We start from the raw sequence: 113,035 nt of genomic DNA, 5'->3' as shown, positions 1-113,035 counted from the left end.
CCCGCACCGGGGCCTCCTTCGGATCGCTCAACGTGACCTCGCGGAACGGCACCCGGATGTCGTCACGGCCGGCCACGCTCGCATAGACCTTGCGCGAGCCCATGATCGGGCCGGTGGTCACCGCTTGCAGCTGCCCCTTGGCGGGTTCTTGTCCGGAAAGGTCTTTGGGGAGGACTGGTGCGTTCATTTCGGATTCGCTCCTGGCGTGGGAGGCGATCCGGTTCGCAACGGTACGTCAGGACGACGGGCACCCGCTCGTCTGGAGCAGACAACCCAAGCGTAGTTCCCGTCCCTCCGCCGGTATGAGCCGGATCAGGTTCAAGGGTCAGGGCTGCGGCCCTATCTCAGCCCCCTGAACGGGGCCCCCCTCGGAACGATTCGAAAGTCTGCGCTCGCCGCGCCTTTGTCAATCGCCCCGGGAAACATCCTCGCCGGAGTGAATGGCCGTCCGTCTCGAAGCGACCCTCGCGCCGGCCGGATCGCGGCTCTTCCGGTTCAGGCGGTTATTCCACCGTTGACCGTAGTCTCGATTTTGATCCGCAAGGACTGTTCTTTATTGGCGTGACTTTCGCGGGACGTGAAAACAGTCATGGACAATGGAGCCTTCCCGGCCGGTGGCGCGTTATCTATCCTAATGTCCCCTCCACGGTCAGGCTGGTGTTTCATGAACAAGCTTATTCTCGCATCCGCCGCTCTGCTCGGCGCGGTCGCATTCCTTCCGGCCACGGCCGAAGCGCGGAGAGGCGGCGGAGGCGGAGGTATGAGCCACGGCGGCGGCCATGGCGGCCACGGTCACGGCGGCGGAGGCTTCGCACGCGGCGGAGGTGGCAGTCTCGGTGGTTTCGGTGGTCATGGAATGGGCGGCGGACGCGGACATGGCGGAATTGCCCACGGGCCGAATGTCGGCGGTGGTGGCTTCGGCGGCGGCGGTGGTTTCGGCCGGGGCGGCCACCACCATCACTACGGCCATGGCTACAATCGCGGATATGGGCGGGGCTATGGCGGCCTTGGCCTCGGGCTGGGCCTCGGGCTGGCGGGCGCCGGGATCGGCTATGGCTACGGAAGCGGGTATTACGGCAACGGCTACGACAACGGATATTACGGCGGCGGCTATGCGCCGGCCTATTACGGTGGCGCCGTGGAGGTCCAGCAGGATGTCGGCGGATCCGACCAGGACGTGGCCTACTGCATCCAGCGCTTCCGCTCCTACGATCAGCGGTCGGGCACCTATCTCGGCAATGACGGCCTGCGTCATCGCTGCCCGCAGTAACGCTCGTCGTCCGGGCGCGATCGCCTGACCCTCACCGAGTCCGGAAGCCCCGCAGCCCCTGCCGCGGGGCTTCGTTGCATCCGGGGGCGGCCGTTCGCTCGGCCGAGGAGGGACGACGTCGAAGCCCAAGGCCCTGTCACCGGCATCCAGAACCCGTGTCCACCTCCGAAACGGCGCATCTTCCGGTGCCGGGCGGCATGGCGTAACGCCCTATCATGATGGCTTCCGGTCCACTCCTCGCTCCCGACGACATCGCGCATGTCATTCAGATCGCGCTCGCGCCCGCCTTCCTGCTGACGGCGCTGGCGACGCTGCTAAACGTCTTCTCCACGCGCCTGGGGCGGGTGGCCGACCGGGTGGATGACGCCGCCGACCGGCTGCAGAAGGCGGATGCGGACGAGGCCGCCCACCTGTCGTACCAGTTGGCCTATCTGCGCCGGCGCTCCTTCATGCTCGACGTGGCGGTGGTCCTCGCCTCGCTCGGCAGCATCATGACCGGCATCGCGGTGCTGACGCTGTTCGTGGGGGCCTTGCGCGATGCCGCCACGGCCTCCGTCCTGTTCGGCTGCTTCGGAATCGCCCTGGTCTGCACGGTGGCGGCCATCGTCGCCTTCCTCATCGAGATCCTGATGGCGGGCCGCCGAGTCCGGGACGAAGTCGACCGCCAGACGGTGGAGGCCTCTGACCGTGAAGCGGGCGGACCAGAGATCCCCCACCGCTCGCCTCGACAGCGCCGGTCATGACTAGGCAGGTTCAGCAAAAGTGGTCGCCGGTTCTGCGTTCCAAAACCTGCGACACGTCAAAGACCTAAGCGAGGTGAAGCGTTGGCTTGCCAATGCGAACCTGCTGAGGGCCAGCGATCTCACGTCCCGGCGGGCGTGTCGCCATGCGTGTCGAGCCAGCGCACGGCACCGCTGAGGTCGAAGCCGCGCTCCCGGCCATAGGCCAGGAGGTCATCGCGGCGCAGACGCCCCGCCAGCACTTCGGACAAAGCCCACAGGGTCAGCGAGCGCGTGCCGCTGCGGCAATGGGCGAGGACCGGGCCGGGTGCGCTCTCCACGGCCTCGCGGAAACGCGCGATGTCCTCATGGGTGATGCCGGGGCCGGTGACGGGGAGATGGAGATAGGCGAGCCCCGCCGCCTCGGCCGCCGCCGCTTCGGCAGCGCTGCCCAACTGGTCCGGCTCCTCGCCTTCGGGACGGTTGTTGATGAGCAGGGCAAAGCCCTTCGTGGACAGGTCCGCGATCTCCGCCTCGTTCGGCTGGCCGGCGACCGACAGGCGGGGCTCGATGGGCGTGATCGTCATGGGGCCTCTCTCGTTGGCTGCCTTCGCGCCGTGCGGCTTCCGTTTGCCGGGGGAGGGCGCTCCGCCGGGGACGAACGGGGCATGCTCATTCCACCGCACCGCCCATCGTGAACCCGCGACGGGGCTCGTCCGTTTCCAATCCGATCCCTCAACCCGCCTTCAGGACGACCACCATGGCCGATGCAAGACAGATCGTCGATGCGCTCGTACGCTCACGCAAGGGCGGGATCGCCGCCACGGCCGCCCTCGGCGGCCTCGCCCTCGTCGCGGGTCTGGCGCTGCGCGCACTCCGTCCCTCCGCGGCGTCCGAGACCCCCGATCTGAGCCAGGTCGGTGAGGACGAGGCGCGCGTCATGCTGCGCGCCATGGTGGCCGCGACCCTGGCCGACGGCATCGTCGACCAGCAGGAGCGCCGGCGCCTCGACGCGGCGGTGGAGGCCGCTGGCATCGACCGGGATGGCCGCGCATGGCTGGAGAAGGAGCTCACCGACCCGGCCGAGATCGACGAACTCGCCGAGCGCGTGGAGTCGCCGGAGCAGGGCGCACGCCTCTATGCGGCGGCGCGTCTGGCCATCGATGCCGATACGCTGCAGGAGCGGGAGTTCCTGAAGCGCCTCGCCGAGGCCCTCGACGTCCCGCAGGACGTGGCCGCGCGGGTCGATGCCGGGCTGGAGGCGGCCTGAAGCCGCAGCCGGATCACTTCCCCACCCATTCGTGCCCGGCCACCAGCGCCTCCACCGAGCGCGTCCAGGTGCCGGGCTGGTCGGTGGAGCCGGTGCCGAGCGCCCGCTGGACCATGACGCTGTCGCTCCAGCGGCCGTACTTGTAGCCCACCGCCGGCAGCAGGCCGACGCGGACGAAGCCGCAGGCTTCGTGGAGCCGCAGGGACGCCTCGTTCTGCGCGTCGATATAGCCGATCATCTGCCGGTAACCGCCGGCGGCGCAGGCCTCGATCAAAGCCGGCAGCAGGCGCCGGCCGATGCCGGCGTTCAGGTGCTCGTGATGGACGTAGATCGAGTGCTTGAGCGTGTAGCGGTAGGCCGGGCGTTTGCGGAACGGCACGGCATAGGCATAGCCCGCCACTACCCCGTCGCGATCGGCGACGAGGTGGGGCAGACGCTTCTTGCGCATGGCCTTGCGGCGGCGCTTGAGGTCGTCGGGATGGAGCGGATCCTCCTCGAAATCGCCGACATCCCCCACGCCCCGCCGGATATGGTGAGCGTAGATCGCCACCATGGCCGGCACGTCCGGATCCGAGGACGGCCGGATGATCACTTCGGGATCGGAGGCGGTGGGCGGCCCGTCCGGACTCACGGGCGGTTCTCGCGCATGACGTAGGTGTAGAACCGGATCGTCCCGTCGGGATCGACGTTGCGGAACACGCCCTGGATCTCGGCCTCGAAGCCCGGGAACAGGTTCGCCGAGCGCTCGAACATCTTGAAGTAATCCAGCATGGGTTTCGCCCGCTCGTCCAGTCGCTCGCCCGGCAGCACCGTGCCGATGCCCGGCGGGTAGACCAGAAGCAAGGTCGTCGCCACACGGCCCTCGGCTTCCGCGATCGGCACGTAATCGACGTTGTTGCGGGTGAGCTGCTGCACCGCCTCCTTCGGGGTCATCACCATCTCGGGCAGGTGCCCCGGCTCGAACTGCTTGCGCTGGAGCGTGCTGGTGCCGTGCTCGCGGTGGAAGGCGTGGAAATCCGCGCAGAGGTCGCGCAGGCGCACGCCCTTGTAGCGGTTCGGCCGGCGCCGGACGAATTCCGGCATGGCATCCTCGAGCGGCACGTTCTCGTCATGCAGGCGCTTGAACGCCACGAGGCCGGAGATGAGCGTGCCGGCCTTGGAGGATTCGACGCCCGGCGTCAGCAGGAAGAGGAGCGAGTTGAGGTCGTTCTTCTCCGGCACGATGCGGTTTTCACGCAGATACTGAGCGACGATCGGGGCCGGTACGCCATGATCGGCATATTGCCCCGTGCGGCGGTCGAAGCCGGGGGTGAGCACGGTAAGCTTGTTCGGGTCGGTCATGGCGTAGTTCGGCGCCACATGGGTGAAACCGTGCCAGGCGGCACCGGGGGTCAGCTCCCAGTATTTGGCGTCGCTGGCGAGCTCGTCCGTCGAGACGCTCTCCCACGGCACCTTGCCCTCCGGGCCCTTCACCGTGTCCGGCACGAAGGGGTCGAAGAACCAGCGGCGCAGGGGATCGCCCTCCTTCTCCTCGAATTCGCGGCGGATGGCGCGGACCTTCTTGCGCCATTCGATGCCGAGCCGGATCGTGTCGTCCCACAGGACGACGCCCGAGCGGCCCTTCATCATCTGCGCGCCGACATCCAGCGACGCGAAGAGCGGGTAGAACGGCGAGGTCGAGGCGTGGACGAGGAAGGTCTCGTTGAAGCGCCGGTGCTCGATGCGGCGGGTCTGGCCGCGGATATGGCTGTCCTTGGTGTGGATCTGCGAGGCCTGGGAGAAGCTCGCCAGCTGCTTGTGGGTGGATTGGGTGGCGATGATGCCCGGCGAGGTCTCGTCGAGGCCCTTCAGCCCCATGGCGAAGCGGCCGGCGAAGAGCGGGTGGAACTTCATGAAGCCCGCCCAGGCCTCGTCGAACAGGATGTAGTCGCAGAGATGCCCGATCTTCTCGAGGATCATCTGCGCGTTGTAGATCGTGCCGTCATAGGTGCACTGCTCCACCACCGCGACGCGGAACGGGCGCTCGCGCTTCCAGGCCTCCTTGTCGGTGACGAGGGGGTTGGTGCGGATCTTCTCGCGGATGGCCGCCTCGTCGAGGGCCTCGTGATACATCGGGCCGATCAGGCCGAAGCAGTTGCGGTCGGTCTCTAGGAAGACCGGAACCGCGCCGCCGAGGAACAGGGCGCCGTGATGGGCCGCCTTGTGGTTGTTGCGGTCGAACAGGACGAGATCGCCCTCGGCCACCAGGGCCGAGAGCACGATCTTGTTGGAGGCCGAGGTGCCGTTGAGGACGAAATAGGTTTTTTCCGCACCGAAGATGACGGCGGCTTCCTTCTGCGCCTTGAGGGCGGGGCCCTCGTGGACGAGGAGATCGCCGAGATCGAGCACGGAATTGTCGAGGTCGTCACGGAACACGGCCTCGCCGAGATGCTCCACGAAGATGCGCCCGATGGGGGAGCGGTTGTAGAAGATGCCGCCGTTATGGCCCGGGCAGGTCCAGAGCTGGTTGCCCTGCTCTGCGTAATCGACCAGCGCGCCGAAGAAGGGCGTCTTCAGGGTCTCGGCATATTGCTTGACCCGGCTCACGAGGCCGCGGGCGATGTAGTCCGGGGTCTCTTCCGCGAGGAAGATGTAGCCGTCGATGAAGTCGAGGACCTCGACGGGGATGTCCTCCAGGCGCTTGCGCCGGACCATGATGACGATGGGCATTTCCAGCCCGCGCTTCCGCATCAGGTTGATGAGGGCGGCGGCCTTGCCGTCGAGTCCGCGCTTGCCCCAATCCACCACCATGCAGCCGATGGCGGCATCGGTCTGGACCGCGATGGCCGCGTCCTCCACGCGGCGGGCGCGGACGACCTCGAAGCCGAGCTTTTCCACCGAGCCTATGATCTGCTGGACGCGCACGCCCTCGAGATCGTCCGGGTCGAAGTTCGGCGCGCACATGAGCACGGTGAAGCGGCGAAAGAAGTCCATGCGGGGGAAGGCTCCGGTGGTCGGATGAATCGAGGGGGGTGTGGGCGCGTTCGCGTTCCGGATCAACCAGGCCGGCCGGCGAGACTGAGCCGGCGGATGACGAGGTAGACGGCGAGCGCCGCGAGCGCGCCGATTCCCAGCGCGAGCAGTGACCCATTGTCGGATTCCGAAAAGAACAGGCCCTTGGTGTTCATGCCGAACACGCCCGTCACCAGGGTGGGCGGCAGGAACAGGGCCGTGAGGATCGACAGGGTGAAGAGCTGGCGGTTGGTGAGGGCGGTGGTGCGGGCGGCGATCTCGTCCTGCAGCAGGCGGCTACGTTCGGACAGGACATGCATGTCGCGGTGGAGGGAATCGAGGCGTTGGACCACCCGCGCGGCCATGGCGCCCACCGCTTCGGGCAATTGATCTCCCTCCGTGCCGGCTTCGTCCTCGAGCCGGTGGAACACCGCCCGCAACCCGGCGAGCTGCCGGTGGGAGCGCACGGATTGGCGGCGGATCGGTCCCAGGGGCCTCGGATCGTCCGCCTTGGCCTCGTCGAGCATGTCGTCCTCGATGGCGTCGAGGGAGGAGGACAGGCGCTCGGCCGTGGCGATCAGCGCCTCGACGGTGCTGCCGACGAAGCGCTCCAGCAGCTTGGCCGGGCCGGGGACGAGGGCGCCGGACAAGACCGCGTCGCGGGCGGCCACCGCGCAGGACGTGGCGTGGCGGCGGCCGCTGACGAGGAAGCGCGGGCCGAGGATGCAATGGAGACGGCCGTTCGGCTCCTCGCTCGACGAGCCGTTGAAGGCGCGTTCCCGGTCGGCGATGACGAAACCGGCATGGGGGCCGTCCACGACGACGCGCTGATGCTCGTCGCGGGCGAAGGTCGCGGCGGCGAGCCGGGCCGGGCCGAGGCGTCCTTCGAGGATCAGCGCCTCTGTCCGCGCATCGACCAGATCGACATGGAACCAGACGAAGCCGTGATCCGGGTCGTCCAGCGAGGGAATCCCGTCCCCCGGTCCGACCTGGCGTCCCCGTCCCTCCGCGTCGAAGGTGAGGGCGAAGATCAGCCCCGGGAGGGGGGATTCCTCGATGAGAAGGTGCTGCATGGTGCGGTCGCGGCGATCATGGCCGGCAAAATGCCGGCTCACTATCGCGCTGGATCGCAACGCTGGGCGACACTGTGATGACGGAGGGGCACCTCCGCCGATCGATGCTCGGCCTGCGGGTCATGCGATCCGCAAGAGGGGGCGACGACGATTGGCTATCCTCAGCGGGTCACGACGCCCTTATCGGCTTCCTTGACGCTGCCGTCGGCTTCCATGCGGTTCAGGCCCTTGTCCGCTTCCTTGCGAAGCACCTCGGCGAAGGCGGTGGCCTGATGTCCGACGAGAACCTTCATGTCGGCCGGAGCGACGGTCCAGATGACGGCAACGATGAACACCGTCGCGGCCATGCCATAGGCGAAGGTTTCCATGATGCCGAGCCAGCCAAGCAACAACGGGATGCTGCTCACGATCAATCCGATGAAAGAACTTCCGGTCAGAAAATAAACGGAGAAGAAGGTGATGACAGCCAGGCATATGGGCTTGACGAAACGGACGATGAAGCGTTCCATTGCATTTTATCTCCTATTACAGAGTTATTTCAAGAACTGTTCTAAGCTGCGATCAGTTGTTTGTTACGTATCGACAATGGGATGCGCCTTATAATTCGGTCTATCTCGTTTTCTGACCGCTCAAGTATCTACAAAAATCGTATCGATTCAATAAACGCCGCGTACCAGAAGCTGAGGGAGAGTCCAGCGATTCTCCGGCTTTCGGCGTCGGATGCTGAATTCTACGAATCGAATAAGGAATGTGGTGCCGTTGCCGACGGGGGTCGCCATACTGTCATGCAGCTGTGATTCAAGCGTTCGGATGATTCCCATTCATCAGGAAGGCAATATCATGGACGGCACGCGCGCCGGGACTCGTCCTTTCGATATCGAGGCTATTCGCCGAGAGATGGCGGACGATTTCGATGAAGAGCTCGAGATGGAGCTCGAAGACGAGCGCCTCGAGCAACTCGTTAGCGAAATCGATGCCAGGCCTCGTCTGCCCACCATGGACCGGAAGATCTATTTCCGGGAGCTATTCCGACTGCAACACGAGCTGGTTCGTCTTCAGGATTGGGTGCAGGCCCAGAAACTACGCGTGGTTGTGATCTTCGAGGGGCGGGATTCGGCCGGCAAGGGCGGCGCGATCAAGCGCATCACCCAGCGTCTCAATCCCCGCGTCTGCCGCGTGGCTGCGCTCCCGGCTCCTAACGAGCGCGAGCGTACGCAATGGTACTTCCAGCGCTACGTGGCGCATCTGCCGGCGGGCGGCGAGATCGTGCTGTTCGATCGCTCCTGGTACAATCGGGCCGGCGTCGAGCGCGTGATGGGCTTCTGCACCCCGGACCAGTACGAGGAATTCTTCCAGTCCGCGCCGGAATTCGAGCGCATGCTGGTGCGGTCCGGCATCATCGTGCTGAAATACTGGTTCTCGATCACCGACGAGGAGCAGGAGCTGCGCTTCAACATGCGCATCCACGATCCCCTGAAGCAGTGGAAGCTCTCGCCGATGGACGTGGAGTCCCGTCGCCGCTGGGAGGATTACACCAAGGCGAAGGAAGTGATGCTCGCCCGCACGCATATTCCCGAGGCGCCCTGGTGGGTGGTCGAGGCCGTGGACAAGAAGAAGGCCCGCCTCAACTGCATCAGCCATCTCCTCACGCAAATCCCCTATGGCGACGTGGAGCACCCGCCGGTGCATCTGCCCGAGCGCATGCGCCACGAGGATTATGCCCGCCAGCCGGTGCCGCAGGAGATGTTCGTCCCGGCCCTGTTCTGACCCTGCCGGGGGCGCCGCCCGGCCGGACGCGGTTGCCCAAAGCGGCCGGGATGGGCAAGACCCGTGTCGGACGGGCCGATCCTCGGCCGGTCCGGCTTGGGACCCCCCGCATGAGCGCCACCGACGAGATCCTGTTCGACACCGATGAGGCGGGCATCGCCCGTATCGTTCTCAACCGGCCGCAGGCGCGCAACGCGCTGACCTTCGCGATGTATCAGGGCCTCATCGACCTCTGCGACAGGATCGAGGCGGACGAGCGGATCAAGGTCCTCGTCATCACCGGCGCCGGCGAGAAAGCCTTCGCCGCCGGCACCGACATCGCCCAGTTCCGTGATTTCTCCAGTCCCGAGGATGCCCTCGGCTACGAGCGCTTCATGGACAGGGTCCTGAGCGCGCTCGAGCGTCTGCGCGTGCCCGTCATCGCCGCCGTCGCCGGCGCCTGTACCGGCGGCGGGGCCGCCATCGCCGCCTCCTGCGACCTGCGCATCGCCACGCGTGACGCCCGGTTCGGCTTTCCCATCGCGCGGACCCTGGGCAATTGCCTGTCGATGTCGAACCTGCGGCGCCTGTCCGGCCTCATCGGTCCCGCGCGGGTGAAGGACATGATCTTCACCGCCCGCCTGTTCGGCGCGGAGGAGGCGCTCGCGGCCGGCCTCGTCGGCGAAGTGGTGGAGGATGCCGCCGCCCTCGCCGCCAGGGCGACGGAACTCGCGGCACAACTCGCCGGCCATGCACCGCTGACCCTGCGGGCCACCAAGGAAGGCCTGCGCCGGCTCGACGCCGAGGCGGAGGCGGAGGGTGAGCGCCCCGGCGATGACCTCATCCTGATGTGCTACACCAGCGCCGATTTCCGCGAGGGCATGGAGGCCTTCCTGGCCAAGCGCCCGCCGAACTGGACCGGCCGGTAAAGCGCTGTTTCGAGCGCCGTCCCGATGCGGATGTGGGCAGCGTGACACACCGGACGGGGAAAGCCGCTGGTCGCCCCGCTGCCTCGGCTCGGTTGCAGCCCTGTCATGCTCGCCGTGATAGAGCACGAGCGGGGACGGTCGCCCTGGGACATGCTTTTTTCCGAGGGATGATGCTCCGCTCGTTTCCTCTCGCGGCCGCCGCAGCCCTGTTGTCGGGCCTTGCCGCGTCGGGCGCCCACGCCCAGACCGCCGCCGAGATCGCGGCGCGGCAGGCGCGCCTGGCCCTGGAGGGGCTCGACATCGGCTCGCCGCGCGGCGCCGGCGGCGATCCGCAGACATCGGTGGCGCAGTCGGTGACCTCGGCCAAGCCTTCGGCCAACCTCAACACCTCGATCCAGGACCAGCTCGGCCCCTATGGCGATCCCTACGGCCTGCGCTCGTTCCTGAAGACCAAGGGCATCGAATACAGCCTCACGTATATCGGCGAGAGCTTCGGCAATGCGACGGGCGGCGCGCGGCGCGGTGCCATCGTCGAGGGACGCCTCGACGTCCAGTTCGATGCCGACCTCGAAAAGCTGGCGGGCTGGCACGGGGCGGCCTTCCACACCAACCTCTACCTCATCCACGGCACCGGCCTGTCGCGCTACTACGTCAACAATTTCATCACCGTGAGCGCCATCGAGGCGCTGCCCTCCTCCCGGCTCTACGAGCTCTGGTTGGAGCAGAAACTGTTCGACGGCCAGTTCAGCCTCAAGGTCGGTCAGATCGCGGCCGATACCGAGTTCGCCGTAAGCCAGACCGGCACGCTGTTCATCAACTCCACCTTCGGCTGGCCCAACATCATGGCCGAGGTGCTGCCGAGCGGCGGGCCGATCTATCCCCTGGCGGTGCCGGCGATCCGCGCGAAATACGTGCCCAACCAGAACTTTTCCCTTCAGGTCGGCCTCTTCGACGGCGATCCGGCAGGGGCCTACCCCAGCGATCTCGATCCGCAGCGCCGCAACCGCACCGGCACGAACTTCCGCACCGGCGATCCCGCTCTGGTCATCGCGGAGGTCGCCTACGCCTACAACATCGCGCAGGGCGATGTCGGCGATCCCGGCACGGTGACGCTGGGGGGGTGGCACCATTTCGGCCGGTTCGACAGCCAGCGCTTCGACACGGCCGGGCGCTCGCTGGCCGATCCGTCCACCACCGGCATCGCCCGACGCTTCCGGGGCGACAGCGGCCTCTACGGTATCATCGACCAGACCATCTACCGCGAACCCGACGATCCGAACGACGGCGCCAGCGTGTTCCTGCGCGTGTCCGGGGCGCCCTCCGACCGCAACATCGTGGATTTCTACGCCGATATGGGCATTGCCTATAAGGGCCTCTTCAAGGGACGTTCCGACGACACGATCGGAGTCGCCTTCGCCATCGCGCGGATCTCGGACGCGGCGCGCGGCCTGGACACCGACACGATCCTGCTGGCCGGGACGAACATGCCCCGGCGCAGCAGCGAGGCGGTGCTCGAGGCGACCTATCAGGCCGTGCTCGGACCGGGCGTGACCGTGCAGCCGGACATCCAGTACGTGTTCCGTCCCAGCGGCGGTGTGCCCAACCCGCGCGACCTCAACGGCGCCCGCATCAAGAACGCGGCCGTGTTCGGCGTGCGGGCGACGGTGCGTTACTGAGGGGCATCGACAAGGCCGGTGTGCTCCGGCCGTCCGAAGCGTCGCCTCGGCACGAGGCGAGGAGGGGATGACCGGCGTCGTCTCACGAGCGCGTGCTCCTCATCGACATTGACGACGTCGATATCGGCTATCGATACCATCTGTTTGATGAATGGTGCGCCGCAAAATATATCCCTCTCATGCAACGGGGCATCGGCCCCGGAACACCTGAGGGATCCTCATCATGACCGTTCGTCGCCTTGTCCTCGCCGCTCTCGCCTCCGCCATCCTGGTCGGTACCGCGACCGCCGACGAGCGCATCACCGTCACCCCCACGCTCTATCGGGAGCAGGCCCGCGTCACGGCCGCCGTGCGTCCGGCCTCCGAGCTGACCACCACGCCGTCCCTGACCCCGCGTGCTCCCGCGACCCGGCGCATCGTCGCCGAAATCGTCGACCCCGCGACCCGCTAAGGCCGCTCCCGTGAGCGGGGCCGGAGCAAAGGCGTGCATCGGCGCTCCATGGGGTTTGCCCCATGGAGCGTTTTGCTTGTCGAGCCTACCGAATGCGGGTGTTCAGGCGCTGGCCTGGCTCACGAACTTCGTCGTCAGATAGGCCTCGATCGCCTCGGAGCCACCCTCGCTGCCGTAGCCGGAATCCTTGATGCCGCCGAAGGGGGTTTCGGGGAAGGCGAGACCGTGATGGTTGATGCCGAGCATGCCGCTCTCGACCCGGGCGGCGATCTCCGTCGCGCGGGTGGCCGAGCGGGTGTAGGCGTAGGCGGCGAGACCATAGGGCAGCCGGTTGGCCTCGGCGAAGGCGGCCTCGTCGTCGGAAAAGCGCTGGACCAGGGCCACGGGGCCGAACGGCTCCTCGTTCATGATCCGCGCGGTGAGCGGGGTCTCGGCGAGCACGGTGGGTTCGAAGAAATGGCCGCGGTTGCCGATGCGCTTGCCGCCGGTGCGGAGTTCCGCGCCCTGCGCCACGGCGTCGGCCACCAGGGATTCCATCGCCTCGCGCCGGCGGGCATGGATCAGCGGTCCCATCTGGGTCTCGGGATCGAGCCCGTCGCCCACCCTGATGCCCCGCGCATGCGCCACGAACCCCTCGACGAAGCGGTCGTAGACGGAATCGTGGACGAGGAAGCGGGTCGGCGCGACGCAGACCTGCCCGGCATTGCGGAATTTGTTGGCGCCCAGCACCGAGACGGCCTTCTCCACATCCGCATCCGCGAAGACCAGGGCGGGGGCGTGTCCCCCGAGCTCCATGGTGACGCGCTTCATGTGGCGCCCGGCCAAAGCCGCGAGCTCCTTGCCGACGATCGTGGAGCCGGTGAACGAGATCTTGGCGATGACCGGATGCGGGATCAGGTAGGACGAGATCTCGGCCGGATCGCCGAAGACCAGGGAGAGCACGTCACCCGGCACCCCGGCATCGAGGAAGGCACGGACGAGTGCGGCGCAGCTCGCCGGTGTATCTTCCGGCCCCTTCAGGATCACCGAGCAGCCGGTGCAGAGCGCCGCCGACAGCTTGCGGACGGCTTGGTTGATCGGGAAGTTCCAGGGCGTGAAGGCGGCGACGGGCCCCACCGGCTCGCGCAGAACCATCTGCGTCACGCCGGGCACGCGGGCGGGGACGATGCGGCCGTAGGCGCGTTTCCCTTCCTCGGCGAACCAGTCGATGACGTCGGCGGCGGCAAGCGTCTCCACCCGCGCCTCGGCCAGCGGCTTGCCCTGTTCCAGGGTCATCGTCCGGGCGATGTCGTCGACCCGCGAACGGAGCAGATCGGCGGCCCGCCGCATCACCTTCGCGCGATCGAAGGCCGCGACCCTCCGCCATTCGGCGAATCCGCGATGGGCGGCCTCCAGGGCGCGGTCGAGATCGGTGCGCGTCGCCACCGCCACGGTGCCCATGGCATCGCCGGTGACGGGGTTGAGGACGGGGATCGTCCGTGCGTCGGAACCGGGCGTCCAGGCTCCTGCGATGTGAAGGGTCACGTCCGTGTCGGTCATCGGCGGCTCACGCTCTCGAAGGAGCATGGGTTGTCCGCCCTTCGCGCCAGCGCCGCAACCCTCCGTGCCGCAACCCTCGGGAGCGGTCTCAGGCGGCGATGCGGACCCGCGCCTCGTCGGCGCCCTTCACCGTCACCGTGCCCCCACGTGTCGCCTGCAACGTTCCGCCGCGCGGGATCACGATCCAGCCCTCCTTGCAATCGTCGATGGGCTCGGAGACCACCACGAGGCCGGTCTCGGTCTGGCGGTAATAGAGGCTCGGCGGACGACCGTCGCAGGCCCAGCGATAGGCCGTCAGGGTCTCCCCGTCGGTGACGACGGAGGTGAAGCGCAGGGCCTCGGTGATCCCGGCCGCCTGCATCAGGTCGCGGACCGTGGAAAGGGTTTCGGCCATGGCGCCGATCGGGTCTTCGGCGAGGCCGTTGGCCAGGGCCAGGAGGAAGATCGCCTCGGAATCGGTGGTGCCGCGCCGCGCTTCGTAGAGGGCATCCGGGATCAGGGCCTCGATCCGCCGCTTGATGCGATGGTAGCCGCCGATCTGGCCGTTATGCATGAACAGGTGCCGCCCATGGGCGAAGGGGTGACAGTTCGCCCGCGTCGTGGCCGTGCCGGTGGAGGCGCGGACATGGGCGAAGAACATCCGCGCGCGGACCTGCTGGCAGAGGTTGACGAGGTTCTCGTCCGACCAGGCCGGGCAGACGTCGCGATACTGGCCCGGATCCGTCCGTTCGCCGTACCAGCCGATGCCGAAACCGTCGCCGTTGGTCTCCGTCTTCGCCTCGGTGGCGTGCAGCGACTGATGCACCAGCGAGTGCGTCGGCGCGCAGACGAGATCGGTCAGGAAGACCGGATCACCGCTATAGGCGAGAAAGCGGCACATGACTGAGCAACAACCCCCTGTTTCGGCACCCCTCCCCGGATCGGGAAACAGAAACCGTTCCATGATCCAGCTTGACGGTCGTTGAACTGTAACATTCGATCTTTTGCGGTGAACAGATCGTTAATGCGTTGCGGTATGCCCGAACCTTGTGCGTCTGCGCGGACGATGCGCAGGCGTGCCCGATTTCGTGCATATCGATATCGTAGATGGCCACCATGCCCGCTTTGAGGCGGTTCCCTCTCTTTCGTTGCGGGAGGCGCATGGCCGTGGCGGCGGATCGCACCCTTGCCGATCCCGGCCCGGCGGCGCAGCCTCGGCATCATCGAATCATCGACCGGGCGCACGACGCCCCGCAGGGCCGGCATCGTGCCTGGCCTCATCCTTTGGAAAGTGACCTCATGGATCGCACAATCCGCTCGACCGATGGCGCCGCAGCGCGGGCTCAGATCGACGGCCCCGTCGCCCTCGTGGTGGAGGACGATGCGGCGGTCCGCGACCTCGCCACTGCCATTCTCGAAGAGACCGATCTCGACGTTATCGCCTGTGACAGCGCCGAGGCGGCCATCGGCGTCCTGGAACGCAAGGGACTGAACGTCGCCCTGCTCTTCGCCGATGTGCGCCTCGGCGGGGCCATGGACGGCATCGCCCTGGCGCGGACGGTGGAGCGGCGCTGGCCCGACGTGCGGATGGTCCTCACCTCGGGCTACGACGAGCGCGGCACCGGCCGCCTGCCCGAACAGGCGGTCTACATGCAGAAGCCCTGGCGCGCCCTCGACGTGCTGGTGGAGGCGGAACACGCTTCCGCTGCCGTGGGCATCGCCTGAAACGACACGACGCCCGCGCCGCTTTCGCGGCCGGGCGTCGTGTGAGATCGAATGAGGGCCGGTGCGAGACCGGCCGCTCGGCCTTACGAGGCGACGTTGGTCGAGGGAGCGGCGCTCGGAGCGAAGGGCGAGCCGCCCGGACGACGCGGCGCACCGGCGCCGAAACGGGGCTTCGGCTTGGGAGCGGCGATCAGGCCCTCACGGATGGCGGTCTTGCGGGCCTGCTTACGGGCGCGGCGGACGGCCTCGGCCTTCTCGCGTGCCTTGCGCACGGAGGGCTTCTCGTAGGCCTTGCGCTGCTTCATCTCGCGGAAGATGCCCTCGCGCTGCATCTTCTTCTTGAGAACGCGGAGTGCCTGGTCGACGTTGTTATCGCGAACGAGTACCTGCAACGGACTTGATCCTTTAGAGACGTATGTTTGTCGGACGGCGCCCTCTCCGAACGCCCCCGCCTGTCCGACGAGGGCAAACCGCCAATAGCCCCATACCCTGGATCGCTCCAGGGAGGGACCTGTGTGTGACGGTCTCGAATCGACGCTGAAAACTCACTTGGGGCAGGCTCATACACCAAGCGGACACGAGTTCCAACCGCTCTCGTTTAAATCCTGAGCCGGACCCGCATCCTCATGCATGCGACTGGATGAAGTTGCGCACGAGCGGGTAGGTCTGCCCCTCCCACTTGCGGCCGGTGAAGACGCCGTAATGGCCGACACCCGCCTGGAGGTGGTGGCTCTTCATGTGCGGGGGCAGGCTGGTGCAGAGATCGTGCGCCGCCATGGTCTGGCCGACGGCGCAGATGTCGTCGCGCTCGCCCTCCACGGTCATCAGCGCGGTCCTGCGGATGGAGCGCATGTCGATGGGGTTGCCGCGATAGGTCAGCTCGTTCTTGGCGAGGGTGTAATCCTGGAACACCGTCCGGACCGTCTCGATGTAGAACTCGGCCGCGAGGTCGAGGACGGCGAAATACTCGTCGTAGAAGGTCTCGATCTGGTTGGCCTTGTCGGTCTCGCCGTTGGCGAAGTGCCAGAACAGGTCGGCATGGCTCTGCTGGTGGCGCTTGGCATTCATCGAGACGAAGGCCGAGACCTGCATGAATCCGGGATAGACCCGTCGGCCCGCCCCCGCATGGCGCTTGGGCACGGTGGCGATGAGATTCTTCTCGAACCACGCGATCGGCTTCGAGGTGGCCAGCTTGTTCACCGAGGTGGGGCTGATGCGGCAATCCACCGGCCCGGCCATGAGCGTCATGCTGCGCGGCGGCGCGATGTCTTTCGATTGGGCCATGACGGCGGCGGCGGCGAGCGCCTGGACCGCCGGCTGGCAGACCGCCACGACATGCGAGCCTTCGCCCATCACGCCGAGGAACTGCACCAGGTGATCCACGTAATCGTCGAACCCGAACGGGCCATCGGCCAAGGGCACGTCGCGGGCATTGTGCCAGTCGGTGATGTAGACGTCGTGGTCGGCGAGCAGGGTGCGCACCGTGCCGCGCAGCAGGGTGGCGAAATGGCCCGAGAGCGGCGCGACGACGAGCACCTTGGGCTGCTCGGTATCGATGTCCTTCCTGAAGCGCAGAAGCGTCCCGAACGGGGTCGAGAACGTCGCCTCCTCGGTGACCGGAACCTCGCGGTTGCCGACCCGGATGCTGTCGATGCCGAAAGCGGGGCGGGCGAAGGTCAGCCCGGCGCGCATCATCATCCGGGCACCGGCCGACCACCAGTTCATCGGAGCCGCGTTTCCCGAACCGACCCAGGGCGATACGGCATCGTGGACGAGCTTGCCCCAGGAGCGGGTGCGCTGGGCGAGGTCGGACTGCACTTCGAAGGCATCGTAGAGCATGACGCTCGAACTCCTGCGCGAACGATCGGATAGCGAACCATTCGCTGTGTCGTGCACGGCCGCCGGATCGTCTCCGGACGGTCGTTCACGGCCCGCTAGGCTGAGCCACGGTTGCGCACAACGCAATCGGCTCGAAGTACGATCTGCAATAAATGTTGTGAGAATGCACCACTGTCCCATCCCCGTAACAGGAAAGGATTATCTCCTCCGACGGGTGGTCGCTCGGCGCGGCACGAGACTTGGATATCCCCGGCCCATCCCGGGCCGAGAACTCCATGGACTTTCGGGGACAACGACAACAGGGGATGGACATGCCGGTCGCCACGCTCACGATCTCGAGCCGGAACTACTCCTCGTGGTCGCTGCGGGGATGGCTGGTCTGCCGCATGGCCGGGCTCGACTTCGAGACCGAGGTCCTGTCCGGCAACGACGCGTCCACGAGGGCCGAGTTGCTGCATCTGTCGCCGTCCTTCCTCGTGCCCCGCCTCGTCCATGGCGAGATCGAGGTCTGGGACACCCTGGCCCTCTCCCAGTATCTCAACGAGACCTATCCCGATGCAGGCTTCCTGCCGAAGGATCCCGTGGCCCGGGCGCGCTGCCGCTCGATCTCGGGCGAGATGCATGGCGGGTTCATCAACCTGCGCTCGGCGCTGCCGATGAACCTCCGGGCCCGTCATACCGATTTCAAGATCTTCAACGGAGCCCGGGGCGATATCGAGCGGATCATCACGATCGTCGAGGATTGCCTGTCGCGCTACGACGGCCCGTTCCTGTTCGGCACGCGCCCGAGCCTGGCCGATGCCATGTTCGCGCCGGTCTGCACCCGCTTCCAGACCTATGACGTCCCGCTGCCGCGCAAGGTCGCCGCCTATCGCGATACCATCCTCGCCTGGCCGCTGATGGTGGAGTGGACCGAGGCCGCCGCCGCCGAGCCTGACGAGATCGAAGAACTCGACATGGAGTTCTGAGGGGCCGGCCCCCGGCCGACAATCCGAAATGTCCGTATGCGAAAATCATGGGGCGACCGGTGCTGCGGCCCCGTGGTTCGGCATCGGGGCCGCGCGCGGCGGCGTTGCTTGAGCGACGGCGAGGGGCAGGTCGATGCGGGCCACGAGGCCGCGGGGCGCCTTGTTCGACAGGCTGAGTCGTCCGCCATGCCCCTCCACGATGGCGAGCACGATCGAGAGGCCGAGGCCGAAACCGCTGGCCTCGTCGAGATTCCGAGTCCGGTCCCCGCGCACGAAGGGCTGCACCATGGCGTCGCGCTCGGCCTCGGGGATGCCGGGGCCGTCGTCGCAGACTTCCAGCGCCACGCCCTGTTCGGATGGATGCATCGTCAAGCGCGCCGAGCCGCCATACTTCACCGCATTGTCGACGAGGTTGACGATGGCCCGCTGCAGATCGTCCGCCCGGCCGCGCACGAGGACGTGGCGCGTCTGTTCCAGGCACACGTCGGCGCCCACATCGGTGAAGCCGTCGCACACGGTCTGGACCAGAGAGGCGAGGTCGACGAGGCTGTGTGCGCCGCCCGCCTGGCCGTCCCGGATGAAGGACAGGGCGGCTTCCACCAATCCGTTCATCTGGTCGAGGTCGCGCAGGGTCATGGTGCGGGCGTGGTCGTCCTCGATGAACTCGGCCCGCAGGCGCAGGCGGGTGATCGGGGTCCGCAGGTCGTGGCTGATCGCCGCCAGCATCTGGGTCCGGTCGTCGATCAGTCGGCGGACGCGCCCGCGCATGGTGTCGAGGGCGCGCGAGACCGCCGCCACCTCCTTCGGCCCGTTCCGGGGCAAGGCCACGAGGTTCATGCCCGTGCCGAAGGCGTCGGCGGCCTCGGCGAGCTTCGCCAGCGGGGCGGTCAGGGCCCGCGTCGCCCAGATCGACATGAGGGACAGGGTGATGCCGAGGAGGACGAAGGTGAAGACGATCGGGCCGGGGCCGAAAGGCGGTCGGTCGTCGTCCGGCAGGGTGGCCCGCAGGCTCGCCCCCGAGGGCGTCACGATGCCGATGCGGGTGCCGCCCCCCGGCTCCTTCCGGCCCGGCGGGGACAGATCGGTGATGGTGAGCGGCCGGCCGAACCCCTCGCGCATGCGCTTGACCATGGGATGGTCGGGCCGCTCGCTCCGCGTGCTGGCGGACGGAGGTTCCGGCGAGGCCGGGGCCGTTTCGATCTGCAGCGAGGGCAGGCTGCGTGCCGCGTCCTGCAGCAAGCGCAGCCGATCCCCCGGCGGAGCGGCATCGAGCAGGCGGACAACGGTGGCCAGCCGGGTCGCGGCCACGCCCGGATGATTGTCCGGGTTCCAAGGTTCGCGCAGCAGGAAGAAGGCGAGGGTCGCCACCGCATGGCTGACGACGATGGCGGCCACGCTGAGGACCGCGATCTGGCCGGCGATGCTGCGCGGCGGGGTGCCGACGAGGCGGCGCCAGCGGCCCTTCGTGGCCGCGCTCATGATCGCGTCACCGCCGGCGTGAACAGGTAGCCGCCCGAGCGGATGGTGCGGATGATCTCGGGATTGCGCGGATCGGCCTCGATCTTCTGCCGGATGCGGCTGATGAGGACGTCGATGCTGCGCTCGAACGGGCCGGCGGCGCGCCCCTGCGTCAGGTCGAGGAGCTGATCGCGCGAGAGCACCCGGCCGGGCCTGAGGCAGAGCGCGTGGAGCAGGTCGAACTCCGCGCCCGTGATGGTGATGCGGGCCTCCTCCGGACTGAGGAGCTGGCGCAGGGAGACGTCGAGGGTCCAGTCGAGGAAGCACAGCCGGCGGGCGCCGTCGTCGCCGGCGGCCTCCGTGGTCGCGCCTCGCCGCAGGATCGCGCGGATGCGGGCGAGGAGCTCGCGCGGGTTGAAGGGCTTGGCGAGGTAGTCGTCCGCGCCGATCTCGAGGCCGACGATCCGGTCGATCTCCTCGGCCTTGGCGGTGAGCATCAGGATCGGGATCGAGGACCCGGCCCGCAGGCGCCGGCACAGGCTCAACCCGTCCTCGCCCGGCAGCATCAGGTCGAGGACGATGAGGTCGACGCGCGCATCCGCCAGTGCCTTGTCCATCTCGCGCCCGTCCCCGGCGAGACTCACCCGGCACTCGTTGGCGCGAAGATAGCGCGCCACGAGGGCGCTGATCTCGCGGTCGTCCTCGACCACGAGGATATGGGGCGTGGCGGAATTCGTCTGCGTCATGTCTCGTCCATCCGGTGGCCGTTTATGACGCCTCGGCGGAGGGATTCGAAGGGGATCGCAAGAGCAGAATTGTAAACGTCTGTTTCGGGCTGGTCTCCGAGATACGTCTGGCACATGTTGTCGGCCGCAAGAGTGCGTCCGCGCGGCCTCTACCGCCTGCGAAACCCGAAATACCCGCCATCGGCGTCGTAGATCACGTCGAAACCGTTGAGGAAGCGCAGGCCGGTATTGACGAAGGGCTCCGGGCGACGGGTGTTGAGGGTCACCTTGCCCGGCGAGAGCGGGGTATTGTCACCCACGACGATGTCGTAGGCCGCCGCTGGTGCGGAGCCTCGTCCGGGGAAGGTGAAGCCGAGGCGGGTGCCGGGCAGGAACTGGTTCCGGCCGTCGTCATCGGTGGCGACGGAGCCGTCTACGGCCTCTCCCGGTAAGGTCAGGTACATCACCGACACGCCTGTATCGACGAGCGCCCGGCCGCAGGCGCCCGGAGCCTGCCCGTTCACCGCGATACAGACGGGCACGCCCTGCCATTCACCGGGAATGTCGGGGTGCGGATCGAGCTTCACGAAGCGGATGTCGCCGCGCGTATTGGCTCCGGTGAGGCCCGCGTGGATTCCCGCCCGCGTCACCACGTAGCCGCGTCGTGCGGGGCTCCTGCCCTCGGGCGCGAGGTTGAGGAGGGGGTTGGTGTCGGGCGTGCTCTGGCTCTGCGAGTCCCCCTCCCGTCCGAAGCCGACGCCCAACATCGCCACGTGGCCGGGCATCGTTTCCGGCGTGCAGGCACGGGCAGTGTCCGTGCACGCGATCTCGGTGACCGCCAGGACGGGGAGAGGCGTGGTGGTGACGCTGGCCCCGTTGCGGCCGACTAGGGTGACGGGCAGCGTTACCCAGCGCCCGATCATGATCCGCCCGGAACTGCTGTAGGTCAGTCGTCCGGGCCGCGAAGGCATCGAGTCGAAGCCGGGGATGCGGCTCGCCGAGACGACGATGCCGGTGGAGCCGGTATCCATGAGCACGGGGCGCACCTCTCCCCCGAAGGACAGGCCGAGATGCGGCGAGCGCGTCAACTCGGCGCCATCCTCCGGCGCGTCGAGATAGGAGAGATAGGTGCCCTGGCGGAAGCCGTCGTAATCCGGCCTGTCGGCGGCATGGGTCGGGTACGCGGTGAGGCTCAAGGCGGCGATCCCGAATGCGAGTGCGACAGGCGAGGCGATCCTCGATTCCCCGGCCCTCTTATGCGCGATGCCGACGCGATCTCCGCGGCCCCTGTTCATCATCCGCCCCTCCCGGGCGACGAAGATGCGGCAGCGGGGCCGACCGGATCATCGTCACTCCATCCGTTCCTCGGTCGAGTTTGGCAGATCGGCGCTTAAGGCACTCTTACGCGGAGGCGGCGACGGCCCGGGCCACCGACGCGATGGTGGCGCTACGCGCCTCCGGCGACGTCCTCGCCCCGGTCAGGTAGACCGTCAGGACGAGGGGCGCCCGGCGCGGCGGCCAGATCACCGCGACGTCGTTGGCGGTGTCGTTCTCCCCCGATCCGGTCTTGTCGCCGATGCGCCAGTCCTGCGGCAGGCCGGCGCGCAACCGCGCATCGCCGGTGCGGCAGCCGACGAGCCAGGCGGTGAGCAGGGCGCGGGAGGCAGGCGACAGCGCGTCCGCCAGGACGAGGCGCCGGAGCGTTTCCGCCATGGCGAGCGGCGTGGTGGTGTCGCGGGCATCGCCGGGGGCGGCCTCGTTGAGGTCCGGCTCGGTACGGTCGAGCCGGGTCGTCGCATCGCCGAAACCACGGATATGTCCGGTGAGCCCGGCCGGGCCACCCATCGTCCCGAGGAGGAGGTTCGCGGCGGTGTTGTCGCTGAGCGTGACGGCCGCTTCGCAGAGTTCGGCGATGGTCATGCCCTCGCCCCCCGCCCTCGGCCCGCTCACGGGCGAATACGGCACGATCTCGCGCGGTTCGTAGCGCAGGCGCCGGTCGAGGCCGTCCTCGCCGCGGTCCACCCGCGCCAGCACCGCACCGGCGGCGAGGACCTTGAACGTGCTGCACAGGGGGAAACGCTCGTCCCCGCGATGCGCCGCATGGGCGCCGCTGCCGGTATCGAGAAGGCCGATCCCGAGCCGCCCGCCGCTCGCCTCCTCGATCCGTGCGAACCGGTCGGCGAGATCCCGGCGGAACGCCCCTTCAGCCAGGGCGGGGCCTCCCGCGCCGAACCAGTTCCCCGCGGCCCAGGCGGCCGCGCCGAGGGTGAGTTCGCGTCGCCTGATCATGCTCGTCCTCGCCGGGGATCGGTCTTCGATTGAAGCGGAGCGTCGCCGAGCAAGGCGGCGACTTTGCGGTGTCATCCTGGCCGGCGGAATGGGGCTCCGGCTCGTCCGGCCGTCGATTCCTCGCTTCCGGGGCGAGGGATCGGATTGCCTCGCGGGCCGTCGATTCTTATTTCATCCTCTCAGGTGCCGGCGCGATGTCCGACGCGGGCCTCGATCTCGGGAGACGACGATGCAAGGCTCTAAGGACGGCGCGGGCCGCGGTTCGAACCGGTTGTTCGACGATTTCGCCCGGTTGATGACCGACGCCGCCGGGGCGGCGCAGGGGGTGAAGCGCGAGGCGGAGACGGTGTTCAAGGCGCAGGTGGAGCGCCTGATCCGCGACATGGACATCGCGTCGCGCGAGGAGGTGGACGTCCTGCGCGATCTCGTCTCGGCGCTGCGCAGCCAGAACGATGCCCTCGCCGCCCGCGTCTCTGTGCTGGAAGGCCGTCAGGGTGCGCAGGATACGCCGCCTGCGCCCGCCACGCCGGTCTGATTCGGGCGCGCCGCTCGGGTTCAAGCTTGTGCACAGGAAGGAATGGTGGAAATCCGCTTTCCTGTTCACCGCTTCTCCCGAGCGCTTTGAAACGCGAGTCCGCCACGGTCTATAGTGAGTGAAGCACTGATTCGCTTCGCCCCCGGACCCGACCTTCGACCCTTAAACTTCTTGCCGAACAAGCTCTGCCTTGCCTATGCGGGGATTCAGCTTGGGAACGGCGACTCGTGAGCGGGATCGATTGTCGTTCACCATTATCGGCGCCCCTCCCGGGACGCCAACCTGGACCGCTATGACCCAACTCCACATCGAAGGCCTCGACCGGAACGAGCACCCCCTCGACATCGTCGAGCGGCTCGCCTCCCTTCGTGACTGGATCTTCGACCGGGCCGAGACCGACGAGATGTCGGTGGCCGTGGCCGGCCGCTGGTCCGACTACCATGTCGCCTTCACCTGGATCGAGGACGTGGAGGCCCTGCACGTGGCCAGCGCCTTCGATCTGAAGGTTCCGGCGCATCGCCGCACCGAGATCCTCACCCTCATTTCCCTCGTCAACGAGCAGCTCTGGGTCGGCCATTTCGACCTGTGGTCCACCGACAGCGTGGTGATGTTCCGGCACTCGCTGCTGCTCACGGACGGCGCCGCGCCGACCCAGAGCCAGTGCGCGATGATGCTGAAATCCGCTGTCGATGCCTGCGAGCGCTACTATCAGGCGTTCCAGTTCGTGCTCTGGGCGGGCAAGTCCGCCCGCGAATCCCTGGATGCGGTCCTGTTCGAGACCGAAGGCGAGGCGTGAGCGTTCCGTCTTCCTCGGCCTTGCCCGCGTCCCTCACCCTGGTGGGGGCGGGCAAGATGGGCGGCGCGATGCTGGCGGGCTGGCTCGCAGGGGGGCTCGATGCCGCCAGGACCTGCGTCGTCGATCCGCAGGCCTCGCCCGAGATGGTGCGGCTCTGCGAGAGCCACGGCATAGCCCTGAACCCGAGCGACGTGCCGGCCAACGATGCGCTGATCCTCGCGATCAAGCCGCAGGGGCTGGAGGGCGCCGCCGGCCTCCTCGACGGGTTGATCGCACCCCACACGCTCGTCGTCTCGATCCTGGCGGGCAAGACCATCGCCGACCTGAGCCGCCGCCTGCCCGCCGCCCGCGCCATCGTCCGGGCGATGCCGAACCTTCCGGCGAGCATCGGGCGGGGCGTCACCGGAGCGGTGGCGAGTGCCGAGGTTTCCCCCGGTCAGCGTGACCAGGCCGATGCGCTGCTGAAGGGCGTCGGCGCGGTGGAATGGCTCGACGACGAGGCGCTCATCGACGCTCTCACGGCTTTGTCCGGTTCCGGCCCGGCCTACGTTTTCCTCCTGGCCGAGGCCATGGCGGAGGCGGGCGTGGCCGCCGGCTTGCCCGCCGACATGGCCGCCCGGCTCGCCCGTGGCACGGTGGCGGGGGCAGGGGCGCTCCTGTCCGCCAGTCCCTACGAGGCGGGGCAGTTGCGGCGCGACGTGACCTCGCCCGGCGGCACCACGGCGGCGGCGCTGGCCGTGCTCATGCGCGAAGGCGGCGTGCCGGACCTGATGCGCGAAGCGGTCGCTGCGGCTGCGGTGCGGGCCGGCGAGCTCTCCGGCTGAGCCGCCCCTAACCGATCCGCCTGCGCAACCTACATGGTAGGGAACAGACACGAGGATCGAACGACCATGGCAAACACCACAGGTGCGAAGTCCAAGGGCGGTGACGAGACCGCTGGGACCGACATCGCCGTCGCCGCGCCGCGGCAATCCCCGCGCGAGGCCGCCGTCGAGGCCCTGATGCGGCTCGCCGCCGTGCAGCCCTGGAACGACATCGAGATCGGCGACATCGCCCGTGAGGCCGGCCTGTCGCTGGCCGAGTTCCGAGAGCTGTTCCCCTCCAAGGGGGCCGTGCTCGGCGGCCTGTCGCGGATCATCGACCGCAAGGTGTTGGAGGGCGATTCCTCCGACCTCGCCGAGGAGCCCACCCGCGAGCGTCTGTTCGACGTGCTCATGCGCCGGCTCGATGCGATGACGCCCTACAAGGACGCCCTGCGCCGGATTTCCTATGCGTTGCGTGGCGATCCGCTTTCCCTTGTCGCTCTGAACGGTGTGGCGCTGAACTCTCACCGCTTCATGCTGGCGGCCGCCGGCATCGATACCGAGGGGCCGCTCGGCCCGATCAAGCTTCAGGGCGTGGTCATCGCCTTCGCCCGCACGGTGGAAGTCTGGCTCGACGACGACGATCCGGCCCTCGCCCGCACCATGGCCCGGCTCGACAAGGAGATCCGCAACGGCGAGCGCTTCATGGAGCGCGCAGAAGACGCCCGCCGCCTGACCGCGCCGTTCCGCGCCCTGGGCCGCTCGCTCCTCGATCGCGGCGCCCGCCAGCGCCGGGGCACGCGTCCCGAGGACGAGGTCGACCAGCAGACGGTGTGACAGAATGCTTTCCCTCCCCCGCAAAGGGGAGAGGGTGGATCGAGCTCAAACGAAAAGGGCCGCCCCATCGGGCGGCCCTTTCCAGGTCGGGCGGGTCGATCAGCCGCCGATACGGTCGGCGAGGACGGCCGAGTGGCCGTGCTGGTTGGCGATGTAGGGGAGCGCCTGGTTCGCGAACTCGCGGCCCTGGGCGTTGTCGCCGTTGCGCGAGTAGGACTCGTAGAGGCCGAGGGTGCGGGCATCCGAACGGGCCTGCTGCTGCACGAAGGTGCGGTCGAACTCACGGCCGGTGCGGGCATTCTTCAGGCGGTCGATCCGGGCATGACCGTCCGGGCCGATGGCGACGCGGCGGCCGGGCTCGCCGGGGGTGTTGTCGATGATGCCGACGCCGCCGAGCACGCCGCCGACGATCCGCGAGGCGATGGTGGCCGAGATCGTCACCGGGGCGAGGACGACGCCGACCGGGTTGTCGAAACGGGTCTCGAAGGGCTGGCTGTCGGAGACGACGGTACCGCCGGCGGTCAGCGAGGTGCCCTCGGGCAGCAGTGCCTTGGTGGTGGCCTCACGCTCGACCAGTACGTTCTTGGCGTAGTTGCGGACGTTCGGGTTGCGCGAGCGCTCAAGGGCGATGCGGCTCGACTCGATGCTCACGGCATCCGAGCGCAGGGCGGCGGCGCGGAACGAGGAGGTGTCGCGGGCCTCGGGGGCGTTGGCGTCGAACTGGGGAGCGACGCGGATGCCGAGGGGCTCCTGCGCGAGAGCCGGGGTCGTGATCGCCGCGACGGTGAAGCCGAGGGCTGCGAGAAGCTTGGTGTTGATCATGGCGGAGGTTGTCCTCACACGCCTTTACGGCGTTTGGTTGAACGAACGATTCGTCCGGCATGAACGTTTCGTTAACGTGGCGGTTCCTGCTTGGAGGGCATGGCTGTGGTGCGATGCGGCATGCTTCACCTATTTGTGACATGGCGCTCGTTCGCCCTCCTACCCCATCACCTCATCCTGAGGCACCTCGAAGCGGCCTGGAAGAAGGGCTCCAGAATCCACCGCACGAACTGGAGGGCTCCGCCTTGGGATAAGGTGAGAGAGCAGCACGACGTTCAATGCGCCTCCTCCCAGTTCCCTGCCGCCTGCGCCTCCACCACCAGCGGCACGCGTAGGGTCAGCGCCGGGGAGGGCGCTTCGACCATCACCCGGCGGATGACCGGCAGGGCCTTCTCCACCTCGTCCTCGGGGGCCTCGAACACCAGTTCGTCGTGCACCTGCAGCAGCATGGTCACGTTGAGCTTTTCCGCTCGCAGCGCCTCTTCCATCCGGGTCATGGCCCGGCGGATGATGTCGGCGGCTGAGCCCTGGATCGGGGCGTTGATGGCTTGGCGCTCCACGCTAGCCCGCTCGTTCGGGTTGTTGGAGCGGATCTGCGGATAGTGGCAGACGCGGCCGAACAGGGTGGTGACGTAGCCGAGATCCCGGCAGAGCTTCTTGGTGTCGTCGATATAGGCGCGGATGCCGGGGAAGCGCTCGAAATACTGCTTGATGAAGGCGGAGGCCTCCTCGCGGCCGATGCCGAGGCGGTCGGCCAACCCAAAAGCCGAGATGCCGTAGATGATGCCGAAATTGATGGTCTTGGCGCGCCGGCGCAGGTCCGAGGTCATGTCCTTCAAGGGCACGCCGAACATGGCGCTGGCGGTGGCGGCATGGATGTCGACGCCGTCCTCGAAGGCCTGGCGCAGCTGCGGGATATCGGCGATGTGAGCCAGGATGCGCAGCTCGATCTGGCTGTAATCGGCCGAGATGAGCTTCCTGCCTTCCGGCGCCACGAAGGCACGGCGGATGCGCCGGCCTTCCTCGGTGCGGATCGGGATGTTCTGCAGGTTCGGCTCGGAGGAGGAGAGCCGGCCGGTGGTAGTGGCGGCGAGCGAGAACGAGGTGTGGACCCGGTCGGTCTCCCGGTCGGCGTGCTGCTGCAACGAATCCGTGTAGGTGGATTTCAGCTTGGCGAGCTGACGCCATTCCAAAATCTTCTTCGGCAGTTCGTGGCCGGCCTGGGCCAGTTCCTCCAGCAGGGTGGCGGGCGTGGCCCACTGGCCGGACGGCGTCTTCTTGGCGCCGGGCAGGCCCATCTTGCCGAACAGGATGTCGCCAATCTGCTTCGGCGAGGAGACCTGGAAGCGCTCGCCGGCATCCTCCTGGATCTCTTCCTCCAGCCGGACGAGGATCTGCGAGAAGTCGCCCGAGAGCCGGCTCAGCATGTTGCGGTCGACGCGGATGCCCGCCGCTTCCATCCGGGCGATGACCGGGATGAGGGGGCGCTCCAGGGTCTCGTAGACCGTCACCCGGCGCTCGGCGACGAGCCGCGGCTTCATCATCCGCCACAGGCGCAGCGTCACGTCCGCATCCTCGGCGGCGTAGGCGGTGGCCTTGTCGAGCGGCACTTTGTCGAAGGTGATCTTGCCCTTGCCGGTGCCGGCCACGTCCGAGAAGCTGATTGGCTGGTGGCCGAGATGGCGGCGGGCGAGTTCGTCCATGCCGTGCCCGCCCTTGCCGGCATCGAGCACGTAGGAGATCAGCATCGTGTCGTCGAAGGGGGCGATCTCGATGGCGACGCTCTGGCGTCGGAACACCAGCCAGTCGTACTTGATGTTCTGGCCGACCTTCAGGACGCCCGGATCCTCGAGGAGCGGCCTCAAGGCCGTCAGGGCGGCATCGATCGGAATCTGGCCCGTGACCGGGCTGAACTGCCCCGTGGCCGCCTTGGCATCGCCGAACAGGTCGCTCGCCTCGGACGCCGCCACCGGCTCCAGATGGGCGAGGGGGATGTAGGCCGCCCGCCCCGGCGCCACCGCCAGGGAGACGCCGACGAGGGCGGCGTTGTTGGCGTCGAGCGAGTCGGTCTCGGTATCCACCGCCACCACCCCGGCCTCGCGCGCCTCGGCGATCCAGGCCTCCAATTGAGCGAGGCTGGTGATCGTCTCGTAACCCGTGGTGTCGATGGGGTTCGTCCCCTCCGCCGCACGGGTGGCGACGAGGGACGAGGGCGTCGCCTCGGCGGGGCCGCGCGGCTTCGGCCCGCCCTCCGGCAGGTTCAGGTCGGCGAAGGGGTCGACCTCCCCGCCTTGTGCCGCGGCCTCGAACGGGGGGGCGTCGGCTCCGTCCGACCCCGGCAGCAGGGCCGGGTCGGGCTTCACCTTCTCGGGGTCCACATGCAGCATCGAGGCGATGCGGCGGGTCAGGGTGTTGAACTCCATCGCCTTGAGGAAGCCGACGAGCTTCTCGGGGTCGGGCGCTGGCAGGCGCAGGTCGTCGAGGGCGATGGGGAGAGGTACGTTCTCTTCCAGCGCCACCAGCCGGCGCGAGAGCTTCGCCTGGTCGATACTGGCCAGAAGCGTCTCGCGGCGCTTGGGCTGCTTGATCTCGCCCGCCCGTTCCAGCAGCGCGTCGAGGCTGCCGTATTCCTTGATGAGCGCGGCGGCCGTCTTGAGGCCGATGCCGGGGACGCCGGGCACGTTGTCGGACGTGTCGCCGATGAGTGCCAGGGCATCGCCGATCTGGTTCGGCTGCAGGCCTTCCCACTTGGCGATGATGGCGTCGAGGTCGAGGTTGCGCTCGGGCCGGTGGCCGGGCTTGCCCTTCACGCCGGATTCGAAATCGTAGAACCGCACCAGCGGCCCGACGAGCTGCATCAGGTCCTTGTCGGAGGACACGATGATGACGCCGGCGCCCCGCGCTTCGGCTTGGCGCGAATAGGTGGCGATGAGGTCGTCGGCCTCGTAGCGCTCCAACTCGATGGGTTGGAGGCCGAAGGCGCGCACCGCCTCGCGCATCAGCGGCATCTGGCGCTTCAGGTCGTCGGGCGCGTCGGGGCGGTGGCCCTTGTAGTCGGGGAAGAGCTCCTTGCGGAACGAGCCCTCGGACTTGTCGAACACGATGGCCAGATGCGTCGGCTTGATCCCCGCCGCCCCGTCCTGAACGAACTGGGCAATCTTGGTGCAGAACAGCCGGACCGCCCCCGTGGGCAGGCCGTCCGAGGGGCGGGTGTTGTACTTCTGGTCCTGGTTGATCGACTGGAAGTAGGCCCGGAAAATGAAGGACGACCCGTCCACCAGGATGATTTGATCGCCGGGGCCGACGGGGGCGGAGGGAGAAGTCGGCGTGCTGGTCATTGCGCAATCGTGTGGGAGAAAGGGAAGGTGGTCGCCGGACCCGTCATGACCCGCCGGGCGATTGCGTCAGCTTGGCCCTGCCGACGATCAGGAGGTCCGGAAGGTCCTCCTGGACGGTCCGCCAGATCATGCCGGGCGATACGATATCGTATTCGTGGCGATAAACATTGCCTGCGTTGGCGATCTGCCGCCAAGCGATGTGCGGATGCCGTTCGCGCGTCCCCGCACCGACGCGGCGGCTCGCCTCGGAGACCATCTCCAGACAGCGCGAGACGGCATAAAGATTACGCCGGTCGGTCGAAAACTCATCGAGGCGTAATCCGACGACGAAATCCTGTGCCGCCTCGATGTTCTCCACGATCCCGAGAAGCGCGCGTCGGCCGCGCTCAGAAAGCATGGATGGCGTCGCGTTCCGCCGCAGGGCGAACATGCGGCTTGAGCATGTCCTTGTTGGACACGTCGACGGAGATCGGGAAAAGCTCGCCGATGAAGTCGATCACGCCGACATAATCGTAAACGCTGCGGATCGTCGTCTCATCGATTTCGATCATCACATCGATATCGCTTCCGGCATGGCTCTCGCCGCGCGCGACAGAGCCGAATAGAGCGGCGTGACGAACGCCGCGCCGCTGCAACTCGCCTTCATGTGCACGAAGGATATCGATGGCCGTCCTAGAATCCATGCGGCGACGATAGCGCAAGACCGGGCTTTGCTGAAGAGGCTGCGAGCGGTCGCGCGAGAGAACGAGTGCAAGTGTCGCGTGCCGGAACAGCCGATTCCGGGTCCGCGTTCCCGATGCATCCCTCCTAGCCCCGGATAGTGTCCCACATGATTCAGATCCGCCGCCCGGCGCATCTCGCCTTGACCCTCGCCCTCTCCGCCGCCCCTCTGCCGGTCCTCGCTCAGGCGCTCCAGAGTCCCGGCACCGCGACGATCGAGGCCCATGTGGTGAAGGCAGCGCCGCTCGAGGCGACACCGGAACGGATCGCGGGCCTGAAGCTCCCCGCAGGGTTCAGAATCGAGGCCTTCGCCCGCGATCTCGGCGCGCCGCGCGTCATCGTCGTGTCCCCCGACGGGGCGCTCTATGTCAGCGACCGCGATGCCGGCACGGTCACCCGGATCGATGCGGCGGACGCGTCAAAGCGGCAGGTCGTCCTGAAGAAGCCGGACGTGCACGGCCTCGCCCTCCATGACGGCACCCTGTTCTACGTGACGGTGAAGGAGATCTTCTCCGCGCCGATGAAGGCGGACGGCAGCCTGGGCCCCGAGACGAGGCTCGTCTCCGACTTGCCCGATGCCGGCCAGCACCCGAACCGCACCATCGGCTTCGGGCCGGACGGCTGGCTCTATGCCAGCCTCGGTTCCACCTGCAACGAATGCGAGGAGCGCAACCCCGAGAACGCCACGATGGTGCGGATGAAGCCGGACGGGTCGGGCCGGGAAATCGTCGCCTCGGGACTTCGCAACACCATCGGCTTCGCCTGGGAGCCCGGGACGAAGGCCCTCTACGGCTGGGACGACGGCGTCGACTGGCTCGGCGACGACGCAACGCCGGAGGAGCTGAACCGGATCGAGCCGGGCAAGAAATACGGCTGGCCCTACATCTTCGGCGCCGGCATCAAGAACCTCTATCGCGAGGTCCCCAAAAGCTCCCTGGAGCAGTGGGACAAGGACAGCGAACGGCCGGTGCTCACGTGGACGGCGCACGCCTCCTCGATGCAGTTCGCCTTCTACGACGGCGCGCAGTTCCCGGCCGAATACAAGGGCGACGCCTTCGTCACCATGCACGGCTCTTGGAACCGCAAGCCGCCGAGCGGCTACGAGGTTCTGCGCGTGCATTTCGAGAAGGGGCGTCCGACGTCGATCACCCCGTTCGTGTCGGGCTTCCTCACCGAGGGCGGCCCGAGCGGCTGGTCGCGCTTCGCCCGGCCGTTCGGTCTGGCGGTGGCCAAGGATGGAAGCCTTTTCCTTGGCGACGACCAGCACGGGATCGTCTACCGGATCAGCTACAAGGACTGATCCGGGCGAGGGGACACGGTGGTGCCGCTCAGCGCGCGGCGCCCACCGTGTCGGCCATGCGGGCGTCGCGCGTTCCGAGCGGCTGTTCCCGTCCCACCGTGGTGTCGATCTCGGTCTGGTGCTCCATCTCGGCGTTGATCTCGGCGCCGAGCATCACGATCGTGGTCGAGATCCAGATCCAGGTCATGAAGCCGACGACGGCACCGAGGGAGCCATAGGTCTCGTTGTACTTGCCGAAATTGGAGACGTACCAGGAGAAGCCCAGCGAGCCTACGAGCCAGAGCACGCCGGCGATGGCGCTGCCCCAGGTGACCCAGCGCCAGCGCGGCGCATCCCGGCTCGGACCGTAGCGGTAGAGCAGGGCGAGACCGGCGAGCACGGCGAGCAACAGCACCGGCCAGCGCAGGAGCGAGATGTACCAGGCCTCCGCGCTAAGGCCGACGACGTTGATCACCGCCGGCACCACGACAATGCCCACCAGCGCCAGGACGATGAAGAGCAGGGCACCCCCGGTGAAGGCGAGGGAGCGCAGGTTGAGCCAGAAGAAATTCCGGGTCTCGCGCTCCTCGTAGACGATGTTGAGGGCCTGGAAGACCGCCTTCATCCCGCCATTGGCGCTCCAGATCGACAAGGCCAGACCGGTGAAGAAAGTCAGGCCCAGGGTAGTGTCACCCTTCTCCGCAATGCGCTTCACCTGTTCGCCGACGATGTCGAGAGCACCGGACGGGATGACGCCCTGGAGGTTCTGGAGGTGGTCGTTGATGGTCGCGACATCCGCCACCAGCCCGTAGCAGGCGACCAGGGCCGCAATGGCCGGGAAGATCGCTAGCAGAACGTAGAAGGTCACACCGGCGGCCACGGAGACGAGGTTGTTCTCGCCGACATCGTGGAAGACCCGCAGGCCGATATCCTTCCAGCCCTTGGCCGGGATTTCCGAGGGCTTGGATGCCTGCCGCCCCCGTTCGGTCTCGGTCCTGGCGACGTGCTTGGCGTCCCTCCCCTCATGGGAGGGGGAGGGCTCGCTCGTGCGCGGGGCGGATGGAGACGGGTCCGACAATGACCCGGACGAGGATGGCCGTGTGCCCTTCCTCGGCAGGACGACGAGACCGACGAGCGCGGTCACGAGCCCCAGCGTCCATAGGGTGGAGCCCGCTTGTGCAGAGCCCGCCGCTCCCGCCGGTTCGTGATGTGGTTCGGCCATCGGCGGTTCGTCCTGTGGAGCGGAAAGTGAATACAATTCGCTTCGACAACCTTCCGGCAGGCGGAGGGTTTCATGCAGCGCCCCCGACGGTCCGTCAGGGCATAGAACGGTCTTGCAGTGTACAGAGAAGACCGCGGGGGAACCGCCGGGGCGCCGTTCGGCACGGTGCGTGCTCCCAGGCACGGACTGTCAACCCGTCTGCGGTTACGAGCCGCCATTCGGCGCTTGCCCTCGGCCGCCGTTGCCCTCACCGTTTTCGCGAAATTTCCCAAACGAGGACACAACCGCCCCGTGCCGCACGCGACAGAGCTGATTGCCATCATCGCCCTCGGTCTCGTGTTGGCCTTCGCCTGCGGGATGCTGGCCCAACGCCTGCGGCTGCCTCCCCTGGTCGGTTATCTCCTCGCCGGCGTGCTCGTGGGGCCGTACACGCCCGGCTTCGTCGGCAACAGCCAGCTCGCGAGCCAGCTCGCCGAGATCGGCGTGATCCTGCTGATGTTCGGGGTTGGCCTGCACTTCTCGATCAAGGACCTGATGGCGGTGCGCACCATCGCCCTGCCGGGGGCCATCGTGCAGATCGTGGCCGCCACCGCCATGGGCGGCCTGCTGGCGCATCTCTGGGGCTGGGGCATCGGTGCCGGCCTCGTCTTCGGCCTCGCCTTGTCGGTGGCGAGCACGGTGGTGCTGCTGCGGGCTCTGGAGGAGCGCCGGCTCCTCGACAGCGACAAGGGCCGCATCGCGGTGGGGTGGCTCATCGTCGAGGATCTCGCCATGGTCCTCGCCCTGGTCCTGCTCCCCGCCCTGGCGCCGTCCCTTGGGGGAACCGGCGACGGCGCGGCCCACCATGTAGGGGACGGCAACATCTGGCTCACCCTGGCGCTGACGCTGGCCAAGGTCGCGGTGTTCGCCCTGGTGATGCTGGTGGGCGGGCGCCGCGTGGTGCCCTGGCTCCTCGATCAGGCGGCCCGCACCGGCTCGCGTGAGCTCTTCACCCTGGCGGTCCTCGCCTTGGCGCTGGGCATCGCCTTCGGATCGGCCGAGCTCTTCGGGGTCTCCTTCGCGCTGGGCGCCTTCTTCGCCGGTATGGTGCTGGCCGAATCCGACCTCAGCCATCAGGCGGCCGCCGATTCCCTGCCGCTGCAGGATGCCTTCGCGGTTCTGTTCTTCGTCTCCGTGGGCATGCTGTTCGACCCCGGCATCCTCCTGCGCGAACCGCTCTCGGTCCTCGCCGTCCTCGGCATTATCCTCCTCGGCAAATCGCTTGCCGCCGTGGCCATCGTGCTGGCCTTCAAGCATCCCATCGGCACGGCCCTCACCATCGCGGCAAGTCTGGCGCAGATCGGCGAGTTCTCGTTCATCCTCGTCAGCCTCGGGCTCTCGCTGAAGCTGCTCCCCACCGAGGGGCGCGATCTCATCCTCGGCGGCGCCATCCTCTCCATCACCCTCAACCCGCTGTTCTTCGTGCTGGCCGACCGGGCGACGCGCCTCTTCGCCGAGCGGCCGGATCTCGCCGCACGGTTCGAGCGGCGAGGTGCTGCGGCGATGGCCGTCACCGAGGAGGCCAAACCCCATCGCGGCCACGCCATCGTCATCGGCTACGGCCGTGTCGGCAGCACCATCGCCAACGCCTTCGCCACCTGGGACATGCCCTACCTCGTGATCGACCGCGACCGCCGCCGCGTCCTCGACCTGCGCAAGGACGGCGTCGAGGCGGTGTTCGGGGACGCCACCGCGCCCGGCATCCTCGAAGCCGCCGATATCGGACAGGCGAAGCTCATCGTGATCGCGTCGCCCGAACCGCATACGGCGCGGCGCCTCGTCGAACTCGCCCGCGAGGCCAATCCCGGCATCGACACGCTGGTGCGCACCCACAACGATGGCGAGCGCCACTATTTCGAGGAGCAGCGCGTCGGCCTCGTCCTCATGGCCGAGCGCGAACTCGCCTACGGGATGACGCTCTACGCCCTGCGCAGCCTCGGGCTGAAGGAGGGCGAAGCGCGCATCTTCGTCGACAGCACCCGCGTGGAAAGCCGCTCGGCCCCCGTGGAGGCCGAAATCGACCAGGGCGCGCCGGAACTGCGCCCGCACAAATCGGACGTGGTGGAGGGGAAGGGGTAGGCGCGCGGCTCCTCCCGTCGGCTCTGCGACGGGAGCGCGCCGGCGGCGACATCCCGACCGGTGAACCGACCTCGAGGGGCGCGCTCATCCGCGGCTCAGCCCGGCGCGGACAAGGCGCTTTTCGGCAGCAGCATGTGGACGCCCTTGTTGCCGTCGACCGTCTGCGTGATGCGCAGATTGCCGGCCAACGAGCACAGCATGTAGGCCTGATTGCGGGTCAGTCCGCTGCGTGCGCAGACGTGACGGACCATCTCGCGCACCGCCTGGCGCATGGCCTCGTCGAGGCTCTCATGCAGGCCGATCGTCATGAGATCGGTGGGCGTCTCGGCGAAGGGCCACCCATAGCCGAGATCCTTGCGCACGGTGAGCCGGAAGGTGCCCGAAAGCCCCGTCTCGAGGGCCGTGATGCAGACCTCGCCGTCGCCCTGCACGCCGTGGCCGTCCCCGGCATAGAAGCCGGCGCCGGGGTTGAAGACGGGCAGATAGAGCGACGTGCCGACCTTGAGCTCCTTGTTGTCCATGTTTCCGCCGAAGGCGCGGGGGACCGGAGAGCCGACCCTCCCCCAGGCGGCGGGAGGCGCCGTGCCCATGATCCCGAAGAACGGATCGAGGGGCAGCTCGGCGCCCCAGGGCAGGATCGCGACGCCGCGGGCGACGTCGATGTCGGGATGGATCGTCTCGTAGTCGGTGAACTCGTCCGGCAGGGTGCCGAGCAGAGGCAGGATCGCCACGAAGCCCCAATCCATGCGGAATTTCAGATCGAGGATGTCGACCTGGAGCACGTCGCCGGGTTCGGCCCCGCGGACATGGACCGGGCCGGTCACGAAATGCGGTCCGGGGCCGGAGGCCAGCGTGTCGAGGGCCGCGAGATAATCGGCCGGCACCCTGGCCGGATCGGGATGGAGCGATTCCTTGCCGCCGGCCGGAAACGAGTGGAGCGTGACGGTATCGCCGGACTCGATCTCCAGGACCGGCGGCAGAGCGGCGTCGAAGTAGCCGAGCACCATCGTGTCGGGTGTCGCGGGAATCTCGTGATGCGTCGGCATGAGGGAGCCTTTCGGAGATCTGATGGTCAGACGGCGATGTGCCGGGCGAGGGCGGCGTGGTCCAAGCTCTCCCGCGTGCCCCGTTCGACCACGCCGCCGCGTGAGAGCACGACGAAGGAATCGGAGAGGCGGACCGCGAATTCGAGATATTGCTCCACGAGGAGCACGGTGATCCGGCCCTTGAGCCCTTCGATCACGGCTTCGATTGCGGAGACGATGGAGGGCTGGATGCCCTCCGTCGGCTCGTCGAGGAGGATGAGTCGGGGCCGGGTGCTGAGCGCGCGGGCGATGGCGAGTTGCTGCTGCTGTCCGCCCGAGAGGTTGCCGCCAGGCCGGTTCCACAGGCCGCGCAGGGCCGGGAACAGAGCGACGGCCTCGTCCACGGCGTTCGTGCGGTCCAAGTCGTGCGCCCGGGCGGCGACACGCAGGTTCTCTCCCACGGTGAGGTCTGCGAAGATCTCGCGCCCCTGGGGCACGATCGCGAGGCCCGCTCGAGCTCGCCGGTCTGGCGACAGGTCGGTGATATCGGTCTCGCCGAGAATGATGCGTCCGCGGCTTATAGGGATCAGTCCGGCGAGACAGCGCAGTAGCGTGGTCTTGCCAGCGCCGTTACGCCCGAGCAACCCCACGCAGGAGCCGGGCTCGATGCAGAAGTCCACGTTCCGCAGCACTTGCGCACTGCCGTAATGCTGGTCGAGGTCGGTCACGGTCAGGCCCACCGGGGCCGGTGGGAGGGAGTGGAAGACATCGCTCATCGGCCGAGAAACACCTCGATGACTCGCGTATCCGCACGCGCTCCAGCCATCCCACCCTCGAACAGGGTGCGGCCTTCGTGCAGCACGGTGACCCGGTCGGCGATCGCCTCCACGAAGGCCATGTCGTGTTCGATCACCAGGATTGCCCGGTCGGGGCGGCGCAGCGATTGGATCAGGTCGGCAGTCCGCACGGTCTCGGCATCCGACAATCCCGCTACGGGTTCGTCGAGGAGGATCAGCCTCGGCCGGGAGGCGAGCACCATGCCGATTTCGAGCCATTGCTTCTCCCCATGCGCCAGGGAACCCGCAAGCGTGTCGGCGCGCGCCTCCAACCCGGTCTCGGCGAGAGAGGTCGCCACGCGGTCGGATCGCTCGGTGGTCGGGCAGTCGAGGCCGCAGCCGATCTCCAGATTCTCGCTCACGGTGAGGGCGGGAAAGACGCTGGGCTTCTGGAACTTGCGACGCACGCCCACACGGGCAATCTCGGACTCCGAGCGGCGGGTCAAGTCGAGGTCGTCGCCGAGGAGGATGCGGCCCGACGTAGGCTTGGCGATGCCCGTGATGGCATCGAGAAGGGTGGTCTTGCCGGCGCCGTTCGGACCGATCACGGCCCGGACCTCGCCGGCATCGATGGCCAGGGACAGGCCGTCCAGAGCACGGAACCGCCCGAACACGACGCTCAGGTTCTCGATGACCAGGGCGCTCATCCGAGCCCCCCGCCCCGCCGCAACCAGGTCGGTTTCGGGCGCAGGGTCGCGAGGTCGAGGAGACCGTTCGGCAGCCCCAGCACCACCACCAGGACGAGGCCCGACAGGATGAAGGGCCAGGCCTCCGGCATCGCGGCACTCAGCCAGAACTTGAGGGCATTGACCACCACGGCGCCGATCACCGCGCCGCCGAGCCTCCCCATCCCGCCGATGGCGACCCAGACCGCGATCTCGATGGACAGGTCGGGGCTCAGGACCCGCGGATTGATGATGCCGACCTGGGGCACGTAGAGGATGCCGGCCAAGGCCGCGATCGTCGCGGAGAGGCACCAGATCCCGAGCTTGAGCCGCGTCGTGCTGTAGCCGAGGGTGCGCAGGCGGGCCTCGTCGTCGCGGCAGGCGAGCATGCGCCGGCCGATACGGCCGACCACCAGGGCACGCGTGCCCACGAGGATCAGGGCCAGGGCCAGAAGCGTCGCCACGGCCAGACCCGTGACCATGCCGGGCGCGCCGATGGGATGGCCGAACAGGAGGGAGAATCCGGTCATGCCGTTGTTGCCGCCGAGCCCCGTATCGTTGCGGAACATCAGCAGCATGGCGACATAGACCAGGGCCTGACTGATGATCGAGAAGTAGACGCCGTTCACCCGTGAGCGGAACGAGGCATAGCCGAACAGGAAAGCGATGGCGGCCGACAGGACCAGGGCCACGACAAGGGCATAGGGCGCGCTCGCCAGACCGGACCAGTACAGCGGCAGGGTTTTCCAGCCCATGAACTGCATCAGGTCCGGCGCCATGCCGCTGACGGCATAGGCGTGGGACAACAGGTGCATGGCGCAGACATAGCCGCCGATGGCGAAGAACAGGCCGTGCCCCAAGCTGAGGATGCCGAGATAGCCCCAGACCAGATCGAGCGAGACGGCGAGGATCGCGAAGGCCGCGAGCTGCCCGACCATGTTCACGAGATAGGGGGCGGGCTGCAGTAGGACGATGACGAAGGCGGCGGACAGGATGAGGGCGATCACTGCCGCCAAAAGCGGATCGCCGCCAAGGCCGGGGAAAAGGCGACGGGACGCCGTCACGGGCAAGGTCTCCACGGCACCGCTCATCGCCGCCGCCTTACGGCGAACAGCCCCTCGGGCCGGCGCTGGAGGAACAGGATGATGCCCGCGAGCACGATCACCTTGGCGGCGACCGCGCCGTAGAACAGCTCGATCAGCACGTTGGCGCCGCCGATGCCGAGCGCCGCCACGAGGGTGCCGACGACCGTGCCGACGCCGCCGAGCACGACCACCATGAAGCTGTCGACGATGAAGTTCGCGCCCATGCCCGGATTGACGCTGTAGATCGGGCACAGGGCCACCCCGGCAAGCCCGGCCAGTCCCGAGCCGAAGCCGAAGGCGAGGCGGTCGACCCGTCGGGTCCTGATGCCGAGGCAGGCAGCCATGTCGCGATTCTGCGTCACCGCCCGGATGTCGAGGCCGAGCGGCGTGCGCCTGAGGATCAGGAGTGTCAGCACCAGTGTGGCGGCGGCGAAGGCGATGGCGAAGAGTCGGTTCCAGGTGACGATGAAATCGGCATAGAGCGGCACCCCGCCGCTTACGTAGGACGGCATGCCGAACTGGAGGTTCTGCGATCCGAAGACCACGCGGACGAGGTTGATCAGGAACAAGCTGACCGCCCAGGTGGCGAGCAGGCTCATGAGCGGTCGGCGATAGAGGTGGCGCAGGATCAGCGCCTCGATGAGGATTCCCACCAGGGCGGCGGCGAGGAAGGCCACGGGGATCGCCGCGACGAGGTAGAGGTCGAGAAAGCCCGGAGCGAACCGGCGGAACGTCTCTTGGACGCCGTAGGCCGCATAGGCGCCGACCATGATGAACTCGCCCTGGGCGAGGTTGATCACCCCCATCAGCCCGAAGATGATCGCCAGCCCGGCTGCGGCCATGAACAGGATGCTGGCAAAGCTCAGGCCGTTGTAGAGCAGCGCGAGACCGTTGCCGATCCACACCGCCCGTTCGACCCGGGCGATCCCGGCATCCAAGGCCGTGCGGAATACGGGATCGGCGCTATAGGCCGGATCGGTCTTCAGGGCGGAGAGCCGCGAGAAGGCGGCGCCCGACGGCGCGTCGGCTACGGCACTGATCGCCTCAAGGCGACGCGTCGGATCGGACGAGGACAGGGCCGCTCCCTGTGCCGCCACGCCGATCGCCGCTTTCAATCCAAGATCGTGTTCGTTCTCCTGTGCGCGTTCCAGCACTGAAGCCGGCACGCCTGCCATGCGCCGCTCGACGGCAGCCAATCCCCTCGACCGAAGCTCCACCGTCTCGCCCGCAATCAGCGTCGCGATGCCGAGGGCGGTCTCGGTGAGGGCGCGCTGGCGCAGGCCGAGCACCGGCGAACGTCCGCCGTCAGCGGAACGAACGGCGCCGCTCGCCACCTCGCGCCCGTCCGGTGCCCCGGGCTTCTCGAGCAGGACAGTCGTGTCGCCGAGGCAGACGAGCCGTCTCTCCAGCAAGCCGCGCAAGAGAATGCCCACAGCAGCAAGATCCTCGACCGCTGCCTCGCCGCTCGACCGGATCAGCGCATCCAGGCCCCTGCTTTGTGCAGCCCCGTCACCGCACAGGCCGGCCGCGAAACCCGTGCGGTCGAGGCCGGGCGTCGCTCCGCTCGCCGGCTGCATCAAGCCGGCAACGAGCAGGAAGGCACCCAATACCCAAAACCTCACGCCCTCAACCATAAGGGCTGAACGGCACGGGCTTGGGGGCATCGGGCGATTGCCAGAGGATGTCGAACCCTTGCTTCTCGTTGACCGAACCGATGAAGACGCCGCGGGAGACGTAGTTGTTCTCCCCCGTCATCGTCAGAGTGTAGCCGGAGGGATCGGCGAAGCTCAGGCCCGCGAAAGCCTTGCGCACCTCGGGCACGTCGAAGCTTCCCGCCTTCGCCGCTGCCAGTGCCCAGAGCTGGACGCTGTCATAGGCAGAAACCATCGGATCGATGACGGTGTCGGCGCTGAAGGGGACGGACTTGGCCTTCACGTAGGCGGCCCAGTCCCCAAGGAACCGGATATTGGCGTCGGCTTTCGCGGCCTGGAGATAGGCCCAGCAATTTAGGTGGCCAACCAGGGGCGCGGTATCCAGCCCCTCGAGATCGGCCTCCACCATGTCGAGGCCGAGGATCGGCACGTCGGTGGCGCGGATGCCCTGGTTGGCGAACTCGCGCAAGAAGTCCGGGATCGAGGAGCCTACCACCGTCAGCACGACGATCGGCTGCCCGCCCGGCTCGGCGGCGAAACTGCGGATCTGATTCACCAGGGTCTGGAAATTGGAGAAGCCCAGCGGGACGTATTCCTCGCGCCAGGCGGTCGCCGCGACGCCCTTCGACGCCCAATAGGCCTTCAGCTGCTTGTTGATCGTGCGCGGCCAGACGTAATCGGAGCCGATCATGAAGAAGCGCTTGGCTCCGACACCCTCCGTACCCATCAGGTAATCGACGGCAGGCAGCACCGAACTCGCCGGCGGCGAGTTCACGTAGACGATGTTCTTGGAGTTCTCGTCGCCCTCAAAATGGAGCGGATAGAACAGCAGCCCGTCATTCTGCTCGACCACCGGCAGGACCGATTTGCGCGAGACCGAGGTCCAGCAGCCGAACAGGGCGGCGACCTTCTCCTGCTGCAGCATCTGCCGTCCGATCTGGGCGTAAAGCGGCCAGTCCGAAGCCGGGTCCGAGGTCACGACCTCGATACGGCGCCCATTGACGCCACCCTTCGCGTTGATCCCGTCCGCGGCCATGCGCACCACGTGGTTCAGACGCCCTTCGATATTGGCCATCGTGCCCGATGAAGAAAACAGGCATCCGAGCTTGACCGTGTCGGCGGCCCAAGCCGGACGGATGATCGCGGGAGCGGCGAGCGCCGCTGCGGTCCCGATGAAATGACGCCTCGTGACATCGACCATGGGCTTTGCACCTTCCCCTGACACGAGGCGAAGTGTCGGATTCTCAATGGTCTGGGGGAAGGTCAAATGGGCTGCACATGCCCACCGGCATGCGCAAAACCTCATCGGACAGCCTAAGGCGCAGGCGCGATGGCGAGCAAAACGTCAAAATTCACAAATAACCCCACGGTCCCCGCCCTTTCATACCGCCTGCTTATGGGTGCGTTTCTTGCGGGTCCTGAAACGCTATCTCGGATCGCGGAGGCCCGCACATGCGTCGAAGCCGACACACCGATCAGGAAGTCGCTTTCCTGCTCAAGGAAGCTGAAAATGGCATTTCCGTCGCCGCGATCTGCGATGCGGCGCACATCTCGGTAGGGACGTTCTACCGCTGGCGTCGGCGCCTCGGTGGTCTTCCACCAGCAGGCGTCGCCCGTCTTGGGCAGGTCGAACGCGAGAACGTCGCGCTGAGGGCCGAGGTGGTTCGCCTGAAGCAATCCCTGCTAGCCCTCTCCCCTCGCTATCCCGACTGCAAAGTGGATCCTGTCCTGACGGGGCACCGTTGCTCCGATATGCCCTCGGCTAACGTCGAAAGTGTCCGCTATCGCGGTGGCGCTGCGTCCGTCGGGCGATACGCTTTCGTGAGAGGTGCCACCTAGACCGCAGTCCTGTCAGGCAGAAAGGCCCATCAAGGGTTCGCGAAATGCCGGCGCATCCGCGCCTTTCTACGACCTGCAAGCCCCCCTTAGCGCACCCGACACGATTCGAACGTGTGACCTTTGCCGAAGGTGGCCCCCATGGCCAACGACATTGTTGCGTGCGGCCACGGCTTGGGTTAGGTGTCAGCCACGGTCAGCACCCGTAGCTCAGCTGGATAGAGCGTTGCCCTCCGAAGGCAAAGGTCACACGTTCGAATCGTGTCGGGTGCGCCAATTTTTTCAGTGACATAACTCAATATGTCGCTCAGCCCGATAGTTCGGGGCTACAGCCCGGCTACGATGCTACTGCGTATCAGTGGCGGCTCGTTGCGCCAGCCTCTCAAAACGAAGGTCCGGTTGTCTGGTGCCATCGGAGCGAAGCACCGGCCGTCGAGGTTTGTCTCGTTCAATGCCCTGCGGGCCTTCCGGTTCGGCTACCCATCAGGGAGTGGATAGGATCCGCTTAGGCCACATGTTTGTGACGATCGCGCCTTGCCGACTGTCAATCCGAACTGCGATGTTTCGTCCGCTCGCGACTACATCACACGACAGATCGCGGTTCTCTTTGGAGCGAATCATGGAAGGCAAGACCGAGTATACGAGTGCGTTGGGGGCACTACCGCCCGGCTTCTAGCTGGCACAGACGGCGCTTGCACGGTAGTTCTTCACGATGGGCGGTGTCGCCCTGGTCGTTGGGCCGGGGGCAGCGTGTCTATCTTCGGCTCGGAGCCATTGGCGTGTTCGTCTGTCTTCGCCTGGATCTTGGTGAACGTTTGAGGGAGGCCGGCTTGCCGAGGGGCAAGGCTTTGCCGGGCATTGGCAAAGCATTGCATTAAACCGAAGGAGCCGGATCTCGGAGCCACGCCGTCGGTCGACCGGCGGATCGAAGGTGCAACCTTGTGACAGGCGAGGCCGGGGTTGTGCTGTCGGCCTTTGCGCACCGCTTCCCGCCACCTTGGACGGACAACGCGAACGGACCCTATCTGCTCGATCCGCGGACATCGGGGTCGTTCTGGAGGTGTGGGGCAACCCGTTCCCTCCATCCTGCAGTCTGCCCCGTTTGGGCGGACCGCTTGCTGCCGATGCCCTTCGACTTGCGACCCGGCGTTCCCCATCCCGCCTGGTTAGCGGTGGAGGCTCGGGGCGCATAGGGAGCGTGGCTCTTTCCTTTCAGCGGAAAGAAGCTCGCTCCGAGGTGCTACAGGAGGACGACCGACATGCTCCGTCCTCGACGGACATCAAACACGGAAATTGGACTGCCACATCGGGCAATGAGTTCAAGTTTGTCGGCGGTGACCTTGCCCCCTGTTTGCCCCCGTTCATAACCAGAGTCCGTTCTGGTTCTGGTCCTGTTTGGACCGGGTTGCAAACGCGTTCGGGGTGAGCCCGCCGAGGCTCGTGTGAGGGCGGCAGGTGTTGTAGTCCNCCCGCCACGCCTCGATGAGGGTCCGGGCCGCCGGCAGGCTCCGGAACAGATGCTCGTTCAAACACTCGTCGCGCAAGCGCCCATTCAAGCTCTCGACAAAACCGTTCTGCTGCGGCTTGCCGGGCGCAATGTAATGCCACTCGACCGCACGCTCTTCCTGCCAACGTAGGATGGCGTGCGAGGTCAACTCGGTGCCGTTGTCCGAGACGATCATCAGCGGCTTGCCCCGGCCTGCGATGATCCGGTCGAGTTCGCGCGCGACGCGCTGGCCGGACAGCGACGTGTCGACCACCAGCGCGAGACACTCCCGCGTGCAGTCGTCGACCACGACCAGAATGCGGAAGCGCCGTCCATCGTCGAACGTGTCGGAGATGAAGTCGAGGCTCCAGCGCTGGTTCGGCTCCTGCGGCACGGCGGCGGGAGCCCGCGTGCCAAGGGCTCGTTTGCGCCCACCGCGCCTTCGCACCGACAGACGTTCCTCCCGGTAGAGGCGGAATAGCTTCTTGTGGTTCAGCGTGAGGCCCTCCCGCCGCAACAGGATGAGCAGGCGCCGGTAACCGAAGCGACGGCGCTCGCCGGCCAGGCTGCACAGGCGTACCCGCACAGCCGCATCGTCACCACGGGTCGAGGCGTAGCGGTACGTCTTCGGCTCCAGGCCGATCAGCCCGCAGGCTCGACGCTGGGAATAGCTCTTCTCCTCGATGGCCCAGCTCACGGCTGTTCTCCGTGCGCCGGGCGTCAGAAGTTTTTTCCCAAAGCCTCGCGCAGCGTCGCCACGTCGAGCATCGCCTCGGCCAGGAGCTTCTTGAGCTTGCGGTTCTCCTCGTCGAGCGACTTCAGGCGACGAGCGTCCGAGACCTCCATGCCGCCGTAGCGTGAGCGCCACGTGTAGAACGTCGCGTCGCTGATGCCGTGGCGGCGGCAGATCTCGGCCACCGGCAGCCCGGCTTGCTGCTCCTTCAGGATGCCGATGATCTGCTCTTCGCTGAACCGGCTCTTCTTCATCGTCCGTCTCCTCATCGACGGACCCTAGCTTAAGAACGAGGGCAAACCAGGGGGCAAGGTCAAGCGCTTTGACGGCTGGACACGTCTCATACCAATCGGCACGGATCATCTCCGAAAGGCCCAGTCGCGCAGTCCGAGGGACATGATGCGCCGAGGCTGGGCAACGAGCTTGTTTCAGGCCGCGCAGCATCGATCGGGAATGTCCTCGTAGGAGGCGAAGATCATGTCGCCGAGCCGGTTGTCGCGCATGAACTGCAGACAGTCTCGATCGGGCTGAGTGTGTTTCGGCGTGCAACTTTGACCCCGTGAGGCGGGGGATCGGCGTCCAATTCTGACCCCCTAACCTCGTTCTCGCAGACTGCCCTCCGGTACGGCTGGAAGGGTGGTGTAGGGGGATGAAGGGCGTGGACACGATTGCGCGCATCCGGCGCGAGTTCTTCAGGTCGTGTCCCCTGGCGTGGTGTAGCTTCATAGAGCCACCACGATCACCGGTAGGGCCGGTGGTTTGATCAGGCTGCCAGGGTCGGCAGGCTGACGAGAGGATCATCGCCGATCGGGGCGATGCTTTCCAGCGTCATGTAGCGGGCCCGTTGCACGGCCCACTCGTCGTTCTGTTCGAGCAGGATCGCGCCGACGAGGCGTGTGATGGCGGCCTCGTTGGGGAAGATGCCGACGACTTCGGTGCGGCGTTTAATTTCGCCGTTGAGGCGCTCCAACGGGTTCGTGGAGTGGAGCTTGACCCGGTGGACGGCCGGAAAGCCCATATAGGCCAGCACATCGGGCTCGGCCGCGTCCATCAGGGCGGCGAGCTTGGGCACCTTGGGCCGGAGTTGGTCGGCGATCTTGCGCCACTGGACCTTGGCGGCCTCTGCGTCGTCCTGGGCGAACGCGGTGGCGATGAAGGCCGAGACGACCCGACGGCCCGAGCGGCCGGCGTGGGCCAGCACGTTGCGCATAAAGTGGACCCGGCACCGCTGCCAGGTCGCGTTCATCACCTTGGCGACGGAGGCCTTGATGCCTTCGTGCGCATCCGAGACCACGAGCTTGACCTCGCGCAGACCGCGCCGGGCGAGTTTGCGCAGGAACGTGGTCCAGAACGTCTCGGCCTCGGACGGGCCGACGTCCATGCCGAGCACCTCGCGCCGGCCGTCGGCGTTCACGCCGACCGCCACGATGACGGCGACCGAGACCGGGCTCCCGTCGCACATGTGCGATGGGGACCCTGGATGCGGCCGTCCTGGCGCACCTTCACGTAGGTCGCGTCGATCCAGAGATAAGGCCACTCGCCCTCGATGGGCCGGTCGAGGAATGCACCGACCCGCTCGTCGATCTCCTGGCACAGCCGGCTGACCTGGCTCTTCGAGACGCCCGTCCCACCCATCGCCTGAACGAGATCATCGACGGACCGGGTCGAGATGCCCTGGATGTAGGCCTCCTGGATCACCGCCGTGAGCGCCTTCTCGGCCATCCGCCGCGGCTCCAAGAAGCCGGGCAAGTAGCTGCCCTTGCGCAGCTTCGGGATACGCAGTTCCACAGTGCCGGCCCGGGTCTGCCAGTCCCGGTCGCGGTAGCCGTTGCGCTGCACCAGCCGCTCGGCGCTCTTCTCGCCGTGAGCCGCCCCAGTCAGGCCGCCCACCTCCAACTCCATCAGCCGCTCGGCGGCAAAGCCGATCATCTCCCGCAGCAGATCAGCGTCGGCACTCTTCTCCATCAGCCCGCGCAGGGTCATCATCTCGTCGGTCATCGGGGGTTCTCTCGGGTTCGGGGTTGGTCGTCGCAACCCGACCCTACCCGGCAACCGCCGATGACCACCCGTCAGCTACACCACACCCTGGGACTCGACCGTTCTTCAACCGCGGCCGCGCAATCAAGGACATCGTCCGAGACCTGCACGTCTCCCGCAACACGGTCCGGAAGGTCGTCCGGTCGGGAGCCACCGCCTTCGCCTATGAGCGTGAAGTGCAGCTGCTGCCCAAGCTCGGTCCGTGGCGCGACGATCTCGATCGAATATTGACCACCAACGCCGGCAGGTCCGCTCGCGAGCGGCTGACGCTGATCCGGATCTACGAGGCGCTGCGCGGGCTCGGCTACGAGGGCGGCTACGATGCCGTTCGGCGCTATGCCAAAACCTGGAAGCGCGAGCGCGCCTCGGTCACAGCCCAGGCGTGCGTACCGCTGTCGTTCGCCCCGGGCGAGGCCTACCAGTTCGACTGGAGCCACGAGATCGTGCTGATCGGCGGCACGACCGTCACGGTCAAGGTCGCCCACGTCCGGCTGTGCCACTCGCGCATGCTGTTCGTGCGAGCCTATCCGCGCGAGAGCCAAGAGATGGTGTTCGACGCCCATGACCGGGCGTTCGCGTTCTTCCAAGGCACCTGCCAGCGCGGCATCTACGACAACATGAAGACCGCGGTGGAGACGATCTTCGTCGGGCGCGAGCGCGCCTACAATCGCCGCTTCCTGCAGATGTGCTCGCACTACCTCGTCGATCCGGTCGCCTGTACGCCGGCTTCGGGCTGGGAGAAGGGGCAGGTCGAGAACCAGGTCGGGCTGGTGCGCGAGCGCTTCTTCACCCCGCGTGTCCGAGTGAAGAGCTACGAGGAGCTGAACGCGCTCCTGCTCGATGGGGTGATCGCCTACGCCAAGGCCCATCCCCATCCCGAGCAGCGCGAGCGCACCGTCTGGGAGCGGTTCGAGGCCGAGCGAGCAGCCCTCGTTCCCTATGCCGGCCGCTTCGACGGCTTCCACGCCGTCACCGCTTCGGTGTCCACGACCTGCCTCGTGCGCTTCGACAACAACCGCTACTCGGTCGCCGCCTCGGCCATCGGTCGGCCGGTCGAGGTACGGGCCTACGCCGAGCGCGTCGAGATCCGGCAAGACGGGCGCGTCGTCGCCGAGCACGAGCGCGCCTTCGGGCGGGATCAGACCGTGTTCGATCCCTGGCACTATGTCCCCGTGCTCGCCCGCAAGCCCGGCGCGCTCCGGAACGGTGCACCGTTCAAGGACTGGGTCCTGCCTCCCGCCCTTGACCGGGTCCGACGCAAGCTCGCCGGCAGTGCCGGAGGGGACCGTCAGATGGTTGAGATCCTCACCGCCGTGCTCGCCGACGGGTTGCCGGCCGTCGAGGCGGCCTGTGCCGAGGCGCTGCGCGAGGGCGTGCACTCGGCCGACATCGTCCTCAACATCCTCGCCCGGCAGCGCGAGCCGACCGCGCCCGTCACCATCCTGACCCCCGAGAGCCTGCGGCTGCGCCACGAGCCGGTCGCGGATTGCGCCCGCTACGACAGCCTGAGGAGCCCCCCATGATGGAACGCCAGAACATCCTCGCCACCATGGGCGAGCTGAAGCTCTTCGGGATGAAGGCGGCCTACGACGAGATTATCAAGGTCGCGCTCAAGCGCACCCACGAGCCGCAGCAGATCGTCGGCGACCTGCTCCAGGCCGAGATCTCCGAGAAGCAGGCACGCTCGATCCGCTACCAGATGACGATCGCCAAGCTGCCCCTGGCCAAGGACATCGCCGAGTTCGCCTTCGACGGCACCCCGATCAACGAGGGTTTGGTACGCGCGCTCTCCGGCGGCGAGTTCCTGGCTTACCAGCGCAACGTCGTACTCGTCGGCGGGACCGGGACCGGCAAGACCCACCTCGCCATCGCCATCGCGCGAGCCTGCATCCGAGACGGGGCGCGGGGCCGGTTCTACAACGTCGTCGACCTCGTCAACCGGCTCGAAGCCGAGGCACGTGCCGGCCGCCAGGGCCGCATCGCCGACCATCTCGCCCGGCTCGACCTCGTGGTGCTCGACGAGCTCGGGTACCTGCCGTTCGCGCAGTCGGGCGGCCAACTCCTGTTCCACCTGATCAGCAAGCTCTACGAGACCACCTCCATCGTGGTCACCACCAATCTCGCCTTCGGGGAGTGGCCGAGCGTGTTCGCCGGCGATGCCAAGATGACCACGGCGCTGCTCGACCGGCTCACCCACCATTGCGAGATCGTCGAGACCGGCAACGAGAGCTGGCGCTTCAAGAACCGCGCCTGAGGCCGGCACACACGTCGCGCCTGCTGGACCCCTGATCAGCCCGGCTGCGCCACCCCGACCCGCTTCGCCGGGCTGATCAGGGGCGTCCCGCCATACCCATCCAGGGGGTCAAAGTTCGACGCCGATCCAGGGTCAATGTTCAACGCTGTTTGACAGCCACCGGCAAGACCATCGCCGTCCAAGTGAAGACGACCGTGTCCGGCACCTACATCCGCGAGACCGACACGAGCCTCGAATACCTCTGCGAGCCCGAGGACGTCGAATACTGGCGTAACTGGACCATCCCCGTGATCGTGGTGATGGTGCGGCTCAGCGACCAGAGCATGTACTGGAAAAGCGTCAGGGAGGCCGGGCCGCCGGACGGTCGCCGCCTAACGGTCGACAAGGCGCTCGACGTCCTCGGCGCCACAGCCGTGGACGCACTGGCCGACCTCGCCGTCGACACCGACCGCTTCGGCATCTGGATGCCACCCCTGCGCGGGGGAGAGCCTGTGCACCTTAACCTGTTGCGCATCGAGCTTCCGACCACCGTCTTCACCGCAGCCTCGCCCCTGAGGGACGGCCGCGATGCCCGCGCCGAGCTCCTTCGCCACGATCCCAGCCCGCCGGACGAATGGGTGCTCCGCAACGGCACCCTCGTCGCCTTCCGCGATCCGCGCGCCTCGTCCCTGATGCACGTCATCGACGCGGACACGGTCGAGGAGGAGCCAGTGGGCACCTTTGCCTTCCCAGACGAGGAGGGGGAGGAGCACCGCTTCATCGAGCTCCTCGGGCGAGCCTTGCGCACCCAGCTCGACGGCTGCCTGTCCTTCGACCGCGACCAGGGCGCCTACTACTTTCCGCCGGCGCCCATGGGCATCGCCGTCACCTACTCCTACCAGAGCCTCAAGCAGGTGACCTCCGCCGACGTGGTCAAGGTCTACAAGGACCGGAAGGACGAGGGCAAGATCCACTATGTCCGCCACCACGGCTTCGTACCACGGTTTTGGCGCATCGGCGACGCTTGGTACCTTTCCATCACATCGACCTTCGTTTTCACCCGCGACGGCATCAAGCCGGACCGCTTCGCCTCCGAGCGCCTCGCCAAAAAGCGGCAGCTTGAAAAGAACCAGGCCATCCTGGGCCAGTTCGTGATGTGGCGGCACCTCCTCTGCGGCCTCGGCGCCAAGCCGACCGACGACCTTTTCGGCTCCGAGTCCGTGTCTGGCCCGATCCGTCTCCTGCCGGTCGAGGCCGTGCAGTCCCCCCGCTCCGTGCCCGAGCGGCAGTGGCGCACCCGTGACCCGGCCTCGAAGACCAGCGGGCAGGAGGAGTTCTCCCTATGAGCTTCCGTCTCGACGTGCTTGACGAGCCCCTGCTAGAATTCGGGGGCGGCGGTCGCTCCATCGACCCCCGGATGGGACTGATGGAGTTCGGCCCGCTGCAGCCGGGCACCGGCGACAAGGTCCGGCTCGCCGTCATCGGCACCGCGGAGACCGTCGACGGCTTCGAACGCTTCGTCGAGCGGTGCCGGACCGGCATCGCTGCCGAGTCCGGCCGGCTGGCGAACTTGCGTCCGCACTTCCCCGGCCTCGGCAACGCCAATCCCTTCCGCTGCGCCTTCGAGGTCGAGGCCGGGGCAAGGACCGTGCTGCCCCGCCGCGACATCGAGCGCATCCTGAAGGAGCGCAACAACGATGCGGCCGTACGCGCCGCCGTCGACCTATTCGCCGAGCACGCGCTCGCCATCCACGAGACCTCGGCTCGACCCGACGTCATCGTCTTCGCGCTGCCGACCGACCTGATCGAGCGCGTCGTGAACGACACGATGAGCAGCGACACGGAGGAGGACCCGCTCCCCGAGAACGTCCCCGCCGGCCAGCCCCTCGATTTTCGCGATCTGCTGAAGGCGCGGACCATCAACATGCGCTGCCCGAGCCAGATCGTCTGGCCCAGCACCTGGGACGACGCCCAGAAGGTGAACCGCAAGCTGAACGGGAAGACCCGGCGCACCCAGGACCCGGCGACCCGCGCCTGGAACCTCTTCAGCGCCCTGTTCTACAAGGCCGGGCGTGTGCCGTGGCGCCTCCACAGCCCGGAGGACGGCCTCAAGACCAGCTATTGTGGCATCAGCTTCTACCGCGACGAGACTGGGCAGCATCTCCTCACCAGCTCCGCCCAGATGTTCGACGAGCGCGGCAAGGGGCTGATCCTCAAGGGCGGCCGCGCCCGCACCGAGCGGAACCAGCGCCATCCCTATCTGACCCGCGAGGATGCCTACGACCTGCTGCGCCGGGCACTCGAAGCCTACCGACGGCACCACAAGCACTTCCCAGCCCGCCTCGTCGTCTACAAGACCGCGCGATTCAACTCCGCCGAGGTCGAGGGATTCGAGGCCGCCATCGACGAGGCCCGGATCGACGTGCGGGATTTCGTCTGGGTCTACGAGGGCTCGCCGCTGCTGGCCATGCGCGAGGGCGACTACCCGCCCCTTCGCGGGAGCGTGATGGAACTCGGCCGCGACACCATGCTCTACACACGGGGCAGCGTGCCGTTCTTCAAGACCTATCCTGGGATGCGGGTGCCCCGCCCCGTGATGCTGCGGCCGCATCTCCAGGATTCGACGAGCCACGAACTCGCCGCGGAGACGCTGGCCCTGACCAAGATGAACTGGAACTCGACTCAGTTCGACGGGGCCTCGCCCATCACCCTCCAGGCGGCTCGGCGGGTCGGTCGCATTCTCAGGCACGTTCCCCAGGGCTTCGACGTCCAGAGCGACTATCGCTACTACATCTGACGGAGACTGGCCGGCGGCGTTTCCCGAGCACGTCCCTCAGTATCGGCGGTGCGCCTTCAGGATGACGCCCTTCAAGGTGCTCGCACCGTTGACGGTATCGGTCACCACGACGGTTCGCGCGCTCTTGTTGCGCTTGAAGGACTCCGCCACCTTCGAGAGATGGTCGCCGGCGTCCAGCCGAAGCCAGTTCCTCGGAAGCCCGGCGGCGACCCCACCGACGGTATGCTCGGTCAGGAGAACAAGTCCTTCCCCCTTAGCCGCCGCGCCCGCGAGTTGCGCGAGTACATCCTCGTGGCGGAGCACACCGGCCGGCGTGCCGGCTTCGTCGAGGATGACGAGGGCGGGCTTGGTCTCATCGAGCCTGGAGAGCGCTGAGAGCAGGTTTTCCTCTGGAGATGCCGTGACGAAGCTTCCGTCGCATACCATTCCTACCGTGCGTCCCGTGGCGGATGCGGGCCCAGCGGGCTTGGTACCAACTACGCTGCCGACCGTGCAATAATGCGTCGTCCATCCGGCCGTCACGGTGCATCGCATCTCGATCAGCTCGATGATGGCTGCGAGGATGGCCGGAGCATTCTCATTGAGGATCGGCTCGTGGTGCGAGACACGATTGCGGAACTGGCAGATCGCCTTGACCGTCCGGTGGACGTCGCGCCTCAAGGTCCTTGCCGGTACGTTTGGAAGAACCTTTCGGAAGTGCCGCTGCCAGAACGGGCGCTCATAGGCGTTGCGCAGCAAGTGGGACCAGAAATCGAAGGTCAACGTCGCGACCAGTTGAGAGACGGGGTAGCCAGGCCCTTTCGTCACCACGAGACGCCTGTCGGCCTTGGCAATCGCGTCGTGGCCGCCCGGCTCCAGCCAGGCGACGAAGCCCGGGTCACTGGGCCAATTCTCGCCGAAGGAGCCCACCAAGGCCTCCACGACCGCGTTCCTCAGGGCAACCTCAGCCATCTGCAAGGGGAAGAGGAAGGCCTTGGCGAGCCGCGCATTGTAGAGGTACAGCCCGAAGGCATAACGCTCGTCGTCGGACGCCATCGTCATGTACGGCGCGAATCGAGGCTCCGAGATCGTGCCCCGGAGCGCGGCCAGACCGGCGGCGTCGTAGGGGTATTCCGCTTGACTTTCAGCCACCGTGACGGCACCTTATCTTTCACTAGCAGTTGGGAAGGCCCTCTGACCCTCGGGTCATGCACCCCCAACGTAGTTTGAGCACCCCAGGACAGGCCTTGCCTCTCCTGGGGTTTCCTTTTTCAGGCTTGCTTCGTAACCACTCGGCGCACGACCGCCAAGGCCGTCCACCTAAAGTTGTCAGGCTTGGCGACTTCCACCGGTAATCCTACCGGCGCATCCGCGCCCGGAACGCCTCCCGCCGCCGACGCTCGCCCGACGCGGACCGCATCCGGAACGCCTCCATCGCGTCGGCCCGCTTGCGCGCCTCCTCATCCAAGAGCCCGGCCAGGGACGGTTCGGCCTCGGCGTAGAGAAGCGCGGCGAACCGGGCGCGTAGGGTCCGGGACTCGACGCCCGCGTCATCGGTGACGCTGCCCGGCAGCACGCTCTCCTCGGGCAGGTCGGCGAAGCTGCGCCACAGGTCGAACGCGGACCGGTCCTCGTCCGGCAGCAGCAGGCGACACGCCTCGGGGCTGACGAGGACATGGCGGCGCAGCCAGAGGCCCTCGTCATGGCCCGGCGCCATCCGGTCGAGCGCCTTACGGTAGTGGGTCTCGAAGTCGGGGCATTCGAAACCGTGGGGATGGGCCGCCCGGAACCAGTACCCCGTCTCGCCCAGCGCCTCCGTCCGATCCGGCTCGGGGTAGCCGGTGTAAGGCAGAAAGCAACCATAGCCGAGGCTCGCCCAGCTGGCCTCAACGGACTGCTCCTGCGGCTCGCCCACGTAGGTGGCAGGGTCCATAGTGAAAACCATCCGCAGCGCGCGGCCGCCGGGCTCCACCACGGCCGCGAGACCCACCTTCTGGCAGATGACGCAATGCGCGCACCCGACCGCCTCCAGGTCCGGGTTCAGGAAGAAGAGATTGTTCTCTTCGGATTCCCCATTCGCGTTCGGGCGAACGCGAAAGACCTCGGCCTCGGCGTGGGCGACCACGCGGGTGAAGAGCGGCACCACCGGCGTGTTACCGGAATACAGGAAAGCCCCGTCGCCGACGTATTCCATGGCCCCAGCCTGCACGTCGAAGTTCAGCGCGTCCCGCTGCGCCTCCGCGAGGAAGCGCGCGAGTTCGTAACGACGGCCGGGGCTCGCCAGCCAGGTCGCGATCCGGGCCACGTCCTGTGCGAGCTCGGTATCGGGCTCGGTCTCGGGCGTCCCGCGGAAGTTGTCGAGGTACCCGTCGAGCACGGCCGCGAGCTCGACGAGGAGCGCGTCATCCTCCAACGCAAAGCCAGACTCGCGGGCGTGGCGGGCGATGGCCTCCACGTTGTCGACGTAGGCGCCGATGCCGCTGGCCAGCCGCTTCGACACTACGGCGCCCGGCTCCATCTCCCGGCGCGACAGGTAGAACCGGCTCGTGGCGCCACGCTCGGAGGCACGGCCGCCACTGACCAGTACCCGCGTCGGCTTCAGGTCGAAGCGATGCAGCATCTCCGTCACCAGCCGGGTCGCCGCCAACGCCTGATCGTGGCTCAGCTTGCGCGGTCCCTTCCAGGGGCTTTTGGGCCGCGTCACCTCGGCGGCGACCCGAAGAAGCGCGGCGGGGCTCGTCTGGCTCAGGGCACGCTCCATCAGGGCCTGGACAGCGGTGGTCGTGGTCTCGGTCATGGCCGGGTCACTCCGGGGGTTGCGATGTCCGAAGGCTAGGCCGCGCATCGACCGCTTGAATATCTAATTATGCCAAATGTGAGATTCGAGCGTTCGGCTGACTTAAACGGAAGTTTTTGGCTTAATATTCGGTGACGTAACGCATACGATGGACTTTACACGCGATCCGTGATCTGCGGAGTCGCTCGCCACCGCCCGCCTAGGCTTTCCGGGCTGGTGTTGCGTGCGTCACCCAAGACTGCACAGGGATCCACAGGTCCTTCGATTTATCATGCGAATACTAAGAGTATTGGTTGACCGGCGTTAACGTAGCTGTTTGTTTCTCCTCGCTCTACGACGCAGATGCATGCCGCCCAGGCTGTGTCCGGACCGCCACAGGGATGCTTTAGCGCGCCTAACAGAACCGTTTGATCTGGTTGAGAGTGATGAGACTGGTCGCGAGGCTCGTGAAGGCCTCGTAGATGTCGCTGCGTCGCTCGTAGCGGACGGGTAGGCGGCGGAAGCGGTTGAACCACGCGTGGGTACGCTCGACGACCCAACGATGCCGACCGAGTTTCTCGCTGCTTTCGATACCCTTCCGCGCGATGCGCGGGACGATCCCCCGCGCCCGGCACTCCTGTCGGCGGGGTCGGGCATCGTAGGCCTTGTCGGCGTGCAGCTTGTCCGGACGGCGTCGCGGTCGCCCTCGTCGGCCACTCCGCAGAGGCGGAATGGCATCGAGGGTGGCCGCCATCATGACGGTGTCGTGTCGGTTGGCCCCGCTCAGGCAGAAGCCGAGCGGCGTGCCGCGCGCGTCGGTGACGAGGTGGCGCTTTGTGCCCGGCTTGCCCCGGTCCGTCGGGTTCGGGCCGGTGGCAGGCCCCCTTTTTTAGCCGGGACAGACGCGCTGTCCAGGCAAGCCCGGTTCCAGTCGATCTCACCCGCTGCGTGCAGGCGCTCCAGCAGCACATGATGCAGGCGGCTCCATACGCCCGCCGCTTGCCAATCCCGCAGCCGCCGCCAGCAACTCATGCCGGAGCCGCAGCCCATCTCGGCCGGCAGCATCTCCCATGGCAGACCCGAGCGCAGCACGAACAGGATGCCCGTCAGTGCGGCCCGATTCTCGATCGGACGACGCCCGCCCTTCGGACGGGACCGAGGTGGCGGGAGGAGCGGAGCGATCTCATCCCAGAGATCATCGGGGAGAAGCGGTCTGGCCATGCAAAACCAACGCTCGACATCCGACCCGGTGCCGTTCTGTTAGGCGCTCTTATAGAGGGACGGGTAGATGCCGCGGTCATCCGCCGCGACCTCGACGCAAGCCCGTACTTCGTCGACCCTGCATCCGAACCAGATTGGCAGACTGTCTGGCACGGCCTGGAGCGGCCAGACAACGAGGTGACAGGTGCCATCAAGCGGATGGAGGCGTCGTTTGCTGGTCGAGCGTACACGGTGCCCGGTGAGATCCTGCACGTGTTCGGTCTGAGGCTGAACCTTGCCCGCATGGGCGCGATTGACGCTTCCATCCGAGACGTGATCGCCGAATGCCGGCAATACGTCGACGACCTTCTCGCGTCGGGACGGCTTCCGCCCCCCGCCCCCGGCGAAGATCCGTCCGAGCTTCGCGCCACTGGGTATGGCGGCCTCGCCATCGTCTTATCGGAAACCGCGGAGTACCTGGAGCTTCACCAATACCTCTTGGCCCAGAGGGTCTCGGCTGCTGAGGCCGGCTACCCCGCTTTGGCCCAAGAACTCCTAGCGATGCTTGCAGAGGCGCCGGTGACGTTCGCCGAGCGCATCGCGCAAGGAAGCGGGATGACTGGCGACGTAGCCGGCAAGCCCGTGCTCGCCGCCATGGACGCCGGCTCCTTCGTGTCGATCCTGCTGGGCGTCCATCCGGCCGCTCTGAGAAAGGTCACGAGGGCGATTGGTGCACGTTACATGCACGGCAGCCTAGCCAGCTATTTGGCCAGTGAACTCCCGTGGGCCCAGTCCATGGTACAGGCGCTCGTTGGGGAGGTCGAGAAGCTCCCGCCATACGCGAAAGATCGGATGAATCTCTTCATCTCGCAGTCGCTGGCGCCAATCCCGGAACTCGGGACATGCTTCCCTGAAGCGCCTAACGATCAATCTTAGAATCATCAATTCAGTGTTCGGATCGGTAGAAACGGCTGGGAAACCACGCCGTCCCTGGTTTCCCACCGCAGCGCCAAGCTCTTCCCTGGCTCGATCTCTCCGCCACACTCAATCGAGGCCACGTCGCCGTTTATATGAATGCGAAAACCCCAATCCCCGGTCCATACCGTGACGCTACCGGCGGTGTGACAGCGGACCTCCGTCAGAAGGTCCCGGAGTTCTTGCGCGGCGGCGGCCTGAGCGGCCAACCACTCCTTTTCGGGAAGGCCGCACGCCGCCTCGACGGCCGCAGGGACGCTGCACAGAACTGCCAGCGATGACGTCGGCACCGTTGATTCCCTTGTCAGCGGAAAGCCATCGTACCCTCCTCGGAATGTCGACGATGCTGGCCCATCATGCTCGGTGTTCGATCGGCTCAGCGGTGAGGGCATCGCGTTCGGTGGAGCCGACTGCATACCGGGGAACAGCTTCATCTCGCGCTCCATCACGTCGACCTTGAAGCCCCCGTACTTTCGGCCTTCGGTCTGCGGCGCGTGCCCCTGGATGGCATCCAGGATCGAGTCCCGCATCCCACCCCTGCGACCGCGCGTCTTGAAACTGTGATGCCAGCCATGGTTGGGGTCGACGCCGACATCGACGATCCCGAGCTTCCGGACCCAGGCGGCGAGCCGCTCACCCACTTTCTTAGCGCGCCTAACAGAACCGTTTGATCTGGTTGAGAGTGATGAGGCTGGTCGCGAGGCTCGTGAAGGCCTCGTAGATGTCGCTGCGTCGCTCGTAGCGGACGGGTAGGCGGCGGAAGCGGTTGAACCACGCGTGGGTACGCTCGACGACCCAACGATGCCGACCGAGTTTCTCGCTGCTTTCGATACCCTTCCGCGCGATGCGCGGGACGATCCCCCGCGCCCGGCACTCCTGTCGGCGGGGTCGGGCATCGTAGGCCTTGTCGGCGTGCAGCTTGTCCGGACGGCGTCGCGGTCGCCCTCGTCGGCCACTCCGCAGAGGCGGAATGGCATCGAGGGTGGCCGCCATCATGACGGTGTCGTGTCGGTTGGCCCCGCTCAGGCAGAAGCCGAGCGGCGTGCCGCGCGCGTCGGTGACGAGGTGGCGCTTTGTGCCCGGCTTGCCCCGGTCCGTCGGGTTCGGGCCGGTGGCAGGCCCCCTTTTTTAGCCGGGACAGACGCGCTGTCCAGGCAAGCCCGGTTCCAGTCGATCTCACCCGCTGCGTGCAGGCGCTCCAGCAGCACATGATGCAGGCGGCTCCATACGCCCGCCGCTTGCCAATCCCGCAGCCGCCGCCAGCAACTCATGCCGGAGCCGCAGCCCATCTCGGCCGGCAGCATCTCCCATGGCAGACCCGAGCGCAGCACGAACAGGATGCCCGTCAGTGCGGCCCGATTCTCGATCGGACGACGCCCGCCCTTCGGACGGGGCCGAGGTGGCGGGAGGAGCGGAGCGATCTCATCCCAGAGATCATCGGGGAGAAGCGGTCTGGCCATGCCAAACCAACGCTGAACTTCCAGCTTCGTGCCGTTCTGTTAGACGCTCTTAGATAACGGGTTGGCGGACGAGCCGCCGCGCCCCCGGGTCGGGTCGTAGAACAGGGGCCCCGTCCGCGTGTCGACGTAGTCGAGGAAGCCCATCTCGACGAGATGCGGGTGGATTGGGACGTCCCGGAACCGCTTCGTCTTCACCGTCCCAGCCTCGGGGGTGATGCGGAAGACCGGTATGCCCCCCTCGTGGCGCACGTCCTTGCGGCGCAATTGCGTGATTTCTCCGACCCGTGCCCCTGAGTAGGCGCACAGCCATGGAACCCATCGCCGGGCCGCGGCATGCTCGGGGCTCAGGCGCCCGCCTTGGGACGCGAGGGCCGCTGCGAGGATGGTCGACGCCTCCGCCTCGGTGAAGTCGCGGTCGCGCAGCACGACTTCCTCCACGACCTTCACCCTTATGCCCGCACAAGGATTGGCCGCGACCTTCCGCTTGCCCTGAAGCCACCCGAAGAGCGCCTTCGCCGAGGCGAGGTAGACGTCGCGGATGGTTTTGTCGGCTCGCTTGTCCGCGGCAAGCCCGTCGACCCAGTCGGCGACATGATCCGGCGTGACGCGAGCGAGGTCGTCATGCCCGACGAATGCGGTCAGCGTTGCCAAGGCAGGCCCCCAACGCTTCCGGGTGGACGCTGCGAGCTTCGAGGCTTCGGCGTACTTCTCGAACCATTCCTCCAGCGGCAGGACGGTCGTGGGGGCTACCTCCGGGATCTTCGGAAACCGCCCGGCCATCGGGTCGGGACTGAAATCTCCGCTGAAGTATTTCATGCTCTGCTCAACGGCTTGGAGGATCGCCTTTGCTATCGCGAGGTCCAACGCGCCCCGAGTGTCCGGGTGGATGACCAGCCCCTTGCGCGCGAGGTAGGCGTCGATGTCCTTGCCATGGTGGCCCAAGAACTCCGCGCGATGTGCCGGGCTTGGATCCTCGACGTACCGGTGGATCATCACCGAAGACAGTAGAGCGAAGGACGGTGAGAACTTGCCGGCTTGGAACTGTGGAACGAGGTCCTCATAGAAATCGCCCGCCATGGCGTTGACCTCAAGGAGGTTCAGATGCCGTACGCCCGCCCGCAGATTCGCCCAGCGAGCCTCGACCAGCGCCGCGTGCGCGGCGAAGCGGCGCTTGGCCTCGCCGACGTCCTTCGTCCCGAGGCTCGCCTTCTCCTCGCGCTTGCCCACGAGCGCCATGAGGTCCTTCGGGATCCGCTTGCGGAACCAGAAAACACCGGTCTTCGGATGGGGCCAGGGACGCGACATTGCCAGAACCACGTGTGTACCATCCGTGTGTACCACCGGACGGCCACGAAGTCGCTGTTTCCCTTGGGAACGTCTGAAAATAAAGGCTTTTCAGGCTGAATGGCGGAGAGGGGGGGATTCGAACCCCCGATGGGCTTGCACCCATGCCGCATTTCGAGTGCGGTACAATCAACCGCTCTGCCACCTCTCCGCGGGGCGCCTCGATGAGACGGAGGCTCGTTAACACGAGTTCGGTCGACATCACAAGTCGGGAGCGCACAAAGAATGCGCTCCCGTCGAACGTCGCGGGGTCAGCCGCCGGAGGCCAGGGCCGCGGCGACCTTGCGGGCGAAGGCGACGGGGTCGCGTGGGGTGTCGCCGTCCTGAATGCGGGCGAGGTCGACGAGGGTGCCGGCGGGCTCCGTCACGTCCTCTCCGGCCTCGGCCTTCGCCGCGAGGGAAGCGATCAGCGGGTGGCGCGGATTGATCTCGAGGATCGGCAATCCGCCGGCTCCTCGCCCGGCCCGGCGCAACAGGCGCTGCATCTGCAGGTCGGGCCCGCTGCCCGAGGCCGAGAGCACCACGGCACTCTCCACCAGCCGCTCGGTGGCGCGCACGTCGGCCACATCCTTGGCCAGTGCCGCCTTGAGGGCGGCGACGAGGGACTCGACGGAGGCGGGTGCCTCGCCGGTTTCCTCGGTGGCGGCGATCTTCGAAAGGTCGAGGCCGCCCTGGGTCACCGAACGCAGGGGCTTCTCCTCGAACCGGCCGAGCTGCTCCGGCCAGAACGCGTCGACATGGTCGGAGAGCAACAGCACCTCGACGCCACGGGCGCGGAACCCCTCGAGCTGCGGCGAGGAGGCCAGGGCGTCGGCATCGTCGGCCACGAGGTAATAGATCGCCTCCTGGCCGTCCTTCATGCGCGAGACGTAATCGGGCAGGGAGGTCCAGCCTTCCACCGCCGAGGAGCGGAAGCGCAGGAGCGGAGCGATCTCGCCCCGGCGCTCGTAATCCTCGTAGATGCCCTCTTTGAGGACGGGGCCGAAATTCTCCCAGAAGGACTGGTAGCCCTCCGCATCCTTGGCGCGGGTGCCGAGTTCGGAGAGGACACGGCCGGCGACCGCGCGGCGGATCTTGGTGAGGACCGGCGTCGCCTGCAGCATCTCGCGGGACACGTTGAGGGGCAGGTCCTCGGTGTCGACCACGCCCTGAACGAAGCGCAGCCAGGTCGGCAGCAATTCGGCCTCATCGGTGATGAACATGCGCCGGACGTGGAGCCGGACCTTGCTCGCGCGTTCGCCCTCCACCGCCTGGAACGGCTTCATGCCGGGAATGAACAGCAGGGCCGAGAATTCGAGCGCCCCTTCCGCGCGCCAATGCAGGGTCGCCCAGGGCTCGTCGAAGTTCATGCCGACATGGCGGTAGAACTCGGTGTACTGCTCCGGGGTGACCTCGGATTTCGACTTGCGCCACAGGGCCGTGCCCTGGTTCGCGGTCTCGGTCTTGCCCTCGGAGACGATGGCCACCGGCACGGTGATGTGGTCGGCCCATTTGCGCACGACGTGGTCGAGGCGATAGCTCTCCAGATACTCGTCGGCGTCCTCATTGAGATGGAGGACGATGTCGGTGCCCGGCTCGTCGCGGGTCGCCTGTTCCAGGGTGTAGCTGCCCTGGCCCTCCGAGGCCCAGGTCCAGGCTTCGTCGGAGCCGGCGCGGCACGAGGTGACGGTCACCCGGTCGGCTACCATGAAGGCGGAGTAGAAGCCGACGCCGAACTGGCCGATCAGGCTGGGTTTGTCCTCGGCCTTCGCGTCTCCGAGCGACTGGCTGAAGGCGCGGGTGCCGGAGCGGGCGATGGTGCCGAGGTTCTGCGCCAGTTCGGCCTTGGTCATGCCGATGCCGGGATCGGAGATCGTCAGCGTGCGCGCGGTCTTGTCGGGGGTGATCGTGACCTTCGCGTCGGCCGGCGGGGCAGAGACCGATTGCGTCAGCGCCTCGAAGCGACGCCGGTCCATGGCATCGGCGGCGTTGGCCACCAATTCGCGCAGAAAGATTTCGCGGTCGGAATAGAGGGCGTGAACCACGAGGTCCAACAGCCGGCCGACCTCGGCACCGAATTCGTGCCGTTCCAGGGTATCGCTCAAGGGTTTGCCTCCGGGGATCGAACGGTGCGCGATATGACCCTTGCGGTGCGGAAATTCAATATCGGCAAGTAGAAGTCGGGTCCGTCATGCCGCCGCCTGGGGCAGGCGCCCGGTCCATGCAACCTTGTCCGCTCTCGGGCGTAGCCGTGTCTGACTCACCACGTTCGAGGACGACGACGATGGAACCGATGAAGCCTATGGAACCCATGAAGCCCATGGAGCCGATGAAACCCATGTCCGGCGGCGAGGCCTGGTGGCCCCAGGAGCTGGGCCAGCCTTCCACCAGCGGTGGCCAGAACGGGATGCGCTACGCCTTCTTCCCCGACTCGCGCCGGCTCGTCATCGACACGGACGGCAAGCGCACGACCTACGATACCGGCGATCACCAGATCAGCGGCGTCTCCCAGAGCAACGGCTCCGCGCCGACCTTCTCGTCCCGCCAGGGCGACGTGTCGGTGAAAGACCTCAAGACGGTGGATTGAGCCCAAAAGGCGGCGCTTGCGAGCGCCGCCATTGCGCCCGGCCTGACGCACCGACATACTCCTCCGAAATGACGTCGAGGCGCAAAGCCGACGCATGACGCCGAGGGGACGGGACGGTGAAGGAAGGCACGCGGATGCGTGGGCATCTGTGCGGGATCAGGACCGCCTGGACGGTTGCCGCGACGGCGGCCGAGGCGGTGGCGGACGTCGCCGCCGGCATCGGTCCATCCCGTCTCTCGCATCTGCTGGCCTTCTTCTCCCCCGATTACGTCGTCGATGACCTGAACACCGCCCTGGCAGGCGCTTTCCCCGGCACACCCATCACCGGATGCACCATGTCGGGCGGCATCTGCCCGGCGGGCGGGCTGGAGCGCGGCCTCGTGGTGGTCGCTTTCCCCGAAAAGGGTTTTCGCGTCGTCTCCGCGATTCTGGATGCCATCGACCATCTCGACGTGGCGCGCACCGCCTCGTCCGTCCGTGCCCTGCGGCGGATCCTGGAGACGGAATCCCCCGATGCCGCACCGAACCGGCGCTTCGCCCTGTCCTTCATCGATGGCCTCGCCAATGCGGAGGAGACGGTGGTCTCGGCCATCGCCTGGGCGCTCGATGGCATCCCCCTGGTCGGCGGATCCGCCGGCGACGACCTGAATTTCCGCGAGACGGTGCTGCTCCACCAAGGCTCGATCCATCGCCGGGCGGCGGTGGTGGTGCTGGTGGAGACGGATTATCCGTTCCAGATCTTCAAGAGCGATCATTTCGAGCCGACGACCACGAAGTTCGTGGTCACGGCCTCCGACGACGAGCAGCGCATCGTCCACGAGTTGAATGCCGAGCCTGCCGCCCGCGAATACGCCATGGCGGTGGGGCTCGACCCGGAAGCGCTGACGCCGATGAGTTTCGCCGCCTATCCCCTCGCGGTGAAGGTCGGGGGCGAGTACTTCTGCCGCTCGATCCGGCGCATGAACGCCGATGGCTCCCTGAGTTTCTTCTGCGCCATCGACGAGGGCGTCGTCCTCACCCTGGCCCAGCCGCGCGACATCGTGGAGACCACCCGGAGCGAACTGACCCGTCTCGAAGCGGCACTCGGGGGGATCGATCTCATCATCGGCTTCGACTGCGTCCTGCGCCGTCTCGATGCTGAGAGCCGGCAGGTCCGCCAGGGCATCTGCGACCTCTATCGCCGCTATGACGTGGTGGGGTTCGAGACCTATGGCGAGCAGTACCGGGCGATGCACCTCAACCAGACCTTTACCGGCATCGCCATCGGCCGGCTGGCCGCTTCATGACAGCCGGCTCTCCCAGCGTCGGCGACGAAGAGGCCAGCCGCCGTATTGCCAAGCTGGAGCGTATCAACGCGGCGCTCATGGCGCATGTGGAGCGCACCATGGACCAGCAGGGGGGCGCCTATTCGCTGTTCCAGACCGCGATCATGCTTGAGGGCCGCGTCCGCTCCCGCACCGAGGAACTCACCGGCCTGATGTACAGCCTGGAGCGCTCAAACGCCGCGTTGGTCGCGGCCAAGGAGGAGGCCGAGACCGCCAACCGCTCGAAGACCCGTTTCCTCGCCGCCGCCGGGCACGACCTGCTGCAGCCGCTGAACGCAGCGCGCCTCTCGGCTTCCGCCCTGTCGGACATGCCACTCGGCTCGGAAGCCCTGGCGATGTCGGCGCAGGTCGAACGGGGGCTGCAGACCATCGAGGACCTGATCAAGACTCTTCTCGACATCTCCAAGCTCGATGCCGGCATCGTCCGCCCGGTCATCCGGCCGGTGGCTCTCGGCGATCTGCTCGACGGGATCGCGGCGAGCTTCATGCCGATGGCCGAGCGCAAGGGCCTGCGCCTCGCGGTCCGCTGCCCGGAGATCCGGGTGGACAGCGACCCGGTCCTCCTTCGGCGCATCCTGCAGAACCTCGTTTCCAACGCGATCCGATATACTGGCCGGGGCGGCGTACTGATCGCCGCGCGCCGGCGTGGTCGGCTGTGCCGCATCGAGGTGATCGATACCGGCTGCGGCATCGCGGAGAGCGAGCGCCATCTCGTCTTCGAGGAATTCTACCGGGGCGGCGGGGCGGGTGACGAGGGCGAGCCGGGACTTGGCCTCGGACTCTCCATCGTCCAGCGCATGGCCACGGCCCTCGACCATGCCCTCGTCCTCGATTCGCGGCTCCGCCACGGCACCCGGGTCAGCCTGTCCGTCCCCATCGGCGCCTCCCCGACCGAGACCATGGCCGGCCCCGCGCCCATCGCCACGCGGTTGACCGGGGCGCGCGTCCTCATCGTCGAGAACGACCCGGCCACCGCCGATGCGCTGAGGCGTCTGCTGCAGAACTGGGACGCGGAGGTCAGTGTCCATCGCGACCTTGCGGGTGTGGCGGAGCGCGTCGCCGCCGGGCAGCCCCCGCCGGACGTACTGATCCTGGATTATCACCTCGATCACGGCGCCTGCGGCCTCGATGTCGCGAGCTACCTGCGCGGCGTGGCCTGTTCGGCCCTGCCGGTCATCGTGACCACCGCCGACCATTCGCCCGGGATCGAGGCGGACGTGGCGATGATCGGCGCCGAATTGATGCACAAACCGATCAAGCCGGCGCAGCTGCGTGCCCTCCTCACACATATGCTCGCCTGATCATACGACCGGGCGGGGGCGCCGTATCAAGCCGGGTCGGCGTCGATACGCATTCGGAGGATGGCGTAGGGCGGCTGCCGCATGTCGCGGCCGTTGTTGTAGTCCGGGCTCCGATTGACCTGCGCGGCGGTGATGTAGAGCCAGCGGTCGGGGGTGATCCAGAACGTGTCGGCCCAGATCAGCCGGGGATCGGTGGCGAGGATGGTGACGGTGCCGTCCGTTTCGCGCCGGCCGACCGCATTGTGCTCCTGCAGGGCGAGATACACGCGGTCCTTGGAATCCGCGATGAGGCCGCCGGTCATGCCCTTCTCGCCGAGATCCTCGACGGCGGCGGCGACCTCGGCATCGGACACCGCCGGGTCGAGGAGCGAGGCGGTCTCCACCGCATAGAGCCGCCGGCCCATGAGTGGCGCGTAGTAGAGGCGGCGGCCGTCCGGGCTCAGGGCGATGCCGTTGGCGCCACCCTGCACCGGGCGCGGCGGTCCCTCCGCCTTGCGCTGCAGGATCTGGCGGTTCTCGACGACCTTGACGATGCCCTTCTGGGATTCGGTGCTGGCATGCTCGGCGAGGCGCCGGACGACGCGGCCGCTGGCGAGATCCACCGCCAGGATCGCGCCGTGCCCGTCCTGGCCCTGGTCGGTGATGAAGGCCACCGCCCGGCCGTCGCGGATATCGACCCGCAGGTCGTTGAGCGAGGAGGTAGCGGTGACGCCGGCCTCCAGCGGGACCATTCTAACGATCCGGTTGGTCGCCAGATCGAACTGAACGAGCTTGGCCCCTCCCGGCATGGGCGGCCCCGCGCCGTCCGGCAGCCCGGCATCGAGGACCCAGAGCTTGTCGTCCCGGTCCATCACCCCATTGGGCACATGCAGCAGGCGGGTCTGGGCGCGTTTGGCATCGGGCTGGTTGGTGGTCTCGTCGGGATAGGGCGTCACGCTCCCATCCGGCATGACTTCGCCGAGGGTGAAGGGCACCTTGGCGTTGAAGCGCGGCATCATCACGAAGACGCGGCCGCTCTGGGACAGGGTGAGGCCGGTGGGGTTGGAGGGCGCGTCCGCTGCCATGGCGAGTTCAAGTCCCGGCACCCCTGGGTCGCTGGCGACCGTCCTACCGGATGCCGTATTGGGGGAGCCTCCCTCAGCCGCGGAGGCCTGGCTGCTCAGGCAGGCAAATCCGGCGAGGCCGGCCGCCAGCATGTCACGTCGTGCGAAAGTCATTGATGCTGCAATCCTGAAGAAATGACGTTGGTCAGCCGGCTTTCGCCGCGCCCCGGACCTTGAGATCGATCGCGGCCACCACGGAGCCGGCCGAGATGAAGAGGCGATGCCCGTCCGCCCCACCGAACTCGACGTTGGAGGCCGGCGTCGCCGTGGCGATCCGGCCGAGCAGCGTCCCGTCGGGCAGGTAGATGCGCACGCCGTCGGCACAGGCGGCGTAGATCCGCCCGGCCTCATCAATGGCGAGACCGTCCGGAGCGCCGGCATCGAGCGCGGCGACCACCCGTGGCTCGCCAAGGCGCCGGTCCTTCACCGGGAAGGCGAGGATGGCGCGCGCGCCCTCCGCATTGTCGAGGGCGGCGCTGGTCTCCGTGACGTAGAGCGTGTGGCCGTCCGGCGCGAAGGCGATGCCGTTGGGCTGGCCGACGGCATCGGTCATGCCCTGGACTTCACCGGCCGGATCGATCCGGTAGACCCGCCTCGCGGATTGGGCCGGCACCGCCTGAATGCCTTCATCCGGCACGGTGATGCCGAAGACGGGATCGGTGAACCAGATCGCTCCGTCCGGCGCGAGCGCCGCGTCGTTGGGTGAGTTCAGAGGCTTGCCGCCGTAGGAATCCGCCATCACGGTCATCGTCCCGTCGGGTTCGCGGCGGACGACGCGACGGGTCCGGTGCTCGCAAGTGACGAGGCGCCCCTTCGCATCGAGGATGTTGCCGTTGGCGTTGTTGGAGGGATCGCGAAACGGCTTCACCTCGCCGTTTTCCCCGATTACCAGCATGCGGTTCGACCGCACGTCGCTGACGATGAGGCCCCCGAGATGCGGCGCCCAGCACAAGCCTTCGCACCACCGACCCTCGCGGTAGAGGGGCATCGGCCGGGCGGACGGATCGACCAGTTCGGCGAACCGGGGATCGTCTGACCGGAGGATCGGAGCCGCCGAGGCGTGACCGCTCCAGAGACCGGATGCGGCGAGGCCGCAGAGGATGTCGCGTCGGCGCATGGGAAAGCTCGCAGGGGAGGGCGGGAATGCCCGGCCGGTCTCGCCGACCGACCGGGCCTTCGGTCTCAGCGGGCGGCTGGGATCGTCGTCGATCCGGTGGCATCGCTCGCCGGGGGCTTGATGCTCCACAGGTCGGTGGGCAGGGCCGCCGGTGCGTCGGGCTTGTAGAAGGCCGAATCCTGGATGCGAGAGGTCGTCACGTAGAGGGTGCCGTCCGGTCCCTCGGCGAAAGTGTCGGGCCAGCGCAGGCGCTTGTCCTGGATCAGGGTCGTGAGGGCAGAGCCCTTCGCGGACAGGTCGCGGACCTTGATCGAGTCGTCCTGGGGCGAGGTGACGTACATCCGCCCATCCTTGCGCGAGATGATGAGGCCGTCCGCAGGGCCGTTGTCGCCCACCGTCTCCACCTTGCCCGACAGGCTCCTGTCGCTGAGCGCTTCCGGCACGAGCGACGACGTCATCCAGCCGGTGAGCGCGGAGGTCGGCAGGCTGTAGAGGGTCCGCCCCTTGATCGCCTGCCAGTACAGGGTGTCGCCATCGGGCGAGAGGGCGATGCCGTCGGCGGCGAATTCCACGCCGCGTCCATCTGGCCGCCGAAGGGGCCTGCCCTCGTAGGTCACGGTCACCGTCTTGTCGGGCTGGGTCGTCGGATCTCCGTCGAGGAGGCGGCGGGCCTTGCCGCTGGCAAGATCGACCACGACGAGGGCGCCACTCGCGCCCGAATCGGTGATGTAGGCGGTCTTTCCATCCGGCGAAAAGCGCACGTCGTTGAGGTAGGAACCCTGAGGGGCCACGGCCTCGTTGAAGGCGATGGTGCGGGCGGGCCTGTTGGTCTTGAGGTCGATCTCCACGAGCTTCGGCCCGTTCTTCACCACCGCCGCCATGCCGGGCGCGGCCGGATCGAGCACCCAGAGATTACCGTCAGGGCTCGCCACCACACTCTGGACGCAGATCCAATGGTCCCCAGCTGAGACATCGTCCTTGCGCGCATTGCGCCAGGCGTTCCACTCGGCGTCGGGGAAAGGTGTGACCCGGCCGTCCTTTACCTCGGCGACGGAGACGGCGCTGTCTTCGGTCCAGCGTGGGAAGTTGACGAACACGCGACCATCCTTGGAGACGGTGACGCCGGTGACCTGATGCTCGAAGCTGGCGACCTTGGTGAGTGTGCCGGCGGCGGGACCCGGCTGGGCTTCGGCCGCAGCAGCCCCGGTGGTGATCGTGCCGGAGAGAAGCAGCGCGGCCAGGGCGGCGCGGGTTGTCGTCGATGACGTCATGGGGCACTCGTCGCGAGAAAAGGAGGAATCGCTCCCTTCGCCAACGCAATGACCGGCGGCCAAGCTTCATCGAAATTTTGCGGACCTGCGGCCCGTTCAGGCGGCGAGCGCGCGTTTCACCGTCGAGCGCAGGTCGGCCAGGGAGAAGGGCTTCGTCAGCACATCGGTGACGATGGCGTCGAGGCCACGGGCCCGCTCGCGTTGGTCTGCGAACCCCGTCATCAGGAGGATGGTCAGGTCGGGAAAATCGCGCTTGGCCGCGAGCGCGAGGGCGATCCCGTCCATCAGCGGCATGCGGATATCGGTGAGCATCAGATCGAACCCGCCATCCGCCTCGATCAGCCGATCGAGCCCGTCGCTCCCATCCGACGCCGTCACGACGGAATGCCCGTCGATTTCCAGGCCCCGTTTCAGGAAGCCACGCACGGGCTCTTCATCGTCAACGAGGAGGATTCGTGCCATCAACTCTTTGTCTCTGCTGGATCGCCCAGACTGCGCTTTTACTCAGCTTCGATGTCAAGGGCCGCTTTGCATCAAATGATATGCAAATGTTCCGCATGCCCCGACCGCGCGCAATTGTCGCCCTAAAGCCACGGCTGTGCCTGATCGTCAGCTTCGCGTGCCTGCAGGACGGGCTCAGGTGCCGCCGAACAGGTCCGGCTCGCTGCTCACGTGGTCGACCAAGCCGACGAAGGGGAGCTGACGATATTCATGGGCGACATCCATCCCGTAGCCGACCACGAACACATCGGGGCAGGTGAATCCGACGAAATCGGCATCGATGGTCACCGCCCGCTTGCCCGGCTTCTCGAGCAGGACGGCAGTCAGGACCCGCTTGGCGCCACGCGCCATGAGCAGGTCCTTGGCGAAGACGACGGTGCGTCCGGATTCCAGGATGTCGTCCACCAGGAGGACGTCGCGGCCGCGAACCTCACTCTCGACGTCGCGCAGGATCTCTACCTGTCCCGAGGAAACCGTGCCGCTGCGATAGCTCGACAGGTGGACGAACTCGACCTGCGGTGACAGGCCGGACCGGTGCAGCGCCCTCAGCAGGTCGGCTGCGAACATGAAGCTTCCCTTGAGAACCGCCACGACGAGGAGGTTCTCGGGCTTGGCCGCGACGATGTCCGCGGCCAGCTCCTCGTTGCGGTTCGCGATGGCGGTTTCGTCGAAGAGGACGCGCACGCGTCGGGTCGGGCTGGTCATACGATCTCTCTACCACGAGCGGGCGCGGGTGGCACCGTTTTTTGCCCTGCGCGAGAGGCAACGTCCGGTGTCAATGACCGAGATCCGTCTCCGGCACACCGCGCTCCGGTGCGAACCCGACCTTGATCGTGCGCCCCTGCGCCGGCGGCGCCGACAAGCTTGCCCTGAACCGGGCCGTCTCGCGATCCTCGAGGCTGGAGCGCGGCGGCGCCACGGTCCAGCGGTAGATGGTCTGGTCCTGCGCATCGCGCACTTCGACCTCGATCGGCGGCACCGGGACGGGGTTGCCCGCCACGCCGACCACGTCGCCCTCGACGACGAGTTGGGACGCGGCGCCCTCGCCCTGGGTCTGGAAGGCCGAAAGATCGCGGATCTCGATGCCGCGCAGGTTCACGGGCATGCCGATCCCGGCATAAAGCGCAGCGCTCTGGGGCATGGCCCGCACCACGGTGCTGCGGGCAAGTAGCGCCAAGGGTATGCCCGCCAGCAGGGCGAGCCCGAAGGCGGCGACCGGCGACATAGCGCCCCATCGTTTCGGAGGGGGCGTGCGCCCGCGGGGCTTGCGGACCGGCTTCTCCTCCGGCACCGGACCCACCGCTGCGGCCTGGGCCTCCTCGGCCAGTGCCGCTTCCCATGCATCGAGATCGGCCTGCGCTTCCCCGCGCCCCTCCACCGAGCCCATCGCCGCCTGAATCTCGGCCATCTCCTCGGCGAGAGCAGCAGCGACCTCATCGGGTGAGATGAACCAGGTCTCGCGACACGCGGCACAGCGCACCGAGCGGCCTTCGACGCCAACCCTGTCGGTGGCGATGTCGTATTCGCTTGCGCAGGCCGGGCATACGATCAGCATGGCGAATCGACGCCTCGAATTCTCGATCGGCGGTTGCCGGTTCGGTGAAAAAGACTCACACCATCATCGCCAAGAGCGGTTAATCCTCCGTGAAGCGGCAGAATGGGAGCACAGGCTTGTCAGCAGAATCAGGCATCAACGGATCCGGGCATCTCGCGTGACCGCTGACAGCCTCCTGTCGGGCGTCGAGGAGCCCGTGGTCCAGTTCGAAAATGTCGGCATGCGCTACGGCCTCGGGCCGGAAGTGCTGAGCGACGTGAGCTTCCAGATCGCCCCGCGCTCGTTCCAGTTTCTCACCGGCCCCTCCGGCGCGGGAAAGACCACCCTGCTGCGCCTGATCCTTCTCTCGGTCCGGCCGACGCGCGGGCTGGTCTCGGTGTTCGGAGAGGAAGTCAGCGACATCTCCAACGAGGCGCTCACCGGTTTGCGCCGGCGGATGGGCATCGTATTCCAGGATTTCCGGCTGCTCGACCACCTCACCACTTACGAGAACGTCGCCCTGCCGCTGCGCGTCCAGGGCAGGTCGGAGACGAGCTACCGTGCCGAGGTGGTCGAACTCCTGCGTTGGGTCGGTCTCGGCGAGCGCATGCACGTCCTGCCGCCGCTTCTGTCGGGCGGCGAAAAGCAGCGTGCGGCGATCGCCCGGGCGCTCATCGCCCGGCCGGACCTTCTCCTCGCCGATGAACCAACCGGCAACGTCGATCCCGGTCTCGGCCGGCGGCTGCTGCGGCTATTCATCGAACTCAATCGGCTCGGAACCTCCGTCCTGATCGCCACCCACGACTTCGCCCTAATGGACCTCGTCGACGCCCCCCGGCTCGTCCTAGGTCAGGGCCGGCTGCAGATCGAACACTGATGGGTCGTCAGGCAAGCCCACCGCCGCATCCCTCGATGCCCATCGCTACCGACCAGGAAGCCCTTCCGGCGACCCTGCGACGCAACGCTCCCCTCGTCCCCACCGACTCGGCCGCGAGCCGGGCGCTCGCGGCCGTCATCGCGATCCTGACTTTCCTGGCGGCTCTTTGCGCCGGGGCGGCCGAGATCGTCGCCTCCAGCGCCGATCAGTGGCAGGGCAGCGTCGCGCAGGAGGTGACGGTTCAGGTGAGGCCGAGCGCCGGTCGCGATATCGATGCCGATGTGGCCAAAGCCGATGCACTGGCAAAGGCGACGCCCGGAATCGCCACGACGCGGATCTTTTCGAAGGCGGAAGCCGAACGCCTACTCGAGCCCTGGCTCGGCAGCGGCCTCGATCTTTCCGACCTGCCAGTTCCGCGGCTCGTGACCCTGAAACTCGCGGATTCCCCCGCGCCGGATCTGAAAGGACTCCGGGGCGCGCTCGGCGAAGCCCTGCCGGGGGTGGCGAGCCTCGACGACCATGCCCTATGGCTTCAGCGGCTCTCGACCATGGCCAACACCTTCGTCGGTGTCGGCGTCGGCATCGTCGCCCTCGTCCTGATCGCCACCGGGCTCGCGGTCGTGTTCGCCACGCGCGGCGCCATGGCCGGCAACCGGGAAGTGGTGGAGGTGCTGCACTTCGTCGGCGCGAACGACGATTTCATTGCCCGCGCCTTCCAGCGCCGCTTCTTCGGCCTCGGCCTACGCGGAGGCGTCATCGGCTCGTGCCTGGCACTTGCGGTCTTCGCGCTAGCGGGACTGCTCGCCCGGCTCTGGCGATCGGGGCCGGCCGGAGACGAGATCGAGGCGCTGTTCGGCGCCTTCCATATCGGTTGGCGTGGCTACGCCGCCGTCCTGCTCATCGGCGTGATCGCCTCCGTGGTGACCGGTATCGTTTCGCGGCTCACGGTCAGACGATTCCTGCGCTGAAGCTGGGTTTTCGACTGCGGGACAGGGCTCTTCGCCCCCTTGCTGCATGACATCGCACGGGGTTCCGAGTTCCCGGAATCGCGTTAACTATTCGTAAACCCTTAGGGGCGGAAGTATCGCCTCGCGGATGCCGCATTCGGCACTACCTTCGGAGAATGGCCACGCGGATGTCAGGACTCGGCACCACTCGCCCGCTGGAGGCGTTCGGTTGGGTCTGGCCACGCGGTCGGGCGGAATTGTCGGCGCCTCCCGCACGGATCGCAAGGGTGATGTCTCCAACACTGCAGCGTATCGGCTATGTCACCCTCGGCCTCGGTGCCATCGCCACCCTGGCGCTGGTTGCCGGGTTCCTGATCTTCGCCGAATCCATCGCCCGTGACGAGCGCACGCTCGACGGCCGGGCGGACGGGATCGTGGTCCTAACGGGCGGCGCACAGCGTATCGGCGACGCAATCGATCTTCTCGCCGGCGGTTATGGCCGGCGCCTGCTGATCACCGGCGTCAACGAGCGAACGAGCCGCGACGAGATCGCCCGCCTGAATCCGACCCAGCGCCACTGGATCGAGTGCTGCGTCGATCTCGATTACCGGGCTCGCAACACGATCGGCAACGCCATCGAAACCCGTCGCTGGATGCGCCAGCACCGGTTCAATACCGTCGCGGTGGTCACCTCGAACTACCACATGCCCCGGACCTTGGTGGAGCTCGATCATGCGTTGATGGGCAAGGACCGGGTACTGCCCCACCCCGTGATCGCGGACGGCTTCGACGCCGATCGCTGGTGGCGGCACCCTGGAACGGCAAGGCTCATCGGCTCGGAATACCTGAAGTTCCTCGTTTCATGGCTGCGGACGCGGTTCGAATCCGATCCGGAGCAATCACGAGCGGCGATCATGATGGGGCGCGGAAAACCCATCAAGCTCGTCTCCGAATCGATCATGCGCGCGCAATACTGACACCGCCCTCTCAGCGCGACGCGTGTCGCCCGATAGCCACCGTCACAATCCTCGCTCCGGCCTGCATCGGCAGATCTATGGATGTCGAAACCGGACTCCGTCTTTCCCCAGACAGTATCCTCGGACCTTGGCTTCGGGCCTTGCGCCTCGTCTCGGTGGGCGTTTCGATCACGTATAGGGTGGGCGTTCCGACGGGGGCGGGGCGGATGCCGGTGGCGGTGGGAACATCGTATGTTCCATGTCCCCAAGCGCTCGGGACGAGCTCGGTTGGGCGGGGTATTGGCAGCAACAACCCAGTACGAGAGGCTGCGACGACATAAGGCCCGGCGTAGCTCTCATCGAACCGCGGTCGGAACGTATCGGGATGGCCGTAGCCCGAAGCTGTGACGTCCTGTGCATGAGCTACTGGCGCCACCACGAGGGCAAGCGTCAGGGTGAATCCCGGCATCATCCATCTCAGCGTGGCCGACATACGAACCTCGTCGTATCGAGACGGACCTCGATAGACCGGCACGACGAGAATGATCGTGCCAAGGTGAAGTCTGATTGTAGGGGCGAGGGGTGAGGTGCGGCAGTCCCTAAGTAGCTGCAAGGCATCGAAGTCGACGCCCACATGCCGTCATCCGAAAGCGGAGGCATTGCCTCAGCGGCAAGTGGTGACACGGCGGACGATCCAGCCCTCGCCATCGACGAACAAGCGCTTGCGCGATTTGGTGCAAGCGAGAGTATCGTCCTCGGCCTCGACCGTCAGGGCTACCTTGCCAAGCTCCGCATCCCGGTGAGGAGTGCCGGTCGAAGATCCCTCAGTGCCAGGCATTGCCTCAGCGGAAAAAGAGGACACGCCGACGGCGAGCGCAATGCCCATCGCACTGAAAAGCCTGAACCGTTTCGTCATCGCAACCCTGCCCGCGCTCCGTTTTACGAAGCACCATCCAGACCCAAGCCATTGCACTTACCGCAGCGCTTGGTTTGTAAATCGCGGGAGGGCGAAACGGTTGCAGCGCAATGAAGCGCCACACGCGAATAGTTGGGTTTGCCACACTGCTTGTGTGACATCACACCGTCACGATCGTGATTGCGCGTCGAGAAGCCTCTCTGCCGCCGCCGACGGCGCGCCTGAAATCCCGTGGGGTGGCTTCAATGCGCAGCGGTGACACTGAGCAGCGGCAGGGTCACGGCAAGTTCCGGGGCGCCGAGGATCCGGGGCGTCAGGGAGGGGAGGGCCAGGGCTGCGATGCCGAGGACGAGGGTCAGGCCGAGAAGAGACGTTTCTAGGCCGCGGTAGATCACATCCATTCCCACCTCCACCCTGCAGGGACGAGTGGATCATGAGCGGGAGTGGGTTAATCAATCCCTCACGTGTACTTCGCGGAAAGGAGACGCAAGTGCAGGCCGAGCCCCGAATCATCGCGATCCATCGTTCAACTGAGGCTGGCACGCCCAGCCGTCACGCTCTTCCGAGCATTGTCATATGGGCGAGGTCGGCTTCTGGCGGCTTGAGCAGGGCCGCCGCCAGATTGGCCTCGAGCACGATGAGATCGCTATCAGGATCGGGCTCCCACCCGCAATTGCAGCCGCCTGGGCCTTCATGGGCCTCGGCGACCTGTCGATACAGCGTCCCGATGGTGCGCGCCGCTACCGCCAGCGCCTGGAGCGCCGGAAGAGGTTGTCGGTGCAGACTGGTCCAGAACGCGCGTCGCAGTGCCTCGTCCAGTTCGCTTCCCTCCTTGGGCGGATCGATACAGGGCCGGGAAGAACGGATAACACTCACGCGATCTCTCCTTTTACGATCGGGATCGGTTTGTGCATCAGGCCCGGCTCCTTTGCGGCAGTCAGGAAATCGACGAAGTCTGCGATGCGGTGCAGACGCATGTCGACGGTGCAACCATCCCACCATGCCAGCCGTGCATAACCGCGGATCAGTTCCAGCACCCGTTCCATCTCGTCCGACCTCCAAATTCTGCAGTGCCCCGACAGCGGGCATAAAGAAGCAAGCTGATCGATCAAGCAAGCGTATTGGCGAATATTGGAAAGAGTATAAAACTCACGCAAACCGTTCGAGCTACAATTTAGATTTAGATCTATTCTACGTTGCCTGGCCTTAGCGCCTCATTTTGCGGGGTTGAAACAAAAATGGCGTGCCTTCGTATCTGCGTTCCCCACCCTTGAGCACCTTTTACGAAATGGCGATCGAGGCAGGCCGCCAACGCGTTCGGCAGTCATCGCCAGCGGCGGAGAATGCCCCGAAATCTACGGTGATGCCGCCGTTCTGCTACCGGAGGTGGATGTGCCCAAGACCCATAAGATCAGCATCATTTTACACGTATTGAAGGACGCGATGTTCCGGGCCGCCATCGAGAAGCTGGGTGCGGATCACATCAAGCTCATCTCGCTGCGATCGGTTGCGTTCGACGAGATCGAGGGCGTGATCGGAGACATCATGAGCTGCGAGGAGATCGTCTCCACCTCGCTCCACGGTGTCATAGTTTCCCATGCCTACGTTATTCCCTGTCAGTCGCTCCGCGTGACGAGCGACCGGGAAAGCGCTCGGGATTCGTTCAAGATACGAGATTACAAGCTCTCGGTCGGTCTCGATGATCCAACTTTCGGCGTCCCGCCGAGATTTATCGACCTGAAGTGGCTCGAAGCGCGCGAGTGCGTCCTGCTGCCGTCGCCGATCGACACGAAGGCTCTCCGGGCACCGTTCCCCTTCCCCGGCTGATTGAAGGCCTGAACGGCGAGGCCGGTTTCCGGCCCTAGCACCACCCGCCTCAGGGCCGCGGAGCTCTCTTCCCGCACGCCCTCTCGAGGGCGTTTCGATGCGCAATCCCAACGGGCGGGTCGCCTTATCTATCGCTCGTCAATATGAGCCCAAGGCGCTCTTGCCCGACGCGGAAATAGTCAGGCGGGAGCCGGCTTTTCGCAGAATCCGGTCTTCTAAGCTGTGTGCGTGGCCGCACATCGATGTCGAAACGGGCTGACTACCTCATGGTCAACCCCACTTCGATCCTGGCAACCTGATCGTGGCCGCTCTCGCGAGGAACGGATCGCATCGGTGCGCCGAAAGGCGCCGGATCTCAGATGGATCGGGCAATCGGTAGTCGAACGATGACCATGACGCACACGACCTCGGCTGAGGACGGCCTCTCCCTACGCTTCTGGGGCGTTCGAGGTTCCACGCCTGTCAGCGGGCCGGATTATGCCGAGTTCGGGGGCAATACGCCTTGCATGGAGGTCCGCTGCGGCACGCGCCTGTTCGTGGTCGATGCCGGGTCCGGCCTTAATGCTTGCGGTCTCCATCATCGCGAGGCGCTACCCAAGGAGATCGATCTCCTGTTCAGCCATCTCCATCTCGACCACACCGCTGGGCTGCCGTTCTTCAAGCCGGTGATCTTCAACCCAGAGCGAACGATCAACACCTATTGCGGGAACCTCGACGGGGACAGCGCCAAGGCGGCCCTGGACCGGCTGTTCTCGCCGCCGCTGTTTCCGGTGACGCTCGATGTCATCCCGTGCACCTTCTCCCATCACGGCTTCAAGGCGGGCGAGTCGCTGAGTTTCGCCGACGGCGCGCGGGTCGACACCATCCTGCTCAATCATCCACAAGGGTCCGTGGGCTATCGCTTCGACCATGCGGGCAAGCGCCTTTGCATCATCAGCGACATCGAGCATTCCGACCCCTGGCCCGACGAGGCCCTTCGTCGCTTCGTGGAGGGGGCCGACCTGCTCGTCTACGACGGCATGTTCACGGAGACCGAGTATCCCCGCTGCTGTGGCTGGGGGCACTCCACCTGGGAAAAGGGCGTCGAGTTGGCGCGGGCGGCGGGGGCGAAGGCTTTGGCGATCATTCATCTCCACCCGTCGCATGGCGATGCGCAGTTGCGCAGCGTGGAGGCCGAGATGCAGGCCGTGATGCCGACCGCCTTCATCGCGCGCGAACGTCAGATGGTCGCCGTGGGCGAGGTGACGGAGCCGGCCCGCGACGGCCGGCACCTGTCCCTGATCAAGACGGCCTGACGGCCTCGTCGCGGCCGAGGCGGCTGTTGCGCCGGCTCCAGGCGAAGTAGATCACAAGTCCTACCACGAGCCAGGCAAGCAGTCGCAGCCAGGTCTGGCCGTCGAGGGACACCATCATGGCGAGGCAACTGACGATGCCGAGGATCGGCACCAGCGGCACCAGCGGCGTCCGGTAGTCCCGTCGCGCATCGGGCTGGGTCCGGCGCAGGATGATGACCCCCGCACAGACCAGGATGAAGGCCAGCAGGGTGCCGATGCTGGTCATGTGGCCGAGCTGGCTGATCGGCAGGAACCCGCCGAGCGCGCTGGTGAACACCATGAAGAACAGGTTCGAGCGGTAGGGCGTCTTCCAGGTCGGGTGGATCTTCGAGAAGAAGCCCGGCAGCAGCCGGTCCTGGCTCATGGAATAGAACACCCGGCTCTGGCCCAGCAGAAGGACCAGGATCACGGTGGAGAAGCCGGCGATGACGCCGAGGGTCACGAGGCTCCTCAGCCAGGGGAACGGGGTCTGGGCGATGGCCGTGTTCACCGGGGCGGCATCGCCCTTCATGGCGTCGTAATGCACGAGGCCGGTGAGCACGCCGGCGAAGGCGATGTAGATCACCGTGCAGATGGCCAGCGAGCCGAGGATGCCGATCATCATGTTGCGCTGGGGGTTCTTGGCCTCCTGCGCCGCCGTCGAGACCGCGTCGAACCCGATATAGGCGAAGAACACGACGCCGGCGCCGCGCATGATGCCGCTCCAGCCGTACTCGCCGAACGTGCCGGTGTTCTCGGGGATGAACGGCACGTAGTTCTGCGCCTTGATGTAGAACAGGCCGACGCCGACCACGACCGCCACCACCGCGAGCTTGATCGCCACGACGACGGCGTTGACGCGGGCGGATTCGCGGATGCCGATCATCAGCAGGGCCGAGACGGCGACGATGATGAGGATGGCGGGCAGGTTGACGATGCCATGCGCCGTCACCCCGTCGACCGTGTAGGTCTCGAAGGGGGAATTGACGAGGCTGGGCGGCAGGTTGATGCCGAGCGTGTCCCGCAGGAACCGGGTGACGTAGCTCGACCAGCTCACCGAAACGGTGGCCGCGCCGACAGCGTATTCGAGCACGAGATCCCAGCCGATGATCCAGGCCACGAACTCGCCCATGGTGGCGTAGGCGTAGGTGTAGGCCGAACCCGCCACGGGGATCATGCCGGCGAGCTCGCTGTAGCACATGCCGGCGAAGGCGCAGGCGATCGACGCGATGGCGAAGGAGATCACCACGGCGGGGCCGGCATGCTCGGCCGCCGCGATGCCGGTGAGGGAGAACAGGCCGGCTCCGATCACCGCGCCGATGCCGAGGGCGACGAGGCTCCAGGGGCCGAGGGTACGTTCGAGCTTGTGCTCACCCCCTTCGGCGTCGGCATTCAGTCGCTCGAGGGATTTCGTCCGGGTGAGATCGCCTGCGAGGCCTGATGCCATTGATCGATGCCCTTCATGGTTGGAGCGCGGAGGTCCGGCGTCCAGCGCATGGCGACCATGCAGCTTTCCCGCCAAGGGCTAAACCTTGGCCATTCAACGAGGTTCCGGCAAAATGACGCGCCGTCTCGCGGGTCGCGGAGGCCGCCCGAGGCGGCAAGCCACGGCTCCCCGACCCTCAGCCGCAGCGTCTACCGCGTGGCTGCCGCGAGACAGCCAGCCGCCAGGTCCTTGAGGATCGCTCCGGCGCGGGCGGAGATGTCCGGCCCCGCCGTCTCGGGCGTACCGTCGGAGAAGGGCGGTTCCGGCGCATATTCGGCCACGAGCTGGCTCGTCCTGGCATAGTCGTCGCCACGCAGGCGGGCCGCCAGGACGAGGGCGAAGTCGAGACCTGCGGAAATGCCCGCGGCCGTGATCCGGTTGCGGTCCACCACCACGCGCCGGTTCACCGGAATGGCGCCGAGGCGGGGCAGCACGGTCTCGCGCACGCACCAATGCGAGGTGGCGCGGTAGCCGTCGAGCAGCCCCGCCGCGCCGAGGATGAGCGAGCCGGTGCAGACGCCGGTGACCCAGGATGCGCGTGGAGCCCGGTCGCGCAGGAAGGCCAGGGTCGCCTCGTCGCGCATCTGGGCGGGGGTCGCGTCGCCGCCCGGCACGAAGAGCACGTCGATATCGAGGGGGCAGGTCTCGAAGGAGGTGTCGGCAATGAGGGTCAGGCCCGTATCGCTCGGAACGGGTCCGGCTCGGCGGGAGACGAGATGGAGCCGATCGCCCGCCAACCCGGCCAGGATCGCCTGCGGGCCCACGAGGTCGAGCGCCGTCATGCCGGGGAACATCAGCATGGCGATCCGCACGGGCGGCCGCTCGGGCGCCGCCGCGCGAGCGGCCTCGCCCGGACCGGACAGAACGGCCGCGGTCAGGCTCGCGGTGAAGGCGCGACGATCCATGGACGATTCCTCCCGATGGCCACGCCCTCCCGATGGCCACGCCCTCCCGATGGCCACGCCCTCCCGATGGCCATGACCGGATCATATAGACCACCGATCACGCCAGCAGAGGCCGCTGCGCTTTGGGACATGACGAAGATGTCGCTGCCTCCGGCGCCATCCGCCGCACGTGGACGCGAAGGGCGTACCTCGCCATATGCGCAGCTTGGCGGGATGCGTGACCGGGTGGGATGCGCTACAACCCCGTGACATGCTACGGGCTCGCCATCGACGTCAGGCGGACCGATCCGATACGGCCGGCCCGAACCGGACGATTTCCTGCCAAACGATCAGAATACGACGAGCCATGACACGCGACGTCCTTGACACCAGCCCCGACCGCTTGAGCGACACGAACGGCGACGGGCGGCCGAGCCTGACGGCGACCATTCGCTCCCATCTCGGAGACCAGCTCCGCACGGTCTACGACCGCCTCGGCACGGACGAGCCGTCCACGCGTTTCGCCGAGCTCATCGAGAAGCTGGAAGCCGCCCTGAAAGCGCGCGGCGAGCAGGTGGAGCCCGAGTTCCGCAACGGTCTGCTCGCGGCGGTGCCGTCGCTGCGGGCTTTCGCGCTCTCGCTCACCAGCAATCCGGCCCGCTCGGACGATCTCGTGCAGGACACCCTGCTCAAGGGCTGGCAGCATCGCGCTCGGTTCCAGCCGGGCACGAACCTCAACGCCTGGCTCTTCACCATCCTGCGCAACATCTTCTACTCCGACCACCGCAAGCGCGTGCGCGAGGTGGAGGACCAGGACGGGTCCTACGCCGCGCGTCTCGCCACGGCACCGCACCAGGGCGACCGCCTCGATGTGGAGGACCTGCAGACGGCTCTCGCCAAACTGCCGCCCGACCAGCGCGAGGCCCTCGTCCTCGTGGGCGCCGAGGGCGTGTCCTACGAGGAGGCGGCCACGATCATGGGCTGCAAGGTCGGCACGGTGAAGAGCCGCGTCAGCCGCGCCCGCGGGCGCCTCGCCGAATTGCTCGGCTACGACGAGGAAGACCTGAGCTCGGACCGGCTGATCCAATCGGCCATGCCGAAGGACGCCTGATTCCGGCCGCCGAGCCGTCGGGATCGGCGCTCCTTCGCGCTCACCAAGCGACATCGTATCGCGACACCGGGGGCATGAGGAACGTCGTCCCCCGTTCGGGGACATGGTTGGGACAATCCGGCAAAATCGATTTTCGAGGCATCCCTTTCCGGAGATCGGGCGTTACTGCCCCGAACCCCGCTGAGCGTCACCGTTCGCGGGTCATCGGATACGGAGATCTCGATCATGAACATCAAGACCCTTCTCGCCGCTTCGGCGATCGCCCTTTCCCTCCCCCTCGCGGCCCAGGCCCAGGGCCTCGTGCGCGGCGCGGAGCGTGGCGCACAGGACGGTGCTGACGCGGCCGGCCCGCTGGGCGCCATCGTCGGCGGTGCCGTCGGCGCCGCGACCGGAACCGTCGGTGGCATCCTGGGTGTCGACGACCGCCCCCGTTTCCGCCAGTACGTCACCCGCGAGCGTCACAGCTCCTACGCCTATGACGGCGATGTCCGCGTCGGCGCGACCCTGCCCGGCACCGGCGTGACCTATTACGACGTGCCGTCCGAGTACAACGCCCGCGGCGCGCGCTACACCATCGTCAACGACCGTCCGGTGCTGGTGGACCGCAGCCGCCGCATCGTCGAGGTCATCGACTGATCGTCGACATCGATCGACGCTGACCATTCGGCAGGAGCCCCCGGTGCCACGGCACCGGGGGCTTTTTCGTGGATCGGAGAATCGTCAGGGTTCGCAGGAGAAACACCTGAAATACCGGCGCAGGATCGGGTACCATCAACATTTGTGAGTCGGTACGCGCAACACTCGCCGCCCCGGCCGGTTATTGCTCTTGACTGAGAGAAACACCCGATATGGCAAACGATCCGATTCTCCGCATTGATCAATCGGCCTCCGGACAGTCCGGCGCCGCGGATGTCGATCCGTCTCTGCCCGAGCCGGTGCGGGACCATCTCGGCCAACAGCTGCGCTCCGTCTTCACCACGCAGGACGATGCGCCGAAATTCCTCGGTGAACCTGCCGTGCCGGAGGAATTCGCGCCGCAATTGCGTCGCCTCGAGACTCGGCTGAAGACGCATGAGGAAGGCACCGGCGCGGTCGAGCAGGCTCTGGATGGCCTCCTCGACGACCTGAACGCACCGCCCGCGACGTCGATCTGAACTCGGACCTCGGGACCCTAGACCTTGGGTTTGGCCGCGAGGATATCGCGGATCTCGCCCAACAGCTTCACGTCCGCCGGGGTTTCGGGAAGGGGCTTTGCCTCTTCCTGGGTCTGAAGCTTGTTCATGGCCCGGATGACGAGGAACAGCACGAAGGCGACGATCATGAAATTGAGCGCCACGGTGATGAACTGGCCGTAGCCGATCACCGCGCCCTGCTTCTTGGCATCGGCATAGGCCGCGCCCTTCTGCACGCTCGACGAGAGCGCGATGTAATAGTTCGAGAAATCGAGGCCGCCCGTGATCGCCCCGATGATCGGCATGAACACGTCCTGGACCGCCGACGTGACGATGGAGCCGAAGGCGGCGCCGATGATCACGCCCACCGCCAGGTCGACGACATTGCCGCGCAGCGCGAATTTCTTGAATTCTTCCAGCACCGTCGCCTCCAAAGCGTGAGCCCAACGGGCTTCCGGCAGAGACGTTAGGCGAGCCGATCAGCTTTCGACAGGCGCCGGTTCGATCTGTCCACGGCCGGTTGCGTCGAGACGCTCCTCGATCTTCGCCCGGCGCCGGTACTGCGCGGCCCCGATCGGCAGGGTGACGAGGTAGCCGCCCGCCATCACCACCATGGCCTCGAACGGATAGCTGATGAACAGGCCGAAGGCTGCGACCACCACGAGGAAGATCGGCAGCACCCATTCGCGCGGCACGCGTTTGCCCATGGTCTTGCCGGAGAAGGTGGGCACGGTGGAGACCACGAGGAGGGCGATGCAGAGCGTGTAGCCGAGCACCACCGGCGCGGCCCAGCGCTCGAACGGCAGGCCGAGGAAGTGGAGATAGAGCGGCAGCATCGCGGTCAGCGCTCCGGCCGGCGCCGGCATGCCGACGAAGAAGTCCTTCTTCCAGGCGGGCCGGTTGGGATCGTCGAGCATCGCGTTGAAGCGGGCGAGGCGCAGGGCCATGGCGATGGCGAAGATCAGGGCGACGATCCAGCCGAGCGAGCGCAGCTCCTTCAGCGCGAAGCCGTAGAGGATGAGCGCCGGGGCGCAGCCGAAATTGACGAAATCGGCGAGGGAATCGAGCTCGGCCCCGAAACGCGACGTGCCCTTGAGCATGCGGGCGACACGCCCGTCGATCCCGTCGAGGAAGGCGGCCGCGACGATGGCGATGACGGCGGGCTCGAACTTGCCCTCGAACGCGAGACGGATGGCGGTCAGCCCGAGGCAGACCGCCATCAGGGTGATCATGTTGGGCGCGATCATCCGGAACGGCACCGCCTTGAAGCGGCGCGGCTTCGGCTCGTTGGCATCCGGCTCGAAGGGCGGAAAGAGATCGTCCATGACGCGCCTTTTCAGAAAGACGGGCGAACGGGCCTATGGGGCACCGTCCGCGAAGGATCGCGACCCCGCCCGGGCGGGGCCGGGCGGGATCAGATGCGGCGGAAGCTGCGCTCGGGGCCGCCGCCGAGATCGGCGAGCACGGTCTCGCCCGCCACCGCCTTCTGGCCGAGGCCGACCAGCACGCGCGTGCCCACCGGCAGGTAGACGTCGACACGCGAGCCGAAGCGGATCAGGCCGAAGCGCTCGCCGACATTCAAGGTATCGTTCGCCTGCACCCAGCCGACGATGCGGCGGGCCACCAATCCGGCGATCTGCACGACGCCGACGCGCAGGGGGCTGCCGCGATGGGTGGTCTCGATGACGAGGCCGTTGCGCTCGTTGTCGTCGCTGGCCTTGTCGAGTTCCGCATTGAGGAACAGGCCGGGCGTGTAGACGATCTGGCCGATCTTACCGGTGACGGGGACGCGGTTCACGTGGCAATCGAACACGTTCATGAAGACCGAGATCCGCGTCATCGGCTCCTGCGGCAGGTCGAGCTCGGGCGGCGGCAGCACGGTGGAGATCAGGTTCACCCGGCCGTCGGCCGGCGAGACCACCAGGCCGTCGGCCACCGGGGTGACCCGCTCGGGATCGCGGAAGAAGTAGCAGACCCAGAGGGTGAGGATCAGGAAGATCCAGCCGGCGAACTGGGCGAAATAGCCGAACAGCACGGTCAGCACGATGCCGATCAGGATGAAGGGGTAGCCCTCCTTGTGGATCGGCACGAGGGTTCTGCGGATCGTCTCAAGCAGATCGGACATGAAGATTCGGTACTCCTGCGGACCGAGGGATCGGCCGCGCCCGCAATGCGGCCGGGTTGGCAGTCCCGACGGCCTGCGTCAACTCTCGGAGCGGATCGGCGGCGCCCGCAGGGCATCCCCGGCACCGGACCTGCCTTTGTGCATCTCGTTTGATGATGCCTTAAGCACCGCGCCGCTAGACCGGGACAGGATCGGGCGGGGAGCGGGGATCGGATGCTGGGTCGGGCGCTGATGCATGTGCGAGCGGCGATCGCCCTGCGGGACTGTGCCGCGAGCGCACCTTCGGATATCGAACGCCACCTCCTGATGAAGGTGGCCGCGATCCACGAGGCCAGGGCCCGCAAGGTGCTCCGCGCGAGCCAGAGCCAGGTCCGCCGTCGCTGAGGTGGGTCCGTCACGGGAGCCGGTCGCTCCGTCACCAGAGCGGCACGGCCCCCGCGCGCCGGACGAAGGTCCGGGGTGCGAAGCGCCAGAGCCGCTCGGCGCCCGGAAAGCGCGCGATCTCGGGGGAATCGAGGAGCACCTCCGCCCGCCCCGTCATCTGCAGCAGGTCGCCGGTGGTGAAATCGATGATTGCGAGCCCGGCGCGGGGATTGGCGCGGATGTTTCCCAATGTGTTGAAGAAGCGGTTGCCGGAATAATCCGGGACCGTGAGCACGTCGTCCTCGCCGACGCGCACGAAGCCTTTGGGGCCGCCGCGATGCGAGACGTCGACCTGCCGGTCCCCGTCCTTCCCCTCCGCATAGGTGGCGACGAAGAGCGTATCTGCCCCGGCGATGAGCGCACGGGCGCTTTCGTCGAGGCCATGGCCGGTCTCCGGAGCCGCCGCGACGGGATTGCGCAGGCGCTCCGCACCCTGCCGGACGTGGATGTATTGCGGGCAATTGCCGAAGCTCTGCCGCACCTGGACCTCGAAACCGTCGCCCTCTCTGCGCTCCACGATTCCGTTCAGGCGGTTCCTCCGCCGCGTCGCCAGATCGATCCCGAGCAGACCCACCGCCGCACCCTCCGTCAGGCCCGCCTGGGCCGGATCGCCGAGTTCGGCGGCTGCCCGCACGCGCAGCCGGAAGGGGTCAGGCGCCTCGACGAAACCCGGTTCGCCCGTCCGGACCGTCGCCCAGACGTCACCCTCCGGGTCCACCGCCCCGAGCACCACGAAGGGCAGGTGACGGAAGAAGTCGCGATGCTGCTCGATCATCTGGTCGCGGATCACGCGGGGGCCGATCTCGGCCATGCGCTCGGCGACGCCGGCATGGTCCTGGATCGCGATCTCGCCCGGGTGCCAGGGCGAGGCGGGGTGAGGGTCGGATGAGGACATGGGGCATCTCCTGTGGCAGGGGGTCGTCTCAGGCCGCGCGCAGGCCGGCCGCCGTCGTCGGAAAGGCCACGAAGCCGGGCAGTGCTTCGATCCGGCCGAGCCAGGCGCGGATCTCGGCATAGGGCGCGAGGTCGACATTCCCCTCGGGGGCTGCGGCGACGTAGCTGTAGAGGGCGACATCCGCGATGGTCGGGTGGTCGGCGGCGATCCAGGCGCGACCGGCGAGCTCCGCCTCGATGCGGCCTAGGATTTGATGGGCACGGGCAATCACTTCGGCCGTGTCGAAGCGAGCGCCGAAGACGGTGATCAGCCGGGCCGCGGCGGGGCCGAAGGCGATAGGTCCGGCCGCCACCGAGAGCCAGCGCTGCACCTGCGCCGCACCATAAGCATCCTCCGGCAGCCAATCCGTGCGCCCGAGCTTTTTCGCCAGGTAGACCAGGATGGCGTTGGAATCCGGAACCACCACGTCGCCGTCCACGAGCACCGGCACCTGTCCGAACGGGTTCAGGGCCAGGAAATCCGGCGTCCTGTGCGCGCCGGCGGCGAGATCGACCTCGACGATCTCGCAATCGGCACCCACCAGCGACAGGAACAGACGCGCCCGGTGCGCATGCCCGGACAGGGCCATGTGGAACAGCTTCATGATGGATCTCCGCGACAGCCGGACGAGGGCGCCGGCCACGGACACATCAGAGACCCTTGCCTGGAACGCGTGAACCGGCATTCTCCGCAATCGACTATTCCGCTGGATGGAATAATCCGCGGGTACGGAGGAGGCCGGCATGGATCGGTGGCAGGCGATGCGGGTCTTCGTGCGGGTGGCGGAGAGCGGGGGGTTCGCTGCTGCGGCGCGCCAACTCAACATGAGCCCGCCCGCCGTGACCCGTGCGGTGGCCGCCCTGGAGAACCGGATCGGAACCCGTCTTCTGACGCGGACGACGCGCTCGCTGATGCTCACCGAGGCGGGCGGACGCTATCTGGAGGATTGCCGCCGCATCCTCTCGGACATGGAAGAGGCGGAAGCACTCGCGGCCGGCGCATACGCGACACCTTCCGGAACCTTGACGATTACCGCTCCGGTGCAATTCGGCCGGCTTTATGTCTTGCCTGCCGTCACCGAATTTCTTGCGCGCTACCCGGCCGTCAGCGTGCGGGCGCTGTTCCTCGACCGGGTGGTCAACCTGATCGAGGAGGGCGCCGATGTGGGAATCCGCATCGGTCATCTGGCCGATTCCGGGCTCGTCGCGGTCCGGGTCGGCACGGTCCGCAGGGTTCTCTGCGCCGCGCCGGACTATCTCGACCGGCACGGGACACCGGAATCGATGGGGGATTTGCACCGCCACGCGACCATCGGTTCGACCGCCACGGGACTGCCCTTCGAGCGCCATTCCCCGGCCGAAGGGCCGACGCGTGGCGCCACGCGATGTCGGTTGATCTGCAACACCATCGACGCGGTCCTGGCGGCTGCCATCGCGGGCCAGGGGATCGCACCCCTGCTGTCCTATCAGGTGGCGCCATCGGTCGCCGAGGGCCGGCTCAGGCTGGTCCTCGACGATCCGGAGGCGGTGCCGCTCCCGGTCCATATCGTGAGCCTGGAGGGAAGGCGCGCGCCGGCCAAGGTGCGCGCCTTCATCGATCTGGCGGCGGCGAGGCTCCAGGCCGACCCGATGGTCAATCCCGGTCGTGGCTGAGAGCCTGTTAGAGTTGTTTTTCCAAGGCGTTACCTCATCCTGAGGTGCCGCGTAGCGGCCTCGAAGGAGCGCTCCAGATATCGCAGTAAGCTCTGGAACTCTCCTTCGAGGCCCTTCGCCGAGGCGAAGGGCACCTCAGGATGAGGCGGACTGCTGGGAGCAGCGGCTTTGGCACGAGCATCCGCTGAGACATCCGATCAGACGCTCGTAGAGCCGGTCGGAACGCATACCTTCCCTGCACCCGAGCGCCCGAAGCGCGGAGGCTCAGGAGACCGGGGGAAGGCGCATCTGCTTGCGGTAGCTCTTGTCGAACTGCTTGGCCGGCACGAAACGGCGCAGGAGGCTTGCCTGCCGCGCCATCGATCCGGCGGTGTAGCGCAGATGGGGCGCCGTCGCGGTGGCGGCCTTCACCACCACCTCGGCGACGATCTCGGGCGCGTCGGCCGTGGCCATGACCTCCCGCGTGAAACGCTCCCGGCCCGCGCGATCGGAATCGTAGAGGCTCAACGGGGCATCGGGGGAGACCAGGTTCGCGTCGAAGGCCGTGCGCGTATAGGCGGGCTCCACCAGCACGACGCGGATTCCCTGGCCGCGGACCTCGTGGTCGAGGGATTCCGAATAGCCCTCCACCGCGTGCTTGCTGGCCGAATAGACCGCCATGTAGGGCGCCGGGACGAGCCCCAGGATGGAGCTGATGTTGACGATGCGGCCGCCCGCCTGCGCCCGCATCAGCGGCAGCACCGCCCGGGTGGTGCGGATGACGCCGAACAGGTTGACGTCGAAGAGCGCCTGCGCCTGTTCGGCCGTGGATTCCTCCGCCGCGCCGCTGATGCCGAATCCGGCATTGTTGACGAGCAGATCGATCCGCCCGGTCTCGCCGTGGACCGTCTTCACCAGGGCCTCGACGGACGCGTCGTCGGTCACGTCGCAGGCCAGCATCGTGACGTCCCCGTCCCGCCCCTGGGTGGGTCTGCGGCTCGTGCCGTAGACCCGGTAGCCCGCCGCTTTCAGGGCCTTGGCCGTCGCCAAGCCGATGCCGGATGCCGCTCCGGTGACGATGGCCGTCTTGATGTCCGTCTTGCCCACGACGCTCTCCCACGATGCGCCCCCTCGGGGGACCGCTTCGGCTTATAGATTATAATCATAATCTATAATTGCAAGACGTATCGGGGGAGCCGGCCCATCCGCGATGGCGTGCGTCGACTTCCAGTGGCCGCCGCCCGAGCCGTCGGCAGGCGAGGGGCTGAAATTTCACGGTTGGTACCGTTCGCGCACGACCCCTTGCCGACCCTCGGAAGGTCCGCTTCCAGGCTGTTCAGGCCGCTTCCGGGCGAGAGTGGGTGGAAGCAGGCACCGCCTTCGCGCCCGCTTACAACTCGAAGCTTGCTCCGGGAGTGTTCGCGTTCGGCATGCTTGATGAAACATCGAGCAGGACAGGGTTGGGTGGCTCTGCCAATGCCGACTTACGAGCGGCAAGAGCACCGAAGTGAACGTCGCCCCACCGACCCGCGACCCTAAGGCAGGCGCGCCCACAACACATTTCAAAATATGAGTAACTCCAATGCTCGCTTGCAAATTTCAATGGCCTGCATTGGATGTGAATGTCTAACCACACCGTAGTGACTTTAATATCCCGGAGAGCATGTCGTGAAACAGCGCCTCGACGGCTTGACGGGTCTTCGAGGTATTGCAGCATTCAGCGTCGTCATCTTTCATTTCAATATTATGCCGCTCAGCTCAATGGAAGTGGCGACCTGGCTACCATTTTTTAAATTCGGAAATACGGCCGTCGACATATTTTTTATCATTAGCGGATTCATTATTTCATTTGTTCACCTGAATGATTTCAAGAATTTGAGTAGTAGGGGTATCGGACGATTCATACTTTTGCGACTCGCCAGGATCTACCCGCTTTACGTGCTTACTGTCATATTTATGGTCGGCATGACGGCCGGCGCGATCATGCTCCACTTGCCGTACAATCCCAAAATCGCAGATTTTGGCCGATTACTAGACTGCTTGCTCATGACCCAGGCATGGCATTCAGACGGCATGGCCTGGAATTATCCAGGGTGGTCGCTCAGCGCTGAATGGTTTGAATATCTTATATTTCCCCTCATCGCTTCTGGGGTCGTTGGTCTGGGAAAAAAGCAGGGCGCTCTCGTGTTGGTAGTCGCCGCCGGAGCCCTTATCGCCTATGGCGGATTGAATTATTTCGAAAGTATGCCTTTGATAAGAAGCACGGCAGGTTTTTTATTGGGAATGCTCTGCTTTCAGCTGACTTACTTAAATCTAGTAAAGAGCATTCCGTTTGTCCCCATCGCTTTGCTTGCAATTCCCATTTTGACATTCACATGGGGCACCATTGCCGGACCACTCACACTTCTAATGTTCTATTCAATTATCGTTTTAGCATGCGCCTATCCAGGCAATAGAATTGAGCGCGCTTTCGTGTATAAACCGTTTGAATATTTGGGGCAAATATCATATTCCCTTTATCTCATCCACGCGCCCATTCAAATGGTTCTTGGGCGTATCCTGCTCCAGCGTTGGCAGTTTGGTCAGTCAAAGATCGCGGACATCATAGTCAGCGGCGCATTCATCTTTCTGACGGTTCTTTTGGCTCACCTTGTCTATCGGTGGTTTGAGTTGCCAACCAGACGTTGGTTGCGGTCGCGCATATTGCCCTATTATCAGTTGGAAGAGGGGGCGCCTCCTGGGGTTACAAGTGCGAAGACATGACGATGCCCATCGTGTCGTGGGGAAAGGTCGGCTGAGAGGCGAAAGGTCGGGGGCTTTTTTCCACACATCGCGGACGTTCAGGGGGCGGTACCAAGCGTCGGATGTCCACCACGAGGAGCAAGCCGCCGTCACATCGCCAGCGACGGCGCCCTCCGCCGGGTCTCGAAGACCCCGACCCATGGATCAGAGGCAGCGCGGCTCGGTTTGAGAGGCCGCCGGAATGCGGCCGGACACGGGGCCGCTGCCGAGATCCCTATCTCCGGCGTCGGCGGCGGAGCCAGCGCCGGATTGCGATGACGAGAGCCGCCGCGAGCACCAGCAATCCGAGAACCGGATGCACGATGGCGCCGGCCTGGAACAGGACGAACACGCCGAGGACCGCCATCCAGGGCTTCAGCGGAGTGTCCTCCTCGACATCGCCGCCGCGCGGCGATCCGGGACGCGGCTGGTCAGTCGCCGGCGCGGGGCGACGGCCGATGGAGGGCAGGCCGCTGCGTCCGGGTACGCTTTGGGCGGGCCGCTCCGCCTCCAGCAGGATGGGATCGGGCCGCGGCGGCGGGCGTTCGGCCGGGCTCCACCAGCCCTCGCGCGGCGGCACGCCCCGGGCGGATTGCGCGCGGAAGGGGGTGATCCGTGGCTGGGCCGATTGCTGCGGCGCTCGGTGCGTCTCGGCGAGCCTTCGCGCCTGCGCGACCAGGGGAGCACCGGCTTCGGGCGTGACCATTCGGACGAAGCGGGCAAAGCCCAAAGCCGCCCCGAGCACTGCCTGCCCCTCGCTTCGGCCCCAGCGGCGGCCGGCGGGTCCGTGCCCCTCGATGCCGTGAAGGAGGGCGCGGAACCGGCGCAGGGTCTCGCGCGGCACCGCGACCCGTTCGTTCACCGTGAGCCCGGTGACCTCCTGGTGCCGCCCCCGCCGCATCACCCGCGTCTTGTCGGGATGGACGGTGAAGCCTTCGCCGGCGACGATCTCGTGCACGTATTTCAGGAGCGCGCCGGTCTTGCCCGCCGCTTCGCCCGAGGCGGAGAAGGTCATGTCGTCGGCGTAGCGCGTGTAGGTGAAGCCGAGCGAGGCGGCGAGGCCGGTGAGCCGCGCGTCGAGGCGGGTGCAGACGAGGTTGGTGAGGGCCGGGCTCGTGGGCGCCCCCTGCGGCAGGCGCCGTGGTCCGCGCGCCGCGTAGAGGCGCTGTCCGTCGATCTCGACCTCGTCCACATCCGGCTCGGTGCAGAGCAGGGCAAGGACGGTGGCGACCGGCTCGGCATAGCCGAGGCCCCGGAACTTGCCCTTGATCCGGCTGTAATCCAGCGTCGGGAAGAAGTCCTTGAGATCGAGGTTGACCACCACGTCCCGCCCCACATGGAGGGCGGCGTTCGTCAGGATCGAGCGGCCCGGAACGAAGCCGTGGGCCGCGTCGTGGATGCCCGCATGAGCCAGCACGGCATCGAGGATCCAATATTGCGCCCGCTTGAGGCGGGGCATCGGCGCCGAGATGGCGCGCAGCCCGCCGGTCTTCTTCGGGATGGTGAAACGCTGGTAATGGCTCACCGTGGCGAGCGCCCGGTCATAGGCGAGGAAGCGCAGCTCTCCGAGGCCGATCCCCATGGCCTCGGCCACAGCGCCAGGACTCGCCAGTTCCGGCAGGCCGTCGGCTCGCGACGCCCCGGCGTCTCCCCCCGAGAGACCCGCCGAGACGCCCTCGCCGAGATACAGGATCTCCCGGTTCCGGCGCCCGTGCCAGGCGAGCGCGCGTTCGTGCCGACCGCGCGCGCCGCTCAGCTTGGTTTCGCGTCGCCGTTCCAGGGCCGCCTTCTTCCGGCGCTTGTGCATCGCCTTGAGGGCGGCATCCGGATTCGTCCAGAGCGCCGCGCTGCGATGCAGCTCCGTCAGTTCGCGGGCGAGCTCGCCCCGGCGGCGGATGACCTCCTCGGGGAGGTTCGGCTGATCCTTTCCGGCCGGCCAGTAGCCGAGCCGGATCATCTCTTCGAGGACGACCTCGTCCTTCGAGCTCTCGCGGATGCGGTCGTAGAGCTGCTGCCGGGTGAGCGAGCCGGGCTGGACGCTCATGGGCGGCTCGCCCGGACGGGAAGATGAATGAGGGACGCCGGCCGGAAAGCCTTCGTCAAGTCTCGGGACTGGTCCGGTCCACTCGATGCCGGCACGACCCCTACCGCGCGTTTGGGTTCAAGGAACCCAAACAGAAAGCGCGCGGTAGGGGTCTGTGCCGGCCCAGTGAAGAGCGGGCCAGTGACGCTTTGCCGGGCAGGGTGCAGGGACGGCGAAACGCCGCCCAGGTTGCAAGGTCCGCTCCGCCCGACGTCCCTCAGGGGTTGAAGCTTAAAGCATGCCGGGGACGGCATCAATCGGTTCCGGACGCGGTTCCTCACGCCTGACTCCTCATCGGCTTGCCCTCGACCTGCGCATGGACGATGCGGCGCAGGGCCAGCATGTGCTCGCAGGGGCCGCGCATCAGTCTGTTGCGAATGTAGAAGCCGCAGGTGCAGTGGCCGCCGACCATCCGGTCGTCCGCGTCGATCTCGACGGCGGTCGCCATGGCCCGGCCATCGTCCAGCACCGAGCCGGTGAGGCTGCGCCGGCCCTCGGCGCGGGCGATGGGGCCGAGGGTCACGAGCCCGGCGGCGACGAAACGGTCGGCCTTGGCCTCCTGCTCGGAGGCGAAGCGCAGGGCGCCCGCATCGAGGTGCTCGCGGGTGAGTTCGCGCAGGCGGAACACCCGCTTGTCGAGGTCGAACATGACGCGGCCGGCCTGGACGTAGCGGCCGAGCGCCGACTCCACCGTCGCCCGGTCGAGGCCGGTCTCGGCGGCGAGGGTCCCGGCATCGGCGAAGAGATGGCGGCCGAGCGCCGCGAAGACCCGCGCGGCGGTGCCCGTATCGACATCCGTGCGGGGCGCGAGGAGGTCGAACTGGCCGGCGCGGGACCAGTCGTTGGCGGTCCAGCCGGACAGGCCGAGGGTGAAGCGCAGGCCGCCGTAATCCACCACCGCGAAGGAGGGCAGACCGGTGCCGAGGAGATGGAGCCGCACCGATCGGGCGAGGGGCAGGGCGCGGGCGAGGATCGCCAGCCGGCGCCGGCCCCAGAGCCGGATCTCGGCGCTCGCCGGCCCCCGGTAGATCGAGCGCCGGAAGGTCAGGCGCTCGTTCCAGGGTTCGATCAGCACGCTCACCGGCCGGTCCGGCTCGAGCAGGAAGCGCAGGGAGCGCGGGCCGTGCCGCTCCCGGCGGGCGGCGAGCCGCGTGAGGATCGCGTGCATGTCGACGGGGTGCAGATCGACCACGCTGGCGGGCTGCGTCATGGCGCTCGAGACCTGCAGGAAGCCCCGCATCCAGGAATCGGGCAGATCGATCTTGTCCTCGCGATACTCCTCCGTGCCGCTGGTCTGCACCGAGAAGCCGGTGGGGTCGATGGCGAGCTCGGTGTCGCGGTCGCTGCGGATCTTCTGGAACTCGTCGTACAAAGCGTGGCTGTAATCGATGTTGGTGGTGCCGAAGGCCATCTCGCCCATGCGCTCGAACACGTCATGGTCGCAGGAGAGGCGCCCGTAGGTGGATTCGTCGAGGCTGAAACACTCGAAGAAGATCTCGTCCGGATGCACGGTGATGACCGGGTCGAGGACGATCCAGGCGTCGAGATCCTCCTTGTAGAGGCGGTCGAAATAAAGCTGCCGGGCCTTGTAGAACGGCCGCATCACCGTCTGGTACCGGATGCCGATGTCCGTGAGTTCGCGGCGCAGGGACTCGATCTCGGTTTCCAGCTCGTCCCTGCCGGCCAGCGCTTCGGCCAGGAGCTGCTGCTCGTTGGCCTGCAGCCAGGCGAAATAGGCGCTGCGGTCCTTCGGCTTGAAGCGCAGGTCCGACACCACGACGTGGTGGAGGGCCGAGATCGCCTCGCGGAACGGCAGGTGGCGGGAGACTCTTCCGTTGAAGAAGGTCGGCGCGCGCAAGGTGTCGGGGGCGAAGCCGAGCCGCGTCGTGCCCCCTTCCGTGACGGCGCGGCTCTCGCCGAGATAGCGGTGATGGAGCTTCATCGGGCACCCTCCGACAGGGATCCGGGGGAGGGCCGTGCCGCGGACGGTCGCCGGACGAGGGGCGTCTCGAGATCCGGATAGGCGTCGGCGATGTCGCGGAGCGCCAGGATCGCGGCGTTCCGGTCGCGGGCCGTGCCGCTGAGCGACAGGTCGGCGAAGAAGGGCAGCAAATTTTGAGCCCGTTCCCGGCTGCGCAGGGCCTCCCCCTTCAGGAAGGCGGCCATCCTGTCCTTGGCGGTCCGCCCCGTCAGCACCTGCAGCATGACGATGCGGGCCAGCGGCACGAGACGCGCGAAGGCGTCCTCGCTGGCCACGGCCTCTGCCGTCAGCAGCTCCGTCACCAGAAGGTGCATCGAGGGCGAGGGATGTTCGAGGAGGCGCAGGATCTGGGCATCCGCCTCCCCCGGCCGCAGCCGGCTGCGCAGGATCCGGCGGGCGAAGGCCAGGACCTCCGGCTTGACGCTGTCGGTGACGACGGCGAGGGCATCGGGCGTCCAGGCCTCCTCCGGCCAGGCCGCGAAATGGCTCTCCGCGAAGGCGAGCGTCTCCGGCCAGTCGCTCTCGACGAGGAGGACGGCCTCGGCCGCCTCGGCCTGGAAGCGGGCCGGCTCGGCCAGATAGGCGGCCATCGCCCATTGCCGCACGGCGAGATGCGAATGGCCCCCGAGCCGTGCGATCTGGCGCACGCTGAAGAGGCCCGGCTCCCGCTCGGCCAGCACGACGGCGCCGAGGCGCTGCGCGCCCTTGGCCTGCGCCTGGAGGAGGCGCCACAGGGTGCCGGCGTCGAGGGCGGCGAGCTCGCGGGGCATCGCCTCGCCCAGGAGCGCGACAACGTCGGCGACGAACCGGTCGTCCGGCGCGGTGCGGAACAGGCTCGCGATGAGGGATTGCGCCAGGGGGCCGGCGCTGGCCGGATCGGCATCGACCAGGCGCTTCACCAGGGGCCGCGCCGCCTTTCGCAGGACGGGCGAAGGCCCGCAGGCGAAGGCGAGGATGTGGTCGGCGTGCCGGCGGAGCCGCTCATCGTCGAGGCGCGACAGGAGGCCGATGGCGGCGTCCCGCACGTCCAGGGAGTCCGATCCGATCAGGGCGTACCATTGCTCGGCGGGCAGGCCATCGGCATCGGTGCCGGACAGGGCCAGCAGCGCGACGCCCGCAGCGATCATCTCCGGGGCCGGATGCGCCATCAGCGCGCCGATGTCGTGCCCGGCCACCGGCATGTCGTGGTCCGGCCAGAGCAGCGGGATGCTGCCGCGCATGGCCCGGATCGCCGCCTTCGCTTCCTCGTCGAGGACGGGCGGCATCGCCCGCAGCCACGCCACCAGCCGCTCGGCCAAAGGCCCGGCCACGCCGCCCGGAAGCCCGCGCTCGCGGGCGAGGGGGACGAGCGAGGCCCCGACCTCCGGCGCGGCGTTCGTGAGCAGGGCGAAGGCCAGCGCCACGTTCGTCCAGGGCAAATCCGCCTCGGCCTCGATCCGCCGCAGGGCGAGCATCCGCGCCTCAGGGAACCGGGCCTGAACGAGGACGGCGAGGAGTTCGGGATCGGCCCCGCCCCGGGCGAGCCGCTCCCGCGCGATCTCCAGGCCGAGGGCGGCGACGGCGGGCAGAGTCGCGCCGAGCAGGCGACCGACCGCGGCGGCATCCAGGGCCGCGCAGGCGGCGGGATCGGCCCGCAGGACGCGCAGGCCCAGCATCGCCACGGGGTCGATCCGCCCCTCCGTGGCGAGCCGGAGCGCGAGGTCGGGCCGGGCGCTCCAGAGGTCGGGGAAGGCCTCGTCCCGCGAGTCGAGGTCGGTGTCGGCATCGAGGAAGAACGTGGCCGAGCCCGAGCGCGGCCGTGCTTGGCGCGCATGGCGGAACAGGAGTTGGCTCGCCGCCCAGTGGGTCGCGAGCGGCCCGCGCAGGCGGGCATCGCGGCCCCAGGTGCCGTCCGCCTGACGCCGCCACAGGGTCGAGACCGTGCGCGGACCCAGATCCTCCGGCCGCACCCTCAGCAGCAGGCCGGCGGCCATCTCGGCGAAGGCCGGATCGCCGACCTCGCCGCGCTTGCGCAAGGCCCGCCAGATCCGGCGCTTGAGGTAGAGCGAGGTGGCCGAGGACAGGCCGATCCGCGCATCCGGACCGCCCCGTTCATCGCGCACCACGAATTGCCGCCGCAACTCGGCCGAGTAGACCAGGGGGGCGCCGGATTTGTACATCGCCTTCGCGGTCTCGAGCCGCAGCGCCGTGGCGCCGAAGAGGCCGGCATCGTCGGCCATCTCGGCATGTTTGAAGAGGCGGCGCAGGCCGATGAGGTAGGGCGGCCGGGCGGGCAGATGCGAGAGCGCGGCGCAGAGGCCCGCATGCAGCACGGCATCGTCCTGCGCGCAGCGGCCGAGCGCCACCAGCGCCGGCCCGACGGCGAGGGGCTTGGCCCTGGCAAGGGCGGTCAGCGCGGCGACGAGGCCATCCGCGTCGCCGGCGCGGGCCGGTCGGGCGACCGCCTCCGGCAGGTCGGCCTCCTCTCCCGAGGAGCGTCGCTGCGCGCCCATCAGCGGCGAGACCAGGGCGAAGCGGGCGAGGTCACGGATCACGACGCTGCTCGTCTCGGCCGCCACGGCCTCGAGGATCGGTGCCGCCTTGCCCCCCACGGCGCGGGCCAGCGCCCAGACCAGGGCGTAGCTCGCCCCCGCCGGACCGATGTCCCGCACCAGGGCGACGAGGTCCGGCTCCGCTCGCGCGATGCGGAGCTGGCCGATGCGCCAGAGCAGGCGCTCGCGATCCTTCTCCGGCCACGGCCCGCGCCGGCAGGAGGCCAGGCGCGCGAGAAGGATGCCGTCGCGGCCCTCGGCCGGGGTGTCGCCCTCCCGCGATTCCGCCTCGCCCGCCGGTCCGGGCAAGGCGGTGGCCGGGTCGATCCTGCGGTAGCCGGCATTGATCTTCGCGACGACGACACTGTCGAACACCTTCGCGGCGGCATCGGCGGTGATCGGCTGCGCCGTCTTCGATCCCTCGCGCAGGATCGTGCCGCGTCGTCCGTAGCGGATATTGACGAGGAAGCGCTCAGGGGCGGCGACCGCGTCGTTCTCCACGAGGTCCACCTCGTAGACCTTGTCGGAGGCCCCCTCCTTCAGGTGGAGGCGCGCCGCGCGGACGACCCTCATGCAGCGGACCCGGTCTGGGCAACAGTGCGATCCTCGGGTCTCTGCATCGTGGCTCCTCGCGGAACGGGGAAGAGGCGGCGACCGGCGCGGTGACATGCGGCGTTCCGGTCGCAGGGATGTCTAGCCGCCCTGGGATCGCGGGGGCAACCCTGGTGGGCCGGGCTACGGTGTTTACACACCTTGCGGTCACCAGGGGGCCGCTCTCCTAAACGGAGACCATGCCGGTGCCGATGGAGGCCCTCTCCCGGTCGGGTCGCGGCAGGGCCCTTGGCGGGCCGTCGGCGAGGAACAGCCGCCGACTTCGCCCGCCATCGCCGATCGGGGGCAGCGTGAGGCGGTCGAGACCGGTGCGTCCGCCCCGGAGGTCGCGCCCGAAGCTACGGCGCCCGCCGAGGCGCCGGGCCGCCGCCCGCCCCGGCCGCGGGGCCGTTCCGGCGGTCCTTCGCGACCAGCCCGTCCTCCGTCAGCGTGACGTCCCGGAGCGTCGCTGGCGGAATGAAGTCCTTGGAGAGTCCGGCGACGAAAGCCGGCACCGTCCCGAGGCGCCGGGCGGCCTGCCAGCCGGCATGGTGCAGCACGGCGCGCAGCTTCACCCGTTCGGCAAAGGCGGCGCGCGTGGCGGCCCGCGACAGGGGCGGCTTGCCCGCCAGGGGCTCCACCATCCGGCGGCGGATGGCGCGGAGGGCGGCGGCGCTCGGCTCGACGCTCGTATCGTTGGCCACCATCCATTGGAGAACGATGAAGGTGGTGAGCACGTCGCCCGCATCGTCCGCGCGCAGGTCGGTCCTGGTGAGGAAGCCGCGAAAGATCGTGTCGTAATCGTGCCTGGCCATCTCCCGCCCGACCTCCTGCGCCGCGACGGGATCGGTGGCGCTCAGCTCGCGAACGTACCGGGCCACCGTCGTGGCGCGCAGCTCCGCGCTCGCGATGAAGGACAGGTCGCCCGCCCTTCGCGGCGGGTCGGCCTGCGTCCGGGACTGCCGCGCCGTGTCTCCCACCGACCCGGCGCCGATGGTCGCGTCGAGGTTCTGGAACTGTTGCTGCTGAAGCCCCTGCAGGATGCTCGCTCCGACATCCTGGGCCGGGGCCGCGACGGGAACGAGCGCGGCGAGGGCGCAGACGCAGCGGATCGTGGCGTTCATGGCATGCTCCACCTTCGTGAAGGCCGACGGACGGCCCTCCACCAGGGCACGCCCACTCAGCGCGGAACCACCGAGGCGGCGACGCGCTCGGCCCGCGCGAGGGCGTCCGGCTGGTCCGCGCCGGCGAGACCGATGACGCGCAGGTAGCTCTTGCCCTCGAAGCGGATCGTCTGGGTCACCCCGACCTTTCGGCCGGACCGCACGTCCTTGCCGGTGGCGCGCAGGCGGATGAGGACCGCGCCGCCCTCGGTGGTGCGGCTCTCGTCGGTGACCGCGATGTCCTTCACCTCCCGGATGGTGCCCAGCGCCTTGCGGGCGAAGGCGCTCTGCTGGCCGGTCGCGACCGGGGCCTTGCCCAGGGAGGGCGCCACGATGACGAGCGGCTGGGTGCCTTCGGGATCGACGTCCTTGGGGCCGTCGGTGAGCAGGAGGGTATTCCCCATCAGCGTCCGCACCGGGCGGAACCCGGCCAGGTCCCCCACCGAATAGGGCATGGCCGCGATCTGGTCGGCGACGCTGCCGGGGGAGCGGAAGGCGATGGTGCCCAGCGCCGCCTCAACCGCCTGGTTCGGCACCTGCCCACGGGCCGCTTCCGGAACCTGCACGGTGACGAGGCCGGTGCCATCCCCGCCCCGCACCACCGCGACCCACTTGGTATAGGCGATCCCCCTGGCCGACTGGCTGCCGCGCAGGACACGGCCCTCGCCGCCGGCGACGGCCAGCGGCTCGGCGGCTCCCACGGCGGCAAAGCCCGTCGAACGCAGGGAATCAGGGGTGAATTTTTCGGCGAGCTGCCCGTAGGCCTCGGCCGGCATCGCGACGATGACGATGGAGGCGCCGGAGGGATGCTCGAAACCGGCGAAGCTCTTGGCGGGCGTCATGCCGGCGGGCGGCACGAGACCGATCGCGCCGGCGGGCGGGAAGACCGCCTCGGCGGCGAGGGCCGGCAGGAGCGGGACGGAGAGGAGCGGGGAGACGAGGCCGAGGAGGGCGAGGAGGCGGCCGGTGGCCCGGCGGAAACGGGAAAGAACCATTCTGGAAGCGTCTCTCGAGAGTGGGACGTCAGCGTCGGTGGGGCTTGCCCCGACGCCTGCTCGGAAGCCGCAAGAGCTTGGCCGGCGGACGCTCGGAGCGTCAAGTCACCGGGAGCCGTGCGTGAACCGTCCGCATCGGCCCGGCGCGCGAGGGCCTGTGTCCCGGCGAAGGGGCGGTAAAGCTGCCCTGCGACTTGCCTGCCGAGGGCACCGGGATATCCTGGCCGGCGATGGGGAGCTTGGAGAGTGCACCGGGACCGCGCTGGCCCGGCGGGAACGCTGGCCCGGAATCCCGCCCGAAGAGGCCGAGGCGGATGTCACGGTCGGGCCTCGCACGCACGGCACGCTCCAACGCGCTCGACCTCGGAGCCGCAGCATGACGATCACCCTCGACGACGTGAAGGCCGGCAAACTCCGTGACGACGGCCACATGAATTATGGGCCGAACGGCTCCGGCTGGCTGATGCAGCACAGCGCCATCCCGCGGCTGACCTGCATCGACCGGGGCTATGCGGGCGCGGCGCGGCAGGCGGCCGGACTGCCCTTCGAGCGGGTCTGGTGCGTGGACGGAATGCCGGTCGCCAGCCTCGAGGCGGCGATCGATGCGCTCAACGTGCCGCCCGTCTTCACCGACGAGGAACGCACCGTGCTCGAACACGTGCCGGTCGAATGGGTCGAACGGGTGGCCTTCAGCGAGCGTATCGCCGCAAAGGCGGGCCTGCCGATCGGGCCTGCTCTCGAGGGCCTCCACCGGAAAGGCGCCCTCGAGACCGCGTTTCGACCGGGCGAACCCTTTGCGACGGTGTGGATCCGGCGCGCCCCAGGCGAGGAAGCCGGAGAATGACGGCCACCAATGGCCTGCGGCTTCGGGCGTTCACCCGCCGCCACCATGCTCCGCCGCCGACGCGTTTGGTCGCCGCCCTCACGCTCTCTTGACGTAGTTGTCGTGCGCGACAGACCGTCGGCAGCCTGTGGGTGCCGCCATGGAGAATTTATCCCATAGCGCATCCTTCGCCGCATGGTGGTCAATCGTAGCACCACATTGCGGGATCAGACGCACCGATGCTCAACGAACGTCTTTTCTCGCACCTGGCGAAAAATTATGGTGGCAAAGATGCATAGATTGGACTTACTACATCTGTAATGGTTGTGCCTACCACCGACACGAGAACGTTCGATGCATTTCCGAGCAATCTTCCTGAGCTTACTTTGTGCCACAAGTGCAGCCGCAGGAGATGTTGCGTATGTTAAGAATTGGGTTGATGCTCAGGGCGGATGCAGGGCTGCTCTTTCTGAGATGCAATCGATAAGTTTTGGCCGCCAGAATCGTGATGAGTTTCTCGGCAAGCGTTTTCAAGACTGGTCTGATAGAGATATTAATGAATTTCGGGCCATCTACGCGGAATGTTATGCTATTGCAAATACACCATTCGGCATTACCCCGAATCCCCGAAATCCTAACGTTCTTATGTTCGCTGAGAAACGTGTCGGTGAGTTGCAGTTAGCAATTGGAACAGTGCGCTCGGCAATACTTGCTCAGGATGCAGCTACAAAGGCGCAGAAACGACAAGCACTTGAGGCCGAAGCGGCAACGGCAGAAAGAATCGCGCGCAACCGCGCCGAAGAAGAAGCATCTCTTGCGGCTCAGACGGAAGCGAACCGGCAACGACAAAGCGATCTGCGGAAGGATAATGAGGCGGCCGAGAAATTGCGTTCAGCACGCATAAATGCTGCGAGGGAACGCGCAAAACATGACGAAGAGGTCGCCCTGGAAATAGAGCGCCAAGCTGCAGCTGAAGAAAGTGCGCTTTCAGAGATAAAAAAGGCCACCGAGGCATCTCGCTTGCGCCGTCAAGCTGCAGAACAGCGCCTCGCTCAGAGCAAGGCCGCCATGGAGGCTCAGCGCCAGCAGCAAGAAACTTCGGTGACGGTCGCTGAAGAAAACCAAGCCATAGCAGAGCCTAGCAACCCACCTGCCGCAATACAACCTCCCCCTGTACGACATACACCCTCCGCAGGAACCGCTGCTGGATGTGAGAAGCTTCCAGTGCGAAAGCTTATCATTGAGGAATTCAATCGCGCTGCGGAAAAAAATGACCTTCCTTTGGCAATCGATTTAAGCTCCGCCCAAACCGATTCTTTTGCCATACAGGGAGAGTTTTTCACTGCGGCTTGCCGTTATGTGGTCCACCTTGATAATGGCAAACAGCAGCGATTTCTATTGAGCATAAATATAAACTCTCTTGGAAGTCCATATATTTCTATTAAGCCTCAGGGAAAGTCGTTTTAGTTATTCGGCCAATCATTAGTGAAAGCGATATGGAACCCATAATTCTTAATTTCGATATAGCATCAGCATCGAGATCCGCATGCCACCGACGATTGCCGCAACGTCGGATGGAGCGGGAATCTTAGTCATCTCGGCTGCAAACTGTACAAGCCCGAACTGCCCTCAAGCTGCGAAAGCCGCCACATGGCCGAGATGCCAGCATTCCCCGGCGAGGGCCGTGACCTAACGCTGATAGAGCGGCAACCGGCCTTGCTCAAACCACACTATAGAGCTTTGACACGGTCGCAATGGTCGCACGTCGGCCGTTGCGGCATCGCATGTCCGAAGCGGGACATTGGCGAACTCGTCGAGACAGAAGCTGACGGCACAAGCCGCATCGGCCCTGAAAACGGGAGCTCAACACTGAAATGCGACCGCGAACACGTTGGGCAACGCCGGCGGGAACACGGAGCTTGAACTGTATGTGACCCGAATCTGCTCGGGTATCCTGCCGTTTCGTGGCGAGGATCATTTGGGGTGTGATCCGGTTTTGCATTCCGGCCCGACCCAGAACTCGTATTACATCAACGGAGCAACGACTTAAAGTCGCTTGGTGCCCAGGAAAGGACTCGAACCTTCACCTCTTGCAAGACTGGTACCTGAAACCAGCGCGTCTACCAATTCCGCCACCTGGGCCGGTCGGCAGATGTTTGCCGACGCGGAGGTTCGTTTAGGCGGACGGGCCGGCCGCGTCAATCGCGATTCCGGCCCGTTTCGCGGATTCCGCTTAAGCTGGGCGTTCAGGCCTCGCCGCGCCACTCGCGGATGTCGACGAAGCGGCCGGCCACGGCGGCGGCGGCGGCCATGGCGGGGGAGACGAGGTGGGTGCGCCCGCGATGGCCCTGGCGGCCTTCGAAGTTGCGGTTCGAGGTGGAGGCGCAGCGCTCGTTGGGGCTGAGGCGGTCGGCGTTCATGCCGAGGCACATGGAGCAGCCCGGCTCGCGCCAGTCGAACCCGGCCTCCTTGAGGATGAGGTCGATGCCTTCCGCTTCCGCCTGGGCCTTCACCACGCCGGAGCCCGGCACCACCATGGCCGAGACCGACGGATGGACCTTGCGGCCCTCCACCATCTTGGCCACGGCGCGCAGGTCTTCGATGCGGCCGTTGGTGCAGGAGCCGATGAAGACCCGGTCGACGCTGATGTCGGTGATCTTGGTGCCCGGCGTGAGGCCCATATAGTCGAGGGCCTTGGCCTTCGACTGGCGCTTGTTCTCGTCGGTGATGGCGGCCGGGTCGGGCACGAGGCCGGAGATCGAGACCACGTCCTCGGGGCTGGTGCCCCAGCTCACCAGGGGCGGCAGGCTCGCCGCGTCGAGGCGGACCTCGCGGTCGAAGAAGGCGCCCTCGTCGGTGGCGAGGCTGTCCCAATAGGCGCGGGCCCGCTCGAACGCCTCGCCTTTGGGGGCCTTGGGGCGGTCCTTGACGTAGGCGTAGGTGATGGCGTCCGGCGCCACCAGGCCGGCGCGGGCGCCGCCCTCGATCGACATGTTGCAGATCGTCATGCGCCCCTCCATCGAGAGGGCGCGGATCGCCTCGCCGGCATATTCGATGACGTAGCCGGTGCCGCCGGCGGTGCCGATCTCGCCGATGATGGCGAGGATGATGTCCTTGGCGGTGACGCCCGGCGGCAGGATGCCGTCCACGGTCACGCGCATGTTCTTGGCCTTGCGCTGCAGCAGCGTCTGGGTGGCGAGCACGTGCTCCACCTCCGAGGTTCCGATGCCATGCGCCAGCGCCCCGAACGCGCCGTGGGTCGAGGTGTGGCTGTCGCCGCAGACGATGGTCTGGCCCGGCAGGGTGAAGCCCTGCTCGGGGCCGATGACGTGGACGATGCCCTGGCGCCGGTCGAGGGCATCGTAGAACTCGATGCCGAAGTCCCGCACGTTCTCGGCCAGCGTCTCCAGCTGAAGGCGGCTCTCCGGATCCTCGATGCCGAAGCGGCGGTCCGAGGTCTGGACGTTGTGGTCCACCACCGCCAGGGTCTTCTCCGGGTGGCGCACGCGCCGTCCGGCCACGCGCAGCCCCTCGAAGGCCTGTGGGCTCGTCACCTCGTGGACGAGGTGGCGGTCGATGTAGAGGAGGCTGGTGCCGTCCGGCTCGACATCGACCACGTGGTCGTCCCAGATCTTGTCGTAGAGGGTGCGCGGGGCAGTCATGGCGTGGCTGTTTCGGTTTTCGTTGTTGATCGGATCGCGGGCGGATATCTGACTCTCGACCTCTTTAGTAATGTTCGAAAGGCCCGCTTGGAAGTAGGCCGGCGCACACGGCGCATCGGGCTCATGACTGCCGCCCACGCGCCGCATGGCGGCCTTGGCCGATACGGCCCCGCCGCCATGGCTGGACCCTGCCCGGACGGGGGATTACAGCCGTATCCTCTCATGGCCACTCCTTCCATGGCCGGTTCCGGGGACGGATGACGAGCGCGACATGCAGCCTGCCGACCTGTTGCTCCTGAAGCCGATGCAGCCCAGCGTGATGGAGGCGCTGGCGGGCGCCTTCACCCTCCACCGCGCCGACACCGCGCCCGATCCCGACGCGTTCTATCGCGAGATCGGACCGCGCATCCGCGCCATGGCGATCGGGGCGCAGGCCCTCGTCGACCGCGCCCTCATCGAGAAATTGCCCCATCTCGAGATCGTGGCGAGTTACGGCGTCGGCTACGATACGATCGATGTCGGCGCCGCGGCGGAGCGGGGCATCGTCGTGACCAACACGCCCGACGTGCTCTCCGACGAGGTGGCCGACCTCGCCCTCGGGCTGCTCCTGGCGACAATCCGAGAGATTCCGCAGGCGGACCGCTACCTGCGCGCCGGGCACTGGCCCACGCGGACCTACCCGCTCACGGCGACCCTGCGCGGCCGGCATGTCGGCATCCTCGGCCTCGGCCGGATCGGGCGGGCCATCGCCCGCCGCCTCGAAGGGTTCGGCGTGACCCTGTCCTATCACGGCCGCCGCCGGCAGGACGACGTGGCCTACACCTATCACCCGACCCTGCTGGAAATGGCGCGGGCCGTGGACGTCCTCATGATCGTGGCGCCCGGCGGCCCGGAGACGAACGGCATCGTGAATGCCGAGATCCTCGACGCCCTCGGCTCCGACGGGATCGTCGTCAACGTCGCCCGCGGCAGCCTCGTCGACGAGCCGGCGCTGATCGAGGCCCTGCGATCGGGCACGATCCACGGCGCGGGGCTCGATGTCTTCGCCGCCGAGCCCCACGTGCCGGAGGCCTTCCTCGGCCTGGAACGGGTGGTCCTGCTGCCGCATGTGGGCTCCGGCTCCGTCCAGACCCGCGAGGCCATGGGCCGGCTCGTGGTCGACAACCTGCTCTCCTGGTTCTCCGGCAAGGGCCCGCTGACGCCGGTGCCGGAAACGCCGGCGAACGGAGCAGCCCGATGATTTGTCTCGCACGGTCCCGCGCCGGATTTCTCGCCGGCCTGGTGACGATCGCGGCCCTGGCCGGTCCGGCGCAGGCCCAGACTATGACCCAGAATGGGGGGCAGGGGATGGCTCAGGGTGCTCCCCAGACACCCTCGACGCCGACCGCGCCCCCGTCCGCGTCGCCCGCCCCGACACCTTCGGAGCCCCCCGCCGCCGGCGGCCCCTCGGAGACGCCCGCCGCGGCGAGCCCGCCCCCCGGCTTCGTGGAGACCCTGCCGCCCACCATCGAAGGGGTTCCCGGCACCTGGGACCTGTCGCGGGACGGCAGCACGCGGCGCTGCGTCATGACCCTCGCGTCGCAGAGCTTCGAGGGCGGGCGGCGCCTGTCGTTTCCCGCCGGGTGCCGCCGCGCCCTGCCGATCCTGAACGAGGTCGCCGCCTGGCTGTTCGTGGACGGCGTGGTCCGCCTCGTGGACAAGAACGTCCGGCCGGTCCTGATCTTCAAGGCGCGGGACGACCGGCGCAGCCTCATGGCCAAGACCGAGGGGGGCGAGGTCTACAGCCTCGTCCCGCTCCAGATCGTGGCGATGGCGCCCCCTCCCGCGCCCGCGCCGGATGGCGGCGCCGGGTACAAGCTCGAACGGGACGATCCCACGGTGGCAGGGGGCCAGAATACCGGGGCGCAGACCAGCGCAGCGACGCCTGCCGGCCCGCGGCCGACGGCGGGCGTCTATGCCCTCGACCGCTACCGCGAGCAGGACGTCTGCCGCCTGGAACTGAAACCGGCGGAGGGGGGAGGGACCGCCCCGGCCCGCGTCCTCGACGGCTGCCGCGACAGCGGGCTGACGACCTTCGATCCGGCCGCTTGGCTGGCGGCTCCCGGCCGGCTCACCCTGGTGGCACGGCGCGGCCATGTGGTGGGGCTGGTGCCGGCGGGGGAGAACCATTGGCGGCGCGAGCCCGAGGTCGGCACCACCTTCGTCCTGCGCCGGATCGAGGGCGGGGCGCCCAGCGGTTCCCCCTGACGACCACGCCTGATAGACCCTGCCGCCGATGCCCTACACCGTCGCCGCCCTCTACCGCTTCGTTCCCCTGCCCGACGCCGCAGACCTGCGCGACGCGTTGGAGCGGCGTTGCGTGGAACTCGGCATCCTCGGCACGCTCCTCCTGGCTCGCGAGGGGATCAACGGCACCATCGCTGGCAGCGAGGCCGGCATGGCCACGCTCCTGTCCGACCTGCGCGACGGCCCGCTTTTCGGCGAGCGCCTGAGGGATCTCGACGTGAAGCTCTCGAGGGCGGAGGCAGCGCCGTTCAGCCACATCAAGGTGCGGGTGAAGCGGGAGATCGTGACCTTCGACGACGGCGCCACCGATGCGGGCGAGGCGGGGATTCCCGTGCCGCCCGAGGCTTGGAACGCGCTGCTCGATACGCCGGGCCTCCTCCTCCTCGACACACGCAACGCCTTCGAGGTCAATCTCGGCACGTTCGAGGGGGCGACCGACCCGCACCTGTCGCGGTTCTCGGATTTCCGGGCCTATGTCGACGGCCTCGACCCCGCCGCGCATCCGGCGGTGGCGATGTTCTGCACCGGTGGCATCCGCTGCGAGAAGGCCGGGGCCTATATGCGCGCCAAGGGGTTCGGCACGGTCCACCATCTCGAGGGCGGCATCCTGCGCTATCTCGAGACGATCCCCGAGGTCGAGAGCCGCTGGCGCGGCGACTGCTTCGTCTTCGACCACCGCATCGCGCTCGGACCCGGCCTCGTCGAGCGGCCCGACCACGATCCCGAGACATTGCGATGAGGCGGGGCCAGCCATGACCGACGACGATACGCTCTCGGCCCGCATCGACGCACTGGAGATGCGGCTGACCGAGCAGGACGTGGTGATCGACGACCTCAACGCGACGATCACCGCGCAATGGCGCCAGATCGATGCCCTGACGCGGCATCTGGCCAAGCTCGTGGAGCAGGTCGAGGAGGCCGGCGCCCGCACCGGCACCGGCGCCCCGGAACCGCCCCCGCCGCATTATTGAAGCCCCCCAAACACGCTCCGGCCGGCGGTGGAAGGCCGGCGTCGCGGTCCTCGTGACAGGACGCCGTCGTCGGATCCCGCCCCGAAGGACCGGGTCGGATGGCGGCCGGATTCTGGCCTTCAACCCAAAGGTGGACGTCCCACCGTCGACTCGACGCGGACATCGATTCGTTGCCGACACGGCTGGTGTGCCCGGGGATCGGGAGGTCTCCCCACCTATCCTTGCCCATTGATGAGTGCCTTCAGGCTGCGTTGACGCTTCCGCGGTAGACGAGCTCATCACCGGGGCAGTCTTCATGCAGCCACCTCAACCGATGACGACTGTCACGATGAGCCGCCGCGATCCCGCCCGCCCTTTCAGCCCTGATCGACGGGTGGTTGCTCTCGACGGTCTCCGAGGTCTCATGACGATCTTCGTTGTGATCTCGCATTACTTCGGCGAAGTGCCGAGGGGCCTTTCCGTTTTCATGGTGGGCTGGCTTGCTGTGGACATGTTCTTCGTGCTGAGCGGCTACCTCGTCGGCAAGCTGATCCTCGACAAGAGCCACGCGCGGAACTTTCTGACCGTCTTCTACGTGCGTCGGGCCTGCCGCACGCTGCCGATCTACATGTTGTGCGTTCTCGCGATCTTCGGTCTCGTTGGCTTGGTCGATCGGCCCTGGGCACACGCCGACACGACCTTCCCGCTCTGGTCCTACCTCACCTTCAGCCAAAACGTGTTCATGGCGGCCCGCAACGACGTTGGACATGAGTGGCTCGGTCCGACCTGGACGATGGGCCTCGAAGAGCACTTCTACCTCGCGCTGCCACTCTTGTGCCTGCTCGTGCCGCGTCGCCGCCTCGCTGCAGTGCTCTGCATCGTCATGCTCGCGGCGGTGTGCGCTCGGGCAGGCATTCTTCTTTTGGCGCCGGACTGGCGGATGGCGACACTCGTCTTCCTGCCCACCCGAGCCGACGTACTCATCTGCGGCGTGCTCGGCGCACTCGCGATAGCTTCGCCGCGAACCTTAGGGTCACGCCTGGAGTTGCCGCTGCGGCTGGCCGCGCCGCTGCTTCTCCTCGTGACTTGCCTGTTGAAGCTGATGGACAGCGAACAAGGCATCGTTTTCCAAGTCTTCGGGCCGCTCGCCGTTTCACTGGGATGCACCGCCTTTCTCCTGACCCTCGTGCGCGGCGCACCCGAAGCGATACGCTTCCGTTCGCCGATCCTGTGCTTCTTCGGCACGACCTCCTACGCCGTCTACCTGACGCACATGCCGGTGCTGGGCCTGATGCACGGGCTTGTTCTCGGCACGAAACCCGATGTCGGAACGGCGGCGCAATGGGGGGTCACCGTCGCGGCCCTGCCGGTCTGCGTTGCCGTAGGCTGGCTTCTGACGCGTCTCGTGGAGGCGCCGATCAGCGCATATGGGCGCAAATGGTCCTGGCACGAGCCGGCCTCCGCGCACCCTCGAACGGCGGTATCGGCCATTTGAGATCAATCGCGCGGAGCGTGCGCCCGGCGAGAGCTGCGCCCGACCACGTCGGGTCGGGGCACGTCTCCCGGCCTTTGTTGTGCCGCGCTCTTTTTCGCCGAACCGGCATTCACCTCGACGTCTCGGGCGAGGGTTCCGCAAAGGATCGGCCAAACGCTTCGACCAACTCGCTTGTCCCCCGGTCGTCCATGCCGGTCGGACGAGCACCGTCCATGACGAATCATGACGTCCGCGAGCGATCCGCCTCCTCCGGAGCAACCACAATTTAACGGCCTCTTCCGTTAATCGGCAGGCGGAAACGGAGTGGGCTCGACCAATGACCATGGCAGCGGACGGAGCCCGGCATGCCGGTTTGAGCGGATCGTCCCGAGCGACGGCGTTTCTCGCGCTGTTCGTCGCCACGATCTTCCTCTCGGCCCTGCTGCTCTTCGGCGTCCAGCCGATGTTCACCAAGATGGTGCTGCCGGTCCTCGGCGGCTCGCCCTCGGTCTGGTCCGTGGCGATGGTGGTGTTCCAGTCCCTGCTTCTGGCCGGCTACGCCTATGCCCATGCCCTGGCCCGCTACCTGCCGCTGCGCGTCGCCGCCCCGCTCCACCTCGCCGTGATGGGCTGCGCCCTGGCGGCGCTGCCGATCGAACTGGCCGCGGGCTGGGGCAAGCCGCCCGCCGATGGGGAAGCCGTCTGGCTGCTCGGGCTGTTCCTCGTTTCGGTGGGCCTGCCGTTCTTTGCCCTGTCGGCGAACGGGCCGCTGCTGCAGGCCTGGTTCTCGCGCTCGAACCACCCCCATGCGCGCGACCCGTACTTCCTCTACGGGGCGTCGAACATCGGCTCTTTCGCGGCCCTGATCGCCTATCCCCTCGCCATCGAGCCGCTCCTCACCCTGCGCGACCAGAGCCGGGTCTGGATGCTGGGATTCGCGGTTCTCGCCGGACTGATCGCGATCTGCGCCGCCGCAGCCGCGCGCAACGCCTCGGCCCCGTCCCGGATCGCGGCCGGCGTCGCGGCGGCCTCCGCCTCCCGGCGTGAGATCTGGCGCCAGCGGTTCGGCTGGATCGCCCTTTCCCTGGTGCCCTCGGGCCTCCTCGTCTCGGTGACGGCGCACATCTCCACCGATGTGGCGGCCGCGCCCCTGCTCTGGGTCGCGCCCCTGGCGCTGTTCCTCCTCACCTTCGTCCTCGCCTTCCGCGAGCGGATGGTCCCGTCCCAGACCGTCCTCGCCTGTATCCAGGTCTTCGGCACCGCGATGGCGCTCCTGCCCATGACGGCGGCGTTCCCGCTCGGCATCGGATTGGCGCTCCATCTCGGCCTTTTCTTCGTCAACGCCATGATCTGCCACGGGGCGCTCTACACGCGCCGCCCGGATGCGTCGCGGCTCACCGAGTTCTATCTCTGCCTGTCCTTCGGAGGCATGCTCGGAGGCATCTTCTGTGGGCTTCTCGCGCCGCGCATCTTCTCCACCGTCCTCGAATACCCCATCCTGCTCGTGGCCGCCCTTCTGTGCCGCCCGGACCTGTCCATCCTGTCCGCCGCGTCCTGGCGCGAGAACCGGCGGTCGCTCGCCATACTGGCCGGGCTGATCGTGCTGGCCCTCCTGATCAACCTGACGATCCTGCCACGCTCCTGGCTCATCGTCGGCGCCCTCTGCCTGATGGGGGCGATGATCGCATTCTGGCGCAAGCCGCAGAACGTGGCGCTTCTGGCGATGGGCCTCGCCCTGTTCTCGGCCACGGTCAGCGGAGCCCTGACCTCGGGCGCGTCGGTGCGCTCGTTCTTCGGGGTGCACAAGATCGCCACCTCGACGGACGGACACTTCCGCACCCTCAGCCACGGCACCACCCTGCACGGCGCGATGCGGATCACCAACGAGGACGGTACGCCGTTCACCGGGCGGCCCGAGCCGGTGACCTACTTCACCATGGAGGGCGGCATCGGCCGCGCGATCGCCGCCGTCCGGTCACGCCAAGGCGGACGCCTCGACACGGTGGCCGTGGTCGGGCTCGGTGCCGGCAGCCTCGCCTGCCATGCCCAGGCCGGCGAGGCTTGGACCTTCCTGGAGATCGACCCGGAAGTGGTCCGCATCGCGCGGAATCCCGCCCTGTTCCGCTTCCTCGGCGCCTGCGCCCCCGATGCCCGGATCGTCCTCGGCGATGCGCGCCTGACCCTGGCCGACGAGCCCGGCGGGAAGAGCCTGATCGTGGTCGACGCCTTCTCCTCCGACTCGATCCCGAGCCATCTCATGACGCGGGAAGCACTGGCGCTCTACGCCGCGAAGCTCGCGCCCGACGGCGCCCTCGTCGTCCACATCTCGAACCGGCACCTCGAACTGCGCCACATCCTCGCCCGCGCGGCAGCCGACAAGGGCCTCGTCACCTTCGTCCGCGACGGGCGCCTGATGGACAGCATCGACGGACCGCGCTTCCGTCAGGCCTCCATCGTCGTCGCCATCGCCCGCGACGAGGCCCATCTCGGGACGCTCGCCGAACCGGGCGAGTGGACGCGGGTCGTGCCCGACATGGGCCGCCGTCCCTGGAGCGACGATTTCAGCAACGTCGTCGAGGCCATGCTCGACGAGATGAGGCGATGAGGGGAAAAGCCGCGCCTATTCCGCCGCCGGCCGATCCAGCCTGAGGAGACGCGCGGACCGCGTCCGCAGGGGCCGGCGCTCGGGCTCGGCGCCCGTGACGAGGGACCGGCGGGCATCGGCGATGGCGCCGTGCACCGCATCGATGGCCAGGATCAGGGCGTTCATCGCGCGGGTGTCGACGTTGCGCTCGCGGGCGTGCTGGACGACGTCGGTGACGAGGTCGTCGGTCTCGCGCACGAGGCCGTCGAGCTGCTCCCTCGTGGTGGCCGAGCGGATGTCCCTGAGGATGTCGAGCAGCCGGTCGAGGACCACGTCCACCCGCTCGCGGCGCTGGCGGGCGAGGCGCTGGCCGAGCCAGGCGATGCCAGAGCCGATGGTGCCGCCGAAAAAGGCGAGGAGGTAGACGTAATCCTCGTAGCGTTCGAACAGGGTCTGCTGCTCGCGCTCGAAATAATCGACCGCCCCCGGATGGTTGGGCAGGCGGGCGCTGGTGGCGGCCACCGACGTCTCGAAATCCGGGGCCTTCATCAGGTTGGCGATGGGCGCGCCGGGCGCCAGCTTCGAGCGCCATTCGAACAGGTGCTGGGTGACGGAGGCCACCGAGTAGCGGCTCACTCCGCCCCGCGCCATCAGCCGGTAGGAAGCGCCCACCGTCTTCACGTCCTCCTCGGGGCGCTTGGGCCGGCCGCCGAACGTGCCGGCGGGAATCGTCGCCGATTGCAACTCGGGCATCCGCTGCACGATGGCGTCGCCGTCGGGGACGGAGACGATGGTGATCTTCTTCTCGTGGGAGGCCATCTCCACCGCCCGGACCGTGGAGATCGCGGCCTTCGAGGTCGGGGCCGCGATGACGGCGACGGCGTCCACGGTGCCGGCCTGCAGCGCGGCGGTCACCTCGCCGGGCTTGAGCGGCACCAGGGCGATATGGCCGGCGGCGAGGGCATGGCCAGGCTCGGGCGCCGGCACGGGGGTGAAATCGTAGAAGCCGAGGAGGTTGGTGACGAAGGGCCGGTCGGCCGCGTGTCGTTCGACGATGCCGAGGCGCTTGGTCGCGAGGTCGGGGAAGCTCTCGATCGCGCTGGCCTCGGGGGTGGCGATGAGGAGCGTCTCCTCGTGAAGGAGCGCAAGCGTCAGGCCATTATCGGGCAGGAAGACGTCGGGCCGGACCACGGCGAGATCGGCGTTCCCGGCCTGGAGAGCCGCGGCGCTGTCGCGCACGTCGTCATAGGTCCGCACGTTGAGGCGCACGTCCTCCCGCGCCCGTTTGAGGGCCTGGGCATAGGTTTCGAGCAACTGCGCCTCGGCCCCGTCGCGCGGACCGACCGCCACGGTGAGCACCGTCGGGCGCGACAGGTAGACCACGGCGGCCGCGAGAACGGCGAAGCCGAGGCCGAGCGCGACCAGGAGCCACTCGCGCTTCAGGAGGAATGCCGGCATGACATGCATGCGTCCTCTCGGGGTAAGACAGGCAACCGGTTCACGGTCGAGACGATGCGCCTCATGATCCTGAAACCTGTCCGAAGCGTGATGAACCGATGAGCGCTCGAAACGTTGCAGCGGGACGTACTGTGCCCTTGCGACAGGCAAAATCCACGCCCCGCGAGGCAAAGCCAATGTCGCGCGAGGCAGAGCCCACGCCCCGCGCGGCAAAACCTACGCCGCCGATCACGGCTGCGTATCTGGAGCGCGTCGCCCTGCAGTATCTGGAGCGCTACAGCGCCTCTGTGGCGATGCTGCGCCAGACCTTGGAGCGCCGGGTCGCCAAGCGGTGCCGGCTCCGGGACGAGGACCCCGCCGCCTTCGCCGAGACCGTCGCCGCCATCGTGGAGCGCGCCCGTTCCTCCGGCCTCGTGGACGACGCCCGGTTCACCGCCGCGCGGGCGGCGACCCTGCGCCGGCGCGGGGCCTCCGCCCGCGGCCTCTCGGCCAAGCTCGCCGCCAAGGGGGTCGACCGGACGCTCATCGCCGAAACCCTGGAGACCGAGCGCGACCGGGGCGAGGAGGAGGGCACCGATGCCGAGGAGGTGGCGGCCCGCGCCTATGCCAAGCGCCGCCGGCTCGGCCCGTTCCGCCGCCCCGACCTCCGCGCCGCCCACCGCGACAAGGATCTCGCCTCCATGGCGAGGGCCGGGTTCTCATACGGATTGGCGAAGACGATCGTCGACGAGGAGGTGAATGCGGAGGACGGGCTCGGCCGGTGATGGATGTATCTCCGTGAGCCGAGTCATGCTTCCCCTCACCCCGCGTGCGGGGAGAGGGCTTCATGCCCCCTCGTCGGGGCATAAAGCGAGGCGGCAGCCGAAGGCGAGGGGGCCGAGCCGTACGCGCCTCATCCGGATTCCCCCGCTCACCCCCGCTTCGGCTTTCGCCTGCGCTCGCCGCATGGACGACAAGATCCATGCGGCCCTCTCCCCGCCCGGCGGGAAGAGGGAACAGCACCCTGCGACATTTCCGACCCGGCGCGACAAAAACTTGAACGAAACACGAACGACGCGCATGTCCCTGTCATGGACGAGGCCCTCGCCAAGAAGCTGCGCATCCTGGCCGATGCCGC

Annotated in this window: 102 protein-coding genes, 3 tRNA genes, 3 pseudogenes and 1 riboswitch (2 of these 109 only partly in view); of the genes and pseudogenes, 45 read left to right on the top strand and 63 right to left on the bottom strand. The window is 67.3% G+C overall.

Features of this window, described 5'->3' with window-relative positions; genetic code table 11:
• On the bottom strand, positions 1-187 hold the start of the coding sequence (gene thiC, locus A3OM_RS0119885; protein WP_018045537.1) for a phosphomethylpyrimidine synthase ThiC. It extends 1,721 nt beyond the left edge of the window; only the first 187 of its 1,908 coding nucleotides appear in the window; the start codon lies at positions 185-187; the stop codon falls past the left edge of the window.
• Between the two features lie 85 nt (positions 188-272).
• Positions 273-379, bottom strand: a riboswitch (TPP riboswitch).
• A gap of 381 nt (positions 380-760) precedes the next feature.
• Between thiC and A3OM_RS0119880 the strand changes: the two genes are divergently transcribed.
• The gene (locus tag A3OM_RS0119880) at positions 761-1,270 is read left to right on the top strand and encodes a BA14K family protein (protein WP_348625454.1); all 510 of its coding nucleotides are present in this window, start codon (positions 761-763) and stop codon (positions 1,268-1,270) included.
• Positions 1,271-1,485: 215 nt separating this feature from the next.
• Positions 1,486-2,013, top strand: a complete 528-nt coding sequence (locus A3OM_RS0119875) for a DUF2721 domain-containing protein (protein ID WP_018045534.1) — start codon at positions 1,486-1,488, stop codon at positions 2,011-2,013.
• 119 nt (positions 2,014-2,132) lie between these two features.
• Here the strand turns inward: A3OM_RS0119875 and A3OM_RS0119870 are convergent, their stop codons facing one another.
• Complete coding sequence (locus A3OM_RS0119870) at positions 2,133-2,576, bottom strand: TIGR01244 family sulfur transferase (protein ID WP_018045533.1); 444 nt, start codon at positions 2,574-2,576, stop codon at positions 2,133-2,135.
• Positions 2,577-2,749: 173 nt separating this feature from the next.
• On the opposite strand from A3OM_RS0119870, the gene A3OM_RS0119865 reads away from it, so the two are divergent.
• Positions 2,750-3,259, top strand: a complete 510-nt coding sequence (locus A3OM_RS0119865; RefSeq protein ID WP_018045532.1) for a DUF533 domain-containing protein — start codon at positions 2,750-2,752, stop codon at positions 3,257-3,259.
• A gap of 13 nt (positions 3,260-3,272) precedes the next feature.
• Here the strand turns inward: A3OM_RS0119865 and A3OM_RS0119860 are convergent, their stop codons facing one another.
• From A3OM_RS0119860 to A3OM_RS0119845, 4 genes are all read right to left on the bottom strand, one after another.
• Complete coding sequence (locus A3OM_RS0119860; RefSeq protein WP_018045531.1) at positions 3,273-3,890, bottom strand: GNAT family N-acetyltransferase; 618 nt, start codon at positions 3,888-3,890, stop codon at positions 3,273-3,275.
• Positions 3,887-6,232 (bottom strand): Orn/Lys/Arg decarboxylase N-terminal domain-containing protein, encoded by a 2,346-nt coding sequence (locus A3OM_RS0119855; protein ID WP_018045530.1) that lies wholly within the window; start codon positions 6,230-6,232, stop codon positions 3,887-3,889. Before A3OM_RS0119855 ends, A3OM_RS0119860 begins: the two co-directional genes overlap by 4 nt.
• A 62-nt stretch (positions 6,233-6,294) precedes the next feature.
• On the bottom strand, positions 6,295-7,323 hold the full coding sequence (locus tag A3OM_RS0119850; protein ID WP_026176237.1) for a CorA family divalent cation transporter: 1,029 nt from the start codon (positions 7,321-7,323) through the stop codon (positions 6,295-6,297).
• Positions 7,324-7,484: 161 nt separating this feature from the next.
• Positions 7,485-7,832: a hypothetical protein gene (locus A3OM_RS0119845; protein WP_018045528.1), complete on the bottom strand. Its 348-nt coding sequence runs from the start codon at positions 7,830-7,832 to the stop codon at positions 7,485-7,487.
• A 331-nt stretch (positions 7,833-8,163) separates the two neighbouring features.
• Between A3OM_RS0119845 and ppk2 the strand changes: the two genes are divergently transcribed.
• From ppk2 to A3OM_RS0119825, 4 genes are all read left to right on the top strand, one after another.
• Positions 8,164-9,090, top strand: coding sequence for a polyphosphate kinase 2 (gene ppk2 / locus A3OM_RS0119840; RefSeq protein WP_026176236.1), 927 nt, complete (start codon positions 8,164-8,166; stop codon positions 9,088-9,090).
• 110 nt (positions 9,091-9,200) lie between these two features.
• Positions 9,201-9,998, top strand: a complete 798-nt coding sequence (locus A3OM_RS0119835; protein ID WP_018045525.1) for an enoyl-CoA hydratase/isomerase family protein — start codon at positions 9,201-9,203, stop codon at positions 9,996-9,998.
• 167 nt (positions 9,999-10,165) lie between these two features.
• On the top strand, positions 10,166-11,674 hold the full coding sequence (locus tag A3OM_RS0119830) for a carbohydrate porin (RefSeq protein WP_018045524.1): 1,509 nt from the start codon (positions 10,166-10,168) through the stop codon (positions 11,672-11,674).
• Positions 11,675-11,897: 223 nt separating this feature from the next.
• Positions 11,898-12,125 (top strand): hypothetical protein, encoded by a 228-nt coding sequence (locus A3OM_RS0119825; RefSeq protein ID WP_018045523.1) that lies wholly within the window; start codon positions 11,898-11,900, stop codon positions 12,123-12,125.
• A 102-nt stretch (positions 12,126-12,227) separates the two neighbouring features.
• Here A3OM_RS0119825 and A3OM_RS0119820 read toward each other — a convergent pair whose 3' ends face one another.
• Complete coding sequence (locus A3OM_RS0119820) at positions 12,228-13,664, bottom strand: NAD-dependent succinate-semialdehyde dehydrogenase (protein ID WP_018045522.1); 1,437 nt, start codon at positions 13,662-13,664, stop codon at positions 12,228-12,230.
• An 88-nt stretch (positions 13,665-13,752) separates the two neighbouring features.
• A complete protein-coding gene (locus A3OM_RS0119815) occupies positions 13,753-14,544 on the bottom strand; it encodes a class II glutamine amidotransferase (protein ID WP_018045521.1) in 792 nt (263 codons plus the stop codon).
• 398 nt (positions 14,545-14,942) lie between these two features.
• Here A3OM_RS0119815 and A3OM_RS0119810 point away from each other — a divergent pair, with 398 nt between their 5' ends.
• Positions 14,943-15,368, top strand: coding sequence for a response regulator (locus A3OM_RS0119810; RefSeq protein WP_081612755.1), 426 nt, complete (start codon positions 14,943-14,945; stop codon positions 15,366-15,368).
• An 83-nt stretch (positions 15,369-15,451) separates the two neighbouring features.
• Here the strand turns inward: A3OM_RS0119810 and rpsU are convergent, their stop codons facing one another.
• Both rpsU and phaZ read right to left on the bottom strand, forming a co-directional pair.
• Positions 15,452-15,760, bottom strand: a complete 309-nt coding sequence (gene rpsU, locus A3OM_RS0119805) for a 30S ribosomal protein S21 (protein ID WP_018045519.1) — start codon at positions 15,758-15,760, stop codon at positions 15,452-15,454.
• Between the two features lie 232 nt (positions 15,761-15,992).
• Positions 15,993-17,207 (bottom strand): polyhydroxyalkanoate depolymerase, encoded by a 1,215-nt coding sequence (gene phaZ, locus A3OM_RS0119800; RefSeq protein WP_018045518.1) that lies wholly within the window; start codon positions 17,205-17,207, stop codon positions 15,993-15,995.
• A gap of 311 nt (positions 17,208-17,518) precedes the next feature.
• On the opposite strand from phaZ, the gene A3OM_RS0119795 reads away from it, so the two are divergent.
• Positions 17,519-18,175 carry a glutathione S-transferase family protein gene (locus tag A3OM_RS0119795; RefSeq protein ID WP_026176234.1) on the top strand — a complete coding sequence of 219 codons (657 nt, stop codon included), beginning with the start codon at positions 17,519-17,521 and terminating at the stop codon, positions 18,173-18,175.
• Positions 18,176-18,220: 45 nt separating this feature from the next.
• Here the strand turns inward: A3OM_RS0119795 and A3OM_RS0119790 are convergent, their stop codons facing one another.
• The 4 genes from A3OM_RS0119790 to bla all read right to left on the bottom strand — a co-directional run bounded on the left by A3OM_RS0119790 (position 18,221) and on the right by bla (position 22,647).
• Positions 18,221-19,654 carry an ATP-binding protein gene (locus A3OM_RS0119790; protein ID WP_018045516.1) on the bottom strand — a complete coding sequence of 478 codons (1,434 nt, stop codon included), beginning with the start codon at positions 19,652-19,654 and terminating at the stop codon, positions 18,221-18,223.
• Positions 19,651-20,379, bottom strand: coding sequence for a response regulator (locus A3OM_RS0119785; protein WP_018045515.1), 729 nt, complete (start codon positions 20,377-20,379; stop codon positions 19,651-19,653). Before A3OM_RS0119785 ends, A3OM_RS0119790 begins: the two co-directional genes overlap by 4 nt.
• A gap of 149 nt (positions 20,380-20,528) precedes the next feature.
• Positions 20,529-21,554 (bottom strand): hypothetical protein, encoded by a 1,026-nt coding sequence (locus A3OM_RS24845; RefSeq protein ID WP_245257809.1) that lies wholly within the window; start codon positions 21,552-21,554, stop codon positions 20,529-20,531.
• 205 nt (positions 21,555-21,759) lie between these two features.
• Entirely contained in the window at positions 21,760-22,647 is an 888-nt protein-coding gene (bla, locus tag A3OM_RS0119775) for a class A beta-lactamase (protein ID WP_018045513.1), read from the bottom strand.
• A 229-nt stretch (positions 22,648-22,876) separates the two neighbouring features.
• On the opposite strand from bla, the gene A3OM_RS0119770 reads away from it, so the two are divergent.
• From A3OM_RS0119770 to A3OM_RS0119755, 4 genes are all read left to right on the top strand, one after another.
• Positions 22,877-23,182, top strand: a complete 306-nt coding sequence (locus tag A3OM_RS0119770) for an accessory factor UbiK family protein (protein ID WP_018045512.1) — start codon at positions 22,877-22,879, stop codon at positions 23,180-23,182.
• 292 nt (positions 23,183-23,474) lie between these two features.
• Positions 23,475-23,978 carry a YbjN domain-containing protein gene (locus A3OM_RS0119765; RefSeq protein ID WP_018045511.1) on the top strand — a complete coding sequence of 168 codons (504 nt, stop codon included), beginning with the start codon at positions 23,475-23,477 and terminating at the stop codon, positions 23,976-23,978.
• Complete coding sequence (gene proC / locus A3OM_RS0119760) at positions 23,975-24,802, top strand: pyrroline-5-carboxylate reductase (protein WP_018045510.1); 828 nt, start codon at positions 23,975-23,977, stop codon at positions 24,800-24,802. Before A3OM_RS0119765 ends, proC begins: the two co-directional genes overlap by 4 nt.
• A gap of 66 nt (positions 24,803-24,868) precedes the next feature.
• Complete coding sequence (locus A3OM_RS0119755; protein WP_018045509.1) at positions 24,869-25,618, top strand: hypothetical protein; 750 nt, start codon at positions 24,869-24,871, stop codon at positions 25,616-25,618.
• A 99-nt stretch (positions 25,619-25,717) separates the two neighbouring features.
• Here A3OM_RS0119755 and A3OM_RS0119750 read toward each other — a convergent pair whose 3' ends face one another.
• The 4 genes from A3OM_RS0119750 to A3OM_RS24410 form a co-directional block, all read right to left on the bottom strand.
• Entirely contained in the window at positions 25,718-26,440 is a 723-nt protein-coding gene (locus tag A3OM_RS0119750; RefSeq protein ID WP_018045508.1) for a DUF4142 domain-containing protein, read from the bottom strand.
• A gap of 275 nt (positions 26,441-26,715) precedes the next feature.
• Complete coding sequence (gene polA, locus A3OM_RS0119745) at positions 26,716-29,778, bottom strand: DNA polymerase I (protein WP_018045507.1); 3,063 nt, start codon at positions 29,776-29,778, stop codon at positions 26,716-26,718.
• Between the two features lie 43 nt (positions 29,779-29,821).
• Positions 29,822-30,175 carry a HepT-like ribonuclease domain-containing protein gene (locus tag A3OM_RS0119740; RefSeq protein WP_018045506.1) on the bottom strand — a complete coding sequence of 118 codons (354 nt, stop codon included), beginning with the start codon at positions 30,173-30,175 and terminating at the stop codon, positions 29,822-29,824.
• Positions 30,165-30,479 carry a nucleotidyltransferase domain-containing protein gene (locus A3OM_RS24410; protein WP_238253842.1) on the bottom strand — a complete coding sequence of 105 codons (315 nt, stop codon included), beginning with the start codon at positions 30,477-30,479 and terminating at the stop codon, positions 30,165-30,167. Before A3OM_RS24410 ends, A3OM_RS0119740 begins: the two co-directional genes overlap by 11 nt.
• Positions 30,480-30,607: 128 nt before the next feature.
• Between A3OM_RS24410 and A3OM_RS0119730 the strand changes: the two genes are divergently transcribed.
• Complete coding sequence (locus A3OM_RS0119730; protein WP_018045504.1) at positions 30,608-31,798, top strand: PQQ-dependent sugar dehydrogenase; 1,191 nt, start codon at positions 30,608-30,610, stop codon at positions 31,796-31,798.
• Positions 31,799-31,826: 28 nt separating this feature from the next.
• Here the strand turns inward: A3OM_RS0119730 and A3OM_RS0119725 are convergent, their stop codons facing one another.
• Positions 31,827-32,999 carry a YihY/virulence factor BrkB family protein gene (locus A3OM_RS0119725; RefSeq protein ID WP_026176231.1) on the bottom strand — a complete coding sequence of 391 codons (1,173 nt, stop codon included), beginning with the start codon at positions 32,997-32,999 and terminating at the stop codon, positions 31,827-31,829.
• Positions 33,000-33,290: 291 nt separating this feature from the next.
• Here A3OM_RS0119725 and ybaL point away from each other — a divergent pair, with 291 nt between their 5' ends.
• The gene (ybaL, locus tag A3OM_RS0119720; protein ID WP_018045502.1) at positions 33,291-35,117 is read left to right on the top strand and encodes a YbaL family putative K(+) efflux transporter; all 1,827 of its coding nucleotides are present in this window, start codon (positions 33,291-33,293) and stop codon (positions 35,115-35,117) included.
• Positions 35,118-35,212: 95 nt separating this feature from the next.
• On the opposite strand, the gene A3OM_RS0119715 is transcribed toward ybaL, so the two are convergent.
• The 7 genes from A3OM_RS0119715 to A3OM_RS26435 form a co-directional block, all read right to left on the bottom strand.
• Positions 35,213-36,163 (bottom strand): acetamidase/formamidase family protein, encoded by a 951-nt coding sequence (locus A3OM_RS0119715; protein WP_018045501.1) that lies wholly within the window; start codon positions 36,161-36,163, stop codon positions 35,213-35,215.
• Positions 36,164-36,189: 26 nt separating this feature from the next.
• Complete coding sequence (locus A3OM_RS0119710) at positions 36,190-36,918, bottom strand: ATP-binding cassette domain-containing protein (protein ID WP_018045500.1); 729 nt, start codon at positions 36,916-36,918, stop codon at positions 36,190-36,192.
• Complete coding sequence (locus A3OM_RS0119705) at positions 36,915-37,625, bottom strand: ATP-binding cassette domain-containing protein (protein ID WP_018045499.1); 711 nt, start codon at positions 37,623-37,625, stop codon at positions 36,915-36,917. Before A3OM_RS0119705 ends, A3OM_RS0119710 begins: the two co-directional genes overlap by 4 nt.
• Complete coding sequence (urtC, locus tag A3OM_RS0119700; RefSeq protein WP_018045498.1) at positions 37,622-38,734, bottom strand: urea ABC transporter permease subunit UrtC; 1,113 nt, start codon at positions 38,732-38,734, stop codon at positions 37,622-37,624. The genes A3OM_RS0119705 and urtC overlap by 4 nt, the downstream gene beginning before the upstream one ends.
• Positions 38,731-40,335, bottom strand: coding sequence for an urea ABC transporter permease subunit UrtB (gene urtB / locus A3OM_RS0119695; protein WP_018045497.1), 1,605 nt, complete (start codon positions 40,333-40,335; stop codon positions 38,731-38,733). The genes urtC and urtB overlap by 4 nt, the downstream gene beginning before the upstream one ends.
• A 19-nt stretch (positions 40,336-40,354) precedes the next feature.
• Positions 40,355-41,581 carry a transporter substrate-binding protein gene (locus A3OM_RS24405; protein ID WP_018045496.1) on the bottom strand — a complete coding sequence of 409 codons (1,227 nt, stop codon included), beginning with the start codon at positions 41,579-41,581 and terminating at the stop codon, positions 40,355-40,357.
• 113 nt (positions 41,582-41,694) lie between these two features.
• The gene (locus tag A3OM_RS26435) at positions 41,695-42,057 is read right to left on the bottom strand and encodes a hypothetical protein (RefSeq protein WP_244479065.1); all 363 of its coding nucleotides are present in this window, start codon (positions 42,055-42,057) and stop codon (positions 41,695-41,697) included.
• Between the two features lie 358 nt (positions 42,058-42,415).
• Between A3OM_RS26435 and A3OM_RS0119685 the strand changes: the two genes are divergently transcribed.
• Positions 42,416-42,492: transfer RNA gene (locus A3OM_RS0119685), tRNA-Arg, on the top strand.
• 1,085 nt (positions 42,493-43,577) lie between these two features.
• Here A3OM_RS0119685 and A3OM_RS0119680 read toward each other — a convergent pair.
• The 3 genes and pseudogenes from A3OM_RS0119680 to A3OM_RS24400 form a co-directional block, all read right to left on the bottom strand.
• Positions 43,578-44,689 (bottom strand): IS3 family transposase gene (locus A3OM_RS0119680; RefSeq protein WP_085984231.1). Its coding sequence is split into 2 segments (ribosomal slippage): positions 43,578-44,440 and positions 44,440-44,689, totalling 1,113 coding nucleotides; the frame shifts between segments, so codons are not numbered across the junction.
• Positions 44,690-44,794: 105 nt separating this feature from the next.
• A pseudogene (locus A3OM_RS26215) lies at positions 44,795-44,944 on the bottom strand (IS630 family transposase); the annotation flags it as partial.
• A gap of 254 nt (positions 44,945-45,198) precedes the next feature.
• Positions 45,199-46,433, bottom strand: a pseudogene (locus A3OM_RS24400) (IS256 family transposase).
• Positions 46,434-46,555: 122 nt separating this feature from the next.
• On the opposite strand from A3OM_RS24400, the pseudogene istA reads away from it, so the two are divergent.
• From istA to A3OM_RS0119650, 4 genes and pseudogenes are all read left to right on the top strand, one after another.
• A pseudogene (istA, locus tag A3OM_RS24395) lies at positions 46,556-47,983 on the top strand (IS21 family transposase); the annotation flags it as partial.
• A gap of 8 nt (positions 47,984-47,991) precedes the next feature.
• Complete coding sequence (gene istB, locus A3OM_RS0119660; protein WP_280790500.1) at positions 47,992-48,726, top strand: IS21-like element helper ATPase IstB; 735 nt, start codon at positions 47,992-47,994, stop codon at positions 48,724-48,726.
• A 149-nt stretch (positions 48,727-48,875) separates the two neighbouring features.
• Complete coding sequence (locus A3OM_RS0119655) at positions 48,876-50,051, top strand: DUF4365 domain-containing protein (protein WP_018045490.1); 1,176 nt, start codon at positions 48,876-48,878, stop codon at positions 50,049-50,051.
• Positions 50,048-51,502 (top strand): hypothetical protein, encoded by a 1,455-nt coding sequence (locus A3OM_RS0119650; RefSeq protein ID WP_018045489.1) that lies wholly within the window; start codon positions 50,048-50,050, stop codon positions 51,500-51,502. Before A3OM_RS0119655 ends, A3OM_RS0119650 begins: the two co-directional genes overlap by 4 nt.
• Before the next feature lie 36 nt (positions 51,503-51,538).
• Here A3OM_RS0119650 and A3OM_RS24840 read toward each other — a convergent pair whose 3' ends face one another.
• From A3OM_RS24840 to A3OM_RS25440, 3 genes are all read right to left on the bottom strand, one after another.
• Positions 51,539-52,543 carry a CBS domain-containing protein gene (locus A3OM_RS24840; RefSeq protein WP_018045488.1) on the bottom strand — a complete coding sequence of 335 codons (1,005 nt, stop codon included), beginning with the start codon at positions 52,541-52,543 and terminating at the stop codon, positions 51,539-51,541.
• Positions 52,544-52,838: 295 nt separating this feature from the next.
• Positions 52,839-54,278 (bottom strand): hypothetical protein, encoded by a 1,440-nt coding sequence (locus A3OM_RS0119640; protein ID WP_018045487.1) that lies wholly within the window; start codon positions 54,276-54,278, stop codon positions 52,839-52,841.
• A gap of 394 nt (positions 54,279-54,672) precedes the next feature.
• A protein-coding gene (locus A3OM_RS25440) for an IS5 family transposase (RefSeq protein WP_085984205.1) occupies positions 54,673-55,478 on the bottom strand; the annotation gives its coding sequence in 2 pieces (ribosomal slippage) (positions 54,673-55,148 and positions 55,148-55,478; 807 coding nt in all).
• A 177-nt stretch (positions 55,479-55,655) separates the two neighbouring features.
• Between A3OM_RS25440 and A3OM_RS25435 the strand changes: the two genes are divergently transcribed.
• Entirely contained in the window at positions 55,656-56,393 is a 738-nt protein-coding gene (locus A3OM_RS25435; protein ID WP_157196511.1) for a hypothetical protein, read from the top strand.
• Between the two features lie 5 nt (positions 56,394-56,398).
• Here A3OM_RS25435 and A3OM_RS0119625 read toward each other — a convergent pair whose 3' ends face one another.
• The 5 genes from A3OM_RS0119625 to htpG all read right to left on the bottom strand — a co-directional run bounded on the left by A3OM_RS0119625 (position 56,399) and on the right by htpG (position 61,320).
• Positions 56,399-57,073, bottom strand: a complete 675-nt coding sequence (locus tag A3OM_RS0119625; RefSeq protein ID WP_026176228.1) for a hypothetical protein — start codon at positions 57,071-57,073, stop codon at positions 56,399-56,401.
• Between the two features lie 13 nt (positions 57,074-57,086).
• Positions 57,087-57,892 (bottom strand): IS5 family transposase gene (locus tag A3OM_RS25430; RefSeq protein WP_085984229.1). Its coding sequence is split into 2 segments (ribosomal slippage): positions 57,087-57,562 and positions 57,562-57,892, totalling 807 coding nucleotides; the frame shifts between segments, so codons are not numbered across the junction.
• A 39-nt stretch (positions 57,893-57,931) separates the two neighbouring features.
• A complete protein-coding gene (locus A3OM_RS24385) occupies positions 57,932-59,197 on the bottom strand; it encodes a site-specific integrase (protein ID WP_051074342.1) in 1,266 nt (421 codons plus the stop codon).
• Between the two features lie 100 nt (positions 59,198-59,297).
• Positions 59,298-59,387 (bottom strand) — tRNA-Ser (locus A3OM_RS0119610).
• A gap of 100 nt (positions 59,388-59,487) precedes the next feature.
• Positions 59,488-61,320, bottom strand: coding sequence for a molecular chaperone HtpG (gene htpG, locus A3OM_RS0119605; RefSeq protein WP_018045485.1), 1,833 nt, complete (start codon positions 61,318-61,320; stop codon positions 59,488-59,490).
• A gap of 188 nt (positions 61,321-61,508) precedes the next feature.
• Between htpG and A3OM_RS0119600 the strand changes: the two genes are divergently transcribed.
• The 3 genes from A3OM_RS0119600 (at position 61,509) to A3OM_RS0119590 (ending at position 64,428) form a co-directional block, all read left to right on the top strand.
• Complete coding sequence (locus A3OM_RS0119600) at positions 61,509-61,802, top strand: hypothetical protein (protein ID WP_238253847.1); 294 nt, start codon at positions 61,509-61,511, stop codon at positions 61,800-61,802.
• 134 nt (positions 61,803-61,936) lie between these two features.
• Positions 61,937-63,088: an FIST N-terminal domain-containing protein gene (locus A3OM_RS0119595; RefSeq protein ID WP_018045483.1), complete on the top strand. Its 1,152-nt coding sequence runs from the start codon at positions 61,937-61,939 to the stop codon at positions 63,086-63,088.
• Positions 63,085-64,428: a hybrid sensor histidine kinase/response regulator gene (locus A3OM_RS0119590; protein ID WP_018045482.1), complete on the top strand. Its 1,344-nt coding sequence runs from the start codon at positions 63,085-63,087 to the stop codon at positions 64,426-64,428. Before A3OM_RS0119595 ends, A3OM_RS0119590 begins: the two co-directional genes overlap by 4 nt.
• Positions 64,429-64,454: 26 nt before the next feature.
• On the opposite strand, the gene A3OM_RS0119585 is transcribed toward A3OM_RS0119590, so the two are convergent.
• The 6 genes from A3OM_RS0119585 to A3OM_RS0119560 all read right to left on the bottom strand — a co-directional run bounded on the left by A3OM_RS0119585 (position 64,455) and on the right by A3OM_RS0119560 (position 69,975).
• Positions 64,455-65,645 (bottom strand): L-dopachrome tautomerase-related protein, encoded by a 1,191-nt coding sequence (locus A3OM_RS0119585; protein ID WP_026176226.1) that lies wholly within the window; start codon positions 65,643-65,645, stop codon positions 64,455-64,457.
• 31 nt (positions 65,646-65,676) lie between these two features.
• Entirely contained in the window at positions 65,677-66,648 is a 972-nt protein-coding gene (locus A3OM_RS0119580) for an SMP-30/gluconolactonase/LRE family protein (RefSeq protein WP_018045480.1), read from the bottom strand.
• Positions 66,649-66,713: 65 nt separating this feature from the next.
• Entirely contained in the window at positions 66,714-67,919 is a 1,206-nt protein-coding gene (locus A3OM_RS0119575) for an L-dopachrome tautomerase-related protein (RefSeq protein WP_018045479.1), read from the bottom strand.
• 96 nt (positions 67,920-68,015) lie between these two features.
• Positions 68,016-68,381: a response regulator gene (locus tag A3OM_RS0119570; protein ID WP_018045478.1), complete on the bottom strand. Its 366-nt coding sequence runs from the start codon at positions 68,379-68,381 to the stop codon at positions 68,016-68,018.
• Between the two features lie 174 nt (positions 68,382-68,555).
• Positions 68,556-69,125, bottom strand: coding sequence for a hypoxanthine phosphoribosyltransferase (hpt, locus tag A3OM_RS0119565; RefSeq protein WP_026176225.1), 570 nt, complete (start codon positions 69,123-69,125; stop codon positions 68,556-68,558).
• Between the two features lie 70 nt (positions 69,126-69,195).
• Positions 69,196-69,975, bottom strand: a complete 780-nt coding sequence (locus tag A3OM_RS0119560) for a zinc-ribbon domain-containing protein (protein WP_018045476.1) — start codon at positions 69,973-69,975, stop codon at positions 69,196-69,198.
• 157 nt (positions 69,976-70,132) lie between these two features.
• Here A3OM_RS0119560 and ftsE point away from each other — a divergent pair, with 157 nt between their 5' ends.
• From ftsE to A3OM_RS0119545, 3 genes are all read left to right on the top strand, one after another.
• Positions 70,133-70,831, top strand: a complete 699-nt coding sequence (ftsE, locus tag A3OM_RS0119555) for a cell division ATP-binding protein FtsE (RefSeq protein ID WP_018045475.1) — start codon at positions 70,133-70,135, stop codon at positions 70,829-70,831.
• 35 nt (positions 70,832-70,866) lie between these two features.
• Entirely contained in the window at positions 70,867-71,799 is a 933-nt protein-coding gene (locus A3OM_RS0119550) for an ABC transporter permease (protein WP_018045474.1), read from the top strand.
• Between the two features lie 269 nt (positions 71,800-72,068).
• Positions 72,069-72,755: a YdcF family protein gene (locus A3OM_RS0119545; protein WP_018045473.1), complete on the top strand. Its 687-nt coding sequence runs from the start codon at positions 72,069-72,071 to the stop codon at positions 72,753-72,755.
• A 643-nt stretch (positions 72,756-73,398) separates the two neighbouring features.
• Here the strand turns inward: A3OM_RS0119545 and A3OM_RS0119540 are convergent.
• The 4 genes from A3OM_RS0119540 to A3OM_RS26205 form a co-directional block, all read right to left on the bottom strand.
• Positions 73,399-73,650 (bottom strand): hypothetical protein, encoded by a 252-nt coding sequence (locus A3OM_RS0119540; protein WP_018045472.1) that lies wholly within the window; start codon positions 73,648-73,650, stop codon positions 73,399-73,401.
• Between the two features lie 242 nt (positions 73,651-73,892).
• Complete coding sequence (locus A3OM_RS26210; RefSeq protein ID WP_018045471.1) at positions 73,893-74,051, bottom strand: hypothetical protein; 159 nt, start codon at positions 74,049-74,051, stop codon at positions 73,893-73,895.
• Positions 74,052-74,202: 151 nt separating this feature from the next.
• Entirely contained in the window at positions 74,203-74,526 is a 324-nt protein-coding gene (locus A3OM_RS0119530) for a hypothetical protein (RefSeq protein WP_018045470.1), read from the bottom strand.
• Positions 74,523-74,696, bottom strand: a complete 174-nt coding sequence (locus tag A3OM_RS26205; RefSeq protein WP_018045469.1) for a hypothetical protein — start codon at positions 74,694-74,696, stop codon at positions 74,523-74,525. The genes A3OM_RS0119530 and A3OM_RS26205 overlap by 4 nt, the downstream gene beginning before the upstream one ends.
• Positions 74,697-74,877: 181 nt before the next feature.
• On the opposite strand from A3OM_RS26205, the gene A3OM_RS24380 reads away from it, so the two are divergent.
• Both A3OM_RS24380 and A3OM_RS0119515 read left to right on the top strand, forming a co-directional pair.
• Positions 74,878-75,477 (top strand): hypothetical protein, encoded by a 600-nt coding sequence (locus A3OM_RS24380; RefSeq protein WP_210162316.1) that lies wholly within the window; start codon positions 74,878-74,880, stop codon positions 75,475-75,477.
• Positions 75,478-75,863: 386 nt separating this feature from the next.
• Positions 75,864-76,772 (top strand): MBL fold metallo-hydrolase, encoded by a 909-nt coding sequence (locus tag A3OM_RS0119515; protein WP_018045467.1) that lies wholly within the window; start codon positions 75,864-75,866, stop codon positions 76,770-76,772.
• On the opposite strand, the gene A3OM_RS0119510 is transcribed toward A3OM_RS0119515, so the two are convergent.
• Complete coding sequence (locus A3OM_RS0119510) at positions 76,759-78,237, bottom strand: amino acid permease (RefSeq protein ID WP_018045466.1); 1,479 nt, start codon at positions 78,235-78,237, stop codon at positions 76,759-76,761. The two genes, A3OM_RS0119515 and A3OM_RS0119510, sit on opposite strands and share 14 nt — an antisense overlap.
• A gap of 188 nt (positions 78,238-78,425) precedes the next feature.
• Positions 78,426-79,076, bottom strand: a complete 651-nt coding sequence (locus A3OM_RS24375; RefSeq protein ID WP_043764926.1) for a DJ-1/PfpI family protein — start codon at positions 79,074-79,076, stop codon at positions 78,426-78,428.
• Positions 79,077-79,527: 451 nt separating this feature from the next.
• Between A3OM_RS24375 and A3OM_RS0119500 the strand changes: the two genes are divergently transcribed.
• From A3OM_RS0119500 to A3OM_RS0119490, 3 genes are all read left to right on the top strand, one after another.
• Positions 79,528-80,271 carry a sigma-70 family RNA polymerase sigma factor gene (locus tag A3OM_RS0119500; protein WP_018045464.1) on the top strand — a complete coding sequence of 248 codons (744 nt, stop codon included), beginning with the start codon at positions 79,528-79,530 and terminating at the stop codon, positions 80,269-80,271.
• A gap of 225 nt (positions 80,272-80,496) precedes the next feature.
• Complete coding sequence (locus A3OM_RS0119495; protein WP_018045463.1) at positions 80,497-80,907, top strand: DUF1236 domain-containing protein; 411 nt, start codon at positions 80,497-80,499, stop codon at positions 80,905-80,907.
• 212 nt (positions 80,908-81,119) lie between these two features.
• Entirely contained in the window at positions 81,120-81,425 is a 306-nt protein-coding gene (locus A3OM_RS0119490) for a hypothetical protein (protein WP_018045462.1), read from the top strand.
• Positions 81,426-81,442: 17 nt separating this feature from the next.
• On the opposite strand, the gene mscL is transcribed toward A3OM_RS0119490, so the two are convergent.
• The 3 genes from mscL to A3OM_RS0119475 form a co-directional block, all read right to left on the bottom strand.
• Complete coding sequence (gene mscL / locus A3OM_RS0119485) at positions 81,443-81,865, bottom strand: large conductance mechanosensitive channel protein MscL (RefSeq protein ID WP_026176221.1); 423 nt, start codon at positions 81,863-81,865, stop codon at positions 81,443-81,445.
• 57 nt (positions 81,866-81,922) lie between these two features.
• Positions 81,923-82,768: a phosphatidylcholine/phosphatidylserine synthase gene (locus A3OM_RS0119480; RefSeq protein WP_018045460.1), complete on the bottom strand. Its 846-nt coding sequence runs from the start codon at positions 82,766-82,768 to the stop codon at positions 81,923-81,925.
• Between the two features lie 89 nt (positions 82,769-82,857).
• Positions 82,858-83,568, bottom strand: coding sequence for a phosphatidylserine decarboxylase (locus A3OM_RS0119475; RefSeq protein WP_018045459.1), 711 nt, complete (start codon positions 83,566-83,568; stop codon positions 82,858-82,860).
• A 213-nt stretch (positions 83,569-83,781) separates the two neighbouring features.
• On the opposite strand from A3OM_RS0119475, the gene A3OM_RS26200 reads away from it, so the two are divergent.
• On the top strand, positions 83,782-83,952 hold the full coding sequence (locus A3OM_RS26200) for a hypothetical protein (RefSeq protein ID WP_018045458.1): 171 nt from the start codon (positions 83,782-83,784) through the stop codon (positions 83,950-83,952).
• Positions 83,953-83,983: 31 nt separating this feature from the next.
• On the opposite strand, the gene A3OM_RS0119465 is transcribed toward A3OM_RS26200, so the two are convergent.
• Both A3OM_RS0119465 and A3OM_RS0119460 read right to left on the bottom strand, forming a co-directional pair.
• Entirely contained in the window at positions 83,984-84,886 is a 903-nt protein-coding gene (locus A3OM_RS0119465; RefSeq protein ID WP_018045457.1) for a pyridoxamine 5'-phosphate oxidase family protein, read from the bottom strand.
• A 28-nt stretch (positions 84,887-84,914) separates the two neighbouring features.
• Entirely contained in the window at positions 84,915-85,529 is a 615-nt protein-coding gene (locus tag A3OM_RS0119460; protein ID WP_026176220.1) for a glutathione S-transferase, read from the bottom strand.
• Positions 85,530-85,668: 139 nt separating this feature from the next.
• Here A3OM_RS0119460 and A3OM_RS0119455 point away from each other — a divergent pair, with 139 nt between their 5' ends.
• Positions 85,669-86,577, top strand: a complete 909-nt coding sequence (locus A3OM_RS0119455) for a LysR family transcriptional regulator (protein WP_018045455.1) — start codon at positions 85,669-85,671, stop codon at positions 86,575-86,577.
• Positions 86,578-86,841: 264 nt separating this feature from the next.
• Here the strand turns inward: A3OM_RS0119455 and A3OM_RS0119450 are convergent, their stop codons facing one another.
• A complete protein-coding gene (locus tag A3OM_RS0119450; RefSeq protein WP_018045454.1) occupies positions 86,842-87,663 on the bottom strand; it encodes an oxidoreductase in 822 nt (273 codons plus the stop codon).
• Positions 87,664-88,224: 561 nt separating this feature from the next.
• Between A3OM_RS0119450 and A3OM_RS24835 the strand changes: the two genes are divergently transcribed.
• Complete coding sequence (locus A3OM_RS24835) at positions 88,225-89,319, top strand: acyltransferase (protein WP_018045453.1); 1,095 nt, start codon at positions 88,225-88,227, stop codon at positions 89,317-89,319.
• 253 nt (positions 89,320-89,572) lie between these two features.
• Here the strand turns inward: A3OM_RS24835 and A3OM_RS0119440 are convergent, their stop codons facing one another.
• The 5 genes from A3OM_RS0119440 to A3OM_RS0119420 all read right to left on the bottom strand — a co-directional run bounded on the left by A3OM_RS0119440 (position 89,573) and on the right by A3OM_RS0119420 (position 98,681).
• The gene (locus tag A3OM_RS0119440; protein WP_018045452.1) at positions 89,573-91,381 is read right to left on the bottom strand and encodes an RNA-dependent DNA polymerase; all 1,809 of its coding nucleotides are present in this window, start codon (positions 91,379-91,381) and stop codon (positions 89,573-89,575) included.
• A 316-nt stretch (positions 91,382-91,697) separates the two neighbouring features.
• Positions 91,698-93,362, bottom strand: coding sequence for a hypothetical protein (locus tag A3OM_RS0119435; RefSeq protein ID WP_018045451.1), 1,665 nt, complete (start codon positions 93,360-93,362; stop codon positions 91,698-91,700).
• Positions 93,359-96,505, bottom strand: a complete 3,147-nt coding sequence (locus tag A3OM_RS0119430) for a hypothetical protein (RefSeq protein WP_018045450.1) — start codon at positions 96,503-96,505, stop codon at positions 93,359-93,361. Before A3OM_RS0119430 ends, A3OM_RS0119435 begins: the two co-directional genes overlap by 4 nt.
• A gap of 377 nt (positions 96,506-96,882) precedes the next feature.
• On the bottom strand, positions 96,883-97,647 hold the full coding sequence (locus A3OM_RS25425) for a hypothetical protein (RefSeq protein WP_157196510.1): 765 nt from the start codon (positions 97,645-97,647) through the stop codon (positions 96,883-96,885).
• Positions 97,648-97,703: 56 nt separating this feature from the next.
• Positions 97,704-98,681: a hypothetical protein gene (locus A3OM_RS0119420; RefSeq protein ID WP_018045448.1), complete on the bottom strand. Its 978-nt coding sequence runs from the start codon at positions 98,679-98,681 to the stop codon at positions 97,704-97,706.
• A gap of 376 nt (positions 98,682-99,057) precedes the next feature.
• Between A3OM_RS0119420 and A3OM_RS0119415 the strand changes: the two genes are divergently transcribed.
• Positions 99,058-99,525 carry a hypothetical protein gene (locus A3OM_RS0119415; protein ID WP_018045447.1) on the top strand — a complete coding sequence of 156 codons (468 nt, stop codon included), beginning with the start codon at positions 99,058-99,060 and terminating at the stop codon, positions 99,523-99,525.
• A 333-nt stretch (positions 99,526-99,858) separates the two neighbouring features.
• The gene (locus tag A3OM_RS25935; RefSeq protein ID WP_157196509.1) at positions 99,859-100,971 is read left to right on the top strand and encodes a DUF2992 family protein; all 1,113 of its coding nucleotides are present in this window, start codon (positions 99,859-99,861) and stop codon (positions 100,969-100,971) included.
• A gap of 590 nt (positions 100,972-101,561) precedes the next feature.
• Here A3OM_RS25935 and A3OM_RS0119405 read toward each other — a convergent pair.
• Positions 101,562-101,646: transfer RNA gene (locus tag A3OM_RS0119405), tRNA-Leu, on the bottom strand.
• A 104-nt stretch (positions 101,647-101,750) separates the two neighbouring features.
• Positions 101,751-103,166: a 3-isopropylmalate dehydratase large subunit gene (leuC, locus tag A3OM_RS0119400; RefSeq protein ID WP_018045445.1), complete on the bottom strand. Its 1,416-nt coding sequence runs from the start codon at positions 103,164-103,166 to the stop codon at positions 101,751-101,753.
• 271 nt (positions 103,167-103,437) lie between these two features.
• Here leuC and A3OM_RS0119395 point away from each other — a divergent pair, with 271 nt between their 5' ends.
• From A3OM_RS0119395 to A3OM_RS0119370, 6 genes are all read left to right on the top strand, one after another.
• Entirely contained in the window at positions 103,438-104,406 is a 969-nt protein-coding gene (locus tag A3OM_RS0119395; protein ID WP_018045444.1) for a 2-hydroxyacid dehydrogenase, read from the top strand.
• Positions 104,403-105,413, top strand: a complete 1,011-nt coding sequence (locus tag A3OM_RS0119390) for an AprI/Inh family metalloprotease inhibitor (protein WP_018045443.1) — start codon at positions 104,403-104,405, stop codon at positions 105,411-105,413. The genes A3OM_RS0119395 and A3OM_RS0119390 overlap by 4 nt, the downstream gene beginning before the upstream one ends.
• Positions 105,414-105,441: 28 nt before the next feature.
• Entirely contained in the window at positions 105,442-106,191 is a 750-nt protein-coding gene (locus tag A3OM_RS0119385; protein ID WP_018045442.1) for a hypothetical protein, read from the top strand.
• Between the two features lie 13 nt (positions 106,192-106,204).
• Positions 106,205-106,423 carry a SlyX family protein gene (locus A3OM_RS0119380; RefSeq protein WP_018045441.1) on the top strand — a complete coding sequence of 73 codons (219 nt, stop codon included), beginning with the start codon at positions 106,205-106,207 and terminating at the stop codon, positions 106,421-106,423.
• 313 nt (positions 106,424-106,736) lie between these two features.
• A complete protein-coding gene (locus A3OM_RS0119375; RefSeq protein ID WP_348625453.1) occupies positions 106,737-107,897 on the top strand; it encodes an acyltransferase in 1,161 nt (386 codons plus the stop codon).
• Between the two features lie 322 nt (positions 107,898-108,219).
• Positions 108,220-110,481 (top strand): fused MFS/spermidine synthase, encoded by a 2,262-nt coding sequence (locus A3OM_RS0119370; protein ID WP_043764918.1) that lies wholly within the window; start codon positions 108,220-108,222, stop codon positions 110,479-110,481.
• Positions 110,482-110,496: 15 nt separating this feature from the next.
• Here the strand turns inward: A3OM_RS0119370 and A3OM_RS0119365 are convergent, their stop codons facing one another.
• On the bottom strand, positions 110,497-111,927 hold the full coding sequence (locus tag A3OM_RS0119365; RefSeq protein WP_018045438.1) for a TAXI family TRAP transporter solute-binding subunit: 1,431 nt from the start codon (positions 111,925-111,927) through the stop codon (positions 110,497-110,499).
• Positions 111,928-112,094: 167 nt separating this feature from the next.
• Between A3OM_RS0119365 and A3OM_RS0119360 the strand changes: the two genes are divergently transcribed.
• Both A3OM_RS0119360 and A3OM_RS0119355 read left to right on the top strand, forming a co-directional pair.
• Complete coding sequence (locus tag A3OM_RS0119360) at positions 112,095-112,682, top strand: RecX family transcriptional regulator (protein WP_018045437.1); 588 nt, start codon at positions 112,095-112,097, stop codon at positions 112,680-112,682.
• A gap of 306 nt (positions 112,683-112,988) precedes the next feature.
• Positions 112,989-113,035, top strand: partial view of a putative DNA modification/repair radical SAM protein gene (locus A3OM_RS0119355; RefSeq protein ID WP_018045436.1) — the beginning only. The gene runs 1,168 nt beyond the window's last position; the window shows 47 of its 1,215 coding nt (coding positions 1-47); the start codon lies at positions 112,989-112,991; the stop codon falls past the right edge of the window.

Origin of the sequence: Methylobacterium sp. 88A (assembly GCF_000376345.1) — a bacterium.
GTDB lineage: Bacteria > Pseudomonadota > Alphaproteobacteria > Rhizobiales > Beijerinckiaceae > Methylobacterium > Methylobacterium bullatum.
Note: the sequence above shows the minus strand (reverse complement) of the source record. Positions and strands in the feature narration are given on the sequence as shown.

Bases quoted from the DNA above. Each gene is read 5' to 3' on its own strand.
- A3OM_RS0119880 (WP_348625454.1), top strand. From the start codon at position 761: ATGAGCCACGGCGGCGGCCATGGCGGCCACGGTCACGGCGGCGGAGGC.
- A3OM_RS0119875 (WP_018045534.1), top strand. From the start codon at position 1,486: ATGATGGCTTCCGGTCCACTCCTCGCTCCCGACGACATCGCGCATGTC.
- A3OM_RS0119870 (WP_018045533.1), bottom strand. From the start codon at position 2,576: ATGACGATCACGCCCATCGAGCCCCGCCTGTCGGTCGCCGGCCAGCCG.
- A3OM_RS0119865 (WP_018045532.1), top strand. From the start codon at position 2,750: ATGGCCGATGCAAGACAGATCGTCGATGCGCTCGTACGCTCACGCAAG.
- A3OM_RS0119855 (WP_018045530.1), bottom strand. From the start codon at position 6,232: ATGGACTTCTTTCGCCGCTTCACCGTGCTCATGTGCGCGCCGAACTTC.
- A3OM_RS0119850 (WP_026176237.1), bottom strand. From the start codon at position 7,323: ATGCAGCACCTTCTCATCGAGGAATCCCCCCTCCCGGGGCTGATCTTC.
- A3OM_RS0119845 (WP_018045528.1), bottom strand. From the start codon at position 7,832: ATGGAACGCTTCATCGTCCGTTTCGTCAAGCCCATATGCCTGGCTGTC.
- ppk2 (WP_026176236.1), top strand. From the start codon at position 8,164: ATGGACGGCACGCGCGCCGGGACTCGTCCTTTCGATATCGAGGCTATT.
- A3OM_RS0119835 (WP_018045525.1), top strand. From the start codon at position 9,201: ATGAGCGCCACCGACGAGATCCTGTTCGACACCGATGAGGCGGGCATC.
- A3OM_RS0119830 (WP_018045524.1), top strand. From the start codon at position 10,166: ATGATGCTCCGCTCGTTTCCTCTCGCGGCCGCCGCAGCCCTGTTGTCG.
- A3OM_RS0119825 (WP_018045523.1), top strand. From the start codon at position 11,898: ATGACCGTTCGTCGCCTTGTCCTCGCCGCTCTCGCCTCCGCCATCCTG.
- A3OM_RS0119820 (WP_018045522.1), bottom strand. From the start codon at position 13,664: ATGACCGACACGGACGTGACCCTTCACATCGCAGGAGCCTGGACGCCC.
- A3OM_RS0119815 (WP_018045521.1), bottom strand. From the start codon at position 14,544: ATGTGCCGCTTTCTCGCCTATAGCGGTGATCCGGTCTTCCTGACCGAT.
- A3OM_RS0119810 (WP_081612755.1), top strand. From the start codon at position 14,943: ATGGATCGCACAATCCGCTCGACCGATGGCGCCGCAGCGCGGGCTCAG.
- phaZ (WP_018045518.1), bottom strand. From the start codon at position 17,207: ATGCTCTACGATGCCTTCGAAGTGCAGTCCGACCTCGCCCAGCGCACC.
- A3OM_RS0119795 (WP_026176234.1), top strand. From the start codon at position 17,519: ATGCCGGTCGCCACGCTCACGATCTCGAGCCGGAACTACTCCTCGTGG.
- A3OM_RS0119790 (WP_018045516.1), bottom strand. From the start codon at position 19,654: ATGAGCGCGGCCACGAAGGGCCGCTGGCGCCGCCTCGTCGGCACCCCG.
- A3OM_RS0119785 (WP_018045515.1), bottom strand. From the start codon at position 20,379: ATGACGCAGACGAATTCCGCCACGCCCCATATCCTCGTGGTCGAGGAC.
- bla (WP_018045513.1), bottom strand. From the start codon at position 22,647: ATGATCAGGCGACGCGAACTCACCCTCGGCGCGGCCGCCTGGGCCGCG.
- A3OM_RS0119770 (WP_018045512.1), top strand. From the start codon at position 22,877: ATGCAAGGCTCTAAGGACGGCGCGGGCCGCGGTTCGAACCGGTTGTTC.
- A3OM_RS0119765 (WP_018045511.1), top strand. From the start codon at position 23,475: ATGACCCAACTCCACATCGAAGGCCTCGACCGGAACGAGCACCCCCTC.
- A3OM_RS0119755 (WP_018045509.1), top strand. From the start codon at position 24,869: ATGGCAAACACCACAGGTGCGAAGTCCAAGGGCGGTGACGAGACCGCT.
- A3OM_RS0119750 (WP_018045508.1), bottom strand. From the start codon at position 26,440: ATGATCAACACCAAGCTTCTCGCAGCCCTCGGCTTCACCGTCGCGGCG.
- polA (WP_018045507.1), bottom strand. From the start codon at position 29,778: ATGACCAGCACGCCGACTTCTCCCTCCGCCCCCGTCGGCCCCGGCGAT.
- A3OM_RS0119740 (WP_018045506.1), bottom strand. From the start codon at position 30,175: ATGCTTTCTGAGCGCGGCCGACGCGCGCTTCTCGGGATCGTGGAGAAC.
- A3OM_RS0119730 (WP_018045504.1), top strand. From the start codon at position 30,608: ATGATTCAGATCCGCCGCCCGGCGCATCTCGCCTTGACCCTCGCCCTC.
- A3OM_RS0119725 (WP_026176231.1), bottom strand. From the start codon at position 32,999: ATGGCCGAACCACATCACGAACCGGCGGGAGCGGCGGGCTCTGCACAA.
- A3OM_RS0119715 (WP_018045501.1), bottom strand. From the start codon at position 36,163: ATGCCGACGCATCACGAGATTCCCGCGACACCCGACACGATGGTGCTC.
- A3OM_RS0119710 (WP_018045500.1), bottom strand. From the start codon at position 36,918: ATGAGCGATGTCTTCCACTCCCTCCCACCGGCCCCGGTGGGCCTGACC.
- A3OM_RS0119705 (WP_018045499.1), bottom strand. From the start codon at position 37,625: ATGAGCGCCCTGGTCATCGAGAACCTGAGCGTCGTGTTCGGGCGGTTC.
- urtC (WP_018045498.1), bottom strand. From the start codon at position 38,734: ATGAGCGGTGCCGTGGAGACCTTGCCCGTGACGGCGTCCCGTCGCCTT.
- A3OM_RS24405 (WP_018045496.1), bottom strand. From the start codon at position 41,581: ATGGTCGATGTCACGAGGCGTCATTTCATCGGGACCGCAGCGGCGCTC.
- istB (WP_280790500.1), top strand. From the start codon at position 47,992: ATGATGGAACGCCAGAACATCCTCGCCACCATGGGCGAGCTGAAGCTC.
- A3OM_RS0119650 (WP_018045489.1), top strand. From the start codon at position 50,048: ATGAGCTTCCGTCTCGACGTGCTTGACGAGCCCCTGCTAGAATTCGGG.
- A3OM_RS24840 (WP_018045488.1), bottom strand. From the start codon at position 52,543: ATGACGATGGCGTCCGACGACGAGCGTTATGCCTTCGGGCTGTACCTC.
- A3OM_RS0119640 (WP_018045487.1), bottom strand. From the start codon at position 54,278: ATGACCGAGACCACGACCACCGCTGTCCAGGCCCTGATGGAGCGTGCC.
- A3OM_RS24385 (WP_051074342.1), bottom strand. From the start codon at position 59,197: ATGTCGCGTCCCTGGCCCCATCCGAAGACCGGTGTTTTCTGGTTCCGC.
- A3OM_RS0119600 (WP_238253847.1), top strand. From the start codon at position 61,509: ATGAAGCCTATGGAACCCATGAAGCCCATGGAGCCGATGAAACCCATG.
- A3OM_RS0119595 (WP_018045483.1), top strand. From the start codon at position 61,937: ATGCGTGGGCATCTGTGCGGGATCAGGACCGCCTGGACGGTTGCCGCG.
- A3OM_RS0119590 (WP_018045482.1), top strand. From the start codon at position 63,085: ATGACAGCCGGCTCTCCCAGCGTCGGCGACGAAGAGGCCAGCCGCCGT.
- A3OM_RS0119585 (WP_026176226.1), bottom strand. From the start codon at position 65,645: ATGACTTTCGCACGACGTGACATGCTGGCGGCCGGCCTCGCCGGATTT.
- A3OM_RS0119580 (WP_018045480.1), bottom strand. From the start codon at position 66,648: ATGCGCCGACGCGACATCCTCTGCGGCCTCGCCGCATCCGGTCTCTGG.
- A3OM_RS0119575 (WP_018045479.1), bottom strand. From the start codon at position 67,919: ATGACGTCATCGACGACAACCCGCGCCGCCCTGGCCGCGCTGCTTCTC.
- A3OM_RS0119570 (WP_018045478.1), bottom strand. From the start codon at position 68,381: ATGGCACGAATCCTCCTCGTTGACGATGAAGAGCCCGTGCGTGGCTTC.
- hpt (WP_026176225.1), bottom strand. From the start codon at position 69,125: ATGACCAGCCCGACCCGACGCGTGCGCGTCCTCTTCGACGAAACCGCC.
- A3OM_RS0119560 (WP_018045476.1), bottom strand. From the start codon at position 69,975: ATGCTGATCGTATGCCCGGCCTGCGCAAGCGAATACGACATCGCCACC.
- A3OM_RS0119550 (WP_018045474.1), top strand. From the start codon at position 70,867: ATGCCCATCGCTACCGACCAGGAAGCCCTTCCGGCGACCCTGCGACGC.
- A3OM_RS0119545 (WP_018045473.1), top strand. From the start codon at position 72,069: ATGTCTCCAACACTGCAGCGTATCGGCTATGTCACCCTCGGCCTCGGT.
- A3OM_RS0119540 (WP_018045472.1), bottom strand. From the start codon at position 73,650: ATGACGAAACGGTTCAGGCTTTTCAGTGCGATGGGCATTGCGCTCGCC.
- A3OM_RS26210 (WP_018045471.1), bottom strand. From the start codon at position 74,051: ATGGATGTGATCTACCGCGGCCTAGAAACGTCTCTTCTCGGCCTGACC.
- A3OM_RS26205 (WP_018045469.1), bottom strand. From the start codon at position 74,696: ATGGAACGGGTGCTGGAACTGATCCGCGGTTATGCACGGCTGGCATGG.
- A3OM_RS0119515 (WP_018045467.1), top strand. From the start codon at position 75,864: ATGACCATGACGCACACGACCTCGGCTGAGGACGGCCTCTCCCTACGC.
- A3OM_RS0119510 (WP_018045466.1), bottom strand. From the start codon at position 78,237: ATGGCATCAGGCCTCGCAGGCGATCTCACCCGGACGAAATCCCTCGAG.
- A3OM_RS24375 (WP_043764926.1), bottom strand. From the start codon at position 79,076: ATGCTGATGTTCCCCGGCATGACGGCGCTCGACCTCGTGGGCCCGCAG.
- A3OM_RS0119500 (WP_018045464.1), top strand. From the start codon at position 79,528: ATGACACGCGACGTCCTTGACACCAGCCCCGACCGCTTGAGCGACACG.
- A3OM_RS0119495 (WP_018045463.1), top strand. From the start codon at position 80,497: ATGAACATCAAGACCCTTCTCGCCGCTTCGGCGATCGCCCTTTCCCTC.
- A3OM_RS0119490 (WP_018045462.1), top strand. From the start codon at position 81,120: ATGGCAAACGATCCGATTCTCCGCATTGATCAATCGGCCTCCGGACAG.
- A3OM_RS0119480 (WP_018045460.1), bottom strand. From the start codon at position 82,768: ATGGACGATCTCTTTCCGCCCTTCGAGCCGGATGCCAACGAGCCGAAG.
- A3OM_RS0119475 (WP_018045459.1), bottom strand. From the start codon at position 83,568: ATGTCCGATCTGCTTGAGACGATCCGCAGAACCCTCGTGCCGATCCAC.
- A3OM_RS26200 (WP_018045458.1), top strand. From the start codon at position 83,782: ATGCTGGGTCGGGCGCTGATGCATGTGCGAGCGGCGATCGCCCTGCGG.
- A3OM_RS0119465 (WP_018045457.1), bottom strand. From the start codon at position 84,886: ATGTCCTCATCCGACCCTCACCCCGCCTCGCCCTGGCACCCGGGCGAG.
- A3OM_RS0119460 (WP_026176220.1), bottom strand. From the start codon at position 85,529: ATGAAGCTGTTCCACATGGCCCTGTCCGGGCATGCGCACCGGGCGCGT.
- A3OM_RS0119455 (WP_018045455.1), top strand. From the start codon at position 85,669: ATGGATCGGTGGCAGGCGATGCGGGTCTTCGTGCGGGTGGCGGAGAGC.
- A3OM_RS0119440 (WP_018045452.1), bottom strand. From the start codon at position 91,381: ATGAGCGTCCAGCCCGGCTCGCTCACCCGGCAGCAGCTCTACGACCGC.
- A3OM_RS0119435 (WP_018045451.1), bottom strand. From the start codon at position 93,362: ATGAAGCTCCATCACCGCTATCTCGGCGAGAGCCGCGCCGTCACGGAA.
- A3OM_RS0119430 (WP_018045450.1), bottom strand. From the start codon at position 96,505: ATGAGGGTCGTCCGCGCGGCGCGCCTCCACCTGAAGGAGGGGGCCTCC.
- A3OM_RS25425 (WP_157196510.1), bottom strand. From the start codon at position 97,647: ATGAACGCCACGATCCGCTGCGTCTGCGCCCTCGCCGCGCTCGTTCCC.
- A3OM_RS0119420 (WP_018045448.1), bottom strand. From the start codon at position 98,681: ATGGTTCTTTCCCGTTTCCGCCGGGCCACCGGCCGCCTCCTCGCCCTC.
- A3OM_RS0119415 (WP_018045447.1), top strand. From the start codon at position 99,058: ATGACGATCACCCTCGACGACGTGAAGGCCGGCAAACTCCGTGACGAC.
- A3OM_RS25935 (WP_157196509.1), top strand. From the start codon at position 99,859: ATGCATTTCCGAGCAATCTTCCTGAGCTTACTTTGTGCCACAAGTGCA.
- leuC (WP_018045445.1), bottom strand. From the start codon at position 103,166: ATGACTGCCCCGCGCACCCTCTACGACAAGATCTGGGACGACCACGTG.
- A3OM_RS0119395 (WP_018045444.1), top strand. From the start codon at position 103,438: ATGCAGCCTGCCGACCTGTTGCTCCTGAAGCCGATGCAGCCCAGCGTG.
- A3OM_RS0119390 (WP_018045443.1), top strand. From the start codon at position 104,403: ATGATTTGTCTCGCACGGTCCCGCGCCGGATTTCTCGCCGGCCTGGTG.
- A3OM_RS0119385 (WP_018045442.1), top strand. From the start codon at position 105,442: ATGCCCTACACCGTCGCCGCCCTCTACCGCTTCGTTCCCCTGCCCGAC.
- A3OM_RS0119380 (WP_018045441.1), top strand. From the start codon at position 106,205: ATGACCGACGACGATACGCTCTCGGCCCGCATCGACGCACTGGAGATG.
- A3OM_RS0119375 (WP_348625453.1), top strand. From the start codon at position 106,737: ATGACGACTGTCACGATGAGCCGCCGCGATCCCGCCCGCCCTTTCAGC.
- A3OM_RS0119370 (WP_043764918.1), top strand. From the start codon at position 108,220: ATGGCAGCGGACGGAGCCCGGCATGCCGGTTTGAGCGGATCGTCCCGA.
- A3OM_RS0119365 (WP_018045438.1), bottom strand. From the start codon at position 111,927: ATGCATGTCATGCCGGCATTCCTCCTGAAGCGCGAGTGGCTCCTGGTC.
- A3OM_RS0119360 (WP_018045437.1), top strand. From the start codon at position 112,095: ATGTCGCGCGAGGCAGAGCCCACGCCCCGCGCGGCAAAACCTACGCCG.